Origin of the sequence: Acinetobacter sp. YH01007, assembly GCF_013420425.1 — a bacterium.
Taxonomy (GTDB): domain Bacteria; phylum Pseudomonadota; class Gammaproteobacteria; order Pseudomonadales; family Moraxellaceae; genus Acinetobacter; species Acinetobacter towneri.
Genome location: NZ_VOYC01000012.1, coordinates 1 through 115,343, shown reverse-complemented (window position 1 = coordinate 115,343; position 115,343 = coordinate 1). Strand labels below are relative to the sequence as shown.

Here is a 115,343-nt window from a genome sequence, read left to right as displayed (position 1 = left end):
TAATCCAATTTTAGATACGTAAATACTGCATTACAAAAGGCTTAGAGAGCGATTATTCGGCTTCAAGTCGCTTTAAAATCTGACAATCATCAATGGTTGTTTGCGTGGTGCAGGCTTGTCTAAGTTGCTGAAGTTGTAGCTGAAAATGCTGCAACTCGGCAATTTTATCTTCTACATGCCTTAAATGTTCATCAATCAATTCATTCACAGCGCAGCAGTTTTGTTTCGGCTGTTTTTCTAATTCAATTAAGGCTTCAATTTCTTTTAAGTTCATATCTAAAGCACGGCAACGCTTAATAAAAATCAAACGCTTGAGTGCCTCATCGTTGTAATAGCGATAATTATTTTCGGCACGAAAGCTTGGGGTGAGTAAGTGTTTCTTTTCATAAAAACGAATTGTATCTGTGCTGACTCCAACTTTTTTAGCTAATTCATGAATTAAATATTGTGCCATACTTGACCTTGGACTAAGTCTATAGTTTTAAATGAGCATAATCGAAACAGTTTCATTTTGAAAGAAGGTGTGTCTATGGCATGTACGTGTAGTCATGAACCTGCGCCAATCAAACCGAATAGTAAATTTAGAACCGCGTTATGGATTGCATTGGTGATCAATCTCAGCATGTTTTTTATCGAGTTGATAGGTGGTGCCTATGCCCATTCATCATCCCTATGGGCAGATTCACTGGATTTCTTTGGAGATGCTGTCAATTACGGGATTTCACTTGCGGTGTTAAGTGCAAGTTTGTATTGGCGTGCTACTGTGGCTTTGGTCAAAGGCATCACGATGGCCTTGTTTGGTGTGGTGGTGATGGGCAAGGTTATCTATGCCTATATACAGGGTATTCCACCTGAAGCCATAACCATGGGTATTATTGGGATCATCGCCTTATTAGCCAATGTGGTTACTGCATTGATTTTATATGCATTTCGAGATGGTGATTCGAATATGAAATCGGTGTGGTTATGTAGCCGTAATGATGCGATTGGTAATTTCGCAGTTATTTTGGCGGCAGTGGGTGTATTTGGTACGGGTAGTTTGATTCCAGATCTTGTGGTAGCCGTGATTATGGCGAGTTTGGGCTTAACAGCGGGGTATCATGTGATTCAGCAAGCTTTGGCTGAACGAAGAATGAATGTACCAGAATAAAGAATAAACGTAAAAAGCACTCCATCTGATTTGAGTGATTTAGATGGAGTGCTTTTAATTTTTTGTAGTCGCAATAATTTTAAAATTTGAAGTAAAAATAACGATAAGTTATTCCAAATTGCTATTTACAAAAAATAATATATAACTAAAATTAAAAATAAATTGATGTATTTAAAAATAATTTACACGATGAATAATATTTAATTTTTTTTAAATTGAGGGTTAAATGAAACTAATTAAATTATTTTCTATAGCAAGCCTGATTGCTTTGGCTGGCTGTAGTTCTAAAGTAGTGACTTATGATACTGCAGGGCAAGTGATTGGTTCATGTGTCGCTACACAGGGCTTTATTTTGGGGGCTAAAGCTGTGTGTTATGGTGGTGCCAACATACAAGGCATTAACTATTCTAAAGTAGATGAGCGCACGGGTTTATTGCCAACCATACCAAATAATTCGCAGATTTCACTGCAACAAGACTAATTTTTTAGAGGGGTAATACAATGAAAATTTCTAGTTTAATCGCATTAACAGCGGCTATTTTGATGACAGGTTGTGCTTCAAAAGTGACAACTTATGATTCGAGTGGTCGTATGATTGGTTCATGTCAGGCAGAGCGTGGGTTTGTAATTGGTGGTGGTGCACACTGTGAAGGACGTGCTAACCAAGAAGGTCGCAGTGTACGTTAATTGATGCTAATGACAAAAAACCGAGCTATTTAGCTCGGTTTTTTTAGATTCAACAGCTTTTATTTTTCAACGAAAGCACGTTCAATCACGTAATCGCCCAATTCACCCATACGTGGTGATTCTTTTAAACCATGTTGGTCAAGTAATGCTGCAACATCTTTTAAGAATGCAGGGCTACCACATAACATGGCACGGTCAGTTTCAGGGTTAAAACGTGGTAAGCCAATTTTTTCAAAGATTTCACCCGATTCAATTGCCGTGGTCACACGTCCTTGGTTTGGATATTCTTCACGTGTAACGGTTGGGTAATATACCAGTTTTTCACGAATACCAAGTTCTTGGAAAAACTCGTGATTTGGTAATTCATTTAGAATTAAATCTTGATAAGCCAATTCAGAAATGAAACGTGTACCGTGAACCACAATCACTTTTTCAAAGCGTTCATAAGTTTCAGGGTCGCGGATGGTTGCCAAAAATGGAGCTAGACCTGTACCTGAAGAAAGTAAGTATAGGTTTTTACCAGGATTTAAATCATCCAGTACCAAAGTGCCTGTAGGTTTTTTAGAAACCAGCAATTCATCGCCCACTTTTACTTTTTGTAAAATAGACGTTAAAGGGCCATCAGGTACTTTAATTGAGAAGAATTCTAGCTCTTCTTCATAGTTAGCACTGGCAATCGAGTAAGCGCGCATTAAAGGCTTGCCATTTACTTCCAGACCAATCATCACAAATTGACCGTTTTTAAAACGTAGTGCGGTATCGCGAGTCGTTTTAAAACTGAATAAAGTGTCATTCCAGTGGTGTACGTGAGTAATCTTTTCGACGTTGAAAGCAGCCATTAAAGGTCTCAATAAATTATCAAATTAGAACAGCTTGCTATTCTAATCTAAAATCATTCTCTATAAACTGAATATATTTAATTGAGCTTATCAGAAAAAGTGATGAAGACTGATCTAAAAATGCCAATAATCGGATTTATGCACTCTCCCTACCGAGAAAAATTTGGTATTCCTCGTCAACCAAATCTGGTACAGGTCGAATCGTATATTGAAATGCAAGCGCCTTATAACGATGTGTTGGCATTTCAAGGGATCGAAGCGTTTAGTCACTTATGGTTAATCTGGCAATTTCACGACAATAAAAACCAAACCGATGCTCATCCAACCGTACAGAAACAGCAAAACCCCTGTTTTCGTGCACAAGTGCGTCCGCCACGTTTGGGTGGTAATCAAAAAATAGGTGTGTTTGCGACGCGCAGCATGTATCGACCTGCACCCATTGGTTTATCTGTAGTGCAATTTAAACAGGTCAAAAAAGTGGGTAAGTCACTGCGAGTTTATGTGACAGGAGCAGATTTGTTGCATGGCACGCCTATTTTGGATATTAAACCTTATATTCAATATTCAGATGCTGTGCCTGATGCACAAAGTGGTTATGCGCAAGATGAACCCATAAGAAAAACAGTGCTATGGATGGACACAGCCGAAGCGCAAAAAAATCAGTTGCTCGAATCTGGCGTATTACAGCCACAGATTGCGCAGGAATTGGAACAGGTCTTGTCTTTAGATCCACGACCTGCATATCAGGATGATGCTGAACGAATTTACACCATGAATTTTGCAGATTTTGATGTCAGTTTCCGTGTCGATCAGCACGCAGTACACATCCTAAAAATTGTTTTAATCGCTGTCGATTAAACCATCATATATAAAATAGCCACCAACGCCAGCATGTGCAAAATTTGGGTAGGTGCGAAATAAAGTGCAAAACGTAAGCCGCCAATGAGTGCGGCATTGATACATTTAGAAATTGCATGAGCAACAAGACCTAAAATTAAGGCGTACAGCAACATTTGCTGACTGGGTGGACCTTGCATCACCACGGTTGCAATTGCGGCATGAACCTCAAATAACGAGGCGAGCAGGGTACCAATGATTAAACCTGCATCCCCAAGGGTTTGTTCCAAGCCGTATACCATCGCTTGAATTGCGGTCAATGTCGCCACAATAATTGCGGCTTCTTTAAGGCTAAACATACGGGTATCGGTTTCTGGCTTTGCCGTTGCCGTACTTTTATGTTTTTTGAGCAACCAGACACCCGCTACAACCAAAATCGCGATTCCGACCAAACTTGGAATAATTAATAACTTAAACCAAATCAGATTGACACCCGCCACAATAATCAACATTTGCGCTAAAGTCGCCACGCAAGACATCAGCGCTGCACCTGCGTTGGCACGTGCTTCACCACGACCTGCGCGTACTTCCATGCCTAAACTGGCAATGGTTGTTGTGCTTGATACAAAACCTGAAGCAATCGCAGACAACATGAGGGCATTGCTGCTTGAGAGTAAGCGCTTAGCGATATGCGCTAAAGCCTGCACACTTAAAATTAAAATCAATAATTTTAAAATCACATAAGGATTAAGTACATTGCCCCATAGTGCGGTATTGGGTGTCAGCGGCAAGGCAATTAACACCAAAGCCAGTAAGAACAAGCCATCACGTAGTTCAGCTTCGGTAATCCACTGACTGACAATGCCATGCATGGTGTGCTTGGTCATGAGTAAACCTGTCAAAATAACCGATAAACCTGCTGCCAATGGAATATTCCATAAACACAATGCACCAATAAAATAGGTCATCACGAAGGCAAGTTCGGTGGTAGCGCCGGGGTCATCTTCCGTTTGATTTTTGAGGGAATATAAGCCAATTCCCCCAACAATCAACGCACCCACAATGGCAATGCTCGTGCCCAATAAGAAGCAAATGGCACCTAATAATGCGCAAATTCCAAAGGTACGTACGCCTGCAAAACGGTGATGTTGTCCATTTTTTTTACTGCGTTCACGCTCTAATCCAATCAGTAAGCCACAGCCAAGTGCTGCTGCAAACATGGTGAGCAGTTCGGGAAAATTGGTTGTAACCAAAGATGGAGGAGTCAGAAAATCCACAGCAACATTCCAAATACAAGGTGTTATTTTAAACATCATATATTTGAATTGTGTTTATCTCCATTTATGAATCTATTTTCACTCTAAAATTATGGCTTAATCGAACCATACAAGATTACTGTATTAAAGAAGTCATTCAGCCCTGAAAGCAAACTCTGCTATAGTAAACCCAGATTTTGGGGCATATAACAATGAATTTTAATTTTGAAATAGACAGTACTTGGTGCTTAGAACAATTAGTCAAAGATGGTAAAATTACCGAACGTGATCAGGCTTTGGTACAAACCACGCATCGTCAACGTGATCAATTAAAATGGCATCCGTTACAATGGATTGCCAACTTTAATTTGGTCGATCAAAGTCATCCCCAAACCACTTTAACTTTAAACCGTTTATGCCAATGGCTGGCTGATAAATCAGGCTTGCCATTCTATATTATTGATCCGTTAAAAGCCGATGTTGCTGCTTTAACAGCTGTGATGTCGCAGGAATTTGCACTGCGTAACCGTATTTTAGCGGTGGAAGTGACTGCAGATGCGGTGTTAATTGCGACAGATCAACCTTATAAAAAAGAATGGGTTGCCAACTTAGAACATAGTTTATTGCCCAAAAAAATTCAGCGAGTTTTACTCAGCCCAGATCAATTACAGCGTTATTTGATCGAATATTACCAAGTGAGTCGCGCAGTACACTCATCACAAAAATCTTCTGCACATGACCGTGAAAATAAAGGGGTCGAGGCTTTATTGCAATTGGGCGATACCCAAAACCCAGATGCCAATGATCAACATATTGTGAAGTTGGTGGATTGGGTGCTGCAATTTGCCTTTGAACAAGGCGCAAGTGATATTCACCTCGAACCACGTAAAGATACTGGCAAAGTACGTTTTCGTATTGATGGCGTGTTGCACACCATCTATAACATGCCTGCCAATACGCTTACCGCAGTCATCTCACGGATTAAAATTTTAGGGCGTATGAATGTAGCCGAAAAACGTAAACCGCAAGATGGACGTTTAAAAACCCGAACTCCAAAAGGACAAGAAACTGAACTGCGTTTATCGACCTTACCAACGGCGTTTGGCGAAAAACTGGTGATGCGTATTTTTGACCCAGAAGTATTGGTACGCAGTTTTCAGCAATTGGGTTTTGATAGTCGTTTGTTGAATGAATGGCATGCCCTGACTGCACATAGTCACGGCATTATTTTGGTTACAGGCCCTACAGGTTCGGGTAAAACCACCACGCTGTATTCATCGCTAAAGCAATTGGCTACCGATGAAGTCAATGTCTGCACCATTGAAGACCCGATTGAAATGTTAGAACCGAGTTTTAACCAAATGCAGGTGAATACCGCAATTGATTTAGGTTTTGCCGATGGTGTGCGTGCCTTAATGCGTCAAGACCCTGACATTATTATGGTCGGAGAAATTCGAGATCAGGATACCGCAAATATGGCGATTCAAGCGGCACTGACGGGGCATTTAGTTTTATCGACACTGCATACTAATGATGCGCCGTCAAGTTTGACTCGTTTGCATGATTTGGGCGTGCAGCCATTTTTGACTGCTGCCACAATTTTAGGCGTTTTGGCACAGCGTTTGGTGCGTAAGCTATGTCCGCATTGTAAGCAGGAAGGCTCAATAAATGAAAAAGACTGGGAACATTTGACCTTTGACTACATTATGGAAATGCCTGCACAAGTGTTTAAACCTGTCGGATGCGATGAATGTCGTCAAACGGGCTATAAAGGTCGGGTCGGAATTTATGAGTTTATGCCTTTAAGTTTAGACACCAAACAGCTCATCAGTGCCAATGCCAATTTAAATGAATTACGTCAGCAAGCTAAAAAAGAGGGCATTGAACCGTTGCGTATTGCAGGCGCACGCAAAGTTTTAGAAGGCATGACCACTTTAGAGGAAGTGTTGCGAGTCGTGCCATTAAATTAGCAGATTCAAACTTTTTACGATGAATTTTAAAAAATGGAAATCTTAAGATTCAGCTCATCTTGCTTTGTTTTAATCACCATAACGAAATGAGCAACACAAAAAGGTGAAGCAATGAAATTTACAATGAAAGCAATGTTGATGGCAGGTTTAATGGCAATGGCTTCAATCACCATGGCAAACGACAGCATTAACACCCAAGCACTACATCAAAATGTAACTGTAAAACAAGCTTTAAGCCTGAAAGATGACAGCAAAGTGCAGTTAAAAGGTTATGTGGTGAAATCTATTGGTGATGAAAAATATCAGTTCCGTGATAACACAGGCACTATTACGGTCGATATTGATGATGACTTATGGAATGGCAAAGCAGTTTCTGCCAAAACGCCTGTTACCTTAATTGGTGAAGTGGATATTGATCACAAGCCTACAAAACGTATTGAAATAGATGTGGATCAAGTTCGTTTCTAAATCTACGCTGTGTAAAACAGCATTAGTTGCTACACAAAACTGATTTCACTCAAAAACCACATACGCTGTAAGGTGTATGTGGTTTTATCATGTAAAGTATTTTGAAATCATAAAATTTTGAAGCATAAATAACAGAGGAAGATATGCGCTTACTCTTGGCTGAAGACGATGTATCACAAGCAGAAAGTATAAAAACTTGGCTGGAAATGGATGGTTATAATGTCGATTGGGTTGAACGTGGTGATCATGCCATTTTAGCGATTCAGCAGCATCATTATGATTGTGTGTTGTTAGACCGTGGGTTGCCTAAAAATAGCGGTGATGAAATTCTGCACGCTTTACGACAGCAGCAACAGGACACACCTGTTATTTTTATTACTGCGCGCGATAGTATTCAAGATCGGGTACAGGGACTTGATTTAGGTGCCAATGATTATTTGGTCAAACCGTTTAGCCTTGAAGAACTATCGGCGCGGGTACGCAGTCAGTTACGCAGTGCGCAAAGTCATCCGACACAGCAGCTTGAATTTGCCAACTTGGTTTTAGATACGCAAAGCAAACAAGTGAAAGTGGATGATCAACAGGTCAATTTAACGGCCAAGGAATTCCAGATTTTACATAAACTGATGCAAAACCCGCAGCATGTGGTGACTCGTGAACAGCTCGAAGAGTCTTTATATGCATGGGGCGATGAAATTGAAAGTAATGCGATTGAAGTATTTATTTATCAATTACGCAAAAAAATTGGCAGTAGCCGCATTAAAACCATCCGAGGTTTAGGCTATCGTATGCAGCAAGATAACTAATTCAGTTTGATCTCCGCATGTCTAAACAGGTCATTTCTTTACAGTCCAAACTGGTTAAAAGCTCCGTTTTAAGTTCGGTCTTGGCGGGTGGACTTGCCCTGATTTTATTATTGGCGGTTGCCAGTTATCAGACCATGCGCGTGCATGATGACATTATGGATGAAATAGCCGATATGTTGCTGCGAGCAGACTTGCGTGACCATGCAGGCAATCAGGTCGATGAGTTGAGTGAGCAATTTCATATTGCCTATCAATTGGGATTAGATGATCTGATTTTGACTACCTCTGAAGATGAACATGACATTTCTCAGCTTCACTTGTCTCAGCTTGCCGTGGTATCTGAGCATGGTTTTTCATTTCACTGGCAAGATGGACAAATTTGGCGCAGCTATGTGGCAGAGGAAGATGGCTTGCATGTGATTGTCGCGCAGCCGCTTAAATATCGCTTCAAGGAAATTGCTGCAACCAGTTTAGGTTATGCCGCTATTTTATTGCTGTTGTGGTTGCTGCAATGGGCCATTGTGCATTTTATGATTGGTCGTCAATTTAAGCGGATTCAGCAAGTCTCCCAACAAATTGCAGAAAAAAATCAACATGATTTGACGCCAATTATCCCCACACAACCTGAATTGAAAGAACTGCAACCCATGCTGCAGCAATTGAATAAATTGTTGGGGCGAGTAGAGCAGTCTTTAATTGCAGAACAGCGATTTACAGCAGATGCTTCGCATGAATTACGCTCTCCTTTATCTGCCATTCAATTGCGTTTGCAGGTGCTAAAACGTAAATACCAACAACAACCTGAGTTGGCACAAGATTTAGAGCAAATTCAGCGTGATGTCAGTCGTGGTACACAAGTATTGGAAAATTTGCTGTTATTGGCACGTTTAGACCCGACAGATGCGGCATCGTTAAATAAAAGTGCGGTATCTATAGCAGACTTGGTGCAGGAAGTTTTACAAAGTCTGACGCCGTTTATTCAGGAAAAAGCCATTCAGATTCAGTCAGATATTCAACCGATACAAGTGCAAGGCAATCCTGAATTGCTATTTAGCTGCCTGCGCAACTTGATTGACAACGCAGTGCGTTATGCAGCACCTCAAGGACGTATTTGGATTGAAGCGAAACCGCATGAATTGATGCAGGAAATTTGCATCGCCGACAATGGTCATGCAGTGACTGATGACGTTTTGGCACGTTTGGGCGAACGCTTTTACCGTGCTTTAGGCAGTAAAACTCAAGGTTCTGGTTTAGGACTGTCGATTTGTAAGAAAATTATAGAGTTGCATGCAGGAAAAATTGAATTTTCACGTGCTGAACAAGGTGGTTTAAAAGTGCGTATTTTGTTGCCTAAAGCCCAGTTGTAAATATGATTGGTTTTAGGAAGCAAGTTAAAATTAAACAAGTCAGAACTTAAAAGCAGTATGCGCTGATTCATACTGCTGTTTCCACGTTTATTATTGTGTTGATTATTTTAATTACTTTGTGAGAATAAGACGATTGTTACGGGTTAAGCGAAAACGATATTCTTCGCCTGCATGCAAAATACGAATTTCGCGTCCTAGCGCGAACAAGTTATTTGAATGTAACATAGGTAGGGCATGCTGAGTGTCTGAATGACGTGAAAATAAGTTAAATGGGGCGTTCATTTTGAGTTACTCCGTGGTGTGTAAGAATTGTTTTAAATGATAATCATTATCATGTAAACCTGTCAACGGATTATTTTTAATTTTATAAAAGTCTACAATTTGCAGTAAAACGTACATTGCAAAAAAGGAATCGGGTTCATGTCCAAGCCAAAAATTCATGTGGCAATTGCGCTGTTATTTCATCAAAACAAAGTGTTGGTGGGTTGGCGCGAAGCCAAACAACATCAGGGCAATAAACACGAGTTTCCTGGTGGAAAAGTGGAAGCAGGCGAAACTCCTGTAGATGCCTGCCGCCGTGAGGTGTTTGAAGAAGTTGGTATTGGCATACAGCATTGGCATGCCTTTGATATTATTTGCCATGAATATGATGATGTGATTGTCAATCTGCATATTTTTCAGGCTGCTGTACCTGCGGCTTTATTAAAAGATATTCAAGTGCCTTGGACATGGTTTAGCCGTCCGCAACTTTTAGAGCTGAATTTTCCGCAAGCCAATCGTGCAATTGTGCAACGACTGGCGTGGCAACAGGCTATTAAAGTCAGTGAAGATTTAAAACATTTAGCAAATTTGCCTAAGCAAAAACTGCTGTATTGGCGGGTTGAGCCCAATGCTGCCTGCAAGGTTGAATTGTCAGAATATTGCATTGAGCAACTGGGGCAAGTGATTATCAATTTGGAATTGTGGAAGCAATTAAATACGATTCAGCAACACGCGATTGCAGCAATTCATTTGAAACAATCGCAACTAATGCAATTCCAAAAGGGCGATTTAAAAGTCGGGCAGCGTTATATTGCAGCATGTCATGACATTGTTTCGGCACAACATGCACAGCAAATTGGCTGTGAAGCAATTTTGCTCAGCCCTGTTTTAGCAACTACTACGCATCATGATGCCACACCTTTAGGATGGGAAAAATTCCAACAGATTGCTGAGTTTGTCGATATTCCTGTTTTTGCTTTGGGTGGCTTAACTCAGGATGATTTTGCTACGGCAGAGCAGCATCATGCCTATGGCATTGCAGGCGTACGTTTTATTTGAATTTCTGGTTTGACAAATAAAAAATCGCTGATGTAATTACACTCAGCGATTTTTAGTTTATTAAATCATCGTCCTTACAAATCCTTCAAAGCTTGTTGGGCTTGCGCAAGGCTTTTGGCATTATTTTGTTGCTGTGCTGCTTTTTGAATGACTAACCACAATTGACGTTTCATGGCATCGCTTTGTGCATAGCTTAAACCACGACGTGCCAAGGCTTCTGCATTGGCAGGTTGCTTTTTTTGGTTGGCAATTAAAGCCAAATATAAATAGGTTTCAGCCGCTTGCGGGGCAAGTCGCTGCGCTTGCAAAGCTGCTGTTTCGGCCTGATTGAATTGACCTTGTTTATAAGCGGTCTGGGTTTGCTGCATCAACTTTTGAAAAGCAGGCAAACTACGACCATCCTCTAATTTTTGTTGCACGGTTTGTTGTGGCACCACCACTTGCAACGATTGACGCTTAATTTCTTCACGTTCATAAGGACGAATCACCACACCTTCTGGTGTCGTCACAGTTTTAGGTTTTTCAGGCACAGGCTGAGGAGCAGGCGGTTCAGGTAAACTCTGGCAAGCTACAATCGTTGCCATCGCACCCATAGCGAATGTGGTGAAAAAAACCTGTCTTAAACGTGATAATTTCATAAGCGTAACCAATCGATATCCTCAAGTTTAATTGATATAACTGCCGCTTGAGATGACACGACCATCGGTATTGTCATCTGATACAGGTTCAGTTTCACGGATATAATTTTCGATACTGTCACTGGTTTCAGGAGCTGCTTGTTGAGTTTCAGTATCGGGTTGGTAAACGGGTTCAACTTGATAGTGTGAAAAACCACATGCGGTTGCCTGACGTGGTACATTATTACGATTCACTGGAATATACATCGCACCTTCACAGCCTTGTGCAGATAAATGCCCAGAACTGCGGTCAATCCAATGCCATTGAATTTGTTCAGTCTGACGTAAGTTGACAGGTTTTTGACGCAATTGCTGCATCACATTACTCCAGACAGGCAAAGCACCAGACGAGCCTGTTAAGCCTGTGACTTTGTTATCATCCAAACCAAGCCATACAACGGCTAAATAATTGCCTGAATAGCCCGCAAACCATGAATCACGAGTATCATTGGTTGTACCTGATTTACCTGCCAATTTTAAATCTGTCGATAAGCTATTGTAAGCTGAACGACCTGTACCAGAACTCATCACTTGCTGTAAGCCATAATTCAAAATATAGGCGGCAGAAGGATCAATGGTTTGTTGTACGGTTAAACCATAACGATCCAGTAAACGTCCATTGGCATCGACTACGGTGCGAATCGCTTTGGTCGGATATTTAAAACCACCAGTGGCAAAGTTGCCATAAATATCCATCACCTGCATAGGCGATAAATCTACTGCACCCAAGAAAATAGATGGATATTGCGGAACCGCATCACTTGGTACACCAAATTTAATGAGGTGATTACGGAAGGTAGATAATCCAAACTCCTGTCCCAAACGAACTGCAGATAGGTTATAAGACTGAGATAGGGCTTGTGACATAGACACAATCCCATGATCGCTGCCGCTATAATTACGTGGTGTCCAAGATTTACCATCAATTGGGATGCTGATTTGGCTGTCTTCTACAGGACTTGCCCAGTTATATCGACCAGACTCAATCGCACTTAAATAAATAATTGGTTTGAGCAGTGAGCCAACTTGACGTTTGGCATCCAAGGCACGGTTAAAACCCGTAAAATCTTGCGTAGAACCTACCGCTGCCACTAACTCGCCATTTTCAGGATGAGAAATTAGCACCGCGCCTTGTAATTCTTTTAAACGCTTTGGATTGGCTTTGCTTAAACGCTCAACCGATGCTTTAAAAGCATTTTGTACGTTGGTTTGTGCAATCGGATCAAGCGTCGTGAAGATACGCAAACCCTGATTGGTCAAATCTCCTTCTTGATATTCAGTACGTAATTGACGGCGGACAATATCTAAAAAGTCAGGGAAACGGGCAGGGCCAATGGTCGGTTTTGTAATGACATTTAAGGGACGCGCAGTTTCTTTTTCATATTGTTCTTGGTTTAAATAACCCATCACCAACATATTGTTTAGTACAATGTCACGACGTTTTTTGGCAGCTTCAGGGTTGCGCCAAGGATTATATAATGATGGACCTTGTACCAAACCGACCAAAAAGGCTTGTTGTGAAATGTTTAGCTCACGCAACGGCATACCAAAATAAAACTGTGAAGCTAGACCATAACCATTAATAGAATAGTTACCGTTTTGACCTAAATTCACCTCATTTAAATAGGCTTCTAAGATTTCATCTTTGCTGTAATGTAGTTCAATCAGCATGGCCATGAGTGCTTCATTGGCCTTACGTTTTAAGGTGCGTTCTGGGCTTAAATAAAAGTTTTTCACCAATTGCTGCGTAAGGGTAGAACCACCCTGACGTTTGCCACCCGTGACGTTACTGACAATAGCACGTGCAGTACCACGAATTGAAACGCCGTGATGTTGATAGAAATTACGATCTTCAGTGGCAATAAGGGCTTCAATCAGCGGTTTAGGTACTTTATTCAGTTTAATCAGCACACGATCTTCATTGTGCTGTGGATAAATTCCGCCAATCAACATCGGTTCTAAACGTGCAATACCTGTATTAGATGGTTTGGTGGCGCTCACTTCACTAATTTGATTGTTGGCAAAACTGACTTTTAAAACCTGTTCAGGTTCGACACTGTCTCCAAAGTCAAAACCACGGGTATGCACAAATAAAGTATTACCATCGCTGACATAATTGCCTGATTTAGCATAATTATCTGTATTTTTATAGCCAAGCAGTTTCAGTTCTTGAGTAAAGTCGGTCTGGCTGACAGGTGCATTGCTATACACTTCTAACGGGCGTGCAAAAACCTTGGCTGGAATATCCCAACGCTGTCCTTCAAATTTGTCTCTGACAATATTATCCAGACGAATCAAGTAGATACTAAATGCAATAAATCCACCAATAACGATGATGCAAAATAGTAATGCAATTATGCCTATGCCACGCTCAGACTTCATAAATCGCGATAAGATCCTGATAAATTTTGCTAATCATGCGAAGCTTTTACTGAATTTGCAATAATTAATCTGTGACTGAAGGGAAAATATCGTCATAAAATTGAGCAGAAATGTAGTTTTAAAGTTTTTTTAAATCAACTAGGTTAGTGCTATGATAGGCGTCGAATCGTAGCGGAGCGATATCGCAGGTGCAAATTTCACATAAGAACTTTCGGAACATTGGACTGATTGGTCGTCCAGACAAATATTCTGTTGTAGAAACATTATGTCTGATTCACGACCATATTTTAGGATTGGGTTTGCATCCCGTTTTTGATTCTGACACTGCTCAACTTGTACCTTATAACAATACCCAAACAGTTAGCCGTGCTTTATTAGGCGAAGTGGTCGATTTGGTGATTGTGGTGGGTGGTGATGGTTCATTGCTGCATGCAGCACGCGCTTTGGTTAAATACAATACCCCTGTAATTGGTGTGAACCGCGGGCGTTTAGGCTTTTTAACCGATATTAAACCGACAGAAGTAATCTTTAAACTTGATCAGGTTTTGCAAGGGCATTTTCAGTCAGACCGCCGTTTTTTACTGGAAATGGAAGTGCGCTCTAAAGGCGAAATCATTTATGAAGCCATTGCCTTAAATGATGTGGTGCTACATTCGGGTAAGTCGGTTCACATGATTGACTTTGAACTGAATATTGATGGGCAATATGTCTATCGTCAGCACAGTGATGGTTTAATCGTTTCGACCCCAACAGGTTCAACGGCTTATGCTTTGTCGGGTGGTGGCCCAATTGTGCATCCGAGCATGGATGCAATTGCATTGGTGCCTATGCATCCACATACCTTGTCTTCACGCCCAATTGTGGTGGGTGGACACAGCGAAATTAAAATCAATATTCGTGAAAACCGTGTGTTGCCGATGGTCAGTGCCGATGGTCAACATAGTGTTTCATTAAATGTTGGAGATAGTTTGCATATCCGCAAACATCCTTATAAATTAAATTTATTACATCCACCAGGTTATGACTTCTATATGGCTTGTCGAACCAAGTTAGGGTGGAATCAAGATTTTGAATCAATGCAACAGCAGGATGAATGATGAATATTGAACAAATGCTTGCCGTACTCGATCCTGAAATTGTTGGACGTTTAAAAACGGCAATTGAAATTGGCAAGTGGCCTAATGGTGTTGCGCTGACCCAAGAGCAACGTCAAATTTGTATGCAAGCAGTGTATGCGTGGGAAATGAAAAACCTGCCTGAAACTGAGCGTAGTGGCTATATTGACCGTGGCACTAAAGAAGAAGGCGAGCAGTGTGATGACGATCATCACAAGCATGAAGAATTTAAACCAATTCGTTTTGTTTAATTGATGCAAAACTGCTTTCATGAAAATTGAAAGATAAAAAAGACGCCTGAGATGGGTGTCTTTTTTTGTATTTTCAATGAGGTTTTAGTTGTGACGATTTTGCCAAAGCTGCTGTGCGTTTTGCATCGCTACTGCATAATCATCACAAACGCCCATGGTATATAAAGCGATACCTATGGTTTCGGTAATGGCGACTTCACCATACTCATGAGTTTGCTGACCTAGCCAGACGGCTTTAAATACTGCCAAATCCAATTCTTCTTCTACAGGGCTACGGTTATCGGTCAGTTTAGGCAGTTCGTGTTCATATAAAGCGCCATTTTTGATGCCACAAATTAATGTCTTGGCATCAGGGTTGCGCTCAAATTCACCGCCTTCGCCTTTAATTACTGCACTGTTTTGATAACCCAACTGAAATGCGGCTTGTTGATGCGAGCTGCGATAAGCGGGGTGGAAGATCGCCTGCATGGTGGCTTTGGCATTAAAAGGATTGATTAAACGGGCAAGGGTATGAATAGGAGAACGTAAACCCATCACATTGCGTAAATTAATCAACTCACTCAAAATCGGTGAAATAACATCTAAAGGTAAATAAGCAAAATTACGCTGCGCTAATTGTTGCTCAACGTCTAGGTCATTTTGGCAAATTGGATAATCTAAATATTGCAGTGCTTGTTCGGTATATAAACGGTTGATGGTATGCCCAGAAGCACCATGCATCACCACTTTATAGCCATGTTTTGCTAAAGTCAGCGCTGCCAATAAAAACCACGGATAATGTCTGCGTTTACCTGCATAAGATGACCAGTCTAAATCGACCTGAAGCGGTTTAAATTGCAGTTGATCACGGGTAGCTTGTACAAAACCTGCCAACTCCTCTACAGATTCTTCCTTCACACGCAGCAACATTAAAAAAGCACCCAATTGCACATCCAACACTTCATTGCGCAAAATCATAGAAAAAGCTTGATAGGCCTCGTCATAGGTCAGTGAACGTGCGCCTGTTTTGCCTTTGCCAATAATTCGAATAAATTGTGCGAATGGATGTTCTGCATCTTTATAAATATTTCTTTTATTGGGGTTTGTATTTGGCATAAGCGAGTTCACACACATCTTTAGTTAGTATACTAGTGTATAAACTTCGGCAACAGTTTGCAGCACTATTCACAGCTTCAGCTTGTACGAGCTGCCACAAGTTTCATTGCATATCTGAAATGACGACTAAAGTTTGACTGTAAAGTAAGACAATCTGTAGGGATAAAACATGACAGCCTGTATAAAAATGCATAGCATGGATACTATTGAAAACAACAATTGAAAAATAAAGGATTGGATATGCTGGCTTATGATGCTGATTTAGAATTATTTAGAGATAACTTTCGACGTTTTATGCAGGAGCATATTGCACCGCATTATGCTGCGTGGGAACGTGAGGGCATCATGCCGCGCAGCGTGTGGAATCTGTTAGGTGAAAATGGCTTTTTATGTATTGATGTGCCTGAAGAATATGGCGGCTATGGTGTTCCAACGCATTATTCCCTAATGTTGGTCGAAGAGTCGGCACGTGCAGGTTATAGCGCACTCTCTACAGGTATTTCCTGTCACTCTGAAATTGCTGCGCCGTACATTTTGCATATTGGTACAGAAGAACAAAAACAATACTGGCTACCTAAAATGGTGTCGGGTGAAGTAGTTGGTGCAATTGGCATGACCGAGCCAGGTGCGGGTTCAGACTTACAAGCCATGCGTACTAATGCCATTTTGCAAGAAGATCATTATGTACTGAATGGCTCTAAAACCTTTATTTCCAATGGTCAGCATGCAGACTTGGTGGTTTTGGCAGTAAAAACTGATCCGCAAGCACGTGCCAAAGGCGTGTCGCTCATGTTGGTCGATACTCACTTGGAAGGCTTTAAAAAAGGCACCAATTTGGAAAAAATTGGTTTGCATTCACAAGATACGTCAGAGCTATTCTTCGACAATGTCAAAGTGCCGAAAAACCAACTGTTGGGACAGGCAGGGCATGGTTTTGCCTATTTAATACAAGAATTGCCACGTGAACGTACCGCGATTGCAGCCACAGCATTGGGTGCTATTCGTGGTTCAATTGATGTGACCACACAATATGTGCAAGAGCGTCAGGCGTTTGGACAAGCCATTGGTCAGTTCCAGAATACCCGTTTTGTTTTGGCACAGGCTAAAATTGATGAATTGGCAACCGCTGCTTTTTATAATCAAAACGTCGAATTGTATATGCAGGGCAAACTGGACGTCGAAACTGCAGCCGCTTTAAAAAGCTTTGCGACAGATATGCAAATGAAAATTGCCGATCAATTGCTGCAACTGTTTGGCGGTTATGGCTATATGACGGAATACCCGATTTCTCGTTTCTTTGTCGATGCGCGAATCCAGCGAATTTACGGTGGAACCAATGAAATTATGAAAGAAATTGTCGCGCGTGGTTTATTGGGGCGTTAAAACAATGCCTAAAAGTCCAATTGAATAAAGATCAAGGATCATCTCCAGAGTCAGCCCAGTGCTGGCTCTTTTTTTATGAATTTGATCAGACTTAAAAGCAATGAGCTGATTGATAATTACACTTAAAAATAAAATTACACCGCTTAGAATTAGAGATGCAAAAAAGAAAAGCATAGTTGCCCAGTTTTAAGCGGTACGTTGTGCAAAGTTGCGGCTTAAATGTATAGATTGGTGATGCTTTGATCAACTGTATGTTTTTAAATCTGAAACACTGAAAGTTGTATTGCGCAACATTTGAAAGCTAACTATTGTTATACTATTTGCAAAATGTTTATGAAGGGCGACATAACAATGATCCAAGACGATCAGAACACAACGACTTCTCTTGATCTCGCTAAAATCCGTGAAGATATTGACTCTGTAGATCAACAGATTCAGCAGCTGATTAACCGTCGAGCACGACTTGCTGAAGCGGTGGCGAAAGCAAAATTTGCAGCAGAAGAGAGCCCGTTGTTTTACCGTCCTGAACGTGAAGCGCAAGTTTTACGTAATGTTATGGAACGCAACGAAGGGCCGTTGTCTGATGTGACCATGGCACGTTTATTCCGTGAAATTATGTCGGCATGTTTGGCACTTGAAGCGCCACAAAGTATTGCGTTTTTAGGGCCAATTGGTACTTATACGCATTCCGCAGTACTTAAACATTTTGGTCAAGATGCGATTGTGCGTCCTTTGCCTACTATTGATGAAGTTTTCCGTGAAGTGGAAGCAGGCAGTGCACACTATGGTTTAGTACCTGTCGAAAACTCATCTGAAGGTGTGGTGAACCATACTTTAGATTGCTTTAAATCATCGCCATTAAATGTGATTGGTGAAGTAGAATTGCGTATTCATCACCAATTCCTTGTGTCAGAAAACACTCGTAAAGACAGCATTAAACAAATTTATGCGCATCAGCAAACTTTGGCACAATGCCGTAAATGGTTAGATGTACATTATCCGGGTGTAGAACGTGTGGCACTCAGCTCCAATGCAGAAGCAGCGCGCCGTATTCGTAATGAATGGCATTCTGCTGCAATTGCTTCTGAAATTGCGGCCAATATTTACGAACTCGAAATTTTACATAGCAATATTGAAGATAACCCAGAAAATACCACACGTTTCTTGGTGATTGGTCGTGAGAAAGTTCCACCAAGTGGCAATGATAAAACTTCATTGTTGGTGTCTGCACATGACCGCGCAGGGGCATTGCTTGAGATTCTTGCACCATTTGCGAAGCACAATATTAGCTTGACCAGTATTGAAACACGTCCTGCCTTGCCTGAAAAATGGGCCTATGTATTCTTCATTGACCTAGAAGGGCATGTCGAGCAAGACAATGTCCGTGCAGCGATTGAAGAAATCCGTCCATTGGTGAAAGAAATTCGTGTCTTGGGTTCTTATCCTGCTGCCGTGTTGTAATCGTATTTAATTCAGTGATGTGCATGTTTGTCATGCGCGCCACATTCACCACCTAGTCAACTGGAAGTGTAAAATGTCGTTTGTCCCAGCCAATGAAGGCATCTCGAAGTTAAAGCCTTATCAACCAGGTAAACCAATCAGTGAACTTGAGCGTGAGTTGGGGATTACAGATATCGTCAAACTTGCTTCAAATGAAAACCCATTGGGCTGTTCAGACAAAGTCAAAGAAGCCGTTGCAGCAGAAATTGCTGAAATTGGTCGCTATCCAGATGGTGGTGGTTTTATTTTAAAAGACCAAATTCAAAAACAATTTGGCTTTGCGCATGACCGTATTACTTTGGGTAATGGTTCAAACGATTTGCTAGAAATGTTTGCTCGCGCATTCGTTTCAGATCAAGATTCAGTGTTGTATAGCCAACATGCCTTTGCAGTATATGCTTTGGTAACGCAAGCGATTAATGCTCAAGCGATTGAAGTGCCTGCCAAAGGCTTCTCACATGACTTGGATGCTATGGCAGCAGCAATTCAAGACAACACCAAGTTAATTTTTATTGCTAACCCAAATAACCCAACAGGCACATGGTTTGAAGAGGCTGAATTTGAAGCCTTTATGCAAAAAGTTCCTGCACGGGTGATTGTGGTATTAGATGAAGCCTATGTGGAATATTTCCCAGAAAACTTCAACAGCCTTAAATTCCTTGAGCAATATCCAAACTTAATCGTGAGCCGTACTTTATCTAAGTGCTATGGTTTGGCGGCGCTGCGCGTTGGTTTTGCTTTAGCTTCTGCAGAAGTGACCGATTATTTAAACCGTATTCGTCAACCATTTAACGTCAATCACTTGGCAATGGTGGCTGCGGTTGCGGCATTAAAAGACGAAGATTTTATCGAAAAATCACGTATTGCCAACAAAGCAGGCATGGCGCAATTGGAAGCAGGCTTTAAAGCATTGGGTCTGAATTATGTGCCTTCACGTGCTAACTTTATTTTGGTAGATGTAGAAGCCGATCCGGGTCAAACTTTTAACGCCTTATTGAAAGAAGGTGTAATTGTACGTCCTGTGGGTATTACGACCCATTTACGTGTTTCAATTGGCACAGAAGCAGAAAATGCCAAGTTCCTGCGTGCATTAGCCAAAGTATTGGGCAAGGAAGCGAAGGCATAAAACATGGCGCAACCATTGTTTGAAAAAGTTGCATTTATCGGACTCGGGCTAATAGGCTCGAGTTTGGCACGTGTAATGCTGGCAGAAAACTTAAGTCGGCATATTGTGGCATCGACCCGTTCTGAAAAAACGCTGCAAGATGCTTTGGAATTAGGATTAATTGAACAAGGCTTTAACAATCCTGTAGATGCGGTACAAGGCGCAGATTTAGTGGTGTTGGCGCTACCTGTGCAAGCTACAGAAAAAGTCTTGCGATTAATTCAGCCACATTTGGCAGATAATGTAATTCTGACCGATGTAGGCAGCACCAAAGGCAGTGTCGTGGCTGCAGCCAAAGCGGTTTTTGGAGAACATTTACCTGCAGGTTTTGTACCCGGGCATCCAATTGCTGGGGCAGAGCATACAGGCGTGCATGCAGGCAAGGTTGATTTATTTGCCAATCACAAAGTCATTTTGACACCATTGCCAAGCAGTGCGCCGTGGGCAGTCAATAAACTGATTCAAATGTGGGAAAGCGCCAAAGCCGAAGTAATTTGCATGGATGTGGAAAAACATGATGAGGTATTGGCGTATACCAGTCATCTTCCACATTTAATGGCCTTTAATTTGGTCGAACAATTGGCAAATCGGGAAGATAATTTAGACATTTTCCGCTATGCTGCAGGTGGCTTTCGTGACTTCTCACGTATTGCTGCCAGCGATCCACAAATGTGGCATGACATTTTCTTGGCCAATAAAACTGCATTGTTAAAAGCGGTGGATGGCTTTGAAAGTCAACTCGCGATTATTCGCCAACTGATTGAACAAGAAGACTCGCATGCTTTAATGGGCTTGCTTGGACATGCACAAGCGGCACGACAGCATTTTAATCATATGCTCGCCAAGAAACCTTTTATGGAGAACAATAACGTGACACAACAATTTACGATTTTGCCGGGTGCTAAGACTTTCCAAGGTAAATTTACCGTACCGGGTGACAAATCTGTGTCACATCGTTCCATTATGTTTGGTGCAATTGCCGAAGGCACTACGCATGTGACAGGTTTCCTTGAAGGTGAAGATGCATTGGCGACTTTGCAAGCATTTCGTGATATGGGTGTGAGCATTGAAGGCCCTAAAAATGGTGAAGTCACCATTCATGGCGTAGGCATGCAAGGTTTAAAAGCACCTGCAAGCGCAATTTATATGGGCAACTCAGGCACATCTATGCGTTTGTTGGCAGGCATGTTATCTGCACAGCAGTTTGATTCTGTTATGACAGGTGATGCGTCATTGACCAAGCGTCCAATGGAACGTATTGCTAAACCATTGCGTGAAATGGGTGCACAAATTCAAACGACGGGTGAACGTGGCACACCGCCAGTATCGATTACAGGTGCGCAAGCGCTGAAAGGTATTCACTATGATTTGCCAATGGCATCTGCACAGGTGAAATCAGGTATTTTATTGGCAGGGCTTTGGGCAGAAGGTGAAACTTCAGTGACTGAGCCTGAACCAACGCGTGACCATACCGAACGTATGTTACGTGCATTTGGTTATGAAGTGAAAACTGAAGGTAACCGTATTTCATTGCAAGGCGGCGGTAAATTGGTGGGTACAGATATTCAAGTACCTTCTGATATTTCATCTGCGGCATTCTTCATGGTGGGTGCAGCCATTACAGAAAATTCAGATGTAACCTTAGAAGCGGTGGGCATTAACCCAACCCGTACAGGTGTGATTGAAATTCTGAAACAAATGGGTGCAGACCTGAGCGTGGAAAATGAACGTATTGCAGGCGGTGAACCAATTGCAGATATTCGTATTCGTGGTTCACGTACTTTAAAAGGGATTCATGTTCCTGAAGATCAAGTGCCATTGGCGATTGATGAATTTCCTGCATTGTTCATTGCTGCAGCTTGTGCTGAAGGTCAAACTGTACTGACAGGTGCTGCAGAATTGCGCGTAAAAGAATCAGACCGTATTCAAGTGATGGCAGATGGTTTAAAAACCATGGGCATTGACTGCACACCAACTGACGATGGCATCATCATTCAGGGTAAAGGCAAAGCAGGCGACTGGTCAGCGATATTTACAGGCGGCGAGATTGAATCACATCATGACCATCGTATCGCCATGAGTTTCTCTATGGCAGGCTTGCGTACTTCTGGTGAAATTAAAATTGTAGGTACAGAAACAGTAGCAACAAGTTTCCCTACCTTTACTGAGCTTGCAGGTGTGGCAGGTCTGAATATTCAAGTGACAGAATAAGCCAAAACGATAGGGGCTGCGATGAAGAGTCGCAAAGCCTAGACTTTATGCTGAAACAGCCAAGCTTTTGCTTGGCTGTTTGCGTTTTATTGCTTATGCTAAACCCATACAAGAAAAAAGCCTTTGGGTTCGAGCATGCGCAAATTAAAATTTATGGCGAATTGTGAAAATAAACAAGAGTTACAAGATTGCACTCTGGCACAGAATTATGTGGCGAATTTACTTTCACAGAATTTATCCCAATATGGTTTTCAGACTTTGCCACAAAGCGGTGCGCAAGTGGCAGTGAGTGTAGATGAATACGCTTTACCATTGGCAGTAAACTGTCAGAGCCGTGATGAAGATGGGCATTTGATTTGTGTAATTACCTCATACCCAAATGAAGAGCAAGACTGGCTGGAGCGTATTACTGAGCAAAGCTTGCTAAATCAATTGGCGCAAGCAGTAGAAAACACCTTGAAAGAAGATCATTCATTTAGTGAGTTTGAATGGAAAGGTTAAAACAATGTAGATGCAAATGAGTCATTTAAAATTTATACTTGATTTATAAATCAAAATTATTCATTTTTTAAATGATATGTCATCTAATTGACACATCCTAACCGTATATTGAGCAGCAAGAAAAATACAACATAACAACCTGATTTTAACCCGCTTAATTTGGGAGAGTTAAGTGGGTTTTTTATTGCCTAGAGAAATGTTGCAAGTACTATAAAAAAAATAAGCTCAACTGATCAGAGTGAATCAATGTTTTTTTAAAGCAGACACTGAAATAAAAGCACCTCAGCCTCCACGTTGGATTGATCTAAGAGATCATCTTCTAGCAATACAACGCAACGTGTTTTTCCGATAGGGTTAAACAAAAACACGCATTGGAGTTTGTTGAAAGCTGCTGCTATAGTGAGCGCAGTATTTTTTATTTAGGTGGTTTATGCTCGCTTTAATTTCTCCAGCCAAGACTTTAGATTATGAAACTGCATTACCAAGCGATGAATATACTCAACCTAGATTACTTGAACATTCACAAGAGTTAATTGATGTAGCGCGTAAACTTTCTGCTACTGAACTTGCCAGTTTAATGAGTGTGAGTGAAAAAATTGCCACTTTAAATGTCGAGCGTTTTCGTGACTGGCAAGCAGAATTTGATCTTGCCAATGCGCGTCAGGCCATGTTTGCTTTTAAAGGTGATGTGTACACAGGCTTAGATGCTTATAGTTTGTCTGCTGCAGATATTGAGTTTGCTCAACAACACCTGCGTATGCTTTCTGGCTTATATGGCTTATTGCGTCCTTTAGATTTAATGATGCCGTATCGTTTGGAAATGGGCACTAAGTTGCATAATGCGCGCGGTGAAAATTTGTATCGTTTCTGGGGCGATATCATCACCAATTTAATTAACCAAGATTTAAAACATAACCAGTCGGCATTATTAGTTAATCTAGCTTCCGATGAATATTATAAGTCGGTGCAGGAAGCAAAAATTCAGGCTGAAATTATTAAACCTGTATTTTTAGATCAGAAAAATGGTAAATATAAAGTCATCAGTTTTTATGCCAAAAAAGCCCGTGGTTTGATGGCACGTTTTATCATCGAGAATAAATTAGAACGCGCAGAAGACTTAAAAGCATTCAATAGTGAAGGTTATTATTTCGATGCAGACAGTTCTTTAAAAGGCGAATTGGTCTTTAAACGTGACGAGCAAGCCGCCTAACTGTCGGTTTAATCGTTGAATCTCCCATCATGCTAACCTATGGCAGATGGGGGCGAGACTGACCAATCTCCTGTTTGTACTCTTAAAGCTGTTTAAAGGCTTCTATGGCACGTAATCGGCTAAGTTTTAAATCTACAATTGGATGCGGATAATCCAGTTTTAGATTTGGATTTTTCGCATATGGTTCATGAATATTTTTGGCATCTAAATGAGCCAGTTTAGGTAGCCATGTGCGAATATAATCACCATTGGGGTCAAACTTTTGTGATTGGCTCACAGGGTTGAAAATCCTAAAATAGGGCACTGCATCTGTACCAGTCGAGGCACACCATTGCCAGCCACCGTTATTGGCAGCCAAATCACCATCAATTAAATGTTGCATAAACCACTGTTCGCCCAAGCGCCAGTCAATTAACAGGTTTTTGCACAGAAACATTGCGCAAATCATTCTGACTCGATTATGCATCCAGCCCGTTTGCAAAAGTTGTTGCATGCCTGCATCCACAATGGGGATGCCTGTTTTTCCTTGTTGCCATGCTGCTAAACCTGCAGGATCATTTCGCCACGCCACCTGTGCGGTCTGCTCTTTAAAAGGGCGGTGCTTTGAAACTTTGGGATAATCAAACAAAATATGTTGATAAAACTCACGCCAAAGTAATTCATCTAACCAAGTTTGTTGTCCTACATTTTCGAGATGAAAATGCCCTTGTGAATGAGCAAAAACCGCAGCCAGACATTGCCGAATGGAGAGAATGCCACAGTTTAAATACGCAGATAATTGGCTGGTACCAGACAACGCAGGAAAATCACGCTGTTGCTGATAATCGTGCATTTTTTCACGTGTAAAATCATCCAACAAGTGATGTGCATGTTGTTCCGTGACTGCCCATAAGTTTTGTTGTGCCGTTGGAAGCGGGTCGAAACCTAAGTGTTCTAAACTTGGCACTGTAGAGAGATATTGTTTAGGAAGTTGGATGGGTAGTTGTGGTTGCGGCAGAGGAAAGCAACGCGGAATACTGACATTCAACTGTTGATAGGCATACTTTTTAAATGCGCTGAATACCTGATACGGTTTCATGCTCTGATTGCGCACCGTACCCACAGGAAAAAGCGTGCGGTCATGGTACAAAACCAAATCCTGACCGTGTTGGTTCAAGGTTTGTTGAACTTCAAGATCACGTTTTAGCTCATTCACTCCCAATTCAATATTGGCATAAATATTTTGAATCGGATGAGAGTCCTTCAATGTTTGGCATAGTTGGAGCAGTGTTTGTGCAATGTCAGCCCAAGATGGTGTAATTTGAACAATCAGTGGGATATTGAGTTGTGCGAGTTCGTCTTTTAGTGCATTTAATTGACGCAAGTAAAAGTCAATTTTAATGGGCGCATCGTGATGTAAACGATATTGCTGAGGCGAAAGAATCACCACGCCAATACAAGCTCCTGCTTGGCTAGCATGCCAAAGTGCGGTGTGATCTGAAATTCTTAAATCTTGTCGGAACCAAACTAAATTATAGTTTTGCATGGGAAGAATGCTTGATGTGAGCGCTAGAAAGGTGACTTCATTATAAGCATGACTGGGTAAAATTGTCTTAAATGTGAAGGATTTATTTGACCAATAAAACAACAATGTGCTGTGTTGATTTTTCCTGTAATGATCTTTCCGCAATAGTCTGCCTGAAAGGATCTTTCAGTCATGTGCTTATCCTGAATTTTAGAATGACAAACAAAAAAGGCAAAGTAAAAATACTTTGCCTTTTGCTTCGATCAATACTGATCTTAGTGGTGATGACCACCCGCACCGTGTACGTGACCGTGATCTAATTCTTCTTGAGAAGCTTCACGGATTTCAATGATTTCAACTTCAAACGTTAAATCTTGACCAGCAAGTGGGAAGTTTGCATCAACAATTACGTTGTCGCCTTCAACTGCTTTTACAGTTACGATTTGAACGCCATCATCAGTTTGCGCTTGGAATTGCATGCCTGCTTGGATGTTGTCTACACCTTGGAACATTTGTGCAGGAACTTCTTGTACTAAGTCTGGGTTGTATTCGCCATAACCTTCAGCTGCAGGTACGTTTACAGTAAATTTTTCACCTACTGTTTTACCTTCTAACGCTTTTTCTAAACCAGGGATGATATTACCTGCACCATGCAAATAGGCAAGTGGTTCACCTTGAGATTTGTCGAGAGTTTCACCCTCTGCGTTAGTCAATGTGTAGTGGAAAGAAACCACGAGGTCATTTGCAATAGCAGTCATGTTATTGATCCATTCAATTTTTTAAGGGTACATCATAAAGTGAAACGTGGAATTTGTTATAGACATTTCTGCAAATTCTTCACTTTTCCGAGTTTTTTATGACATTTTTTAGTTAATCGGGGCAATTTTTATAATTTCAATGCAAATTTGTGCGTCATACCTATAAATTTGCAGATTTTATTGCAGGCTCATTTTAAGCCCTTTGTATGATGTGTAGATGACAATAAAAAAGATGGGACATTGCCCATCTTGGTGATATTTAATTCTTGAGGATCATCGGCTTCTAACCGAGTGAAGTTTTCTCATCTTCTACAGGTTGATGGCTAAAGAAATTAAACAAACTGCCAAACCACATCATGATTCTTTCAAAAATATTGGCTTCAACAATGTTGACCTGTTCTTCAATTGCAAAGCTGTTAATCAATTGATTATTTTGATAAACGTGTACGGTTGCCAGTTTCATAACCTGTGCCAATGGCGCAGTCAGTAACTTTTCAGACAATTCAATATTGACATGCGTTTGTGTACGCTGTGCAGGTTCAAGTGTTTCTAATTCGCCCTGTGCATTCACAAGTTGTAGACGTTGAGTACTTTGATCAAACTGCGACAAGTTAATTGCATATGGCTGTTCATACAATGATGTCGTCACAAACTTTGGCTGACTGCTTTCAATCTTAAACATGCGTAAGGTCGATTTCACCACAGGCAATTCTGCAATCATTTGTTTGGGTTTAATCGCGACTTCATTACGGGTATAGCTATAAGCTAAATTTAATAATTGATGTGCCACTTCAGCACGTTTTTGCGCACTCTTGGTTCCCATCACCACCACCACTAAACGACGCTCAGGTGCAGCACTATCCAATGTTGGGCGGTTTGCAGTTAAGGCAAGGTTGTAGCCTGCAGCTTTGGTGAAGCCTGTTTTTAACCCATCTACACTTGGGTCTTGTTTTAATAATATATTGGTCGCACGGTGAAAGTGCTGATTGTAGGTAAAACTAGTTTGTTTTGAATAAGCCAAATAATCGGGTGTTTCAGTCACTATCGCTTGTGCTAAACGTGCCATATCTGCCGCAGAAGAATAATGACTAGGCATAGTCACACCAGACGGATTCTGAAAATGTGTGTCTTGCATACCCAAAGCTTGCGCTTCCTGATTCATTCGGGCAATAAACTGCGGCACACCACCTGCAACACGTTCACCTAAAGTGAGTGCAGCATCGTTAGCAGACATAATAATTAAGCCTGCCAATAATTGATCTACCGAAATCTGCTCACCTGCTTTTAGATACATTTGTGATTCATCCCACATCACTTGTTCTACCACAGGTGTTGCGGTCAAAATTTCATGTCGGTCTAATTTACCTGCCTGAATATCTTTCAGCACAATATAGGCCACCATCATTTTAGTGAGTGAAGCAGGTGCACGTTGTACGTGACTATTGTGTTCTGCAATCACTTGCCCAGATTGTGGGTCTAAAATTGCCCATGCTTCGGCTTCGACACTTTCAGCTTGAATATTCAATAATGCGGCATGCGTGATTGCGCTGCAGAGCCAGCAGAGCGCCGCAATCAGATAGATAACACGTTTCAAAGAAGTTCCTTATTTACACCAATCCATTGGTGTCACAATGGTTTTAAGCAGCAAAAACAATAACAATTGACTAGGGAATGCTATGCCTTTTTTGCTCAGATGGCTACCCATAAATGCAGACAAATCTCATCTTGACGCATCAATTGCTAAAAAAATGTTAAGCTTGTGGTCAAGTTCTTATTTATACATTTTGTATTGCCCATTATGTTGCATTATCAAATCGAATTTGACGATTATCGTCAGCATCTTATGCATGTCACAGTGCGTTTTTTGGCTAATCCTACTCAGGTTTTATCGCTACCTACTTGGATTCCAGGCAGCTATTTAATTCGTGAATTCTCCAAACATCTTGAATCGGTACGTGCTTATGATGAAGCAGGGCGTATCCTCAAAATTCAGAAATTTGAAAAGAATAAATGGCGCTTATTTAATACCGATCATGAATTGATTACGGTGGAATATGATGTCTACGCTTATGATTTGTCGGTGCGTGGCGCTTATGTCGATCAGACGCGTTTATATGTCAATCCTGCCTGTGCTTGTTTGGGCTTAGATGGACAAGAAGACAAAGCCATTGAAGTTGAAATATTTTTACCAGATGAGCTGAAGCATTTTCAGCTTGCAACAGGTTTGATTGCAAAAAGTTTGGTAAAAGGGCGTTATACCTTAAAAGCCAAAAACTATGCCGAACTGATTGATGCACCGTTTGAATTGGCAGAACAAACTCGTTTTAGTTTTACCGCAGCAGATATTCCACATGAATTTGTGGTTTCGGGTAAACATGCAATGAATGCTGCACGTATGCAGCAAGATATTGAAAAAATCTGTGCCACGCAAATTGCTATGTTTGGTTCTGCGCCATTTGCAAACTATACCTTTATGACCATGGTAACAGGCAATAGCTATGGTGGCTTAGAACATCCAAACAGTACCAGTTTAATTACACCGCGTGATGATTTGCCGAAAGCTAACGAGCCTGAACAACCCTCTAAAGATTATCAGCGCTTTTTAGGTCTGTGCAGCCATGAGTATTTTCACAGTTGGTTGGTGAAATTCATTCGTCCTGAAAGCTTTGTGAATTATGATCTGAATCAGGAAGGTTATACATCGCTGTTATGGATTTTTGAAGGCTTTACGTCTTATTACGATGATTTGTTATTGCTGCGTAGTGGTGTAATTGATCTGGCGGCTTATTTGGAGTTGCTCAAAGCACAAATTGATCGTTATTTGCAAAATCCGGGTCGTGCGATTCAAACGGTAGCAGAATCTAGTTTTGATGCTTGGGTTAAGTTCTATCGTCAAGATGAAAACTCGAACAATGCAGGAACCAGCTACTATAACAAAGGCTGTTTGGTGGCTTTATGTTTAGATTTGGGCTTGCGTTTACGTGGTTCAAGCTTAGATGCCTTAATGCAGAAATTGTACGCTAATGCGCAACAGGGCATTCAAGTGCATGAGCGCACTATCTTTGAATTATGTAAAGAATTGACAGGAGATGATTGGTCGGAGCAAATCCATCATTTAATTAACACGACTGATGAATTGCCGCTCGATCAGTTATTGCCTGAATTTGGCGTTGATTATCAGCTAAAACAGGATAAGTCTTTGCCGTTTGGTTTAAAATTGGCAGATAAACCTGAAGGGGTGTTGGTACAAGCTGCCCATCGTGAAGGTGCTGCGGCAAAAGCAGGACTTTCTGCGCTTGATGTGATTGTTGCGATTGATGGCTTAAAGGCATCTGTAAAATCACTTGAGCAATATGCCAAACAGGATGCAGCTTATACTGTTCATGCATTCCGCCGTGATGAGTTGATGACTTTTGAACTGAATGCTGCGCAGATTGAATTGCCAGAAGTGGCATTAAGCGTTACAGATCAGGCAAAAGTAGAACAGTGGTTAAAAGGCTGAGTTAAAGTTTAATTTAAAGTTCAGCTATAAAAAAATGGATGCTTCGGCATCCATTTTTGTATCTTGAACAAGTTGAGTTTTGACTCACCAACTCATTAACGTGCCCGACGTCCACGGCTTTTGGTATTAGGGCGTGTAGTACCATTGGTCTTACGACGAGGTTTCTCACTTTCTTCCATTTGCCAAATACGTGGCGTACCTGATTTTTTCTTGGTAGTGCCATCTTTATTTTTCTTTTGATGGATTGGCTTGCCACCCGTACCACCAGGTTTTTTCACATACGAACGCGAGCGATACGGTTCAGCAGCAGGCACATCTTTAAAATCAGGATACAACAACGGTTCGATTTCTTTAGTTTCACCGGGTTGTAAACCCAATTGTACCAAGTCAATTGAACCAATTTTGGTGCGGATTAAACGCAAAGTTGGAAAACCAACCGCAGCCGTCATACGACGCACTTGGCGGTTGCGACCTTCACAAATTGAAATTTCAATCCACGAAGTAGGTACAGAAGCACGGAAACGTACAGGAGGATCACGCTCCCACAACCATTCAGGCTCATCGACTTTATACGCTTGCGCAGGCAAAGTCATGCCATCTTTCAGTTCCACGCCTTTACGCAATTGTGCCAAGGCATCTTCAGTGACATCACCATCGACTTGAACCAAATAGGTTTTGTATTTTTTATTGGCTGGATTGGTAATAAACTGATTCAAGCCGCCATGATCAGTCAAGAACACCAAGCCTTCCGAATCCATATCTAAACGACCAGCTAAACGTAAGTCTGGATCATCAACAAAAGCCGACATGGTGAGATGTTTTTCATCTTCACGGAATTGAGAGAGAACGTCATATGGTTTATTTAAGATGACGATTTTCATAAGAAATGCTTCTTTAAATTCAATAAATTGGGAAAATTGAGAGTATTTAAAAGGAAAAACGGGCGATTTCCAATTAAATCGCAAATACAGTGCGTTTGAGATGGCTCTATTATGCGATAAGAATGGGGGAAAGTATTGCTTATTGATAAATATTTTTTTGGTGTGCTTGCCAAAATGAGCAGCAGTATCACAACGATTAAAAACTAGAAAGCTAAGCGCTAAAAAAGCCCAATGTTGGGCTAAAGAAGACAGCTTTTACAAACTTGGCATCACAGCCAATAACATACTTCCCTGATACTACTGCTCGCTTTATGCCGAATTAGTCCAAAATCAACCCGCTTGGCAGATTGAAAGTACAGAAATTGGCTAGGCACTTATAGTGAAAAGAACTTAAGATGAAATAAGTGTATATATTTTTAGGATCATGAGTTCATTAATGAAAATTTACCAAGTCGATGCTTTTAGCCATGAATTATTTAAAGGCAATCCTGCTGCCGTACTTGTTAGTAAAACATGGTTAGCCGATGATTTAATGCAAAATATCGCATTGGAAAATAATCTGTCTGAAACCGCTTTTGTCAAAATGATAGATGCGGAAAACTTTGAAATTCGCTGGTTTACACCCACAACAGAAGTCGATTTTTGTGGACATGCGACACTTGCCAGCGGCTTTGTTTTATTTAAGGATTATACCGAGACAAAGACAATTCAATTTCATGTGAAAAAATTGGGGATTTTTACAGTTCAGCAACAGCAAGATGGCAAAATTTGCATGAATTTCCCAATTCGTGCTGCCCAACAAGTTGAAGATTATCCCGATATTTTACGCCAAGCTTTGACTAAACCATTTAAAAACGTCTATATCAATGCGCAAGCCTATATTGTGGAATATGAATCGGTACAAGATGTGTTAGATGAACAGCCTAACCTTGAATTATTAAAACAATTGGGACAGTTGCGCACAGCCATTACGGCACAGTCGAGTGTTGATGTTGCGATTACAGCCTCTGCAAATACACAGTATGACTGCGTATCGCGTTATTTTGCACCAGCCATGGGCATTGCAGAAGATCCTGTTACAGGTTCAATTCATACTGCAATTGCACCGCTATGGGCAGAAAAATTACAGCAAACCGAACTTGTGGCATATCAGGCTTCTGCCCGAGGTGGCGTACTGTATTGCAAGATTTTGCCTAATGATCGCATCGAAATTTCAGGTTATGCGCAGTTATATTTGCAGGGCGAAATCATGATTTAAACATGCACAGCATTAGACCTTGTATCTTGGAGATGAAGCTGAGATGAGAGAAGTCTGCTAGATTTTTTTCTTGGTTTTAACTTACATCATTTGCAAATATTTACTGTGGGTTTAATTGCAGCTTGTTATGCTGTTTGCGCTCAAGTTGAAAATTGTCATATTTCATGGCAAATCAAAAAATAGAATGAAATCAATCGGGAAAAAGAAGTTGCTACGTTTTAAAACTCTCACTTTATCTTTATGTGTACTGGCATTTAATGGCGTGATTTTCGCGCAGCCAGTTTTAGTAAAATCTAAGCAAGAAATACAAGAATATCAACTTGATAATGGCTTAAAAGTCATTTTGGCACCCAATCAGAAAGAAAATAAAGTCTTTATGAATATGGTGTATTTAACGGGTTCATTGAATGATCCACAAGGCAAAGGTGGTTTGGCACACTTGTTGGAACATTTGGCATTTAAAGGTACAGAAAACGTACCTGCCGAGGAGTTTCAGCGCCGTTTAGATCAATATAGTTTAATGCACAATGCCAGCACCGACTATTACTCCACTAAATACACCAACATCATTCGTCCTGAAACTCGCGCCGTCAATGAGATGATTTATCTTGAAGCGGAACGCATGGATAAATTGGTCATGCAGGAAAAATATGTGCCTGCCGAAATTGCGATTGTAAAGCGTGAACGCGAAGTGCGTATGGATCAACCGTTTTCAGTCTTGTTAGATCAGGTGTGGAAATCGGCCTATGGCAATCAGTATTTCGGACGCTTACCCATTGGCGATTTAAATGAACTGCAATCCATTAAAATGCAGGAGTTAAATCAATTTTATCGCACATGGTACGCGCCGAATAATGCCATTTTAGTGATGACAGGCAAGTTTGATCAGGCAGCGGTGTTAAAACAAATTGATCAACATTTTAGTCCAATTGCAGCACGACAAATTCCCAAACAAGTACAAGTGCCACGATTAGACAGCAACAAAATTCAGCAACGAAATTTCGTGGTACAAAAGGGCAGTCAACTGGCCAAGTTTAATCTGTATTTAAATGGCAATGACGAAAAGATCAAAACCGCTTTGGTGCTCTCACCTTATTTACATACGTTGCAACCGAGTGGGCATTTATATCAAGCACTGGTAGAAACCGGCAAAAGTACCATGGTGCAGTCCAGCATATGGCTAGATCAAGATTTTAATTTGGTGTTGATGGGGGCTTTGTATGCACCCAATCATGATGCCAAGCAAGTACAAGCTGGCTTGAATCAAAGCATCGAACAGGCAAAAAACTTTGATGATGCCGAGTTACAACGCGTCAAAAACTTGATTCAAAATCAGGCAGACAGTGTAATGAATGATGCGGTGGCTTTGGGTGGTCGCTTGAGTGATTATGCTGTGGTTTATCAGGGTGATTGGACACAATATTGGCGTGATTTAAACAATATTCAACAGTTAAATGCAGATGAACTAAATCAGCGTTTAAAACAGTTCTTCACTGCACAGCATCGGGTCATTGGCGATATTCAGCCCACACCTGAAGATCAAAAACAGGCACTCACAGCAAAAAATAATCTAAATACAGCAAAAAATTTAGATCAGCAAGATACACCTGTTACACCTTTGAAAGATGTGAAAAGTTATCAGCAAGAAGTGACAGACTATGTGCAAAAATCTAAACAAGCTTTGATTCAAAATGAAAAAAAGATTCAGCGTGGCAGCTTAAAAAATGGTGCCAAGTATGCATTATTTCCAACTGCAACTCGTGATGATAAAACCTATGCCACCATTTCGGTAAATTTTGGTACGGCACAATCTTTATTTAAGCAGGGCGAAATTTTAGATTTAACCGCGTATTTGTTGCTGCGTGCATCTCAAGAGCATAGTTTGCAAGACATCGCCGATCAGTCAATTGCTGCAGGTGGTTCGGCTTTTGCACAAGCCGATGCTAATGCGATTCATATTCAAATTGTGGCAAAAAATGAAAAGTTTAATGCGTTTTTTAATTTTGTTTTAGATGTCATGCAAAACCCAAGTTTTGAGCAAAGTCAGTTTGATTTAATTCGTTCTCAAAGTTTATCCAGTTTAGAACGACCTTATACCGAGCCTGAAACTGTAGCAGCTTTGACTATGGCGCGTTTAATTGAAATTTATCCGCAGGGCGATTTACGCTATCACTTCGAGCCTGAATTTGCGAAGCAACAACTGCAAACTGCAACCCAAGCGCAGGTGCAGCAGTTATATCGTCAATTTTTTGCCATGAATCATGCACAGATTGCCATTACAGGTGAGTTTGATCCGAAACAAATCAAAAAAACTTTAACCCAGCGTTTAGGACAATCACGCAATACGGAAGCATATCAACGCTTAGATTCAGCCTATACGGCATATCCTGCGAAAAAGTTGCATGTATTGGCAGAACAGCGCGAATTTGGCAGTTATCAAAGTTTATTGACCTTACCTTTGGGTGTGAATCATCCTGACACACCTGCCATGATGGTGCTGAGTTATATTTTGGGTGAATCGCAATTGTCTTCACGTTTGGCACAAGAACTACGTGAAAAAAATGCATTGGTTTATGGTTTTAGTAGTGGTTTGAGTTTAAGTGAATTTGAACAATCGGGTGCGCTCAGTATTTCTGCGCAATACAGTGCAGGCAAGTCGGCTCAAGTGTCACAGGCGGTGCATAAAGTGTTGCAGGATTTGCGCCGTGATGGTGTCAGCTTGCAAGAAGTTGAAGCTGCAAAAGCCGATATTTTGAAAAAACGTGTGACTGCCTTAGAAGATGAACGCAGTATCCACCGTATGTTGGTACCGCAATTAGAACAAGGTCGTGATTTACGTTACCGTGAGCGACGTGATCAAGCGTTAGCAAAACTCAGCAAAGCCGATGTAGATGCTGTGATTCAGAAATATTTACGCTTAGAACATTTGCTTGAAGTAGCCGCCGATCAATATGGTCAAGCCAATGTTGAGGTGCTGCCGTTAAAGCCGCAGTCTAAATAAAGATTCAATTTAATTTTGAGCAGATACAAAAAACGCATCCATTTCGATGCGTTTTTTGTCTTCAAGTTTGCTATCTATGCTCAATTGGCTAAAGCTTTATAAACGATAAAACTGTTTGGCATTATGATGAAACACTTGCTGCAAAGCATTTGGATGATAGGCCGCAACAATATCACTAGTCGCATCAATTAAATTGACCAAAGACGTGCTCACTCGATCCATTGGAAAATTGGAAGCAAACATCAACCGATATATTCCAAAGCTTTGTAAGGCATGCTGAATCAGTGGTGCAGTTAAATCTATAATTTCCTGTTTTGAGGCTTCACGTTTTTGCAAGTGAAATTGATGTCCTAAAACAGGCATAAATAACCCTGAAATTTTGCTGTAAACATTTGGACAGTGTGCCAACTCGGCAATATCTTCTTGCCAACGAAACAGAATGTTTTCCCGTGCTGTTTTGGTCACGCCTGTATGTGTGCCAACTTGCCCGAACAGCCCTGCAGGTGTGCCCAAATGGTCAAGTACAATAGAAGTTTCTGGAAATTGTTTAGCCAGCGCCAAGACATCGCCCAATTGGGTCGAATACGTCCATGCATCAAAACTTAAATTATATTGCGCTAAAGCTTCAAAACCTTTTAGAAACTTTTTGTTCCGATATAAATGTGGTTCGTCTGCCCAAGAGAAAATCCCGTGATCTTCATGCACGGCTGCCATTTTACGAATTCCACGGAAGTTTGGAGAGGCTTTGTGATGTAATTTTAGAATTTTCTTAAAATTAGAATCGCGCGGGTCTGCAGTGGCGACAATCGCGCCCAAAGCCAAACCATTATTTTTAAAATCCAGACTTTCTATAAATTCGGTTTCACCAACTACACCTTTGCCTTTATGGTTGTGCCAATTGGCTTCAATATGCACAACTTTTTCAGCCGTATAAAAACCTAAGTCGCGGGCATAATGCTCAGGTAAATAGGGCGATGTGACGTGCTCGGTGCGTCCCAAAGTTTCAATGAGTGTTTTCGGTTTTATCAGGCGGATGGTTTTATCTAGCAAATTGGGATGCTTGCCCAAAAGCTTAACAGCAAGTCGTGCGCTGTGTGGCGTGTTATACGGATCCCACTGATGAATATGTGCATCAATGAGTGCAAATCCTAGATTCTGCATAATGATCCTGTTTTTATGACGCTAGTATTTCACTATTCAAAGCCATCATGTTGCAAAAGGGAAGGGTTATTTATCGAAAAACTACAAATTTGAAAAATTGCCGCAATAAAAAAAGCCCTGTAGGGCTTTGTTTATACGCAAAATTAATGATCGTGCGAGTGGTCGTGATCATGTTTATGGGTATGAAATTCTTCGTTGTGACGGAAGCGTAAGTAGTTTTCAAACTGCTCGCAATATTCGTCATAATTATCTTCAAGCATCATTTGAAATTGCTGCAAGATATATGACATAACTTGGTCTTTGGCATCGCGCATTTCATTGCCATCTTTAAAATTATTGGCTGCCACCCAAGTATTAAAACGCGCAGTGGCAAATAACATGGCAGCACTCACCTGACCACGAATTTCGCCAGGTTTTACTGTCGAGCCTTTTTCAAAATGGCAGAAGCCATTGGCCTGTTTAATAAATTCATCGGCACGTTCAAAAAAAGCCGCATTTAATGCTTCTTCTTCGGTTACATCGGTTGCTTCAATCTTTTGAACCATGAATTGTTCCTAAGCTAAAAATCTGAATGTTTCATTATAGGCAAAGCCTTGCAGAAACAAAACCTTTGCCTTAAGCTAAAAATAGCCTAAGCAAAATTGGAGTGGTTGATGCAAGATGCAATTGCGGTTCAAAGTTTAAAAAGTGACATTGCTTTATTACGTCAAAATATTTGGCCACCCGAACAACTTGCACATGTTGAAGGCTTGCCGATTTATTATGGAACACGCGCAGAAGTGGCAGAATACTATAAGCAATGGACAGGGTTGATTGAACGCGCACAGGATTTATTTCAACCTTTTATGCAAGATGAAGTCATTGATGCCGTGCATTTACCCAGTCATTTGAACTTGCCCTTATTTTATTTTCATGTCGATCGGATTCGAGTCAATAAAACCCGTGCTAAAGAATCGAAAACTTTTCGGGGAATTGCTAGCTTGATCGAAAAATGCGGGCAATTTGAACCGCAGGAAATTCAGCTTATGCAGCGTTGGTTAGACAGTGATGATAGTGCAGCACTGGTGGCACATCGTGAGTTTATTGATTTGCGTACTTATGTGTTTCAACATGGACAAAGTGATTACACGCGCACCCGTTTTTATGTGAATGGTATTGTGTTAAGTGTTGAACAGCATTTTAAATTGGTCGATGCGCGCGATAAGCCACGTAAGCAGCGCAGTGACAGCTATCAAGACCCTTTAGCGGATAACCAAACATGGAAAGTGTTTGGTAAATATCGTTAAGCTTTTAGAAAGTTTAGAATTTGCAGATTAAATACTAATCTAAGATATAAAAAATAAGCTCAACATGAAATGAATCGGTGTCGAGCTTAAATGTGATCATTATTTCATGATCACATTTTAACTAAGGCCAAAAAGGCTGACTTTCAGCAAACTGCTGTAAATCCTGTTCAATCTGTATGGAAATATGACGCTCTTCAGACGCAATCCATCCCAATACAAACCATGTTTTCGGTTCCGCTTGGGTATGACTTTCGAATAAACCTTGTGCCACCATCAAATCATTAAAATGTCCTAAAGTTTCCTGTAATGGTTTTAGAGTTTTTAAATATGTTTTGACATCATCTTCTGCAAATAAATTGCTCACAAATTCTACGGTATAGCGTAAGCGTTTCACACGCTTACGCGTGCGGTGTTTAGTGTCCACATCTAAGGTTTGGAAATGACCTGCATCATCACAAATTTGTTGATGCAATTTCTGCAAGCGTTTACGTAACACTTTTTTCAATGGTTTTAATTCTGCATCTGTAACCGCTGCCGAATGCGCAAAACTCATGAGTTGTAACAGTAATAAGGTTGTGCTCGGTGAACGGAAAATTGCATCAATCGCAATATTTTCAGATGCTGCAGGGGGTAGCTCAGTAATAGGTGAGCCTGCGTTTTCAAGTTGTGGAATCAGACTTTCACGCAAAGCATCTTGATCACGGGTAGAACCTAACTGCTGAAAGAGGGTAGCCAATTGACTTTCCCAATTGTGATTTGCCAGTGCATCATATTCAGCAAAGATTTTGAAGGCGCTGCGTAAACGTCGAATTGCAACACGCGCTTGATGCACATGCCCACTGGCATAATCTTGAATGGCAATCGCAGTTGCATTTGGTAGCAAGTGTGCCAAACAATTCTGGGTAATTTGCGTCAACAACTCATGTATATTTTCGGGGTGTTGCAATTGCAAGGCACTTTGCTGTTGTACAGGAATCATAGTTTTATTGTTATACAGCATATTGCCACGCTGCGATTTACTACGTGTGTCGAGCCATAAATGATATTTTTTAATCCACGGCTGAATATAGGCAATTAAATCTGCAATTTCACCTTGTTTCAGTTCAAACTCAACTTCGTAAATTTCAACCGAATTTTTGCCTTGGCGGATTTCACCTAAATCAAAACCAACTTCAATTTGGCTGTTTTTATAATGTGCCAATTGGCTGTAACGTAAAACATCGGTTTCAAACTGCAGGGTTAAATCGACTTCTGAACCATCCAAGGCTTTTTTTAAAATCTTTCTAGCTTGTTTATGATTTTCATAACATGCCAAATCACATAATTCAGGTGCATCATGTCCTAACTCATGTTCAAGCTCAAAGCGTTCATAATGTTGTAGACTAGGGGCTTTTAATGTTTGTCGCCAAATATCCCCCTCTAAACGCTGACGCAGGGCAATGCGTTGCTTGGCTAAGTGCTGATCAGGACTATCATAATATTTAGCCCATAAACGTTGTTGTTGAACCAGTTTGTTCTTTTTAAATGCTATTTCGAATGCCGCACGATAATTATGTGGAATTTGAAATTTCAACTCTATTTCAGACATCGGGAATTCCCTCGATGAAAAAAGATACGTTCTCTTTACTATAGTGTAAATCTATAAATGAACAAGGGGAGAACTATCAACAAAAGCATGAAAAATAAAATAATTTGTATTCAGTTTTTAACACAAAGCAGCCGAATGAATATTCACAAGGCTGCCGTTGTATTGCAGTATTTTTAGCGTGTGCTTTGAGGATGTTAAGGATACTTATTTTAAGAATTTACGGCTCACCATAAATTGTTCTGTCGCTTCCAATAAACGCTGTGCATACACTTCCTGTTTTGCAGTGAGCCAACCTAAAACAAACCAGTCGCTCGCTTCCAATTCAGTTTGTTGAATGTATGCTGCAGAAGATGCCAACACTTGATATTCCTGTGCTGCAAGCTGTGCATCATTCAAAGCTTTACTATATTTCTGCAAATTTTTGACATCATAAATATGCGTCAAAATGGGGAAGCTAAATTTTAGTTCCTGAATACGCAAAGCCAGTTGATCTAAACTTTCAAAATCGTGAATATCACTGTGCTGTAATTGTTCATGCAACTGCTTATATTGCTGTTGCAACGTGTTTTGTGCGGCAGTTTTTAAGTCTAAACCTGAGTGATCGCTCGCGGCTAAACTAAACATCAATAATTCTAAATAGTGATGCACATTTTGCGTTGAACGGACTAAATTGACCAATTTTTCTTGGGCGTACAAGGTATCTTTTTTTAGGTTCTCTGCAGTCGTCGGGTTCTGTAAAAATGCGCCGAGTGTGGCTTGCATGTGTTCCAAATGCTGCAGGTGATCAAAATGTTGTTTAAATGCTGCAATTTGCATTGCCCATTTATCGCCTAAATGCTTCGACCAATCTTTAAATAAGGATAGTGTTAGTTGTAAATGTTGCAAAGCGAACTGCGCCTGATCAATATGACTTTGTTCGGCAACTTGAGCAGAAATTGCGGCAATATTGGGCAATAAATGCTGTAATTGTTGTGCAATTAACAGGCGTAAATTTTGGTCGGCATGGTCTTTTTTACTGAATTGAAATTCTTTGCTCTGAGCCGCAGGGCTGACTTTTTGCTGCACAGAAAGCAAATGTCCAATTTCTGCTTTATTGCGCACATCCAGCCATAAATGAAATTTTTTCACCCATTCAAAACTAAAAGCCAGCAATTGCTGAATTGAACCTTGTTTCAGTTCAAACTCAACTTCATGTACTTCAACTTCAGCATCTGCACAACGAATGTGACCAACATCTAAACTGATTTCAATGTCAGTATCTTCAACGGTCATTAGTCGTGAGGTACGTTGAATATCGGTTTCAAATTGTAGTTGCAACTGATCCCAATTTTGTTCCAAAGCTTGATTTAGCAATTGTTGTGCTTCGGGAATACTTTGATAAATTTGCAGATCAAGTTGTGGTGGAGTATCTGGATTTTCAGTTGGCGCAAGTGGATGGTTATGTTCAAAACTATGAAAATGACTTTGACCTGCCGCTTTTAAAGTTTGTACCCATTGCTCACCTTCTAAACGCAGTCTTAACGCCATGCCATGATGCGCCAAGCTGTGCGTAGATGTATCAAAATAGCGTGCTTTTAATGGAATTTGAGTCGATTTTTTCGGGTCTAAAGTTTTGAGTAGTGCAGTACGACGTGCGACTGGAATTTGAAATTTTAATTCAACTTCGACCATGAAAAATATCCTGAACGTAAAGCATGTTGCGCCAAAGCAGCGGCAAACAAATTGGTATTATAAATTTGTGAAAATTGCAGAACTAAGGTTTTGCAAAAGTGCGTTTGATTGTAACTAAAATATGCCAAGAAGTAAGGCTTGACCTTGGCTTTTTTAGGGTCTGTTGGCATTTCCTAAATGGCTTGCGCTGTAGGCTAAAACTGAGCAGATCAGGCATGAAACGTAGGGAATAGCGAGACTATTGCCAAGTTTCATAACGCAATCTGAGAAAGTTTTAGCCACAGCCTTTCAGGACAAGCATATTTTTTGCTGCTATTGCGTTATGAGTCAGTTATTTAGAACGACTAAATTTCCTGTCTCATGCCTTATATCAGCTGAAAAATATGCGTTGTCGCAAACATAGACGAAGTGTCAACAGACCCTTGAGTTTGGTTTTTTTTTGGCTTAGTTTAAAGTGTCGTTGAGCGTAGCAAAAATAATTCAAACCTATAAACATCAGGATGATGAACATGAACGCAGCATTAAACCCCGAATTTGAGCCGACACCAGATCCCAAGTTTGAATTGCCAATTCAGGATTATTCAACATTTTATCGCTTTTATTTAACTGAACACCGCAACATTATGAGCCGTCGTTTGCACGTTGTTGGCAGTAGTATCGGTTTATATTGTGTGAGTAAAGCCATACGCCATAAAAAAGCCAAATATGTACTCTATGGTTTGCTGGCAGGCTATGCTTGTGCATGGGTCGGGCACTTTGTTTTTGAAAAAAATAAACCTGCCAGTTTTAAACAGCCTGTGTATAGTTTTATTTCAGACTGGCGGATGTTTGCCGATGTTTTGCGTGGTCATTTAAGTTTGCAAGATCGTGCTAAAGATAAAATTCCAAGTTGAATTGAGCGCTTAGTTATACCGTTTAGGCAAAAACTAGACGATATGTGATTATTTTCATAAAAAATGTACAAATAAAATTAATTTTTTGTTGAAATGATAGAGTGAATATTCTAATAATGTGTCATCAAATTTATTGATAAAAGTTTGTGACTTTCCAAGCCTAGAGTGACCTTTCTCTAGGCTTTTTTTATGTGAAAAATTATATTCAGAATGGTGTTAAATCAGAAATCATTCATCTTTAAGCAAGGATATAGAGCAAGCAGGTTACTGATAGAGCAGCATGAAAAAATATAGACACATGATCATTTGTCGCATCCCCACATGCGCTCTGGCACAAATGATCATGTGTCTAAATGGGCGACCTAAATATGTCGTTATTCGCTGTAGTCACCCGTATGGATTTTAAAATCCATATCTTATTGAACTGGTTGCAGTTCTTGTTTTGCGCAGTTCAATTAAAGCTAAATCTATCTTTTAGCGCTATCACTAGAATTTGGTATTTTTAAGTTTTTGACTCAATAAAACCCAAACAAAATAGAAGCTTATAGAGCCTATATAAAAAAACTTGTTGAGCCTGAGGTTCTGACGCATGCCACCTGAATGTGTAATAATACAGACCTTGTATTATTTGTGGCTGAGATTATGCGCGGTTTATATTTGATTACCAATGATGATCCTATCGAACTGCTTTTGGCAAAATTAGAAGGGGCGATGGCAACTTATGAAGTCGCGGTGTTGCAATATCGCCGTAAAAATGTGCCTCAAGCTCAGCAGGCATACGAAATTGAATATATGAAATCGATGTGTGATCAATACAAAGTGCCATTTGTGATTAATGATGATCTTGAAACTGCAGTGAAATATGGTGTTGGCGTACATTTGGGTCAAGAAGATGGCTCTATTGTTGAAGCGGTTGCACGTTTACCACAAGATGTATTGATTGGTCGCAGTTGTAATAACTCGATTGAATTGGCAGAGCAAGCCATTGCCGATGGTGCAAACTACGTGGCTTTTGGTGCAGTCTATGCAACTGAAACTAAACCTGAGGCAAGTACACTTACATTAGACACGCTCACACTGGCGAAGCAACAACTCAATGTGCCAATTTGCGCGATTGGTGGTTTAACTGTTGAAAACAGTCAGCCTGTCATTGAAGCAGGTGCCGATTTATGTGCAGTGATTAGTGATATATTAAGACGTCCGATGCATACTGTTGCACAGCGTGTTTATGATTGGTCTGCACTTTTCAAAGCAGACACTTAAAGCAGACAGCTAATTTTTTATTTTATTTTTTGAGTTGAGTGCCTCCATGAGCTTATCTCCAAAGCAAGAACAATTGTTTAAACAAGCCAATAAGCATATTCCAGGTGGGGTCAATTCACCGGTACGCGCATTTAACGGGGTAGGCGGAACCCCTGTATTTATTGAAAAAGCCAAAGGTGCTTATTTGTACGATGTCGATGGCAAACGCTATGTCGACTATGTAGGTTCTTGGGGACCAATGATTTTAGGTCATGCCCATCCTGCTATTATTCAGGCGGTGCAAGCTGCAGCTGAAGATGGTTTGAGTTTTGGTGCGCCAACGGTGCATGAAACGACTTTGGCCGATATTATTTGCGAAATTATGCCTTCAATTGAGTTGGTTCGCATGACCAACTCAGGTACAGAAGCCACCATGACCGCAATTCGTTTGGCGCGTGGTTATACAGGTCGTGACAAAATCGTCAAATTTGAAGGTTGCTATCATGGACACTCAGATTCGCTGTTGGTCAAAGCAGGCTCTGGACTTTTAACCAGTGGTGAAGGTGAAGCGACTTCTGCGGGTGTTCCTGCCGATTTTGCTAAACATACGCTGACTTTACCGTATAACGATATCACCACCTTAAAAGAATGTTTTACAAAGTTTGGTGCTGAAATTGCAGGGGTGATTGTTGAGCCAGTTGCGGGCAACATGAACTTGGTTAAACCAATTGATGGTTTCCTGCAAGCAATTCGTGATGTCTGCGATGAACGCGGCTCAGTCTTTATTATTGATGAAGTAATGACAGGTTTCCGTGTTGGCTTAGGCGGTGCTCAGGCGCATTATAATGTTAAACCAGACTTGACCACACTCGGTAAAATTATTGGTGCTGGCTTACCAGTAGGTGCATTTGGTGGTAAACGCGAAATCATGGAATGTATTGCGCCATTAGGTAAGGTGTATCAAGCAGGTACTTTGTCTGGTAACCCGTTGGCGATGCGTGCGGGCATTGAAATGTTTAAACATTTACGTGCCGAAGGTTTTTATGAAAATTTAACTGCGCAACTGGAAAAATTGTTGGCAGGCTTACAAGCTGCGGCAGATGAAGCAGGTATCCCGTTCAAGACGCAACAAGTCGGTGCTATGTTTGGTTTGTATTTTACTGACCAAGATGACATCACCAGTTTTGATTCTATGCTGAATTGCGATGTCGATGCTTTCCGTAAATTCTTCCACGGAATGTTGCAACGTGGTGTGAACTTGGCGCCATCTGCTTTTGAAGCAGGCTTTATTTCATCTGCGCATAGTGATGAAGATATTGCCTACACCATTCAAGCTGCAAAAGAAACATTTGCGGAAATGAAGGCGTAATTTGACCTCTGCTTAACACTGTCCTAAAAGGCATAGATATCTCCAAAATATCTATGCTTTAGGTTAAATTGAAGACATACTCTTCAATTTAATATCAAAGGCTTAGATCAGCGTCTTGTTAAACACTAAAATAGCCTGGTCAAACTAAATATGAATCCTATTACTTCATTTGCTCCCGCCATCAAAGATATAGCTTCAGAACGGCTTTGTTGTGCAACTATCTTGCACTATGATTTCATTGTATTTTTCTATCCAAATTTTAAAAACCTTTAAAACAGTATCTTAAAAAATATTTATGCAACAAAGCCTCCTGCATGCTATAAAACCCACATTTCTAAAAGCAGGCTGATTTAAAATTCAGCAGATTGTCTGATTCAGGAATGTAAATCGGAAAATTCATCGGGAATTGATGTATTTTGCATTGTAATTCTGTGTCAGGCTTTTTATTATTGCCGCCTTGTTTTCACGATCGGCCCTGAATTGAAATTGAGTAATTTTCTAAGCGAACACCTGATTCATCGTGACGATGAGTTTATGGTGATACATAAACCCGCTGGCATACTCACCGTTCCAGGTAAAACAGCAGATTTGCAAGATTGTGTGATGAGTCGTCTAGTTAAAATTGAGCCGCGCACTTTGCTGATTCATCGCTTAGATCGTGATACTTCGGGTATTTTGGTATTTGCACTCACGAAATGGGCGCAAAAACAAATTTCGCGTCAGTTTCAAGAACGCCAAACCGATAAAACCTATCAGGCATTGGTGGCAGGGCAACTGCAAGGTGAAGGCACTGTAGATGTGCCTGTGGTCTATGATCCTGCACATCCTCCATTACACATTGCCGATGCAACCCATAACAAACCTGCGTTAACGCATTGGCGTGCATTGGAGCAATTTGAATTGCAGGGGCAAATTGTGACTCGTGTGCAACTGACGCCTATCACAGGTCGTTCGCATCAACTGCGAGTACACATGCAATATTTAGGTCATCCAATTATTGGTGATACTTTGTATGCCACGCCCGAACAGCAACAACTCATGCCTCGTTTGTGTTTACATGCAGCAGAATTAAGTTTTCTGCATCCACAAACTGAGCAACGTGTACAGTTTACTTGCCCAGTCCCATTTTAAGCGAAAAAGATTACGCAAAGCCTGTGCTTTAGGCTCTCTTTTTAGTGCGCTTTATGTCAAAATATATTGCTATACGCCCTGAATTTTTGCTCAAATACTCAGCAGGTTTTGCGCAAAAATTTATACGTCCTAACTTCTAAATAAAGGTGGAAAAATTGCAGCAGTTTGCTATTGGTCAACGTTGGTTATCAGACACAGAAACGGAATTAGGACTTGGTGTTCTGATTGATGTAGATGAGCGATCGGTCAGCATTTTATTCCCTAAAAGTGATGAAACCCGTGTCTATGCACGCAATAACGCACCTTTATCGCGTATCATTTTTAATGTAAATGATGAAGTTCAAGACCAAGAAGGCAATGCGTGGACGGTTGAATCGGTCGAAGACCGCCATGGCGTATTGCGTTATAACGTGGTGCGTCGTTTGCAAGATGGCAGTGAAGAAAAGAAATCACTGAATGAAACCCGTATTGGTGCAAGTATCCAACTTTCAAAACCCTTAGACCGCTTGCTTGCCAGCCAAATTGACTATAAAGAATGGTACGACTTGCGTATTGAAGCCTTGTTGATGCAAGCCAATATGCAAAGTAGCCCACTGCGCGGCTTGGTGGGTTCGCGTGTAGGTTTGATTCCACATCAACTTTATATTGCACATGAAGTCGGTAAGCGTTTTGCGCCACGTGTCTTATTGGCAGATGAAGTTGGTTTAGGTAAAACCATTGAAGCAGGTTTGATCATCCATCAGCAACTCAAAACAGGACGTGCGGAACGTATCCTGATTTTGGTACCTGATTCGCTGCAATATCAGTGGATGATTGAAATGCGTCGCCGTTTCAATCTGCAATTCTCTTTGTTTGATTTAACCCGTACGGCATCTATTAAAGAACACGATCCTGACCTGAATCCATTCTTGACCGAACAATGCATCATTGCTTCAGTCGATTTAATGATTGACCACGATGACTTACGCGAACAAGCCCTAGAAGCAGGTTTTGATTTGCTGGTGGTCGATGAAGCGCATCACTTAATGTGGAGCGAAGAAGAAGGTGGTAATGACCGTTATGATCTGGTCGAAGAATTAGCTGAACAAACCGCAGGGGTGTTATTGCTCACTGCAACGCCTGAGCAACTGGGTGTAGAAAGCCATTTTGCGCGTTTACGTTTACTCGATCCGCAACGTTTTAGCTCGCTCGACCGTTTCTTGGATGAAGAAGCGCAATATCAACATACGGCAAAAATTGCCGAAGTCCTAATGTCAGATGCAGCATTGGAAGAAAGCCATTTGGCTGCACTGGAAGGCTTGTTGGGACATCGCATAGAAGATAACCCTGAACAGCGTTTCCGTGCTATCCACGAATTATTAGACCGTCATGGTACAGGACGTATTTTGTTCCGTAATACCCGTGAAGCAATTCAAGGTTTCCCAGGCCGTGATTGTCAGCCTGCGCCGTTACCTGCACCAGAAAACTGGTCTAAAGATGGTAAGCTGCGTGAACAAATGTGGCCAGAAGAAGCACTGCTCGATGGCAGTTGGATGGAAACTGACCCGCGTGTAATGTGGTTAATGGAGCGTTTGCGTAGCGACTTAAAACATAAAAAAGTGCTTTTAATTGCGCGTAGCGGCCCTGTGGTAGAAGCCCTTGAAAATGCGCTGCACCTACATGCAGGTATTCGTACTGCAATGTTCCATGAAGGCATGAGCTTGTTAGAACGTGACCAAGCGGCAGCATATTTCGCAGAAGATTCTTATGGTGCACAAATTTTATTGTGTTCCGAAATTGGTTCAGAAGGGCGTAACTTCCAGTTTGCATCAGACCTGATTTTGTTTGACTTACCTGCCAATCCCGACGTGTTAGAACAACGTATCGGTCGTTTAGACCGTATTGGTCAAGAAAACCGTATTCAAATTCATGTGCCGTATTTGGTGGGGACTGCGCAAGAGCGTATGTTCCGTTGGTATAACGAAGCACTCAATATTTTCAGCAATATTTCACCCACTGCACAAACCTTGCAGGAAAACTTTATTGTCGATTTAAAACACTGCTTACTTGCAGATTTAGGACAACAGTTTGAAGATTTACTGGAAGCAGTCAGTGTGCAGCGTGAAGCTTTGGAAGCAGAACTTCAAGCGGGTCGAGATCGTTTGTTGGAATACAACTCTTGCCGTCCTGTGGTGGCGCAGGAAATTGTACAAGCTTTAGAAGATTACGACGACAATACCACGTTGCCTATGTTTATGAAGCGCTTTATGGCATCGACCAATATTGACTTCGATGAACAAAGCAATGGCACGGTGATTATTAAACCAACTGATCAAATGCAAGTGCAAGGTTTGACCTTAGACGAAGAAGGCATGACCGCGACGTTCTATCGGGATCAGGCGCAAATTCGTGAAGATGCACAGTATTTGACCCTAGAGCATCCATTCACAGAAAGCGTGATGGAAATGATCAATACACAAGGTTTTGGTAGCACCAACGTTGCGGTATTAAAATCTGCCGCTTTGCCACAAGGTTCTGTGTTGCTCGAAGTCTGGTTCAAAGTGGATGTCATTGCACCTAAAGCCCTGAATTTGCCATCAAGCTTGCCACAGCAACTCATTCGTGTCTTATTGAGCGAAAAAGGGCAGGATTTATCGCAAAAAATTGCCCCTGAAATTTTAAAACCTTATTTACATCATTTAGATGGCAACAGTTGTCGTCAAGTGGTGAAAGCACGCCGTGACGCGATTGAAGCGCGTTATACACAGGCTTTGGAGTTGGCTAAAGCTGCATTGCCTGAATTTAAGCAACAAGCTAAAGATGTATATAGCAAAAAATGGCAATATGAAATTGACCGTTTAAGCTATTTGAAGCAATTTAACCCAAGTATTCGTGAAGATGAAATTACACGTTTACAGAAATTGCAAAAAGAAGGTGTTGCATTATTAGATGGTTTGTCGGTCACGCCTGAAGCAATTCAGGTGATGGTGGTGGTAAAGCCATAAAGAGTGCATTCAATACAGGTGTCTAGACGGTGTATTTGTATTGAGTCGGTTTTAATCAATCACTTTTTTAAATATTTGGCATCTTCTAAATTGCACGTTTTAAGTTGGGCATTGCGCCTCATTTTTACGGAGCAGTTTAGCGGGTGCTTTTTTAATATCGCAATAAAAATTTTGTGCGAGATTTTTCACATCACGGACTTAAACAAAGTAGCAACCAGTGCTTATGTGTCATTAAAATGACTCATAATTCATCTTTTTCAGCATTCCGGTCATTTGCAAAACCCAGTGGTATGCGTAGTTTAAAGGCTGTTGATCTTTTATCTATGATTGATGTGCCAAGTGTTGAATCTGTAAGCGCGTACGCATAGATCAAGTCACAGACCCGATATTCTTCTTTTAAGCGTATTTTAAATGACTAAAGCTGCAATTCATTTTACCCATGCCAATGGTATTCCTTCTGCCAGTTATCAAAAGTTTTTTCAATGTTTTGAAGCAGATTATCATTTAAAGGCAATTCCACTGATTGGTATGCAAGCAGAATTTCCTGTGACCTATAAGTGGACCTATTTGATTCATCAAGTGATTCAGGACATTGAGCAGCAGTTTCCAAAGCAACAAGTGATTGGTTTAGGGCATTCTTTTGGTTCATTATTAACCCTGATGTGTGCCTATCAGCGTCCAGATTTATTTTCTCAATTGATTATTATGGATCCACCTTTTGTGATTGGATCGAAGTCGGCATTATTTGAAATTTTACAAAAATTTAAACTGAAATATGTAGATCAACTCACACCTGCCGCCGTGACCATGAAGCGTCGAGATCATTGGGCTAGCCATGCAGAAGCCTATCAAGCTTTGCGGCATAACCGTTTATTTAAAAAATTTGATGCACAATGTTTTGAAGATTATTTTGCCAGCGGCATACAAGTCGATGCACAAAGAGGTGGTGTGACTTTAACAATTCCAAAACGGGTAGAAGCTGAAATTTTTAGAACCGTACCTGCATGGTGGTGGCGCACACCACGCAAAGCCCCAGATGTACCTGTGCATTTAATTACAGCAAGGCATAGCCCATTTTATTTGCAAGGTTTACCGCAAGGCATGCAAAAAACTTATGGAATTGAGTTTAGTGTGGTCGAGGGAGGACACATGTTTCCTTTGGAAAATCCTGAAACCACGGCAACACATGTGCAGCAATTAATTCAAAAACAACACGCTTAACAGCGAAGTCTAGCAATTAAATGCTCAAACGGGCGTGACCTGATTCAGGAAAATCGCCCGATTTATCCTGTGTTATGTTAACGAATTTTGGCATCATCCAAATGTCGTGCACCTTCTAAAATCATGCGAATCATGGTCATGGTTTGTTCAGCGGTTTCTTTACGTTCAGTCGCAGGCATATCAATGACTTTAGCGCCCATATTAAACACCAACTGGGTAATGGCTTTTGCGACAATATCGGGATGCGCTAACTTGCTGTTATTTAAACGTTCTAAACGAATTAAATCATCCTGCAATTCTTGCTGGAAATAATTCAATTGGCGCTCAACAGCTAGCTTATAAGAGGTTGAACCCGTATAACCTTCACGTAATAGCAGACTTAAATTGCCTTCATCGGTATCTAATTGTTCAATAAATACTTCAACCGAGCTGCGAATAATACTGTTTTGTTTAGATGCTTTTAAACGTGCTTCATGCAGAATTTGACGCAACACCACACCTGCACGATCAATCAGTTCAATCGCGAGTTCATCAATATCTTTAAAATGACGATAAAAACTGTTTGGTGCGATGCCTGCTTCACGTGCAACTTCACGTAAACTTAAAGATGCGATACTTTTTTGTGGGCCAATTAAATTTAATGCTGCCTGAAATAATTCTTGTTTGGTAATGGTAGCTTTACGCCCAACCGTACGCACGACAAGAGGCTCATGAACCGTTTCAGATTCTGGAAAAGTCACATCATGGTTTGTTTTCATGGCAGGCTGAGTCATATTTTCAATAATTTATAAGCTTAGAGGCATTATAGCGGTTGCGCCAGTACTTGTGAAATGATTAGAAACAATACAGGTGTATATACAAATATATATACATATGTATAATAATTAAAATTTCATCGGGTGGTGCTGAATCATGCAGCTAACTGAAAAAAGAAAATCTCCCTTAACCAGTATTGCAACTGCAGTACTAGACCCTTATGCCGCCAATTTCTGGTTGCAAAAAATTAATCCATTATGGTCGGTGAATCAGTCACTCGGCAAAATTGTAAAAAAAGATACCGCTGCACAAGGTGTAGTGAGCTTTACTTTGCAATTCAATAAAAAATTCCAAATTGGCGCAGCAGGGCAGCATCATCCTGTTTATGTGACAATTCAAGGCGTACGCTATGAGCGAACCTATAGTTTGACTCAGCTTGATGCACAACACGTTTTATTGACGGTAAAAAAAGTTGATCAGGGCAAAGTCAGCACATGGCTGGTTGAGCAAGCCAAAGTTGGTGATACTTTGGAATTTGGTGCGCCTTATGGTGATATGCAACTGCCTGCACAAGCCCAGCCTTTAATTCTATTGGTAGCGGGTAGTGGTATCACACCAATGTATAGTTTGCTACAAGACATGGCGAAATCAGGTCGTCTTGGTAGCACTCCAGTAACTTTAATGTATTGGGTAAAAACCTTTGCAGACGCAGCATTTAAAGCACAGTTTGAAGCATGGGCACAACAATATCCAAACTTTAAATTTCAAGTGTTTTATACTCAAGAGCCGAGTGTGGCGCACAGCCGTTTAAATGCAGAACATTTACAAGACTTGGCACAAATCGAGCAAAGTGCAGTGTTTGCATGTGGCCCATCGGGTTTTACCACGCAAGCTGAACAATTATTTGCACAAGCTGCTTTGCTGAAAACAGAAGCTTTTAGCATGACCCCTGTGTTAAGTGACGATGTTGGTTTGGTACAAGTTACACTGACTCAATCGAAAAAGATTGTCACTATTCCAAAAGGCAAGTCCATTTTAGAAAGTCTGGAACAGCAAAATATTAAACCTAAATACGGCTGTCGTATGGGAATTTGCCATAAATGCGTATGCAACAAGGCTGAAGGTTCAACTAAAAACTTGGTCGATGGTGTTCAAAACAGCGAACCGAATAACCAATTGAAAATCTGCGTCAATTCAGCACAAACCGATTTAATTATTGATTTATAAGCGAGTTCCGATTATGAATATGCCAGTAAAAATAGAATATTTCCGCAATCCTAAAAACCGTGAACTCACTCAATTTGAATTAGATGAGCTTGCACGTGAATTAGACGCCATTAAACAAGAAGTTTTGGATGATATTGGCGAAAAAGATGCTAAATACATCCGCCGTGTTTATTCAACCATTCGTTATAGCTCAATGGCAGGTCGTGCCTTATTGTTCGCAGGATGGTTCCCGCCAGCATGGGTTTTGGGTACAGGCTTGTTAGGCTTTGCCAAAATTATGGAAAACATGGAATTAGGTCATAATGTCATGCATGGTCAGTATGACTGGATGAATGATCCTAAATTCAATGGTGCAAGTTATGAATGGGATACGGTAGGTACTTCAGACAACTGGCGTCAAACCCATAACTTTAAACACCATACTTATACCAATATTAAAGGTATGGATGATGATATTGGCTATGGTTTGGTGCGTTTGTTCCCAGAACAGCGCTGGAGATCAGGCTATTTATTGCAACCTTTATACAGTATTCCTTTCTGCTTACTGTTCCAATGGGGTGTTGCCATTCAGAATTTAGAAATTGGTAAAATTTTGAATGGCCGTAAAAGCAAAGCCCAAGCCAAAAAAGAATGGCAACCTATGCAGAAGAAAATTGGAAAACAATTGTTTAAAGATTATGTGTTCTTTCCATTGATTGCAGGCCCTTCGGCTTTACCAGTGTTTACAGGGAACTTGGTTGCGAATGGTATTCGTAATATTTGGACATTCAGCATTATTTTCTGCGGTCACTTTACGAAGGATGTAGAAGTATTTCCAAAGTCTGTGATGCAAAACGAAAGCCGTGGTCACTGGTATATGCGTCAAATTCGTGGTTCATCGAATCTTACAGGTTCTGAAGCATTCCACATTTTGACAGGACATTTAAGCCATCAAATTGAACACCATTTATATCCAGATATTCCTGCACGTCGCTATCGTAAAATGGCTCCAAAAGTACAAGCTGTGTGTGAAAAGTATGGCTTGAACTACAACAATGCGAGCTTAGTTAAACAGTACGGCAGTGTGCTTAAACGTATTGTGAAATATGCTTTTCCATTTAAGAAATAAGTGACTTACAAATGAGTTGTTTAGTACGAATAGATTAAGTGATTGATCTTGGTTTAAAACTATACTTCTATTTTGAATTAGAGGTGATGCTGTAAAGTGTCACCTTTTTTATTGCTTTAGGTGTTGTAGTCGTTATTTTTATGCAGAATCATCAGCTATTTTATTAAGAGAAAACTCTATTTTTATTTTCTATTCTGGGTATAAAAAAGTAATCACCATAGGCGGCATCCGCTACATGTAACTTAAAAAACCCACAATTCAAATTGTGGTTTTATTATATCATTCATCAAAATCAAGCCAGTTTTTTATAAGTTACAATTTCTGGCAATGAATGATCACTACCCACCATATAAGAATAAGTCGCTAAACTCAGCATGGCATCATCTTCATCACTATTACCATACGCATAAATAGCAGCATAATTTTCTAAATCATATTGTTCTAAAATCCGTATTTTCTTTTGTTCCTGACTGCAATCAGGTGTTGAATATCGCCCTGTAAATTGCTGCTTTTCAATTGCTGTTTCAGTACAAATCAAAGCGACATTTAACTGCTGACAAATATACTGTAAATAAATATCTACACTTGCAGAAACAACCACCACTTCATCTCCATTGAATTGATGCTGCTTTAATTGTTGTAATAGTTGTGGGTTAAGATCATGTATTAAATCTACTGCGTAGCGCTGTGCAAGTGCTAATATTTCAGCTGTATTTGCATCTTTAAACATAGCATTAAACAATTTAGGGCGCATGGCATGTGCAGGATAAACTTTTAAATAGTAAGCCTGAATCCAAGGCAAGATTTTAAGTCCTTGCTTAAAAATATGCCGCTTAGATAAAGCATAGAAAATAAACCCTGTAAAACTGTCTTTGCTGCACAGGGTCCCATCAAAATCAAATAGGGCTAGATTTTTATATTTTTGGCTTTTTGCATGCATGTTTTATAACGTCCATTGACTCGCGTAGCAAACCAATTGGTGTTGTAATCTCGACTCAGTTTAGGCCCTGAAATGACCACTTGCGGCATCATGGCATAAAATGGCTCTTTGCCCGTTTGAGCTTTATAGAGTTTAGTTACAGCCAGATAGGTCGCAGTATCTTCGAATTTCTTTTCTTTTTCTTTTTTTAAGTCTGCACGAATTTGTCGTGGTGTAACCAAAATATTATGTTTGGCAAAAACAGCAATTAATTCACGTTCAGATTCACTCTTTGCATTACGCACGCCGCCATCTTTAGCGTAAAGAAGTAAGTCGCCATCTAAATCGAGTTCAGCTTCGGTTAAATCATTCAGCATACTTTGGAATGCAGCATTGCGGCTCGAATACATGCCCGAGTTATAGTCAGCAAAACGGTATAGCGGTTGATCATAGTCAGCAGGGTACATCATTAAACGATGAATCCCATAATATAAGCCACCATACTGGGTATATAGATCACTGCGTAACTCTGCGATGTTACCACTTTGACGTTTATGCTCTTTGGCATAGCTAATATGCACTTGCATCGAGCCTAAAGTGGTAATTGGATTAAGTTTTTCACCAATATTTTGACCAAACAGTTTGGCAGCACCTGTTAGTGCGGAAACATGATAATGCTTTGCCATGTAGTCAAAAATTTCACGGTATAGTTCATCTAATTCACGTTCAGTTTTTACCCGACGCATTTGACTCAAATAGTTATCTTCAGGGCTAGGGTGGTTTTTCAGCACATCCTGAAAATAGCCTGCAACCGTGCCGCCAATTGCTTCGCCCAGTTTGTCTTTAAATTTTTCATCTAAACGATCTTGCACTTCTTTAACAGCTTTTTCACCCAAACCATAAACTTGTGGGTCTGCTACAAAGTTAGATTCCTGATCAACCACAGCAATAATGGTGCACATATTTTCTTTAGTTTGTGGAATACCCAATTGCTCAGAAATATCATAAATATCTTTAGCCCAAGCACTGCGTTCACTGACACGGTTAGGAATCAGTTTGCGAATGTGTTCTGCTTCCAAGGTCGGCTCATTGTCCTTAGACCACCATGCGCTGTCTCCACAGGCTGCTAAGCTTATGGATAAGGCGAGCACGCTGAAGGGTTTCATCAAAGAAGTGAATACAGTGTCTTTCATAGATAGGGAAAACTCGTTCCAAATGGATGAGCCCAAAGGGCAGATGCAGTATACTATGCCAATCATTAAAGTTAAGAATATATATGTATATTGGTCCCTATCAACTGTCAAATAATTTGATTGTTGCCCCAATGGCAGGCGTTACTGATCGGCCATTTCGCTCACTGTGCAAATACTTTGGAGCTGGGCATGCAGTCAGTGAAATGATGACATCTGACAAAACTTTGCGCATGAGTAAAAAGAGTTTGTATCGTGCCAATTTTGATGGGGAGCTTGCGCCAATTTCTGCACAAATTGCAGGTTCAGATCCGCATGATTTAGCGGAAGCAGCACGCTATCAGGTGGCCAACGGGGCGCAAATTGTTGATATCAATATGGGCTGTCCTGCCAAAAAAGTCTGTAATAAATTGGCGGGGTCTGCCTTGTTGCAAGATGAAGATTTGGTGGCACGTATTTTAGATACTGTCGTTGCTGCGGTTGATGTACCTGTAACCCTTAAAACCCGTTTGGGTTTTTTAAATGGTCAGGAAAATATCTTACGTGTGGCAAAGCGTGCGGAACAAGCTGGTATTGCCGCTTTGGCTTTGCATGGTCGTACCCGTGAAGATATGTATTTAAATCATGCACGTTACTCACTGATTAAAGACGTGAAAAGTATGTTGCAGATTCCAGTCATTGCCAATGGTGATATAGATAGCCCTGAAAAAGCCAAATATGTACTAGATTACACAGGTGCTGATGCCATTATGATTGGACGTGCAGCACAGGGACGTCCGTGGATTTTTCGGGAAATTGCACATTATTTAGCAACAGGGGAGTTGCTTGCCGCACCGAGTATTGCAGAAGTTCAAAAAGTCTTATTGGGGCATTTAGCCGAGCTTTATGAGTTTTATGGGGAATATTCAGGTTGTCGAATTTCACGTAAACACATTGCTTGGTACACCAAAGGTTTACGTTCAAGTAATGAGTTTCGCCAAAACATGTATAAAGTTGAAAGTACTGCCGAACAATTTAAAGTGGTGGAGGACTACTTCAATCAGTTATTGGCACATGGTGAAATCATGAGTGATGTACAAGTAGAAAGTGTTAATTTACTGGATACTTGATTAGCATTTAAGATTTTGATTTTATAGTTAAAATTTCACTCTTAACCGCTTTGCTTGTTTAAAGCAGAGCGGTTGTATTCTTGTTTAATGTGCGTGAATCATCTCTAGCACCAATTGATTGATTAAATCTGCAGCTTCTAATTCACGAATTTGGCTAACATTACTGCCTGCCCAGAATGGCGCATAACCTTGCTCACCTTGTGTGACGGCTGCTGCATGCAACTGTTTTGCAAGATCATACGTATATGGATAGGTGGGCACAGTTAAACGATTTGGTGTATCTACCTGTGTATGCCAATGATTAATTAAACCACGGGCAGGACGTCCAGAGATGCTGTCGGTAATTTGAGTAATGTTTTGCTGAAATAAAGCTTGTCGATAAGCTGGATTGGCATTGGAACTTTTACATTGCACGAAAGCTGTACCCAGCTGTACCGCAGAAGCGCCCAATTTCAGCATTAACTGTGCTTGCTGACCATTCATAATGCCACCTGCGGCAACCACTGGCAGGGTACAATGTTCACGAATCAGTTGTACTAAATCGCTGGTTTTAATTGCACTATCAAAAGTTTGGTTAAAGATACCCCGATGTCCACCTGCCTCAATGCCTTGGGCGATAATGACATCAATTCCCGCTGCTTCAATGGCTTGAGCTTCGGCTAAGTTGGTTGCTGAAACCATAGTAATGATTCCTGCATCTTTTAAAGCCTGAATTTGATGCGCATGCGGAATCCCGAAGTGAAAACTGACGGCTTGTGGTTTAGTTTCTAGTACAAGATCTAAATATCCATCATGGTCTTTAAAACTTGGATAAATACAATTTAGTTGACTCGGTGCAGTTGCGCCATAGCGTTCAAAGATTGGCTGAAAATGTGCAATCCACGCTTGTGCAGCGACTTCATCTAGTGGACTTGATTCATGGCAAAAGAAATTGACCTGAAATGGAAAATCAGTCAGTTCTTGAGTGCGTAAAATTTGCTCACGTGCAGCATCTACCGTGTTTGCACCTAAACCGAGTGAGCCAAAACCACCTTGATTAGAAACCTCGGCTGCAAGTTCGGGAGTAGAAACGCCAGCCATTGGAGCAAGAAAAATAGGATGCTTTATATTCAGTTGTTCTAATAAGGTCATATTATTTACTCCATGTTTTTATCTACTTTGCCCAACTCTAGGTAGATTGGCAAATCATATCCGTCATTTCTTTATGAAATATTAAGATGAGCGATATCATTAAATTTGCAGATGCTTTCAGGCATAATAAGCCTGATGTATGAATTGATGAGTAAATTAATGAAGCCTTTCGTTTATGGTGGTTTGCTTGTGGTGTGTGGATTAAGTGCGTGTAGCAATCCACAGCAAACTCAAGTAAAAATTGATCCAAAGCAATATCAGGTTCAGGATGCGACTGCATTACAACAGCGTATAGATGCTTTAAATGTCAAATTGGCGCAAGACTTCAAACAATTTAAACAAGTCGAAAATATCGCATTTGCGCATCAATTCCCTTTAGATGTAAATAACTTACAAACTTTGAATCAGCATTTGGTCGCCAGTACTGCTTTAAAGCCGACTAAAATTGCTTATTGCGATATGATGAATGGTTATTTTGCTGAGTTATATCGCTTAGGACATAACAATCTAGATTTTCTTAAAGATGTAAAATTACCGCGTGCAGAGCAGGAAAATTTGGCTGAAAATTTTGCCAATGCAGAATCTTATTATGATTTTATTTTGAATCGTTACACCAGTTACCGCCAAGTACAACAGACCATGGGCTATGGTTGTAATTTAAAAGCGGCGTTATAGTTGCGGCAGGATTTAGGTTTACTAGGGTCTGTTGATATTTCATAAATGGCTTGCGCTGTAGGCTAAAACTGAGCAGATTAGGCATGAAACGCAGGGAATAACGGGTTTATTTTCAAGTTTTATAACGCAATCTGTGAAAGTTTTAGCCACATGAGCAAAAACAAAGCACTGCTTTGTTTGCTGCGCAAGGGTACAAGCATATTTTTTGCTGCTATTACGTTATGTGCCAGTCATTTAGAATGAGTAAATTTCCTGTCCCATGCCTTATATCAGCTAAAAAACCTTGCGAGATATATCTCTCATGTCGCAAACATAGACGAATTGTCAACAGACCCTAATTAAATCGTGCTGAATAAAAAACTCCTGAGAACTTGCTCAGGAGTTTTTGTTTTATACAATCAAATTATTGTTGTGCTTTTTCTTTCACATTTGCAGCACCTTGTTCAACCGCACCTGCAGTCGCAGCAGTTGCATCTTTAGCAGCTTGTACAGTCGCATCAGCTGCGTTTTCTGTTGCTGTTGCAACATTGTGTGCAGCATTTTCAGTTGCTTGCGCTGCGTTATCTACCGCAGTTGCTGTAGCAGTAGCAGCTTCATGTGTTGCATCTTTGGCATCATGTGCAGCTTGAGCCGCAGCGTTTTCTAAGTGTTCACCCGTAGTTGCCCCTGTTTCTGGTGCTTTTTCTTTTGCACAACCTACAAGTGCTACAGTGGCAGCAAGACCTAAAGCAATAAGAAGTTTATTCATTATCATGTTTCCTTTTTTTACATCCACTTAAGATGGGATAATGCGAATATAACCAAAAAACAATCAATTTGAAGCTTAAAATTGTTCAAATAATGTAATGGGTTTAGATATTTTTTTGTTGTGTAGATTAGAACGATAAATTAGAGAAAAATATGCCGATGCGATTCATTTTTTCTGATAAGGTGAAATCTTGAGAATGGTTACAGTTTTTATTGTACAGTAATGCCATTCTGTAAGATTGGGATTGTAAAATGCTTAAAAAAGGGATTTATCAACATTATAAAGGGCAATTGTATCAAGTGCTGCATGTGGCTACACACAGTGAAACCCAAGAGAAATTGGTGGTTTATCAATGCTTATATGGCGATTATTCTATTTGGGCCAGACCGCTTGATATGTTCACGGAGAGTATTACTTTGGATGATGACCGTGAACAGGAACGCTTTAAATTGATTCAAGAAGTGTATTAATATTTGAAGTTATTTACCTATTTAAAACGATCCAATCTATTTTTAGATTGGATCGTTATGTGGATGCTCAAAGTTTAATAAAATCAATTATTGAATGGAAATACGGTTAAAGCTTAAATCGTATGCTAAATATTTACTCACAAAAGCTGCTTTATCACTGCGTCTTAATAAGTTGTCATAAATAAATTGTGGTACAGGATGGAATAAATCCCCAGAGCCATTTTCGTAAAATATTTTTAAATAACGTGAAGATGCACTGTATGTCCAGGATGTCACGGCAAGTGTTTTACCCATAAGCAACTCCTTTATTTTTTATATTATTTTTCACAGAATAAATCTGCTTATTTTGAACATAAGTGAAGTGCTTGCTAAAAAGTATTACAGAATTGTAACTTTTGAATATAAGTTTTTTGCGCAACCTAAACGTGCCAAAAACGACAAAACTATTATGAAGCGAAATAAAACACCACATTTAGGATGTGGTGTTTATGCTTTGCACATGAATAGTCATTCATTTAAATAAAATGATTGAAAGACTAGATTTTATAGATGACGACATTGATCTTCTTTGTCACCAGAAACACGGTTTGTGCCGCCAGTCGGTTTTACGCGGTTATCTTCACATTCTAAATTGCCATTCACGCGGTTATTTTTTACAACGATTGAGCCTGAATTATCTTTAAGTTGAATATTGCCATTTACACGGTTTGACGTGAGTTGGATGTTACGCCCATCTTCGAGTTGGATATTGCCATCAATGCGGTTGGCATGTGCATTAACCTGACTAAAGTTTCCTTTAGATTCTAAATTGCCATCAATCGTACTATTTTTAATTGCCGTATGTGAGTTGGAATGCAACATTAGGTTGCCCTTAATAGTCACATGATCAAGAACACATTGTTTATGCACTTTGACATTATCATCAATAGTTCGATTTTTAATGCTGCCATTACAGTTGAAATCAGCTAAAGCTGGCACTGAAAATGCTATTAATGTTGAAAGTAAAAATAATTTTTTCATAGAACAGCCCTCAAAAATAAATCTCACAACTGTTACCGGTACAGATTCGATTGTAGTGTTGTAATGTTTTTACATTTTCTATTCTAGAGATGAAATATGAATAAATAAGGTAGAAAAGGGTGATGTTCTGATTAAAAAAAACCACGCAAAATATGCGTGGTTTTTTTGAGTGGTTTAATCTAAAACTTAGATTTTACCTACTAGGTCGATAGATGGGGCTAAAGTTGCATCACCTTCTTTCCATTTAGCTGGGCATACTTCACCTGGGTGAGCGTGAACGTATTGAGCTGCTTTAACTTTACGAAGAAGTTCTTGAGCATCACGGCCAATACCGCCAGCATTGATTTCGATGATTTGGATTTTACCTTCTGGATCAATTACGAAAGTACCACGGTCAGCAAGACCAGCAGATTCGATTAATACTTCGAAGTTTTTAGAAAGCGTCCAAGTTGGGTCGCCAACCATTACGTATTGGATTTTTTTGATTTCTTCTGAAGAATCGTGCCAAGCTTTGTGCGTGAAGTGAGTGTCAGTAGAAACTGCATAGATTTCAACGCCTAATTTTTGGAATTCTGCGTAGTTGTCTGCAAGGTCACCAAGCTCAGTTGGGCAAACGAAAGTGAAGTCAGCAGGGTAGAAGAATACTACAGACCATTTGCCTTTAAGATCAGCTTCAGTTACTTCAATGAATTGACCGTTGTGGTATGCATTTGCTTTAAATGGTTTAACTTCAGTATTGATTAAGCTCATCATTGTCTCCATGATTAAGGTTTGTATTTCGTTGGCAATAGAGTATCTAATTTTGTTTTATTGCTGAAATGGTATTTTTACATTACTAGCATCGGAAAAACAAATGAGTATGTAAAAAGCGTACACTTTCATCACAGTATTATTGAGTCTTTATTAGGCCTCAAAATGATGATGATTGCATGACAACCTATTTTTCAGGTTCAAATACAACCCATTTCAAGCAATTGGTGAACATACATCTATATGGGGATGCTATTTTGAAATTCAAGGGGGGATTTAAAACTTTTTAAATACGCATTCTAAATCACTGTTCTTTCGCTTAAAGGCATTACAGCGTAAAATACGCGTTTGTGTTTTGGTTAGGAAGCGTATTCTGTGCAGAGTCATTTAAATGTAGACCACCTCGTTTTGGCGCGTGATCGTCATCGTTTAAATCGACTACGAAAAGGCAAAGATGCCAATCCAAAGCAATATCAGGAATTATTTGAAAAATCTAATTTAAAAGTGTTGGAGCGTGCACAGCGCATTCCCAACATTAAGTTGAATCAAGATTTACCTGTGACTCAATCTGCCGAACAGTTGATTACTGCAATTCAGCAACATCAGGTCATTATTGTGGCGGGTGAAACAGGTTCAGGGAAAACTACACAGTTACCACAAATTGCAATGTTGGCAGGTCGTGGTTTAACGGGGTTAATTGGTCATACTCAGCCACGACGTCTTGCTGCGCGTAGTGTATCGCAGCGTATTGCCGAAGAAGTTGGCGAAAAGTTAGGTGAGTCCATCAGCTTTAAAGTTCGTTTTAATGAACAGGGTTCGCAAGATTCAATTGTCCGTTTAATGACCGATGGTATTTTGTTAGCAGAGCTTGCCAATGATCGTTATTTAAATAAATACGACACCATTATTATAGATGAAGCGCATGAGCGTTCTTTAAATATTGACTTCATTATGGGCTATTTAAAGCAACTTTTGCCACGTCGCCCTGATTTAAAAGTCATCATCACTTCTGCAACTTTAGATGTGCAGCGTTTTAGTAACTATTTTAACGGCGCACCTATTTTTGAGGTCGAAGGTCGAAGCTATCCTGTCGAAGTACGTTATCGTCCAATTTCTGAATTAAGCATTGGTGGTAGTGATGATGATGAGTTTGATGACTTTGAAGAAAACTTGCCACGCGCAGTGGTGCAAGCGGTAGAAGAATGCTTTGCCGATGCACAGGAAAAAGGTCATCCTGAACATGCCGATATTCTAATTTTTGCCAGTACTGAACAGGAAATTCGGGAGCTGCAAGAAACCTTGCATAAGCATGGACCGCGTCATACTGAAATTTTACCGTTGTATGCGCGTTTGGCTTTGGCGGAACAACAAAAAATCTTTAATCCTTCAGGTGGTGGTCGTCGCATTATTATTGCCACCAACGTCGCTGAAACCGCACTCACTGTACCCAATATCCGCTATGTGATTGATAGCGGTTTTGCACGTATTTCACGTTATAACTATCGCTCACGGGTGCAGCGTTTACCGATTGAAGCAGTATCTCAGGCAGCAGCGAATCAGCGTAAAGGACGTTGTGGTCGTATTGCGCCAGGCGTTTGTATTCGCCTGTATTCAGAAGAAGATTTTTTAAGTCGCCTAGAGTTTACTGAACCTGAAATTAAACGCACCAACTTGGCATCGGTCATTTTACAAATGCAAAGTTTGGGCTTGGGTACGCTCGAAGATTTTGATTTTATTGAGCCGCCAGATCATCGTTTAGTCAATGATGGTCGTAAGCTGTTGATTGAACTGGGTGCGATGATTGAGAAGGGTAAAGCCCCTCTTTTAGACGGAATGAGCAGCTCTGCGACGCAAAAGGGAGACAATCATCCGAATAATTCCACTAAATCCACCGCTAATAAAGGCGAGCTTCAAGGCAGCAGCTTAACCAAAATTGGTCAGCAAATGGCAAAAATGCCGATTGATCCAAGACTGGCACGTATGATTTTAGGCGGTGCGCATTTTGGGGTGTTAAATGAAGTCCTGATTATTGTAGCGGCATTGGCGGTACAAGACCCGCGTGAACGTCCTGCAGACAAACAAATGCAAGCCGATCAAAAACATGCTTTGTTCCGTGAAGCAGATTCTGACTTTTTATTCTATTTAAAATTGTGGGAAACTTTACACGAAAACCGTGATGGCATGAGTGAAAACAAACGTCGTACTTTTGCCCGTCAGCATTTTTTAAGTTGGTTGCGTTTACGTGAATGGAAGAAAACTCATGAACAATTGGTGGATTTGGCGCGTGGCTTAAAACTGTCGTTTAATGAGAAAAAAGCCAGTTATGAAAATCTGCATCGGGCGTTATTAACAGGGTTGCTTTCTTTTATTGCCAATAAAACCGATGAGCGCAATGTGTTTATGGCAGTACGCCAACAAAAAGCACGAATTTTCCCTGCATCGACTTTGCATAAAACCAATACACCGTGGGTCATGGCATTTGAGATGGTAGAAACTTCGCAAGTGTATCTACGCACCTTGGCAAAAATTGAACCTGCATGGATTTTATTGGCTGCACGTGATTTGCTGAAGCATCACTATTTTGAACCACATTGGTCTAAAAAAGCAGGCGTGGTGAATGCCTATGATCAAATTTCGCTGTTTGGTCTAATTATCGAGCCGAAACGTCCTGTCAATTACGAAAAGGTCGATCAGGAAGCCGCCCATGAAATATTCTTACGTGATGCTTTAACCACAGGCAACTTGGGCATTACCCCACCATTTTTAAAACACAACCTGCTTAAACTGGAAGAAGTGGAACGGGTTGAAGATAAATTACGTCGTCGTGATTTAGTTGTTGATGAAGAAACTATTTATCAATTTTATGCCGCCAAAGTACCTGCAGAAGTTGCAAGCCGTCGTTCCTTTGAAGATTGGCGTGCCACAGTAGAGCCGCAAAATCCACGTTATTTATTTGTGGAAGATGATGCACTTTGGCTGAATGATCGTCCGACCACGCAGCAATTTCCTGACTATTTGCGTAATGGTGAGCTGCGCTTGGCGGCCAGTTACCGTTTTGACCCCAGCCATGATGAAGATGGCGCAACCGTTAAAATTCCAGTGCAAGCGTTGGCACAGGTCGATGAAAATATCTGGTCGTGGGGTGTTCTGGGTTGGCGTGAAAATTTAATTGAAGCCTTGCTCAAGACTTTGCCTAAAGATAAGCGTCGTCATTTGGTGCCTATTCCAGACACAGCTCGAAAGTTGCTACAACGTGTTGATGCGGTAAATTTACGCGAGCACATTTTTAGCTTTTTGGCATTTCAATTACGTGCTGAACACATCACCGAAAAAGACTTTAGCTTTGAGCGGGTAGATGCGTATTTATTGCCGTTCATTAAAGTGCTAGATGAAAAAGGGCGGGTGATTGAGCAAGGTCGTGATTTATCTGAATTAAAAGCGCGTTGCCATACCGAAACGCATAGTCCTGTAAAGCAGGTGCACGGAGAATTTCAAACTTTTCCTGAACGATTTGTATTTGAAGCTTCGCAAAAAGTTACGGGCGTAGTGGTTAAGCAATATCAGGCGTTGGTACCAAGCAAAACATTTGCAGAGCTTTTACCAAAAGATGAATCGGGTGTGGTGATTCAAACCTTTAATGATCAGAGTGAGGCGATTCGTCAGCACCGTGAAGGCGTGATTCGTTTGCTATATGTGCAATTGGGTGATTTATCACGCCAATTGAAAAAACAAATTGATAAACCCTTGGCTTTGGCGTATTCGCCTTTGGGTGATAAAGCTCAACTTGAGCAAATGTTGATCTATGCAACATTGCAAAGCATTATTGGTGACTTACCAGTCAACTTGGAAGAGTTTCAAAAGTTGCAGCTTGAGGTAAAAAAGACTTTCCTCAGTCATGGTCAAACCACGCTGCGTATCTTTAATGAAATTTATATTGCATGGCAAGACATCCGCCGTCAGCTTCTTATGCTTGATGAAGCAGTTTTTGCTAAAAATATGGATGATATAGAAGATCAGCTGGACTTAATGCATCTGGCAGACTTTGTGTATAGCAAGCCTGTAGAGGTGTGGAGCGAATATCCGCGCTATTTGAAAGCGTTGTTATTACGTTTAGACCGCTTACCCAACAACTTGCAAAGAGACGATGCTGCCATCGCCCAAATTGACCCTTGGATGGACAAATTGTTTAAACACAAACAAGATGCCCGACTCAAGGAATTGTACTTTATGGTGGAAGAATTACGCATATCGTTGTTCTCTCAACCCATGAAAACCAAAATACCAATTTCTGCAACTCGGCTGCAAAAAGTATGGGAAAAGCTCGGAATCAGTTAAGATATTAGTAATTTCTAGAAGGAGTTTTACATGGGCATTCGCATTATAGGTACTGGTCTTTATCACCCAGAAGATGTTATTACCAATGAAGAGTTGGTCGAAAGTTTAAATGCTTATGTGGAACAGTATAATCAGCTCAATGCTGACAAAATTGCAGCAGGTGAGCTTGAAGAACGTCGTGGCTCAAGTGCTGACTTTATCGAAAAAGCCTCTGGGGTAAAACGCCGTTACGTGTCAGAAAAAACAGGTATTCTGGACATTAACCGTTTACGTCCAAATTTGCGTGAACGCGGGGATGATGAAATTTCGCTACAAGCAGAATGGGGTGTAATTGCTGCAAAACAAGCCATGCAAAATGCAGGCGTGACCGCAGAAGATATTGATGTGGTGATTTTGTCTTGCTCAAACTTGCAGCGTGCTTATCCTGCGGTGGCGATTGAAATTCAAACTGCGCTTGGTATTCAAGGTTATGCCTATGACATGAACGTGGCATGTTCTGCTGCGACTTTCGGCATTAAGCAAGCGCATGATGCGATTAAAGCAGGTGCGCGCCGCGTACTGTTGGTGAATGTCGAAATTACCTCAGGTCATAACGATTTCCGTTCACGTGACTGCCACTTTATTTTTGGTGATGTAGCAACCGCTTCAATTTTGGAAGACACTGAAACCAAAGCAGGTTTCGAAATTTTGGACATGAACCTGTTTACTCAGTTCTCGAATAATATCCGTAATAATTTCGGTTTTTTAAACTTAAGTGAAAATGCAGATATTGACGATAAACGCTTCCATCAAGATGGTCGTAAAGTCTTTAAAGAAGTTTGCCCCTTAGTTGCCAAAATGATTACTGCGCAATTAGAAAAGAATCAGATTGCGCCAACCGAGGTGAAGCGTTTCTGGTTGCACCAAGCCAATGCCAGCATGAACGAACTCATTTTGAAATTGGTGGTTGGTAAAGAAGCAGCACAACCAGGTTTAGTACCTATTATTTTAGATGAGTTTGCCAATACTTCTTCGGCAGGGGTAATTATCGCTTTACACCGTACTGCACACGAAGTCGAAAACGGTGAATATGGTGTCTTGTGTTCATTTGGCGCAGGCTATTCAGTTGGCGCGATTTTGGTACAAAAACGTGATGCTGCATAAGCTTTGCCAAACCGTATAAGATCAGCAAACGCCTAAGTACAGGTATTAAAAAGTTCCTTCTCCTTCGGGAGAAGGCTTGGATCATCCGCGATATTCTCTTCACACAGACACATACAGAATAAAAACATCGAAAAACTTTATGAAAAATAATGCTTAGGTTAAGATGGAGCATCTTTTAATAGACCTATTTTGAAAACCTATGCAACCATTTGTTCTATATAACTCAGAGCAACGAAAAAAAGTTGAATTTGTTCCGCGTAAAGAAGGACATATCGACATGTATGTCTGTGGCATGACGGTTTATGATTACTGTCATATCGGGCATGCGCGGGTTATGGTTGCATTTGACTACATCATTCGCTTTTTGCGCAGTCAAGGTTGGAATGTGAAATATGTCCGCAACATTACCGACATTGACGACAAAATTATTAAACGTGCCAATGAAAATGGCGAGAGCATTCAAGCTTTAACAGATCGTTTTATTCAAGCCATGAATGAAGATGCGGCAAACTTAGGCTGTGTTGAACCTGATGCTGCACCACGTGCCACTGAATATATTGATCAAATGCAAAATATGATTGGTAATTTGGTCAATAAAGGCACAGCTTATCCTGCAAGTAATGGCGATGTTTATTTTCAGGTTGAAAAATTTGACAAATATGGCCGTCTTTCAGGTCGCAAGCTAGAAGACATGCAGGCGGGCGCGTCTGAGCGTGTTGATGTTGAAGTCGACAAAAAGCATCCATTTGACTTTGTTTTGTGGAAACATGCCAAAGAAAATGAACCATCTTGGGCTTCGCCGTGGGGCAATGGACGTCCGGGTTGGCACATTGAATGTTCTGCGATGTCGACTTGCTGCTTAGGTAATCATTTTGATATTCATGGTGGTGGTTCAGACTTAATGTTCCCACACCATGAAAATGAAATTGCCCAGTCTGAAGCATCAACAGGTGAGCAGTATGTAAATTACTGGATGCACGTTGGCTTTATTAATGTCGATGGCGAAAAAATGTCGAAGTCATTGGGTAACTTCTTCACCATTCGTGATGTGATGGAAAAATTCCATCCTGAAGTGATCCGCTACTTTATTGTGTCATCGCATTATCGTAGCCCTGTAAACTTCTCCGATGTAGCACTCAAAGAAGCCAAAACCGCATTATCACGTTTCTATCACTCATTTAAAGCTTATCAACAAGCGTACGGTACGCAAACAGTTGAGCAGTTAGATGAGGCTTTGGTGGAACGTTTTAATGCCGCAATGCGAGACGACTTTAATACAGCCGAAGCAATTGCAGTTCTGTTTGAAGTCAATAAAGAGCTGAACCGTTCAGTAAAAGAGCAGCAGGCAGATCAGGCGGCGGTGTACTATTCGACTTTGCGTCATTTGACCAATATTTTAGGTTTGGTGCAGCATGATGTTGACGAATTCCTGAAGTCTGATATTGGTCAGGACGCTTTAGGTTTATCTGAACAAGCCATTGCAGACTTCATTCAGCAACGTCAGGATGCCAAAAAAGCCAAAGATTTCGCCCGTGCTGATGAAATTCGTCAGTCTTTGCTCGATCAAGGTGTGGTCTTGGAAGATACCCGTCAAGGTACAGTATGGCGTCGTGCTGATTAATTGAGCACTTGGGAGCATAGAGAGTTGACAGTTGTATGAAATTCTCTATAATTCACTTCCATATTGCGGGAATAGCTCAGTTGGTAGAGCACAACCTTGCCAAGGTTGGGGTCGCGAGTTCGAGTCTCGTTTCCCGCTCCAAAATTTAAAAAAACGCTTATCGAAAGATAAGCGTTTTTTTATGGCTGTTTGTTACAGCTTGCTTGCAGTCAGCTTTATAGATGGGTTTGATCCATAATTTTTAGAGCATTTTCGTTGAAATATGCTTCTGAGCTAGTTCTATCTTTAGCTTTATCTGCAACTTTGAATCAATAAAATAAATAGCCTAAGCTCAAATATGATTGTTTTTCATTTGAAACTCGAGTCAAAAAGCGAGTTAATTAAAACAGCATACAAAAATGCGTTAAAACAAAAAACACACGCAGAATCAAAGTGTAGAATTGCATAGATATGCTAAAATTGCGAAAATTAAATGTGCTTCAATAAATCACTTTTATTGAGGTGTAGAAAATACTCAATTTAAGTTGAACGTTGAATGCCAAACATGTCAAATACCATTGATTTCCAATCTGTAGCCTTAGACACTTTAAGAATAGAAGAACAAGCATTACAAGTCTTGGCGACGCAAATTGATCAGCGTTTTAGCCGTGCCTGCGAAATCATGTTGCATTGCAAAGGGCGTGTTGTGGTCACAGGTATGGGAAAATCAGGTCATATTGGTCGTAAAATGGCTGCGACGTTTGCCTCTACAGGCACGCCGTCTTTCTTTATGCACCCGGGTGAAGCAGGGCATGGTGATTTGGGAATGTTGGTACGGGGTGATGTTTTAATTGCCATTTCCAACTCCGGCAAAAGTGATGAAATTATGATGTTGATGCCACTCATCAAACATCTGGAAGTTCCTCTAATCACAATTAGCGGTGATGATCGCGGGCCGATGCCACAAAATGCTGATGTCGCTTTAACATTAGGCAATATTCAGGAAGCTTGTCCACTTGGTTTAGCACCAACCTCAAGTACGACTGCAACCTTGGCATTAGGTGATGCATTGGCTGTAGCGTTACTTGATGCACGTGGTTTTACTGCCGATGATTTTGCTCGTTCACATCCTGCAGGCGCTTTGGGTAAGCGCCTGTTATTGCATGTGAAACATTTGATGCATACCGGTACAGAATTACCTAAAGTTGCACCAGATACACCAATGAACAAAGTGTTATACGAAATTTCAAACAAACGTCTAGGTTTAACCACAATTGTCGATGAAAATGACGTCTTGTTAGGCATTTTCACCGATGGTGATTTACGACGTTTAATTGATAAACAACAGGGCTTTGATGTGAATTTACAAGTTGGGCAAGTGATGACTCAACATCCTGCAACGATTTCACAAGAAGCACGTGCAGTTGAAGCTTTAGAACAATTACGTGACCGTAAAATCAATCAGTTTGTGGTGGTGGATGATGCCAATAAAGTCATTGGTGTGATCAGTATGCATGACTTGATTCAAGCAGGGGTAAACTAAACAATGGCATCTTATATTTTATTAGAGCAAGCGCGTCATATTGAAGCTTTGGTTTTAGATGTCGATGGAATTCTAAGTGATGGTTTTGTCACCTTAACCAACAGCGGTGATGAAATTAAATCATTCGATATTCGTGATGGTTTAGGTATGAAACTGGTGCAACAAGCAGGTGTTAAAGTCATTATCATCACGGGTCGTAAAAGTAATATTGTCGAAAAACGCATGTCCGATTTAGGTGTAGATTTGGTCTACCAAGGACGTGAAGATAAAGGCACTGCATTGCAGGAAGCCTGTGCCAAGTTAGGTTTATCACCTGCAGATTGTCTCTATATGGGCGATGACTGGCCTGATCTTTCAGCGTTTTCGATTGCAGGGATGAAAGTCACAGTGCCAAATGGACATATTGAAGTGCGTCGTCGTGCCGATTTAGTCACACAGGCCATGGGTGGGCGCGGTGCGGTACGTGAAATCTGCGATATGATTTTAACCGCCAAAGGTGTGTACCAAAGCTTACTTGAAAAATATCTCAGCATCCCTCATTAATTAAGTCATACATTCAAAGGTTTGAGTTACAGCCCCACTTATGGATACTAAAGTTTTATACGTTACTGCGATTGCAATTGCAGCTGTAAGTGGTGGTTATTACTATTACAGCGGTAAAGGCAAAAAACTGGAAACTGACGCTGCTCGCTCTATGACTTATAGTGCAGAGCAAATTCATCTGACCCAAACAGATGAGCAGGGCAATTTATATGTGCGTGCGCAAATTGACCGTTTAGAGCAAGACATGCAGCAAAAAACCTCTAAGCTGGAAAATTTGAATGCCTCTATGTATAAAGCGGGCGCGGTGGATGCCACTTTTTTTGCTAAACAGGCACAAGGTTTTAATGACAATGAAAAGGTTGTGTTGTCAGATCAAGTGCTAGCAACCAAGTTACTCGCTCAAGGCAAACTGACGCTTGAAACAGTCGAGTTGAATGTGTTTCCTAAAACACGTGAAATCAGTACCGAAAAACAAGTGACTGTACAATCTCCACAGGCTGATTTTATCAGTCAGGGCTTAAAAGCCAATTTAAATGACGGGCAATACGAATTTTTTAATATTCGAGGAAAGTATGAACCATAAATCTAAGCTTACAGCTCCTAAAGCGTTGATAAAACAAGCAGCACTTGTGGGCTTGGCGGTGCTTTCATCGGCAGGTGCATGGGCAATTCCGTCAGACCGCAGTCAGCCTATTACTTTATTGGCAGACCGTGCGACCTTTAGTGAACGTACTGGCGTCACCACTTATACAGGCAATGTGGTGATTGAACAGGGCACCATGAAACTGCAGGCAGATTCGATTGTTGCTAATCTGAACAGCAAAAAAGAAATTAGTGTCATTACGGCAACGGGCAGACCTGCGCAATTCCAGCAAAAGACTGATCCAGCCAAAGGGCTTGCCAAAGGTCAGGCGCAAAAGATTGTTTACAATGCTGAAACAGGCATTATCACCTTAACGGGTGGCGCACTTTTAGAGCAAGATGGAGCCAGTATTCGTGGTAATACCTTGCGTTATAGTATGAACAAAGGCGATGTTGAAGCGATTGGTACACCGAACAAAACTGGTTCTGAAGCGGGTCGTGTAAAAATTGTGATTCCACCATCAAGTTCAAAATCATTCCCGGGAGCGCGTGATTAATGGATCAAACGAGCGCAGCACAGGACAGCGTCCAGCACGGTCAGCAGACTTTGTGTATTAAGCATTTAGCCAAAAACTATAATAAGCGCTGGGTGGTTAAAGACGTTTCATTTGAAATGAAAAGTGGTGAAATTGTCGGGTTACTTGGGCCGAACGGTGCGGGTAAAACCACCAGTTTCTACATGGTTGTGGGTTTGGTGCGTATGGATAAAGGCGAAATCCATTTAGATCAACTGGATTTATCTGACCTTGCCATGCATGAACGTGCGCGTAAGGGGATTGGTTATTTACCGCAAGAAGCCTCTATTTTCAGAAAGCTGACCATCGCTGAAAATATTATGGCTATTTTAGAAACCCGCAAAGATTTAAATAAACAGCAACGTCAGCAGCGTTTATCAGAATTGCTGGCAGATTTTAAAATCACGCATATTAAAGATTCATTAGGGATGAGTGTGTCGGGTGGCGAACGCCGTCGTGCAGAAATTGCCCGTGCTTTGGCAGCAGACCCTAAATTTATGTTGTTAGATGAGCCTTTTGCAGGGGTCGATCCTATTTCTGTCGGTGATATTAAAGATATCATTCGTACCTTAAAAGATCGTGACATTGGCGTATTAATTACCGACCATAACGTCCGTGATACTTTAGCCATTTGTGAACGTGCTTATATTGTTAGCGAAGGTTCAGTCATTGCAGAGGGTACACCGCAAGAAATTCTGGAAAATGAAATTGTGCGTGAAGTTTATTTGGGTGAAGACTTTTTTGTTTAAAGCTTGAATGTTCTAACCGTTATTGGTTTTCGTATGCTTACTGCATAAGTTGTAGAACAGAAAGTCGTGTAAACATTATTTAACCTTCTATACCTTTGAGGATAGAAGGTTTTTTCATGGTGGTTATCAGTCCAAATAAGCTATAACTCTAAATACGTTAGAGCGCTAAACACGTTATAATTATCAAGTTTTTATTTAACTGGTTGATTGATCTGGAGTGTTATGCCATTTACCATTGCTGCGCCCATCACTTTTGAAGAAGAAATTAAAAAAAGTCGATTTCAGGCAATTGCTGTGCCTGTAGATAACGAGCAAGCGGTAAAAACTTTTTTGGAACAGCAGCGTGATTCATCTACCACACATCAATGTTGGGCATGGAAAATCGGGCATCAATTACGTTTTAATGATGATGGCGAACCTTCAGGTACGGCAGGACGTCCTATTTTAGCCACGATTGAAGGCAATGAGTTGACTAATGTTTTGGTGTTGGTGAATCGTTGGTACGGCGGCATTAAATTGGGCACAGGCGGCTTGGTACGTGCCTATGGGGGATGTGCAGGGCAATGTTTGGCTCTAGCAGAAAAAATAGAACTGATTGAAAAAAAGACCGTGCAATTTTCCTGTCATTTTAATGAGTGGGCAATTTTACAATACGAGCTAAATAGTCAGCAGATTGAGTACAGCGAAGACTACACCGCCGAAGGCGTGTTGGTAAAGGCATTCATGCAAGTCGATCAAATAGACCCTTTAAAACTAAAATTACAAGATATTAGCCGTGGGCGTGAACAACTCAAAATCCTTGAGGATGATCAAGATGACTGAAGCAAATTCACCTGATCCATTATCGAAGTACCGTGAGCAGCATAAACACCGTTTAAACTACATGCCGTGGTTATATTGGTCATTAAAACCTAAACATTGTGCTTGGGCAGAAGCTTGGCAGCAGGAATATCAAGCTTATTTAATGGCAATGGAAACGGTAGAGATTGGCAAAAACTGTTTTATTTCACCATTGGCACATATTTTTGCAGAACCAGGACGTAAAATCAGTATTGGCGATAATACCTTTATTGCAGCCGATTGTACTTTGCATGGCCCTTTAGAAATTGGCAATGAAGTCGCGATTAATCACCACTGTATTTTAGATGGTGGCAGAGTTGGAATTAAGCTTCATGATCAGGTGCGTATCGCAGCATATTGTCATTTATATGCATTTGATCATGGCATGGCTTTGGATCAGCCCATTTATCAGCAAGCGGTGCGTTCACAGGGCATTGAAGTTGGTAAGGATGTTTGGTTAGGTGCGCATGTTGGTGTTAAAGATGGGGTGAAGATTGCGGCACATGCAGTCGTTGGTATGAATAGCATGGTCACCAAAGATGTTCAGGAGCGGGAAATTGTGGTAGGAAACCCTGCCAAATTGATTCGTTATCGTGAGTAAATACGATGCAGCAAGGCTAAATCTTTAAACTTCATTACATTTTTTCATGTCCCTGCAACACGAGTTGTGTTAAGTTAAAAATAACAACTAAAAAATAGCCTGCAAAAGGCAGTAAGAGAGGCAATAATGAAACGTGTAATTGCTTGTATTGATTCTTCGCCTTGTATTAATGCGCTTGCTGAAGCTGCTGCGTGGATTGCAACACAAACTCAACGTGAATTGGTGTTATTACAAGTTTTGGATTATTACCCCGCCAGTTATCATTTGGGGGAAATTAGTGGCGTGATTGGTTTTGAAAGTAATGCGATGTTACTCAAAGAATTAGCTGAGTTGGAACAAAAACAAAGTGAATTAGCACTCGACTATAGCAACAATTTATTGCAGCACATTTCCAATATGATTCAGGAAAAATATGAAATTGTACCTACTCAAATTCAAGAAAAAGGCGATTTTCTAGAACAAAGCTTCAGTGTGTTGAATGAAGACGATATTGTGGTGATTGGACGCGTGGGCGAAAAATCTGCTGAACGCAATAAGGCTTTAGGGAGTAATGTCGAAAACTTTATTCGTGGTGCAAATTGTACCGTGATGACTGTGGGAGAGCATTTTAAAGCACCAACCCGCTTTATTTTTGCTTATGAATATTCCCCAACTTGCATCAAAATGATGAAGCGAATTGCACAAAGTGATTTGCTTAAATTACTGCAATGTCATTTGCTTTATGTGGGCGATCATCCTGAAGTTTTAAATGAACCTGCAGATTTTTTAACAGCAGCGGGTTTAGATGTGGTGGTTGAATATCGTTATGGTGATGTAGCTGAAAATATTTTAGATTATCAACGTGAACATGGTATCCAGTTGATTGTACTAGGGGCATTTAGCCACAGTAAAATTCATCAATTTTTCTTGGGAAGCATTACCACCAATATTTTCCGTAACTCAACTGTTCCTTTGTTGGTGGCAAAGTAAAAATCGTAAATGATTCAAAAAAGATCATTTCAAAAGATTGTTTAGTTGAACTGATGTAAATGCTTGCTGACTGTCCATGGTTATCCGCATAATTTGTGGATAACTGTATGGACAGTATATGTAACATTATAATATATAATGTAAAATTGCTTTAGGTTGTTTTTTAACCTTGTGTGGACTTTACTTTACAATCGCTAAAGCAAAGCCATCATGTCCTTTGCTGCCTACAGTTTGTAATGCTGTGCACGATAAAATTCGCGAATGATTTTGCATGGCTTTGAACATGTCACGAATCCCTTCAATGCTTGGTTTGTGATTGTCAGGATTTAAAATTTCCCCTGCACGAATTACATTGTCTAAAAAGATAATTGTACCTGAGCGTGAAAGTTTAAGACTCAGTTCCAAATATTCAGGATAGCTTTGTTTGTCGGCATCAATAAAAATAAAATCAAAAGCTTCAGTATCTTCTGGCAGAGCTTTTAGAATTTCTGCAGCACGACCAACTTTTAATTCAACCTTTTGTTTTAATTGAGCGCGGTCAATATTTTCCTGTCCCAAAGCTGCATGGGTATCACGTCCTTCAATCGTGAGTATATAACCATCTTCAGGCAGCGCACGTGCTAGCCACATTGTGCTATAAGCTGCGAATGTGCCCAATTCCAACACACGTTTGCATTGATTCATTTGAATGAGCATTTGTAGCAACATGCCCTGATTTGCCGCAACTGCAAGGTGATCTGGAAAACCTTTGGCATCGGTATTTTCTAAAGTTTGCGTCAAAACTGGGTCTTCGGGAATTAAATGTGATTCGATATAGTGATCGATATCCGTCCACATTTGTTGCATAGCGTGCTCACCTTTGTTGCGATGTGTGCATTGTAAACTTTTCTGCTCAGAGTGCAATTTATTCGCGGAATGGAGCAGGTGATAATCTATTTCGCAATAAAAAAAGAGGTCAATTTGACCTCTTTAGGATTTAATTCTAAACAACACTGAATTAGAAATTACACATAGATGAATGGCGGCTTAAATCTGGCCCCCAAGTTCGATAACCTTGTGTATCAATATGAATTTGTCCTGAAGCGTATAAGCCTAAGCCCATGTTTAAACTTTGACCATATTGCTGCCAGAACTGACACAGTCTGTATTTGGTACTTTCAATATAGGCATAGTCTTCGGCATTCGGGAATTGTGGCCCAATTCTAAAATCAATGGCTGAGTTAAATAAGTGACGCGATGAGTTCGCACCACCTGCACATTGATTCAGTGGTAAATCTCGATAGACAGAAGTGACTTCAAAATCAGTTAAGACTTTAGAGGCGACCAAATATTTAAATACACGCAAGGTAGGCACCTGATTTTGCCACAATTCACGACTTGGAATCATAAATTGCGAACGTCCACAGCGTTGCCAGTCACGTGCGGTACGCATTAATTCAAAACTTGGAATAATATTGCCAACACCGTTGTGTTCCAAGAAGCGTTCATATTCACGAACTTGGCGTAAATTGTCACTCACTGCCACCCATGCATTATACGAATAAGGCACAATTTTAGGTGCTACCTGACGCTCATAGGTGATTTTTTCTTGAGGAATGAAAATTCGTTTTCCATCGGGCGTGGTGATCGTTGTTGTTCTGTTTGGGGTTGAACTACAGGCAACCAAGATAACGGGAACAATGCTGAACGAAAACAGCGCCTTGAAAAATTTCTTCATTAGGCAAATCAGATATTTATTTAAAGTGGCAGTATTCTAATCGAAAATGCTGGTTAAAATTTGAAAATATTGCAATCAAATGTGTGTTTTAGGTATAAAAAAAGATCAGCACAGGACTGATCTTTTTCACAACAAGACGAACTTACTTTTCTAAGTATTGTAATTTGTCTGGTTTGCCATTCCATTCTTCACGATCAGCAGGTTGATCGCCAATTTGTGTAATGTTTGGCCAAGTCTGTGAAAGTTCAGCATTTAGCTCGATAAACACTTCCTGACCTTCTGGTAATTCATCTTCAGAGAAAATAGCGTTGGCAGGACACTCTGGTTCACATAATGCACAGTCGATACATTCGTCTGGATTAATGACAAGGAAGTTCGGACCCTCGTAGAAGCAGTCTACAGGACAAACTTCAACGCAGTCTTGATATTTACATTTAATACAGTTTTCAGTGACAACAAATGTCATGGCGACAGCTACCTAAAAATATGGTTCTAATTCAGAATAGTCTATTTTAGGCAAAAATCACTACAACTAACAATCGCTTTTACTGATATTTGATATAGACAGTGCTGCTAAATTTGATAAAAGGGGGATAAAACCATCAAAAAAACTTATAAATGACAAAGACTCTCAATTGAGAGTCTTTGTTTAGCTCAAATTTTTTAGAAATAACAGCGGCTAAGCGTTCAATTGTTCCTTTAAAGCATACAATTGTTCCAGCGCTTGTCGTGGCGTTAAATTATCGACATCTATACTGCGTAATAAATCTAAAGCAGGTGATGGTTTTTCTACCTCTATTACACGTTCAATCACTTCTGGTTCAGCTGAGCTTGTTGCTGGTGCAAATAGGTCATCTTGAACGGCTAAATTGACATTTTTGTGCTGCTGTTTTTCTAAAATTCTTAAACGGTTTTGCGCTTCTTTAATCACATTGGCTGGAATGCCTGCCAATTTTGCCACTTGCAAACCGTGACTTTGGCTTGCAGGACCTTGTTGAACTTTGTGCAAGAGAATCAGGTTGCCATTCATTTCTTTGGCGGTTACGTGGTAGTTATCCACCCCAGATTCTTTGCTTAATTCGGTCAATTCAAAATAATGCGTTGCAAATAGGCATAAACATTTGATGCGTTTGCTTAAATCCAACACACATGCCCATGCCAAAGATAAGCCATCGTAGGTACTGGTTCCGCGACCAACTTCATCCATCAGCACCAAAGACTGTGAGGTTGCATGGTGTAAAATTTGTGAAGTCTCAGTCATTTCGACCATAAAGGTCGATTTACCTGTCGATAAATCATCGGCAGAACCAATACGGGTAAACACGCGATCAATAGGACCTAATACGGCTGTTTGGGCAGGCACATAACTACCACAATAGCCAAGTAGGGCAATGAGTGCGGTTTGACGCATATACGTTGATTTACCGCCCATATTCGGGCCAGTAATAATTGCCAAACGATGATTGTAGTCGAGTAAAGTATCATTCGGTGTAAAGGCGGTTTTACTCAAGGCCTCAACAACAGGATGACGTCCTGCAGTAATTTTAATTCCAATTTCAGGGCTATATTCAGGGCGTGCCCAATTGCGTAAACGTGCTTGATGGGCAAAGTTTGCCAATAGATCAATTTGTGCAATCGCGCTGCTCATCATTTGTAATTGAGCAATGTCTTGGCGTAATTCATCCAATAGCATTTCAAATAGCATCTTTTCACGGGCTAAAGCACGGGACTCGCTAGACAGGACTTTATCTTCAAAACTTTTTAGCTCTGGGGTGATGTAGCGTTCTGCATTTTTTAAAGTTTGACGACGGATATAGTGTTCAGGTGCTTGCTCGGCTTGGGCGCGAGTGAGTTCAATGTAGTAACCACTGACACGGTTGTAGCCAATTTTTAACGTTGGGATACCGCTTTCTTGGCGCTCTTTGACTTCTAAATCAATCAGGAATTGCCCCGCATGATCACGGATTTTGCGTAGTTCATCGAGTTCACTGTCAAAACCCTCTGCAATGACATTGCCATCACGCAATAGTACAGGTGGGTTTTCTACAATTGCCTGCATCAGCCGTTGATGCAGTCCATGAAAATCGCCCAGTTCTTCATTCAGGTTTTGAATGAGTGCGGATTGTTGTGCAGAAACAATGGGCTGTAAGGCATGACGCAAATAGGGAATTTGCGCACAGGCCTGACGTAGTTGTACCAAATCACGTGGGCGTGCGCTACCGAGTGCGACACGACTCAGCACACGTTCAATATCACTAATTTCTTTCAGTACCAAACGCACAGGCGACTCATGGTAACCTTGTATTAAGGCTTGAATTGCATCCAGTCTTGCATCTAACAATGCCGTGTCACGCAAAGGTTGCATCAAGGTACGACTCAGTAAACGGCTACCCATGGCAGTTTGGCAATCGTTAATCAGTTGGAATAAAGAAGTGCCGTGTTCAAATAATGGTTCAACCAATTCCAAATTACGTCGGGTCACAGGATCAAGCGCAATAAAATTGCTGCTTTGTTCTAATTGAATACTGCGAATATGTGGTAAAGCCGTTTTTTGGGTTTCTTTGGCGTAGTGTATTAACGCTGCCGCTGCTGCTTTGGCTAAGGGCAAATGATCAATACCAAAACCTGAAAGTGTCGATACAGCAAACTGATCACAAAGCGTTTTTTGCGCATTGTTTAGGTTGAAATCGACATTTGGGCGTTTGGTCACAGGGCAGTCAAGTTGCTTTTTAACCTGTTCAATAATATTCGGATCGACAATATCTTCATCGACCACAATTTCGCTTGGCATTAAACGAGAAAGTTCAATCGCGAGTTGTTCAGGCAAATAATCCATTTGCTGAACTTTAAAAATCCCTGCACTTAAATCCAGCAACGCGATACCAATTTGGTTTTGCTGTAAGCATAAAGAGACCAAGTTGGAAGATTGATGACTGTTGAGCAGGGCATCATCGGTGAGCGTACCAGGGGTGATAATCCGTACCACTCCACGCTCTACAGGACCTTTGCCTGTTACCTCGCCAATTTGCTCACAAATTACCACGGTTTCGCCTTTTTTAACCAAGCGAGCGAGATAACCTTCGGCAGCATGATACGGTACGCCTGCCATTGGGATAGGTTTGCCGCTGGTTTTACCTCGATGGGTGAGGGTAATGCCTAAGAGTTTGGCGGCTTTGTGTGCATCATCAAAAAATAATTCGTAGAAATCGCCCATGCGATAGAACATTAAAGAATGTGGATGTTCCATCTTCACCCGTAAGTATTGCTGCATCATAGGTGTAAGTGATGATAGATCAATACCTGAATTTTCTATGTTCATCTAATAAAAATACCTTTAAAAATAATAAGTTCTTCAATGATAATCATCTGCTTACATTCCTATTGCTGCTTAGGGGTAACAAGCAAGTCCTAAGGAATCCAATGAATAAGTATACCTTTTAGTATACCTTTTATTGGTGTATCTTATTTAAATCCTATCAGCATATGCATGCTGAAAAATCTGAGGGTGATTTTAGCAAAATTACCGAGTGCGAAAAGGTTAGAAGAACTATATGACTGTAAAAGATCCTACTTATACAAAAAAAGTAGCGTTAACTGCTCGAGCTATTGAAAAAATGAAACCTGAAACTTTCTTAGTAGATATTGGTGAAAATGAAGGGTTAAGAGTTAATAAGGGGAAAACAGGTCTGACTTCATTTTCTTATCGCTTCAGAAGTCCTATTGATAACTCGTTAAAGAAAGTAAAAATTGGTATTTACCCAGATATGTCATTGGCTGAAGCTAGATTAGAGCTTCAAAAGATGAAGATCAAACGCAGAGCAGGTATTTGCCCAAGTCAGGAGCTAAAAGATCAGAAGGAACAAAAAAAGATTGAGCAAGAAAAACGAGATGAAACAAATGCCCAATTTACAGTCAAAGAATTGATTGATTTATATTTAACTAATGTAATTGAAGACCGTTATGTTTTAGATAGTAAAACAGGCAGTAAGAAGTTGATTCCAGGAGCGAGAAAACGTAAAGGACAAGATGAAGCTAGAAGAACACTATACGGCGATGCGGTTAGAGTATTAGGACATATAGCAGCTGATCAAGTGACGCGAAAAGATGTCGTAAATATGATTTCTAAAATTATTGAGCGTGGGGCAAATGTTCAAGCTGGGCGTGTACTAGCAGAATTAACGTTGGCTTATGACTACAGTATAGGATTGGAAAAATTTAAGGATGATTTTGCAAATCCGGCACTTTTGGCTAAATCGAGTTTAAAGCAAAGCAGGGTGAAGTTAACACACAAAAAGGGTAGCCGAGTATTATCAGATAAAGAAATTAAAAAAGTATTGGAATGGCTTCCAACATCAGGTTTCTCAGAAAAAGTTAGGCATATTCTTAGAATTACGTTATGGACTGGGTGCCGTACTGGGGAAGTTTGTGAGTTGAAATGGGCGGACATTGATTTTGAAAAAAATACGTGGCATTTAAAAGGAAGCAAGAATGGTACGGATAGGTATGTCCAACTTTCTAAACAATGCCTTGAATATATAAAAGCATTATCTCGTGAGTCGGACTTTCTTTTTGAATCAAGTATTAAAGGTAGGCCAATTACCCAGAAAATTCTTACAGTGTATAAATGGCAAATGCGACATCCTGAAAAACTTTCATACGCATTACAGCCTGAACAATTGTGGTTGTCCGAAATTGAGGATTGGAGTCCGCACGATTTAAGGCGGACTGTGCGTACTGGTCTATCTAGGTTAAGTTGTCCTGCAGAAATTGCAGAAGCTGTATTAGGGCATTCAAAAAAAGGAATACAAGGTACTTATAATTTGCACGCGTATGAAAAAGAATGTGCGGAATGGTTACAGAAGTGGGCCGATCATTTGGATGCTTTATAAGATAAAAGAGAGCCTCTGGAAGAGGCTCTTATCTTTATATGTTACAAAAATCTTTTGAAATATTGTTCAATAGAGTTTTCATTGGAAAACCTTTCTTTAGTGAGTAAATTCTCGACCATACTAATATTATTTACCTTAATAGTTTTTGGTGCGTTTTGCCCTAAAGTGATCAATTTAATCCAAAGCTGTTGATGTTCTTCATAGCATTTTTCAAGATGGCCGGACAGGGTTGTGATTTTATTGAGGGTAGGATCAAAAAACTGTATTTCATGATCAGGCTTGAGAGATTCCGAGTTTGAGAGAGTTGATCCTTTATTACCTATTAATTTCGTAGATTGATTTGGTTTAGATGAATTGGCGAAGTTCATTAAAGTTATAAAGATAAAGCGAATACCATAAAAAAGCACGCTAATGAAGAAAAAGAATACTGCAATCCAAAAAATAGCTTTTAACACGATTGACCCCTCTAATAAATTGATAAATTTTGTTATGCTAAGATAAATAACAAATGAGTTTTAAAAAAATGATATCTAACAAGTTCCCAGATGTGATTTTTGTCGCATCAAATGAAATGGTGGAAGAGTTATTTGAGAAAAAATATCCTAAATTGGTAAAGGAGTCTGAACCGAAAATAGATGGATTCTTTTCTAGATTTAATCAGAAATTTGATGAAAGTACTAGTCTGACACTAGGGTTGATAGGAGCAAGTATTCATAAAGCTACAAATAAAGAAAGCACTAAAGACGTTTTAACACATGCTGAAGAAATTTCAGCAGAGTTGATGAAACGTAACAATAATAAGAAAGTGAAAAATACAAAGCCAGCTCTTGTTTATAGCGTTGAAGATAAAGCAAGTATTATTTTGAAAGGGATGAAACTTCCTACTGAAGTAATTTATGTATCTTTAGAAGATGCAAAAAAATTAAAAATTCCCAAAGAAGATAAGGTGACTGAAAATAGCTTTTTTATCAAGCATCCTCATATTAAAGACCTTTACATTAGACCAGAAAACTTCCAAATCGAATTAGCAAAAGCAAAAGAAAATGTATATATCCAATTAGCAATAGCTTTTGGTGCTAAAGAAATTCGTTTAGTGACTAATTCCCTTAATCATTCAAATAAAAAACTAAAATCAAATATTCCCTTACCTCAATACGGGCTACTAAGTGGCTTTGATGTGTCTTTTGATACCACTACAAATCAATATCGATCAACAGTAAGAGAATTTGATCCAACTGATCATGAGCCGTATATTCCAAGTGATTTACAGGAGTGGGTAGATCAAGATATGGAATTGCAAACTATGTGGGATGGTAGAAAAGATGGTAAACGGCAAAAGACACATACCATGAAATTACATTATTTTAATGATACGAATGGTAGTGTACAAGTCGCTGTATCTTTACTTAATATTTTGAAACAGGAATTTAATGCGAAAATGACGCAACAAAAATTTGAGGCAACAACAGTTTTACTTAAGATTGATTATCATTAATAATAGCTGATATTGCCTAATAAGACCCATCTTTGATGGGTCTTTTTTTATGCCACTTTTTCTACAGTTTGCCTGAGAGTGTTTGATATGGCGTAACTATTTTCTGGATATTCCGAGTTTTCATCTAGAGGGTAAAACTCATCGATGACATCAGCATCTTCTTCAGAATTAATCTCAAATACAGCATTGGCAAAACCTCGTCTGGCGATATAATCTACAGCCTCCTGATAAAATCCTGCCTGCTTGCTCTGCTCATCAATTTGCTTGGCTTGAGTAATGGCATCATTGAGACTAATCCCATCCCTTAAAGTTAGATCCACGTAATACACCGGCTGACGATAGCTTTGTGTGGTGCTTTTGCCTCTTAAAGTCAGTTGCAAAGGCAAGCAAGAGAGTAAACCTCCTGAAGCTGCGTGGTAATAACTCAGCCGTGCAGCCAAAGTCCGAATACTGTTAAATCCTGTGGTTCTAAAGATGAAGGTGCCAAACTCATCCGAGTCATCTAAATTCACATGCAAGCGTCCATAAGGCTTGCAGTTACCTCCTTGAGCCAACGGACATAAATCTGGTGATGGACAGGGATGTTGCTCTACACCTTGATTAGTTAAACGTTGGCAGGTTTCCCCATTACCGACACAAACTGGGCGCCCAGTCTGACGGTCAAATAGGCTGTATTCTGCACGTAGGTTTAAGTCAGGATCATTGAAGATCATTCTGACAGGGATTGAGCGTAGCTTTTGATTCGGCGTACTGGCTCGAAGCTGTTCATCTAATGGATGTTTGACCCATCCCTCTTTGCTTTGGATCTGGGAAGTAATGGTGAACTGATCATCTTTTTCCGGTAGGCGTTTGCCATTCTTTTCTACTACCCGACCAATACTGATACGCCCTAGAGCTGGTGGTGTAATCGCTAAACCTTTAATCATTTTATTTTCCTCAATTTGATTTTGTACAGATCATCTAGCTTTATGTAGATCACCTGATTCAAGAAATATGTATATAGCTCGATACAAAAGCCGCGACCGTTTGCCCTCTATTCCTAGCGAATGGAGGGCGGGGAGCGGTTTTTGTGCATCGCTATTTAAATGGGCTGAAACAGGCTAATCGGTATAGATGTTGAATCGACGACCGCCTTGCTTCTGAAGTGGATAAAGCTCAATGAGTTCAGGCTGATGCTGAAGCAATGCCTTGGTATTCAGACTGATGGAGTCCTTGGCTTTCTTCCACACCACAGAGCCACGACTAAACACAGCTCGCTCAGCATCTTTCATCAGCATTTGGATGTGATGCTTCAACTGGTCAAAGCGTTCCTGCTTATGCTGAATCTCTTCCTTCATTTTGATGAGCTGATCGAACATCAAATTGGCATTTTCATTTTGCGAGAAATCTTCAACAGTCAAGGGTACATGCGCTGGATAGAGTTGCTGAATCGCTTTGGCTGCGGATTCACTGGCATCGACTGATGGTGGAGTATTCGTTTCCACACATTCCCAGAAATAACGCTCTGCCTGAATGATGTGTTGAATCACTGATTCAGACCGTGTCACTTTGAAGATTTTGGTTTCATGCCCACAGATCAGAACACAGACATGTGCAGCCTGTTTGCCTGTTACCGCTAGTTGGTGTTGCACCTGACACAGCACGTATAAAGGCACACCATCTCGCCATAGCTTGGCACCATGTTCCCCAGCTGTTTTACATTCCAGAATCTGCACGTCATCGCTACCCACTACCGCATAGTCCAGATTTGCCAACATAAACGATTTATCCGGATCGGGATGCTGAAGCACGGCATTCACTCGTCTCACTTTATTATTGGTATGCAAGCTGTAGTATTCCGCTACCAGTGGCTCTAACTGTTTACCCCAATACAACGGTGCAACGCCTGAGCTGTCATCATCAACGTTCTGCTGAGTTCGACCAGTTTTAATCATCCACAGTTCCAGCATTGACATGTAAGGATTCAATCCACATGCGGTTGCGGCATCACTACTGCCAATACCTTGCTTACGCACTTCTAGCCATTCTTGGTAATCCATATTTTTAGTATTGGCTAAACGTTTGGCTGTCGCTGTTCGTTTAGCTGCGGTATTTGATTCATTCATCTCATTCGGAATTGGAAAATGAGGGAGTTGAGAGGTATTTATCGGTGCAATCTGATTCATGTGCATATTCTTATCTGAATGGACACCTAGTGGTACGTAGTATTGAACACTGATTCTTATTCTACTTGGACAGTAGTTTCTCCTTCATTAGTTCACCAGTTCACCAAATCAATAAATTTTATCAATTCATCAGACTCAAATTATTTTCAATATTAGATAGCAGTCTAATCTTTTATCTTACTAAAAAAATCTGGCTCTTTTGAGCTGATCCCATATGTACCATGTCTCCATTTTGCCTGTGGTAACCCAAATTTTCCTAGCTTCCCATTCTCATAATATTCTTGTAAATATTTTCGATTACTCTCATTGCGTTTTGAATCAACTTCCTTAAAGGCCTCTAGAATTTCTGAAGCTATTTCAACATCAATGTTGTTAGTACTCTTAAAGCGTTCAAAATATTGTTTCCATGCTTCATAATTAATTGATTCATCACTACCTTTATTTCCCGAGGTAATAACAGGACCTTGCTCCATCTTAGATAAATTTTCTTTATACTTTTTTTTACGCAAGTCATTAATTTTTGGATTTTTCTTATACCTCGATAAATTATGACTGTAATTTGTTTGTTTGCTATCTTCATGACTTGCTAAGTCATCATATGCTTTCTTTTTCAGTTTGGAGGAATTAATGCGTTCATAATTACCCGCAACTTGTATAGTCTCTTTATTTTTTAATACATAAAACTTCTTTTTACGTAATGGGGCGCGATAAAAATTAATTTGTGCTATAAAAATATTTTTAATTTTTAATACATAGATATACGGATCATAGTAGGAATCTAAGTGCTTTTTATAAAGATCAGGGCTAATAAAGTCGACATTTGAACAATGTGGTAGCGGTAAAGATATCTTATTATTCTTCAAAACCTTACTAGGTTTATCAATTTTTAAGTAAGCAGAACCGATATCCTCTTTAAACCATTGTGCTATAGCAGTATTGAGTAACTGATAAACTACTTCTTTATTTTTTGTTCCTATAATGCAATCAATTTTAGGTTTTAAACTTAGTAAGAAAAAATTAATATTTTGAATATTATTACTTTTCTTAACTTCGGAATATATATAATTTAAAGCATCAAAGAAATATCCCAACAGTTCTTTTGCTTTGGTATCTAGCTTCAAGACTATATTCTCTTGAATGAGCGTATAATCTGCTATATCTTTGTTTTTATCTATATGTTTCATAACCTTACTTTTTTAAATTAAACTCTACGTAGCTTAACCTTCAGCATTTGAGATAATCCAAATACGCTTTAATGGTAATTCAGCCTTGATGTCATCATTCAACTTTTCATAATTTAGAAAAACTTGGTTTAACAAATCATTCTGTGTCCAAAGCCTAACTCTAAAGAAGCTAGAGGCTAATTCTTTTTGTACATTAGATTTAAAGCCACCCCAAGCGACAAATAAGCCTTGCTTAGTATTAAACTTTGTCATCGCTCCAATTAACTTATCTACTGTTGGACGATCTACCTGTCCATCTCCTGATTTGACTTCTACACAAATTTGCTGTTGCCCAAATCCCATGGGGCCATCACCAGCTAAAATATCTACACCACCATCGGCACCTTCTGGACTTTGCCAACAAGTATATCCTTGTGCTTCTAATACTGCTTTGACTAATAACGTTAATCTATGACCTTTAAATTTCGATTCGATCACTTTTCTAATTTGATCTTGCCCTATAAATTCCAAATCAACTGAACTAGATTCATCTGAAGCATCTTCAACGGCAATGTCTTTTTGAACTCCTTCAAATTTTATTACCTGATGTATGTTTTCTGGTTGCCATGCGTTTTTTTCCATTGCCAGTAAACGTTCTTCAGCATTATTTCGCTGTATACGGCAAATAGTCATGAAAGCCCCAAAGCTATACAGAATATCCTGAGAAAAATGAGATCTTGGAATTCCAGTAGCTAACCATTTCACTGAACGTGAATGTTTAAATGGATCAATAGCATCAGGGTCATAGGAATATTCAGAAGTGATAATTCCTATATAAATAACGGGCTGTAGTTTAGAGGGTAGAATAATTCGATCACCAATATTCATCGTATGAATAAATGGCCAAATTTGACTGGCATGATTTGAGAGCTTTCTAGGCTTAGCATCAAGGTCTGTTTTTGCTAGTTCAGCAATTAAATCCCCTCGATTAACAATTTTTTTTAAATCTAAATGTAAGTTATCCCAAGTTACATAAATTCTAGATGAACTCAAAAACCTTTCTTCATATTCACCTTGTGAACCAGCTCTTACCAACCATACAGCCATATAATATTTTTCCTATTTACGCCACAGCACTTTCATTAAACGCTTCAACAACCCCAAATATGTTGTCAGCATCTGCATCACCGAATACACCATCAATCCCTTCATAATGGATCTGATTAAATGGTGGTTCATAAAGCTGCGATGCTTCTAACGTTCCCCGTATGGTCAAGTGCTCAATCACCATTTCTATAAAGCGAATTTGCTTTTCGTTATAAGTTGAACCTTGTAGATACTTAGAGAAAGCCTGTTGTACTGCCTGACGATCCAGACCAACAAGAGAACGAATGAAAAGTGGTAACGGTTTCTCAGTACCAAAGCATTCTTCAAACTTCTCTTTACTTTCCACTTCCTGAGCGTCAAACACAAATCGTTCTAGTTCGTTCAGGTCAGTTGGGGTAAGAGCTAAGCCACGCTTCAATTTGGCAATGGTGATGTGATCTTCATTTGATTTGATGAAGCTTTCAACTCGTTTACGGTATTGAGCAATGTTTACACCACTGGAAACCACAGGAATATCCACTTCTGTTGCTTCACCAATTTCATCATCAAGCATCGAGTACACAATCGTTGAGGTAGATTTCTCAATCAGCTTCACCAATCCCCGAATGCGTTTACGCATCGACTCCAGCATTGGAACAGTGATGCCTTCCCAATAGGCTTCAGTTTGTATTTCTTGAATCAGGTTAATCTGTGCCGCTACCACAGGAATATTTTCTTTAGTTTCCAACTTAGAAGCGATTTCAATCACTTTATTGGCATAGCTTTGAGTTGCTGTATTGTTCTTTTCCAATACTGCCAACTCAAGGTTGTAGCAAAGCATATCAAACAGTTTGGCTTCTAAAGTTTCAGGCTCAAGCTGATTCGGGAGTTTCGAAATGTGTTCTCGTAATGTACCGATGGCAAGATCATCTAAGTTGTTCCAAGCATCATCATTTTTGAAATGTTCAACATGCTCAAGCTCAGACTTTACAATGAAATTGTCATTGTTCATTGACTTCACTTCAGTCTGTAAACTTTGACGCATATCTTGCTGTACAGCTTTTAGCTCTTCTGTGGCATCGTCCTTCGCATTCAGTAAACTCAGGATATTTAAACGTGCTTTAAACAAGCGTTGTCCGAGCGGTTCTGTCGTAGATACAGGCGCACCATCTGGATTTTCATTGAAGTATTCAAAGTTAGAACAGTAGTCAAAGATATAAAATTCTTTTTTATCATCTTCAGGGCTGAACAGTTCTTTGCAGAGTCGTGTGCCACGCCCAATCATCTGCATAAATTTCACTTTAGAGCGCACAGCTTTAAAGAAAACTAAGTTGACCACTTCAGGCACATCAATCCCTGTATCGAGCATATCCACTGAAATCGCAATCTGTGGCTCAGGTAAATCTTTCTTGCTAAAGTCATCAATTAAGCTTTGTGGATACTTAGTGGCATGGGTAATGACACGGGCAAACTTGCCATCATATTGCGGATAGTTTTCATTGAAGCGATCCGCAATAAACTGGGCATGTTTTTGATTGACGGCAAAGATAATGGTTTTACCCAAACGATCACCGCCTTCGGTCTTAATACCATTTTCCATCAAGTGCTTGAGCATTAAATCAATCGTGCCTGTATTAAACAGCTCTTTATTAATCTTGGATGCTGAGACTTCTTCAGGTGCATCTTCATCACCCCAATTTAGACTATCCCAATGTTGTTTTTCTTCTTCAGAGAGTTCGTCATATTTCACGCCTTCACGCATAAATTTCAATGGCACTGAAAATGCTTTCGGTGGTACGAGATAACCATCTGCAATGGCTTGATCGAGGTCGTAGTAATCGGTTGGGACACCGCTTTCTAAGCCAAATAGTGCATAAGTGTCACGATCTACTTCATCTCGTGGTGTAGCCGTTAAACCGACAAGTAGGCTATCAAAATATTTAAAAATCTCACCAAATTTTTGGTATACGCTTCGATGCGCTTCATCAATAATAATCAGGTCAAACATGCCTGTACCGAATTTACGTGTGCCATCGGCATTCATTTCATCAATCAAACCCATCATGGTTTGATAGGTCGAGAAATACACTCGACCAACTTGATTTTTATCTTCAAGTAAATTGACGAATGAAGCATCTTTTAAATTGGCTTTAAAGGCATTGTGTGCCTGATTGACCAATGAAGTGCGGTCTGCAAGGAATAATGCCTTTTGCACTACATTGGCTTTCATTAGCACATCGACCAGTGCAATGGCAGTACGTGTTTTACCTGTGCCTGTTGCCATAATCAGTAAACCTGCACGTTCTTTACGTTGGTAGGCTGCAAGCATGGCTTTAATGGCACGAGTTTGGTAATAACGCTCGACAATGTCCGCATTGATCGGGAAGCTGCTTAAATCAGGGTTGTTCTTACGTCTTTCGATCAGACGTTTGAGTTCTGCCTGCGTATAAAAACCATGTACTAAGCGTGGTGGGCCACCTTGCACATCATTCCAAATTCGGGTTTTGTAACCATTGGTATAGAAAATGACAGGGCGTTGTCCTGTTTGTTGCTCTAAACAGTCTGCATAGAGCTTGGCTTGTTGTTGCCCAATATCAGGGTCAGTTGATGTACGTTTTGCTTCAACCACAGCCAAAGGCAAGCCATTGGCATCATAAAGTACATAATCCACCGCACCTTTACCTGATGGACTCGGCATCCCTGTAACAGGCACTTCTTCTCGAACTGTTGTGCCAATTTCCCAACCTGCTTCTTCAAGCATCAGGTCAATTTTAAGTTTTCGGGTTTCGTCTTCTTTATAGTCGGTATGGTCTTCGATTTTGCTGTTGGCAATTTTGGCTTGTTCGACATCTGCACGTTTTTGAGCAAGTTCAGCATCAATATCGGCAAGTAGTTTTTCACGCTCTTCGAGACTTGCAGAGAGTTCAAAGAGTTTCTGTTCTCGCTCACGTAGCGCTTTATGCTGTTCTGCAAATTCTTTTTCTTTAGTTTCTACTTCTTTTTGCAGTTGTTCTTTGTTGGCGGTAATTTGCTGAGTATTGTCAGCATTTGGTATGAGTTTTGGGTTAAATATAATCGACTGAGAACGGTCTTTTGACGGTGAACCGTAGTTACGCTCAAACCAGACATACATCAAGAAAAGATGCTGAATGTGTCTTACCGTTTCTTCAGTAGTGAGCTGCTTGAACTTTTTCCCATGTACGGCACTATTGCCGACCATGCGGATGTTGTCCATTTTGTCCCAAATATAGGGTGGAATCAGGTCTTTAAATTTGAGGTCGTTGAGTAAGTTATGTAGTGAAGCATCATAAGGCTGAGTCAGTTTTTTATCGTATTGATACAGCCAAAGTACAAGGTTTTCGAGTGATGAACGAGCCGCAGCAAGGGCAAATTGTGGGGATATATACGTGAGCTTTTCGGCTTCTTTTGCGGTGGCTGCCAAGCTTTTAAATTCAGGTTCTAAAAACGAGAAGTTACTCATGTATATACCCTCAAATATTAAATTAAATTTTATAGATTCTTGATATTAAGTAATTTACTTATGTGTTAAAGAAAAAAAGTTTAACATTATTCGAGCGTATTCCATTTTATCTGATGCAACTGTAACACTAAGTTCATCATAAATATTGTCTTCATTTGGTCGAAATTTTGCGACCCCATTGGTTTGATATTGTCCTTTTAATTGATACTGATAATAAACAGTTTGTTGATTCGCTCTTACTATGTGTACAGGTGGTGTTGTCCCACTAAACTTAGTACCATATAGTTGATGATTTTGCCTTGCAGCTTCTGGGAAAAATGGTGTTGCGGCATCAAGTCCACAACCGACACAAGCAGGGACAGCATATAAACTTAGGTTTGACTTTTGATCTGTTGATGCAAGTGCTAAAACGGTGTTGCCATTTACACCAATAGCACCTTCCAATCGTGTCCATTCAGCAGGTGCTAAGATCCATTCTTCTGTTTCAGCAATGTTATATACCCTCATGCTGGCAGCAAGTTTTTTTGGTAAATCCATTGCGAAATAGCACTTTGACTTATTACAACTTGCTGTAGGTCTATGTGGTGCATCAGTTTCATCCATACCCTTAGGGACGCTGATCGAATATGCAGGGACTTGCACACCATTTTTAAATATTGCTGTACCTATAGCGGTTATAGGATGCATTTTTCTTTGTTCATTTACGCTGATATCTATTCTTACAGGAGAAAATGTATATTTTTCAGCAAAACTAGCAGTTGAAAAAAAACTTAAGCCAACGGCTACGATTAATTTAAATTTCATAACTATCCTTGTATTTATAAAGTACCGCTAAATGCTTGGTTTTGTAACGAGCTAAAAAGATTTAAATCTTTTAGTTCCATTTTACTTTTTAACTTACGTGTTTGATCACATATATTTGAAAAATATAATTGTTTTTCCAACGGAGGAATTGGTATTTTTATATTCAACAAATCAGACTTAGTTAAGCTAGGGATTGTTACAGTTTTATTTAGTTGCTCAAAATTAAAAAAATGACAGAACCAAAATAAGTAATCTACTTTTAGTAGATCTTTATTTGGCACTAAACCAAAGGCAGTATCAACATTCCAAAAATTTTCAAACATTAAAATGGGTTTATTGATGTTTCCTTTTCTACCAATGATGACCGACTGCGCTGGAGTAAGCCATTCATTAGCATATCCCATGACTCCACCACTACCACATATTGGGAAAGTACCGTTTTGATCAAGAACAGCTTTTTGATTTTTTCCATTAATGATTTTTAGAGCATCTCCCCATTTAAGTACTTCCCAGCCTTTAGGATTACTTACAGGATCGCCAAACATATCAATAAAAGTCGCTTGTAAAAGCTGATCTAACTTTTCAATCGCTTGCTGACGTTTTTGGCGCAACTCATCCGCTTGATCTAAAATAGAAGCAATTCGGCGTTGTTCTGCGAGTGGTGGGAGTGGGATTTTAATCGATAAACAACGCTCTAAATCCATATTAGAAATATTAGTCGTTTGTCGTCCACAATTACGAGCTAATAATTGAGTGTTAGGTGAATTAAACCAATGGTATAAATAGCGTTGATCTAATTTTTCCTGATTAGCTCGTAAAATTGAAATAAATCCGCCTGCTGTTGCAGAATATTCAAGCTTTGGAATCCAACAACATTTTCCTACAAGATTCCAACTATTCGCTGTGGAAACAAGGATATCGCCTTCGGTTAAAAACTTATCTTCATTTTTAACTAAATTAACAGGAACTGATAAAAGGTCATCCTGTTTTAGTTGAACTTGTACATTTGCGGTACGCATACATACGGTTGAACCTTCAGAAAAATTTTCAACCAAATCATTCGGCTTGTATGTAATACCCCGAATAAAATCAGCAACATCACCTAATTTTTGATATTCCAAACTCACTTAAGCATCTCCTTAAGTGTAGCCATTCCTTTTAAAATATCCTGCTCAAGTGCTTCTAAATCCGCCAAAATTTTACTTGGTGCTTCATATTCCACTTGCTCATACACCACTTCCTTATAACGGTTAATCGACAGGTCATAACCATTGGCAGCAATATCGGCTTTATCTACCATAAAGCTTTGCTCTGTGGCTTTACGAGTGCTTTCCGCTTCTAAGTTTTTAAAACGCGCAATAATGTCAGGAATATTATTATTTTCATGCTTAGACGCATCTAGTTCATTACGTTTATCATCCAGCGAATAACCATCTGCCTGCATATCATAAAACCAAACTTTATCCGTACCGCCCGACATGGTTTTAGTGAAAATCATAATGGCAGTTGAAACCCCAGCATACGGCTTAAACACACCTGACGGCATCGAAATAATCGCTTCAAGCTTTTGCTCTTCCACAATCTTTTGACGCAAATCTTTATGCGCTTTCGATGAACCAAATAACACGCCATCAGGCACAATCACCGCAGCACGACCACCTGTTTTTAACAAACGTAAGAACAAAGCTAAAAACAGTAATTCAGTCTTCTTGGTTTTTACAATCGCTTGTAGATTTTTGGCACAGCTTTCATTATCCAAACTGCCTGCAAATGGCGGATTGGCAAGAATTAGGCTGTATTTTTCAGCAATATGTGAATGCGCTTCACTTAATGAATCACGGTTTTCAATACTTGGGTTTTCTACACCGTGCAGCATCATATTCATTGAACCAATACGAAGCATGGTACTGTCAAAGTCATAACCAAAGAAAGTTTCGTCACTAAAGCGTTTCGCTGCTTCAGGGTTGGCAAAAATTTCAGTAGCGTAATGATCGTTTAAGTATTCACTTGCCGCTACAAGGAAGCCTGCTGTACCACATGCAGGGTCACAAATGGTATCTGTTGGCTTCGGTTGCATCAGCTCCACAATCATCTTAATGATATGACGAGGGGTGCGGAACTGTCCGTTTTGACCTGCTGATGCAATTTTACCGAGCATGTATTCGTAAATATCGCCCTTGGTGTCTTTATCATCCATTGGCACATCAGCAACCAAATCCACCACTTTGGTAAGTAGCGCAGGCGTAGGAATGGTAAAACGTGCATCCTTCATGTGATGGCTATAGGTGGTTTCGTCTTCAACACCTAAGTTTTTAATGAAAGGAAAAACTTCATTGGCAACGGTGTTATATAAAGTTGCAGCATCACCCAAAGTCACAAACTTCGACCAACGAAGATGATCTTGTTCAGGCGTAAAAATTGGATGTTCTACAGCAGTTTTTAAGCGGTTAGCTTTCTTTTCTTTGGTGATCTGAATTTCATCGAGTCGGCGAATAAACAGCAAATAGGTCATTTGCTCCATGACTTCTAAAGGATTGGAAATACCGCCACTCCAAAATGCATTCCAAATCTGGTCAATTTTGCTTTTAATTTCGCCTGTAATCACGATATGACTCTCAAATTTCTTTGGCTCTATTCTCTTTGATTTCAAAAGTAAAAGCTATATGATCACATTAAAGACCAGTATAGGTCATAAAATTAAAACACTTTAAATCTGGTACTACTCTATGACTAAATTTAATGAGAAGAATCGAAAGCTTTTAGCAAATGTACATGCAATAAAACAATCCGAATTGTCTAGTTTCTTTGATACCCGAAAATTTATAAATTCAACATTAGCGCATCAGATTGCGGTAGGTGCAGCTCATCACTACAAATTTCATAGTGATAGTACCTACATACAGCAAATACTTTCATTATTTGAATTTGGTTCAATTGATTACTTAAAAGCCGTTAGATGGTTTGAGTATCGTACAAATACAAGCTTAAGTATTGTCGATAGAAAAATTAAGAAGAATCCCGAGAATACCATAAATGATGAGAACTATCAGTTATTTGGGGAGTTTATAAAATCATATAAAGGCTCTTTACCAACGATAAAAGGGAAAGGAACTAATAAAATTGATCCAAAAAGCAAAACATTAAGTTATAAAAAAATGAATGTTATTAGAGAATCTCGGGACTCTTTAGACCTTATAGATGGGGCATCCTCAATGTATATTGGAGGACAACGTGTTTATGGTGGCTATGGCACTGGAAAAAGAAAGTGAAAGAAATGCTTTTTAAGGGAGTAACTCTTTAGGGCTCGATTCCAGAGCTAAAGCGATTTCATAGAGTTTTTCGACAGTAATATTTACTTCACCACGTTCAATTCTCCCCATATAGCTGCGATCTATTCCGCACTGTAGTGATAGAGATTCTTGCGTAATATTTTTCTCTTTTCTTTTATTGCAGATTAATTGACCAATTTTGATTGATAATTCTGACATTTGAGATCAACTGTTTAAAAAACAGAAATATCAGCAATTGAGGACTATACATCCACGGACTATAATCCTCTTTTTATGTAGGTCTATGAAACATGGCAAAAAATTTACCTCTACTTGATCGCTTTTTTGACATTTTTGAAGAACATGAAATTATTGATTGGAAAGCTAATCGTTTTTGGCAGCACATGGAATCAGAATTTTTAGATAACACAAACAAAGTTAAGGGACAGATGTATAGATATTTAAAAATATTTGTACAAAAAGGTTTTTTAGTCGCCAAACCATCTAAAATAAATAAAAGAATATATTTATATAGTGCCTCTGAAAATTTAATTAGTATGCAAAAAAAACATAAAGAAGATAGATTGAATCATGTTTTTGAAGAAAATATTATTGATATAAAAGAAAATTTAAAAAATATAGAGATAGAATTGGATTTTATTAATAAATTAATTTTACAACATTCTGAAATTAGTGAGAAATTAGAAGAATATAAAAATAAAATATTAATAGATTTTAAGAAGTATGAAATTCAATTAAAGACAATTGAAAATTTTGTTAGATTTTGTTTTTAAATAAAAATAAACACCAAATAACAAAAACATATATTTAGTTATATCAACAACTTAAATATAATTTCAGCTTGACAAGAGCTGTTTTTTTATTCTAAATTTAGCTCAAATTTAGTCAAGTTTATTCAAATATGATCAAGTCTATTGAACAGGTAAAAGAAGATTTTTCTTCTACTGGAAAATCGATTGCTAAATGGGCTAGAGATAATAAATTTTCTCCTGATTTAGTATATAGAATTTTTAGAAACAACAAGATTCCAAAACGTGGCGAAAGCCATAAAATAGCTGTGAAGCTAGGAATTAAGGAGCAAAAAGATATGGATTAATTTACATTAATTTTTTATTTAAACTGCAGAAAGTATAAAGACCCATGCGGCAACATGAGTCTTTATAGATTTGTCTTTAACTTGCATGTACAAGACAAATTTATTCTAAAAGACATTGATGCTTTTATCAATGTTTAGGGTGCTTTCTGTCTCTTTTTTTATTATTGAGACTATCAAAATGAAAATACCTGTTGTAGTACAACGAAAAATTTGTGAGTTTTTGGCGCAAGGTAATACGCATCGCCAAATTGCAAAAAGAGTGAATGTATCACCAACAACTGTTGGCGTTATTGCAAAAAAATTAAATGAAATCCAAATGCCCGTTGCTGATGTATTAAATGCCTCTAATCAAGAATTTATAGACATCTTACAAACTGGTGTCGTTAAGAATGTTGAGAAGTGTAAACCCGTACCAGATTTTACATATATCAATGATCAAATGAAGATCAGAGATATGACGCTCAAGCAATTGTGGCTTGAATTTAAAGAGACACACCCTGACTGTGTTTCCTATTCTCGCTTTGCCGAATTGTATAAGCACTGGTTGAAAAAGCTACACCCCTCTATGCGCCAAAATTTTACTGCTGGGCAGACATTGCTAGTTGATTTTTGCGGTAAAACCATGCCACTACATGATCTTAAATCAGACAAAGTACGTCATGTTCAAATTTTTGCTGGAGTACTAGGCGCTTCAAGTTTAATCACTGCTATTGCATCTGAAACCCAGCAAACACACGATTGGTTAAAATGCTTTACAGCCACTTTTGAACGTATCGGAGGTGTTCCAAGAGAAGTTATTACGGATAACTTAAAGGCTGCTGTTATAAAAACTGGTCGAAATGGTACAGTATTTAATAAAACATTTGAACAATTTGCTGATTATCATAATTTTGCAATATTGAATACTCGCCCACGAACACCTCAAGATAAAGGGCTTGCAGAGGTTTCCGTTCAAATTATTCAACGATCAGTTTTGGTCAAATTAAGAAATAGAAAATTTTTCTCACTTGATGAATTACAAAAAGCTCTTGATGTTGAAGTTGATAAAATCAATCGAGCCATTACGAAACGTTTTCCTGAAAGTCGTTGGGATCGTTTTAATCGTTTTGAGAAAAATGAATTATTATCACTGCCTGCGCACCCATACCCATTTTCAAAATGGATATTTCAACAAACGGTCTCTGAATTTTATCAATTTACAGTTGATGGGAATATTTATTCTGTTCCCTATACTCTAATTGGTAAGAAGTTGGATATTGGCATTACAAGCCGTGAAGTACAATTTTTTTATGAAAATGAAATAATTGCTTCACACGATTTACTGATGGGCTATGGTGAAGCAAGTATTCTAGAAGAGCATATGCCAGCTAACCACAGACTTTATAATACTTTAAGCCCAGCGAGCATTAAGCAATGGGCAAAATCTATTGGAAATTATGTTTATGAGTTTGTTGAACAAGTTTTAAATAAGTCCAAACATCTCGCTCGAAATATTAAATCCTTGAATAAACTGAGAGATTATATTTTAGAAAATAAGCTTGATTCTGTACTCAATCAAGCTTGTGAATATGCATTAAAATACAATCTATTAGCAGTTACAGACTTATTGTATGTGCTAAAAAATCGAAAATATATCCAACCTTTAAACACCACGCAAACGATCAATCGTCCTACCCATGCAAACCTCCGCGGTGCTAATTATTTCGGAGGTGATGCTAGATGACCACAAAGAGTGTTGTTGCACAAAAAATGCAAGAATTAAAGCTAAATGGTTGTTTAGATTGCTTTGTTGATCATTATGATGAAATGATCAATAGTAACAAAACTTCGTTAGAAATTCTAAATGAGTTATTAATAGCAGAGCAAAATGCTGTTAGTAATCGCAAAGTTTTGGCTCTACTTAACAAGTCTAATATAAGATATCCATCAAGCAACTTGACAGGAATTGATTGTTCTAACAAACAAGGACTGACAAGCGATATTTTACAAAGTTTTGCTGATTGTGAGTGGATTAGATCAAAACACAACTTAATTTTTACAGGTGCGACGGGTATTGGTAAGACTTGGTTGGCCTCAGCTTTTGGGACAAATGCATGTAAATTAGGCTTTAAAGTGCTTTTTTATAATACTACTGAGCTATTTGAAGAGTTTAATACTGCGGTACATTTAGGGACTATCAACACCTTAAAAAAGAAATTGCTTTCAAATAAATTACTAATTCTTGACGATTTTGGATTATCACAGATTAGTAACTCATGGATGCCTCATTTTATTAGTGTGATAGACAAACACAGTGACAATGGCTCACTTCTTATCACAAGTCAATATGAAACAAGCATATGGCTAAACCATTTTGCGGATCAAACAGTAGGTGAAGCATTGTTAGATCGCATTGTCCATCGTTCCCATGTTTTTAATTTAAAGGGTGAGTCCATGCGTAAGAAAAGAGGTAAAAAAGTCGAGTAAATTTTAATTTTTGTCCAAGTAAAGTGACACTTTAATTTACATATAAGTTTATTAAAGTGTCCAACTAAGATAAGAATGGATGTTCAAGTAAGTGTTGATTTTGCATTCATGCTCTGATCCTTATAAATATTGAATTCTGTAAAATTTTCGGCATAAAAAAAGCCACATCTGGAGATGTGGCAAAAGGGGGGGTTCTCTGGAGAAGGATCATCTGCATGACCCTTGACCATTATTGTAATAGCACTGGCTTAAATGAAACTTAAACCACTAAGCGAAGCGCCTGTTCTAGTCCACGCTGCTTTAACGCAGCACCTGCACCAAACCAAGCAGAGTCCAGACGATGATCGGTACTCATGGCACGACGTTCATGGAATGATGACGAATCCCATGAATAAATGGAATTTGTTTGCCCGTGAGTTTTTGCTGCATCTTGAAAGCTATTATCGTACCCAGAATCTAGATATGAACCGTATCCAATTTATTTTTGATCATTATCAAGAAATACAAGAGTTGCAAAAGCTGAAAACTAATACCATTCGGGAAGTTGTCGATAGTATCAATCAGCTTCTTAATCAATCCATTGATGGTTATATCTCTAGAAACAAATATGAATCATGGGGAGGGATTCGTTTTTATAATGATGCGTGGAATAACTTAACCAATACCACTTTATTTATTAAAGAGCATCAAGGTGAAACAGTATTTGATGTGACAACTTACATTTTGAATTTACCAGAAGCATTAGAGGAGCAAGCATTTTCTATTTTGAAATGCAATGGTGATTCACGCTACCTCAACTGGAAAATTGAAAAATATAAAGGTGGTACTGAACGTTGGTTATGTATCTATTGGCGTGCATCTGAAAATAATTTTGAATCGATTCGAGATTTAATTTTGGAGAAAGCAAGTTTGTTGGATGTGATTGAAAAAACTTTAAGATAAATCAGTATATTGAATATAAAGCGAATAATAATCTAGAAATTAGAGGGTGAAATGACAGTACAAAGCGAATACCAACTTGAAAACGAATTGATCGGCCAGCTCAAGCAATTGGGCTATGCCACTGTGAGCATCAAGAACGAAAGCCAACTACTGTCTAACCTCAAAACCCAGATTGAACGCGCCAATGGACTTGCGCCTCTGTCAGAAACGGAATGGAAACAGGTCATCAGTTTTTTAAACACAGGTACAGTGTTTGAGCGAGCCAAGAATCTGCGTGATCTGTTCCCAGTCAAATTTGATGATGGGACCAGCAAACACATCTTTTTCCTTTCAGATGACCCAAGCAAGAACATCTATCAGGTGACCAATCAAATCACCATCGATCACCGCGACTATAATGGCCGTACCAGCCGTTTTGATGTGACTTTACTGGTCAATGGTTTGCCTTTGGTACAGATCGAGCTAAAAAAACGCGGCATGGAAATCGCCGAAGCTTTTAATCAAACGCAACGCTATATTCGTGAAGCCTATTGGGCAGGGCAAGGGCTGTTCGGTTTTATCCAGCTGTTTGTGATTAGTAATGGTGCCAATACTCGTTATTACTCCAACGGTACCACAGGCATCGAGTTTGCCTTTCCATGGGCAGATGTCCATAACAAACACATCAATGAAATTGTCGACTTTGCCGAAGTTTTTTTCAATCAGCAGCATCTGACCCAAATGCTGACTCAGTACATGGTGCTGCTAGAAACCACCAAAAGCCTGATGGTGCTGCGTCCCTATCAGATTTATGCAGTACAGAAAATTGTGGAGCATGTGCAAAACTCCGATCAGAACGGCTATATTTGGCACACTACAGGTTCAGGCAAAACCCTGACCTCATTTAAAGCCAGTCAGATCATCATGCAAATGCCTGATGTGGAAAAGGTCTTGTTTGTGGTCGATCGTAACGACCTCGATACGCAAACCTCACGCGAATTTAATGCTTTTAAAGCCGACAGCGTGGACAGCACCGATAACACATCGACCTTGGTGAAACAGCTGGATCAACGTCATGACAAACTGATTGTGACCACCATCCAAAAACTCAATCGAGCTATCAGTACCGACCGTTATTTAGAATCGATTGATTATCTTAAAAATAAAAAAGTGGTCTTTATTTTTGATGAATGTCATCGCAGTCAATTTGGTGAGACCCATCAGAACATCAAAAAATTCTTCAGCAATGCACAAATGTTTGGTTTTACCGGTACGCCTATTTTTGAAAAGAACAGCCAAAGCAAAGCAGGTTTAAAACTCACCACAGACTACCTGTTTAATGAGTGTTTGCATAAATACGTGATTGTGGATGCTATCCGTGATCGTAACGTCTTGCAGTTCCAGATTGATTATCGGGGCAAATACACCGCCAAAGGCATGACGACGAATGACAGTTATGAGGAAGATGTAGAAGGCATCGATACTAAAGAACTGTATGACAACCCACAACGCCTAGAAATGATTGCCCGCTACATTGTCAATATTCACGATACCAAAACCCGTAATCGTGAATTTACCGCAATGTTCTGTGTCAGTTCGGTCGAAACACTGACCCAATATTACGACCTCTTTGAAAAGGTGCAGGCTGAAAAGCAAATTGAAGATGAAGCACAAGGTCGGATATTTAAGCCTTTGACCATTGCCACCATCTTTTCCTATGCGGCAAATGAGGCTGTACCGACTGATGATTTAACTGGCTTGATTCACGAAGAAGCCGCAGATATTCCAAGTCAGGTTAATTCATCCAGTCGGGATAAGCTGGATCGCTACATTGCCAATTACAACCGACAGTTCAAAACTAACTACAATTCTGGCGATCAATTTTATGCGTACTACCGCGACATTGCACAGCGTGTAAAAAACAGACAGATTGATATTCTAATCGTGGTCAATATGTTCCTCACGGGATTTGACTCTAAGCCGTTAAATACCTTGTATGTCGATAAAAACCTAAAATATCATGGCTTGATTCAAGCATTCTCACGCACCAACCGTGTCTATAACGATAAAAAACCATTTGGCAATATCATCTGTTTCCGCAACCTAAAACGTGCAACAGATGAAGCACTGGCACTATTTTCCAATAAAGAAACGACCAAGATTGTACTTGTTCCCAGCTATGCGGAAATCGAACAGGATTACCAAGCTGCGGTGAGCAAATTGTTTGCCTTAACGCCCAATTACCAATCAGTCGATGATCTTGTTACTGAAGAACAGCAACTCGAATTTATTAAAGCTTTCCGTGAAGTGATGCGCTACAACGCCCAGCTACAAACTTTCATTGAATATGATCAAGACCAAACACAACTCGATAAACAGCACTTTGCGAATTTTGCCTCTAAGTATGCTGACCTATGTCGTGCCGTTAGAAAGACCACCAAGAAAGAAAAAGTATCGGTATTGGATGATGTCGATTTTCAACTGGATTTACTGCACAGTGATCGCATTAATGTTGGTTATATCATCAACCTCCTACAGCTTGTTGTTGATACGGACTCAGAGGACAAACGTCAGAAGTACCAAGCGCAAATTTATGACTTAATCAGTAGCGATATTAGCTTGCACGATAAGCAAGACCTCATTCAAAAATTCATTGAAGAAAACATGCCGAAGATGATCAACGGCCAAAGCGTCCAAACGGCTTTTGCTCAGTTCTGGGATGCTGAAAAAGAACAGGCCTATCAGCATCTTTGTAAAGAAGAAAACCTGAAACCAGAAGCGATGAAGCAGGTTCTGGAGCATTATGAGTTCACCAAACGCCTACCACGTAAAGAAGAGTTGAAGGACTTACCAAACTATAAAGTGAAGCTGTTTGAGCGGGAGAACGTGTTTAGCAATTTGCTGGTCAAGACACGGCAGTTGATTGAAAAGTTTTATGTGGGGTTTTAAATAGATAACACTAAAGCCTTAACTAAAGCGTATTTATTGCTAGTCTTGAGTTAGTCAAACTATGACGCACTCGATCAAAGTATGAATTAAAAAATCAAATAAAAAATATATACTTAAAATATAAATTTAAGTTCTGAGATCAGAATGAGTCAAGAGTCATCAAAGGTCATCACTCGTCAATGGATGATTATTCAGTTTTTATTAAATAGTAAATATGTGAGTACAACTGAGATCGAAAAACATCTACTCAGTAAAGGTATAGTGACGACTCAGCGAACTATTCAAAGAGATTTAAATTTATTGGAAACATTATTTCCTTTGGAATGTCGCCGTGATTGTATGCCTTATAATTGGCGATGGAAAAAAGTGGAACAGTCCGTTAAGGGACTGAGTTTATCCCAGGCTTTAATTTTAAGGCTTGTAGATGATCAGTTAAGTGATATTTTACCCAAACATACACAGCAAGAATTATTGCCATTATTCCAAAAAGCACGATTGATTACATCAAATGCTGTTTATGAAGATGATGAGGCAAGTCTACTTGATATTTTGATTAAAGATCGAAAACGAACAGTTGGTTTAGTACAGTCTTCGATAACTCAGGAACTAGCTTTAGGAGTTACTCATAAAGTCACAAAAATCTATCAAGATATTTTTAATACTGAAGATCGTGAAATCAAAAAGTCCTTAAAAATATTAACCACATTACTTGAATCATACGAAATGCCAGAATTGGCGAATGCTTTAAAAAATTAATTTTAAGAGAGTTAAAAGAGATGTTTAAAACCCAGCAAAATATACAAACACATATTCCAGAACTTGAAACTTTATTTCAAAAATATGATTTATCTGTTGAGCCACTTATTCAGCTAAAATCAAATGTTGAAAATTTTAAAGTTCGTGTGCCATTGATTGGGGCATTTAGTGCTGGTAAATCATCGTTAATTAATGCCTTGATTCAGAAGAAGCTACTTTGTGTCGAAATCGACCCTGCTAGTAATTTAGCGACTGAAATTAGTTTTTCAGAAGATGAAGTTATTAAAGGCTTTAAAGCGAATAACTTTGTTAAAAATTTGACAGCACAAGAATTAAAAGACCAAGAGTTTTTAGATCTGATGCCTGATGGGCATATTGAAGTACAGCTCAACCAAGCATTTTTGCAATCTCTTCCTCATTTATGTTTAGCAGATTTACCGGGCTTAGACTCAAAATCTGATGCTCATATGCAAGCAATCCATCATTATTTAGGGCGTAGTCTGGCATATGTAATTACCGTAAGTAGTGAAGAAGGAACGTTAAAGGATAGTATTAAAAAGTTTCTAAAAGAATTAGCACTGCATAAAGCACCTGTTGTTGTGATCATTACTAAAAATGATAAAAAAACACCTGAAGAAATAGTCGCGATTAAATCGCAAATTAGTGAACAAGTACGATCATTATTACCTGAAGGAAATTATCTAGATGTTGTATCTGTATCTTCGAAAAAGAAAGATATAGCTGAAGCCATTGAAGCATTTCAAAAATTAGAAAACTTGAGTGAAATGCGATTTAAAGAGACAGTTGTACCGCAATTCAATCGAATTATTGATGATATCGCATCACATTTAACTATTCTCTTGAACCAAGAAGATTTGGATACAGATGAATTGAAAGAAAAACAACAACAACTGATTGATGAGACAGAAAGTTTTAAGCAAAAACTTTCTATTGAATATCAAAAGATGAAAGAGCAAGTTCCTTCAGTTTTAAATAGTGTGGTTGATCATATTCGAAATCGCCTTTTAGGTGAGACGGATCAATATGCAACGGCTTTAATAGGTCAGAATAATATTGAGAGTGATTTAAGTTACAGTGTAAGAATGGCTTTAACTGAAGGTATGGATCGCTACTTCAAACCATTGGTTGATAAATATATTCACCGTATTGAAACAGATTTACCTAGTCTTATCGTTAACCAAAACTTTCATTTTGAGCAAGAACAAACTGGCAGTGCCGTATTTGATCTTGGATTGACTGGAATCACAGGAATTCTAGCTTTTGTATTAAAACGATTCCCTTTAACAGCAATGCTTCTTCCTGTGGTTACATCTATATTTAAAGCATTTATGTCTGACTATAATCGTGACCAACAAAGAGCAGAGCAGAAAGAAGCTGCACGTGATCACGTTCGAGGAAAAATTATTCCGCAAGTGGTTGAGCAAGTGCAGATCAATTTAGGTTCTATTTTGCAAGAACAGCTTCATACCGTTAATCACCAGGTAGAAGATCAAATCAATAATAAAGTCACCCAAGCTCAACACTCAATTTCTATGTTAGAAGAACAACTTAAGCAAAATACTGAAGAAAGAGCGGTGCTACATGCAGCATATCAAAGTGATTTAACAATCATTCAAAATATGCAACAACAATTAGAATCTTAAGGAATAAACATGAATAAGCATGTAGAAATTACTCAAATGTATGAAGGTTTGAAGCAATATTTTAATAATAACCTAGGGCTTTTGAAAAAAGAGAATGTTTTAGCTCATGGTCAAATAGGTCTAGATTTTATCCATGAAATGGAGAATTTTTATAAGTTCTGTATGTTACCTGAACTTGCAGATAAGGTTATTGTTGGCGTTGGTGGCGCATTTAGTGCAGGAAAATCTAGTTTCTTAAATGGTATCTTAGGTCGAAAAGTTTTGAGCGTAGCGATTGATCCAACGACATCTATTCCAACTTATTTGATACATGGTGAGCAACAAAAAATTGAGGCTGTGCTTAAAAATTCGCAGCAATTAGATTTGAGTCTGGAACAATTCAAAAACTTAACGCACCATGCTGAACAAGAGTTACATGAATTAGCAGTAAATATTGATTTAATTTTGTTAACTCAACCTGAGCAGAGATGGCCAAATTTAGCGTTTTTAGATACCCCAGGCTACAGTAATCATGAAGATATTGAGCAAGGCCTGTGTGATGCACATATCGCTAAAGTTCAGCTTAATGATGCACAGTGTTTAATTTGGTTGGTCTCAGTCGATCAAGGGGTTATTTCTCAAAGTGATATCGATTTTTTAAAAACAATTCGCTCAGATATTCCTAAATTAATTGTGATGAGTCGGGCTGATAAGAAATCACCTGATGACTTAACAGAAATTAAAAAACTCACTAAATATACTTTAGCTCAGCATCAGATTGAGGCAGTTGATGTATTAGTACTTTCTGCCAGACAACCAGAAAAATTTGATCGTCATTTATTAGATGATTATCTAGCGCAATGGAGCTCAAAAAGTCAAGAATCTCGTATTATCGAAAACTTTAATCAGTATTTCGATGCGATGAAGAAACATCTTGCCAATAAGGAGGGAGAAATAGAGATAGAGCGATTTCAAAGAAAGTTATTTGAAAAAATTTATCAATTAGCAGTTTATGCAAATATCGATCTTGAAGTGCAATGGCAAAAATATTTAGCTGTACAAGCCAAAATTGAGCAAGACAGGCAAGATAAGTTAATTGCATATAAGGCTGAACTGGAACGTGAAGCGTTAAAAATAGAAGAAGAGAAACGTCTACAACAAGCTAAGCTTGAACATGAAAGGGAAATGCTAAAAGCCCAAGACTTGATGGCTAAAGCAGAGCAACTTAAACAGCAAGTAAAAAAAACCGAGCGTCGTAGTTTGGAGCAGATTTTAGAAGATGCTCAGGATGAGATTAGTCGGCCGAGTGCTGGTATTTATGTCATTGATGATGTCTACAGTATCCGTAAAAAAACTGAAAAAGCCATTAAGTCTTATGCTTATGAAGGCGATGGTGAGTATGGGAAATATAATGATGATCCTCTCGTACTTGTTGACACGACAACATTATTTAAAAATGCAGAGAATGGGCTGTATCTGACTTATTCAGAGCTTTATTGCAAAGATATACTGTCAAAACGCTTTGTGATTCGCTTAAGTGACATTCGAAGTATTCGTTTTGATAAAAGTGACTCTAAGCTCAGTATTAATGGTAAAGAAGTATTGTATGTGCCTCAGGATAATTTAAAAGGGCCGATGGTGAATTTAGTCACTGCATTGAAAACTTATATTGAGCAGTAATTATGACAGAGAAAGTTTACAATTTTGACCTGAATGGAAGATATCAATTACTTGCTCAAGCATCTTATACAAAGGCAAATGATTCTGAATATGTGAAATTGGTATGGGAATTAAAAAGCTTAATTGAACAGAATTTAGTTCAATTAGCTTTAGACGGTTGTCCACCTAACTTTCCTGAAATTTTAAAAATGTTTCAATTGGAGCTAGATCGTTTTGAAGCATTTTGTGTTTTTCCATATTTAGCACAAAAGAATGTAATAGGCGTAGGAGGGGCTTTTAGTGCAGGGAAGTCTAGTTTTCTGAATACCTTGCTAGGACGTAAAAAATTAGTCGTACAAGTTGATCCGACAACATCTGTACCTACTTATTTGATGTCAGGTGACCAAGAAAAAAGCACTGCGATCAATATTTTTAATAGAGAAATTAATTTAAGCGAAGAAGATTTTCTTTCGTTTACACATGAGGAATATGAACAGTTTGGAAGTGAAGTATCAGGACTTTTGAAATCTGTAGTTATCCAAGATATTTCATTTAAGTGGAATAATTTAGCGTTATTGGATACACCTGGATACACTAATACAGATGAGCAATTTAGTTCAGAAAGGACTGATGCAAAAGTAGCTTTTAGTCAGCTCAATACTGCACATTTTATAATATGGGTGGTTTCGGCCACCAATGGCACCATCAGTGATGAAGACCTAAATTTTCTGAGTGAACTTAATCCATCGATCCCTAAACTGATTATTCTTAGTAGAGCAGATTTAAAACCAAAAGAAGATTTAGCATCAATCAAAAAACTAATTTTAGAACTGACGCAGAAAAGAGGTATTGAGGTTCTTGATGTCATATTCAGTTCTGCCCGTAAAAGAAAAGAATATCCTCTAGATCAGGTTGAAAATCTTTTAGATGAATGGAATGAAGTAAAACGTCCTATATTATTTGCACAACATTTTAAAAAGCTGTTTTTGCAATACGATCGTTATTTAGATGAACAACTTCGTCTAGCACAGATGCAAATTAACCGAATTAATCGTATCGCAACGCTTTCAGATATTCCTGAAATACTTAATGATGTTGATTCACTCAAATTTATGATTCAGGAAAAATTCAGACAAGTCTCATGCTCAAAAGAAACTTTAACAATTCTGCAAAAGCAATTTTTTGACCAATTAAACTGTATTGGAAAAAAAGTTGGTATACCTTTGCCAGAGCCTGATGAAATTGAATTAATTGAAGTTAGACATGTAGATTTAGTACCTGTACTGAAAGAAATTTTAGTAGAACAGGCTACGCACCTCACTCAAAAGCACTCAAAATGGGAACTACTTTCTATTGATATGCCAATCCCAAATACTCAGAAATTATTACGTCAAACACCAAAAAATACTCAGCCAATTTGGTCCAATTTAATGGCTTAAGGAAATAGAAATGAATTTGAATACGTATTTGCAACAGTTAGATTTAGCCAAATTAGATTTGCAGCCTTTGAATGATCATTTCATTGCAGAACAACTTAATGAACAAGAAAAAGAACTTTATCTCACCATGATTAGTTCTTTTGTATTATTGGATGATCTAACAGAACCTAGAACACGCTTATTTCAACTGTATTTACATGCCTGTAAGACACAACATCAACAGGGTAAAATTTTTAATCTGGCACAAAATATTTCTAAAGATCAAATTAAAGAATTCATAAAACTGTGCTCTGCAAAAGATTTGGTAAACTCATTTTTTATAGATGCTTTTATTTTTTTGAGACTAGATACACCACTCAATGATCAGAAAAATATTTTGCTTAATGAATGGATCAGTTTATTTCAATTAAAAGAAAATGATTTGACTCAAATTCTGTATGTGGTTTGCCAAGTATTAGGAATACAGCATAGCTATGAGATTCAGTCTACATTTAGCTTAAAGCATGCCAATTTATGGAAAGAATATCTGCTCCAAGAGCTGACAATAGATAAGCTAAAGAAAGGCATCTCACAAGGTTTTTGGATTGTAAGAGAGAACCTTGATATTAATTTCAATTGTGAGATTGGCAATGCAAACTTATATTTTGAAAATGATTCAGTCTTAAACTTTAATGAAGGTGTTAAAGTAGAATTCATCAAGTCAAATTTTGAAAATCCACTATTTAATTTTTATAAAGTGGATCATTTAAAAATTAATGAATGTAAAATTATTGGGCATTATGACTCTGAAAGAAAATTAACAGTCTTGAAAATTAATGAATTTGAAGATGAAAATTCATATTGTGAAATAAAGAATAGTTATTTTGAAACAGAAGATGCTCAAACTATATCTGTAATAGATAATAACAATTCTTTATTCTTTTTAAGAACTGGACGTGAAAATAAGAAGAAATTACTTGTTGAAAAGTGTACTTTTGATAAGTGTGGTAATGAAAAATTAGTAGGTGGAGCATTATTCTTTAATAATATTAATTTTAAGGTCAGAAATACCGATATTTTTAATTGTAAAGCATTGGTTTCGGGTGGAATATATACATCTGACTTGTATCAGGATTCTTTAGAAGAAGTTCACTTCAAAAATTGTTTATCTAGCCTTTATCAAAACTCAACATCCTTAAAAAAAATAAATGAAGTTAGCTTCAATGGTAGTGGTATTTTAATTGAAAATAGAGAAAGTTATAGATCAGGTGATTTTATTCGACTAATGAGAAGCTGTACATTTGAAAATTCTAATTTATTTATGGCATGTTATTCTAATGGTAGAACATTTGATAAATGTAAGTTTATTGATAGTATTTTAGGGCTTAAAGATTATTATGATCAGGATCATGAAACAAATCCTTGTGAATTTATAATAGTAAATAAAGAGTTAGAAAGTGGATTCAAATATTTACCTAACTTTAAATTTGATCCACTGCATATAAGTACCCTTGAATCTCAATTATCTGATTTACCCAAAAATCATCTATTTGGTGGTTAAAATAGTACGTCAATCTATGACCTAGTCACTTTTTTCTAGGTCATTTTTCAATAAAAATCAGCTACACTCTGCTTATAAACACTTGATATTAAAAAAGAGCAGGGTATGTCAATTCAACAGCATTTAGAACAACTTTCTAACTTGTGTCAGAACTTACAGGTTTGGGGGAAAAGATTCGATAACAACGAAATTTCAAATGTTTTTCGTTTAAAAGAAACTTTACAACAAGATATTCAACGCTTTGAACAAGAGCAACAAACTTTAAATATCGCGATTATGGGGCAAGTGAAGGCTGGAAAAAGCAGTTTTTTAAATGCGTTGTTGTTTGATGGTAAGCCTGTTTTACCAACGGCTGCTACACCTAAAACAGCCAATCTCACCCGTATTAGCTATGGTGCTACACCTGCTTTAGAAATCGAATATTATTCGAAAGAAGAGTGGGCTGATTTAGAAAAGCTGTCTCAAGAAACTTATGAATCTGAGTCTGTCAAAGTAGCCAAAGAACTGGTTGAAATGGTTGATAAAGTAGGGCTTGATGTGAGTGTTGCTTTAGAGCAACAACATCAACGTATTGACGCAGCTTCACTTGATGAGTTAATGCATATATTAAATCAGTATGCAGGCAATGATGGTCAATACACAGCATTAGTAAAAATGACTCGTCTATATCTGCCTAATGAAGAATTGAAGGGTTTTGATGTTATTGATACCCCAGGAATGAATGATCCTGTTATTAGTCGAACACAAAAGACCAAAGAAGAAATGGCACGTTGTGATGTCGTATTCTTTTTATCACGAGCAAGTCAGTTCTTAGATCAGTCAGATATTGATTTATTGACTGAACAATTACCGCAAGGTGGTGTGGAACGCCTTTTCTTGATTGCAGGACAATATGATTCAGCGATTCTAGATGATGGTTTCAATCAAGAGAGCTTAGCGGATTGTGAAAGTAATTTACAACGACGTTTAAATAAACGCGCAGTAAAAGAGTTAGGTGAGTTAGCCGAGAAGAAACGAAAAGCAGGTCATGAACATTTAGCAAATTTGCTAGAGAACCTAGTGAGTCCAATTGTTTCGAGTACTTTTGCTCATGGATTTGCAACATGGGATCCATCAACATGGGATGCTTCAATGAAACATGTTTATCAGGAACTGAAAGCAACAGCAGATAATGATTGGGACGGATATCAACTTACACAGCAGGATTGGCAACGTATTGCTAACTTTGATGCTTTGAAAGAAAAGTACCAAATAGCACGTATTGAAAAAAATCAGATTTTGGAGTCGAAGAAACAAAGTTTGTTACCTAAAGCGCAAGAAAAGCTTGATGAAACCTTAACTGATCTAAGAGAAACTGTTGAAGGTCGTATCATCCGTTTAAATACTCAAGATATTTCCCAACTGACTGAATCAGAGAAGCAGTTAGAACAACGTATACGAGCGATTTCATCTAAGCTTGAGCAACATATTAGTACTGAACTAACAGCAATTCAAAAAGCGAGTAATAGCATTGCTCAGGAATTGCAAAAATCAATTCAGCAATATACTCAACTCACCACACGTACTGGTTCTGAAACACATGAAGAGGCTTATGAAGTCAGTACATCAAAATGGTATAACCCATTTAGTTGGGGTAGTTCAGAAACTCGCTATCGTGCATACACAACAAATTATGAATATTTATTTGCATCAGATGCGGTAGAGCAAATTGCACAGTATGCTAGAAATTGTAAGGTTGATATCCAATATCACTTCAATGATTTAATTCGTCCTAGCCAATTAAAGCTAAATTTACGCCGAGCTTTGGTCAATGAATTAAATACAGCTCAAGCAGATTTTGATGCAAACCAATTTAAAAATGTGTTGGATGCAGTCATCCGCCAGTTAGATTTACCTGAGTTAAAGCTAGAAATTGGCGATCCGACGCGAAAAATTAGCCAAAACTTTAGCGGTCAAATCAGATCCAGTAAGGATATGCAGAAATTGAAGCAAGCCTTACATCAATCTTTGCAGGAAGTTTTTAAATTATTGAATGAACAATTTAAAGCATCAACAAAACAAATTGAGCTCAATTTGATTGATACACAAAATCAACTTGCTCACAAAATGACGCAAGGCTTAGAAAAAGAACTTGAACAAATAAAGCAAGACTTCGCAGAAAAGCAAAAAGCTGTGCAGGAATATGAAGCATTAAAAGCGCTAATTACTGATGAAGCTTTAACAAAAAAGATTGCCTAATTTGACTAGGGAGAGCCGTTATATGCTCTTCCTGTTTTTACTGTATGTTGGACACTATATTGAATGAATACATCTGAATTATTTAAAAAAATTAAGCGCATTCAAAGTCAACTAACACAGGGTTTAGTTGAACGAGAACAGACGATTAAGTTGACTTTACTTGCTGCTTTGGCAGGTGAGCATATTTTATTAATCGGCCCACCTGGTACAGGGAAAAGTTTAGTTTCACGTAGATTACATCTCGTTTTTCAAGAAACTCCCTATTTTGAACGGCTCTTGACTAAATTTTCTGTACCTGAAGAACTGTTTGGTCCTCTGTCGATTCAAGCTTTAGAAAAAGACCAATATATACGTCTAACTCAAGGCTATTTACCTCAAGCATCCATCGCATTTTTAGACGAAATTTTTAAAGCCAATAGTGCCATTTTGAATGCATTGTTAACGTTGTTAAATGAACGTGAGTTTGATAATGGTGTGCTCAGACAAAAGGTACCTTTGATTTCAGTTATTGGTGCAAGTAATGAATTACCTGAAGATGGTAATCTCAGTGCCCTATATGACCGTTTCCTATTTCGACAATATGTTGAACCTGTCAGTAAGTCGGGGTTTAAGCAGTTATTGACGATGAAAGCGAGTGAGGAAGCATTATCTGTTGAGCAACTGTCGTATGACGAACTCAAATATATTCAACAGCATGCTAAAAAGGCGGAGTTATCTGCTGAAGCATTACAGTTTTTAATAGAACTACGAAAATGGTGTGCTGAAAATCAGATTCAGGTATCAGATCGTCGTTGGCGTAAAATTGTTGGAATGTTACAAGTCTCAGCATATACCAATGGGCAAAGTCAGGTCACAATTTGGGATTGTTGGTTGGTTCAACATTGTATTTGGGAAAAGCCTGAACAGATTGAATTGGTCGCAGGCATGTATGAACAATATTGTGGTAAATCAGTTGTAAACCTACAAAATTTACTTACGGTTGTTGATGTATTAGAGAAAGAAATTTCAAATATTCCTGATACTAAAACAGCAATGTATCAGAACAAATCTACAGATATCTGTATTCCTGAAAGTATCCTAAAAGGTGTGATAAATCGTTGGCTAGTGAAAGAAAATGAGTTTTGTTCAAAAGACAAACCTATATGTGAAGTACGAATAGGATTACAAACTACAGGTTTTCATACTCGATTAATCAAAGCTCCATTTGATGGGATTCTAGTTAAGAAAAGTAAATTGGAAGCTCAGATAGTAAAAGGTAATGATGTTATCGGAAGTTTTCAGTAATAGAAAATTAGTAAATTTATTGAATTTAATTGGTTAATTAAAAGATCTGGAATATTAATATGGTCAAAAGTTTTTGGGATTCAGTAGGAAAAACTAGTTTTATTTCATCAGTAGTTAATAATTCTAGTTTAGATGATACTGTTTGGATGAAATTTAGTGGTAAAACAGAAAGCTTAGCAAAAAAATTGGCTGCATATTATAAAACAGATAATCATATAGAGCATGTCTTACAACAGCTTCAAGATTTTATTAATGCAATGAATAAAAATCTGAAACCGAGTGATGACGAAATCTTTAATGCAATAGTCCATGCATATATTACAAAAAATAGCCAGTATCCTGAAAGATTTGATACATATATTGCAATGCAATATTTTAATCAGGCAGATCAAAAGAAAGAGGATTTGAATGGAAAAAGTTCAGAATGGTTTAACCAAAAAATCAGTGAAGTTGATAAACATTTGGAGCGTATTAGTCTAGTCAAACTTCAACTCACAAAAAATCTAAAGGAACTCGAAAGTCAAGGCGAAGGACATTTATGGATTGATCATGAATTTATTGATCCTGCTTTAGATACCTTAAAAGGTAGCCTTGCTCAGGTGCAAGACATTGAAAATCGTATGTTGGTTTTAAAAGCGACGTATCAAGACCATCAGGGTTAATCTATGATAAATACTGTTGCTGCTGATTATTTAGAAGATCAATATGCCTTTTTGGATGATTGTCCTTCTGAGCTTTTAGAAGAAGTGATTTGTTCAACTGTGGGCACGCTTGAAAAGCGTAGCGAAACTATGCAGCGATGGTATAAATACTTCATGATGGGGGAAATTCCTCCAAATCCTGAGTGGTTACCACAGCATATTGCTGATGTTGTTCAACAGCAAATTGAGCAGTCAGGCATCGCACCTTTTTTAAAAGAACAGCACGAGTTAACGATTGAATTTTTAAAACATGTCATCTTGCAATGGCAAGTCATTCAATCAGAATATCAAGAAAAACTGCAACAATGGTTGCAGGATAAAATAGCGAATGCAAAACAAAGCAATGAGCTTTTTGATCCATCAACATTAGAGCAAAACTTTGATTTTGATTACTCAGGCGATTTTGTTATTCATCAACAATGGAATGAACGAATAGAGGCATGGAAGCAGCTAAACAGTGTATTTGGTGATTTAAGCCAAATGCTTGGTCGTGACGTAGATATCACTAAAGGTATTCTTAAACATCAAAATTGGAAACATATTGAAAGACTCCAAGAACTTTTACAGCGTATCTCTGAATTTAAAGAGATTGTAAACGCTTTAGGACGACTGCAAGAAAGTTTAGATAATGAAGATGAGCTAGAAAGTTTTTTTGAAAGCATTTCTCGTGCTGTAGAAGAGATTCAAGAAAAAATCGTTGATTATATTCCTGAAGAAATGTCTGGCATTGAGCGTAGTGGTAGCATTAATCGTATGTTACCTCAGGAAGCCTTATTTTTAGGTCATCCAAAACTGAAAATGTTATGGCATGCCAAAAGATATGAACAAGCATTGTTAAGCTATCGAGTTCAAGGTATCGAGATTGACAAAACTTGGGCGGATATCAGTGAACAAGTGGAAGTGCAAAAACCAAGACCTCGGTTTGATCGTGGACCTATTCTAGTGGTTATCGATACTTCAGGCTCTATGAGTGGAACGCCAGAGCTTATCGCAAAAGCATTGACTTTACAGGCTGCTAAAATTGCTCATGCAGAAAAAAGACCCTGTTATTTATATGCCTTTGGTGGGCAGGGGCAAAGACTCGAACATGATTTAAAGTTTACTCAAGATGGTATTGAAAAATTATTAGAGTTTTTAGGCTATTCTTTCGGTGGTGGTAACGATATTGAAACCATTGAATATGCTGTGAAGCGACTTGAGCAAGAACAATGGAAAAAAGCCGATGTGATGATCGTGAGTGATGGAGAATGGTCAGCATCCTCTCATATTGAAGAAGTTGTGAAATCATCTACTGTGAAAGGAACACGCTTTCATGGAGTACAAGTTGGTGGTTATGGGCAAGGGTTGAAGCAATTGTGTGATAATGTTCATCATTTTAAAAGTTGGCAAAATATTTTTTAAATTAAAGGTACTGTAGAAATAATTATTACTTCAAAGCTTAATTAGGTTTTAACAAATACAAGTGATCGAGATACGGCTTTAGCATATGTATAGCCTAGTGATCACGTTAAAGGATCATTTTTGCATCTCGAAAAAGTATAACTTTTAATATGTGTACCATATGGTATGCTAAATTAATATTCTATTTAAAAAATATAATAAAAACAATGTTGTAATACTAATGCATCATTGGAGTGTGTGAAGATAGATCAGCCATGATTTCTGTCATGTTCATGCAGTTGAAGTCCTTTAATTTGAAGCGTAATTTAAGTGTAAGTATGTGACTAGCTTATTTTACGCCATCTTAGTCAAATTAGTGAACCTGCATGTCATTGTTGCTCGCTCTCTAACGAGTCGAACATCGAGCGGTTTAAGCTTTTAAATGGATAATATTCAATTGATCTGGTGTGTTAGTGAGCACACAGCCATAAAAAATATCGCCCATAAAATCTAAACCGACAGTTTCAAAAATGATATCGCATAGCTCAAAGAGCTTAGCTGTTGAAAATGTATGATTTGCGAAGTTAAAAGTGAAAATTATTGTGTCATTTGGCTGAATTTTACTGAGTTTTTCGTGTAATTCATCGTTATAAAAAGCATCGAAATTTGATTGTTTTCTATGGATTCATTTAGAAAGTAGTGCATGTTGTAACATTATGCTTTGCATGGTCTTATTTCTAGCTAAAAGCCGTACTTTGGAAAAACTTCATCACAATCAAAGTAAAAAAAGCCATCATCTTTTCAGATCATGGCAAGCTATTATTCAAACTCAGAGATGGATCCGTAAATTTGAACAACTCCTATAAGTGATATTCTGCTCCTCAAATGATGTTATAAACATCAATATATGGAGTATTTTATGGCACGTAGACCAAGAAGAAATCATTCAAATGATTTT

Annotated in this window: 99 protein-coding genes and 1 tRNA gene (1 of these 100 running past the window's edge); 63 read left to right on the top strand and 37 right to left on the bottom strand. The window is 39.2% G+C overall.

Annotated elements, in window-relative coordinates:
* Positions 1–3, top strand: partial view of an arsenical resistance protein ArsH gene (gene arsH / locus FTT74_RS07630; protein ID WP_179988822.1) — the 3' end only. Its footprint begins 702 nt before the window's first position; 3 of the gene's 705 nt are visible here — the last part of the coding sequence; the start codon falls outside the window, past its left edge; the stop codon is at positions 1–3.
* Positions 4–52: 49 nt separating this feature from the next.
* Here the strand turns inward: arsH and cadR are convergent, their stop codons facing one another.
* Positions 53–454, bottom strand: a complete 402-nt coding sequence (cadR, locus tag FTT74_RS07625; protein ID WP_004972941.1) for a Cd(II)/Pb(II)-responsive transcriptional regulator — start codon at positions 452–454, stop codon at positions 53–55.
* A 75-nt stretch (positions 455–529) separates the two neighbouring features.
* Between cadR and FTT74_RS07620 the strand changes: the two genes are divergently transcribed.
* The 3 genes from FTT74_RS07620 to FTT74_RS07610 all read left to right on the top strand — a co-directional run bounded on the left by FTT74_RS07620 (position 530) and on the right by FTT74_RS07610 (position 1,837).
* Positions 530–1,150, top strand: coding sequence for a cation transporter (locus FTT74_RS07620; RefSeq protein ID WP_096901843.1), 621 nt, complete (start codon positions 530–532; stop codon positions 1,148–1,150).
* A gap of 226 nt (positions 1,151–1,376) precedes the next feature.
* Positions 1,377–1,631, top strand: a complete 255-nt coding sequence (locus FTT74_RS07615) for a hypothetical protein (protein ID WP_004972946.1) — start codon at positions 1,377–1,379, stop codon at positions 1,629–1,631.
* A gap of 20 nt (positions 1,632–1,651) precedes the next feature.
* Positions 1,652–1,837: a hypothetical protein gene (locus FTT74_RS07610; RefSeq protein ID WP_004972947.1), complete on the top strand. Its 186-nt coding sequence runs from the start codon at positions 1,652–1,654 to the stop codon at positions 1,835–1,837.
* A gap of 59 nt (positions 1,838–1,896) precedes the next feature.
* On the opposite strand, the gene FTT74_RS07605 is transcribed toward FTT74_RS07610, so the two are convergent.
* A complete protein-coding gene (locus FTT74_RS07605; RefSeq protein ID WP_004972950.1) occupies positions 1,897–2,676 on the bottom strand; it encodes a ferredoxin--NADP reductase in 780 nt (259 codons plus the stop codon).
* Positions 2,677–2,796: 120 nt separating this feature from the next.
* Between FTT74_RS07605 and tsaA the strand changes: the two genes are divergently transcribed.
* Positions 2,797–3,534 carry a tRNA (N6-threonylcarbamoyladenosine(37)-N6)-methyltransferase TrmO gene (gene tsaA, locus FTT74_RS07600; protein ID WP_207973603.1) on the top strand — a complete coding sequence of 246 codons (738 nt, stop codon included), beginning with the start codon at positions 2,797–2,799 and terminating at the stop codon, positions 3,532–3,534.
* Here tsaA and FTT74_RS07595 read toward each other — a convergent pair.
* The gene (locus tag FTT74_RS07595) at positions 3,531–4,733 is read right to left on the bottom strand and encodes a DUF4010 domain-containing protein (RefSeq protein ID WP_179988827.1); all 1,203 of its coding nucleotides are present in this window, start codon (positions 4,731–4,733) and stop codon (positions 3,531–3,533) included. The genes tsaA and FTT74_RS07595 overlap by 4 nt on opposite strands.
* Before the next feature lie 248 nt (positions 4,734–4,981).
* On the opposite strand from FTT74_RS07595, the gene FTT74_RS07590 reads away from it, so the two are divergent.
* From FTT74_RS07590 to FTT74_RS07575, 4 genes are all read left to right on the top strand, one after another.
* Positions 4,982–6,739, top strand: a complete 1,758-nt coding sequence (locus tag FTT74_RS07590) for a GspE/PulE family protein (protein ID WP_004972956.1) — start codon at positions 4,982–4,984, stop codon at positions 6,737–6,739.
* Positions 6,740–6,850: 111 nt separating this feature from the next.
* Positions 6,851–7,207 (top strand): NirD/YgiW/YdeI family stress tolerance protein, encoded by a 357-nt coding sequence (locus FTT74_RS07585; protein ID WP_179988821.1) that lies wholly within the window; start codon positions 6,851–6,853, stop codon positions 7,205–7,207.
* 143 nt (positions 7,208–7,350) lie between these two features.
* The gene (locus FTT74_RS07580; protein ID WP_004972960.1) at positions 7,351–8,013 is read left to right on the top strand and encodes a response regulator transcription factor; all 663 of its coding nucleotides are present in this window, start codon (positions 7,351–7,353) and stop codon (positions 8,011–8,013) included.
* Between the two features lie 17 nt (positions 8,014–8,030).
* Positions 8,031–9,380 (top strand): HAMP domain-containing sensor histidine kinase, encoded by a 1,350-nt coding sequence (locus tag FTT74_RS07575; RefSeq protein ID WP_179988820.1) that lies wholly within the window; start codon positions 8,031–8,033, stop codon positions 9,378–9,380.
* Positions 9,381–9,491: 111 nt separating this feature from the next.
* Here the strand turns inward: FTT74_RS07575 and hemP are convergent, their stop codons facing one another.
* Positions 9,492–9,662, bottom strand: a complete 171-nt coding sequence (gene hemP / locus FTT74_RS07570; RefSeq protein ID WP_179988819.1) for a hemin uptake protein HemP — start codon at positions 9,660–9,662, stop codon at positions 9,492–9,494.
* A 138-nt stretch (positions 9,663–9,800) separates the two neighbouring features.
* On the opposite strand from hemP, the gene FTT74_RS07565 reads away from it, so the two are divergent.
* Positions 9,801–10,700, top strand: coding sequence for an NUDIX domain-containing protein (locus FTT74_RS07565; protein WP_179988818.1), 900 nt, complete (start codon positions 9,801–9,803; stop codon positions 10,698–10,700).
* Positions 10,701–10,774: 74 nt separating this feature from the next.
* Here the strand turns inward: FTT74_RS07565 and FTT74_RS07560 are convergent, their stop codons facing one another.
* Both FTT74_RS07560 and mrcB read right to left on the bottom strand, forming a co-directional pair.
* Positions 10,775–11,293 carry a hypothetical protein gene (locus FTT74_RS07560; RefSeq protein WP_096901888.1) on the bottom strand — a complete coding sequence of 173 codons (519 nt, stop codon included), beginning with the start codon at positions 11,291–11,293 and terminating at the stop codon, positions 10,775–10,777.
* 72 nt (positions 11,294–11,365) lie between these two features.
* On the bottom strand, positions 11,366–13,759 hold the full coding sequence (gene mrcB, locus FTT74_RS07555) for a penicillin-binding protein 1B (RefSeq protein ID WP_179988817.1): 2,394 nt from the start codon (positions 13,757–13,759) through the stop codon (positions 11,366–11,368).
* Between the two features lie 179 nt (positions 13,760–13,938).
* Between mrcB and FTT74_RS07550 the strand changes: the two genes are divergently transcribed.
* Together FTT74_RS07550 and FTT74_RS07545 are read left to right on the top strand one after the other, a co-directional pair.
* Entirely contained in the window at positions 13,939–14,856 is a 918-nt protein-coding gene (locus FTT74_RS07550) for an NAD(+) kinase (RefSeq protein WP_207973958.1), read from the top strand.
* A complete protein-coding gene (locus tag FTT74_RS07545; RefSeq protein WP_004972971.1) occupies positions 14,856–15,125 on the top strand; it encodes a YeaC family protein in 270 nt (89 codons plus the stop codon). The genes FTT74_RS07550 and FTT74_RS07545 overlap by 1 nt, the downstream gene beginning before the upstream one ends.
* A gap of 84 nt (positions 15,126–15,209) precedes the next feature.
* On the opposite strand, the gene FTT74_RS07540 is transcribed toward FTT74_RS07545, so the two are convergent.
* On the bottom strand, positions 15,210–16,220 hold the full coding sequence (locus FTT74_RS07540) for a glycosyl transferase family protein (protein WP_178318933.1): 1,011 nt from the start codon (positions 16,218–16,220) through the stop codon (positions 15,210–15,212).
* A 240-nt stretch (positions 16,221–16,460) separates the two neighbouring features.
* Here FTT74_RS07540 and FTT74_RS07535 point away from each other — a divergent pair, with 240 nt between their 5' ends.
* The 6 genes from FTT74_RS07535 (at position 16,461) to yaaA (ending at position 24,190) form a co-directional block, all read left to right on the top strand.
* Positions 16,461–17,603: an acyl-CoA dehydrogenase family protein gene (locus FTT74_RS07535; RefSeq protein ID WP_179988816.1), complete on the top strand. Its 1,143-nt coding sequence runs from the start codon at positions 16,461–16,463 to the stop codon at positions 17,601–17,603.
* Positions 17,604–17,954: 351 nt separating this feature from the next.
* Complete coding sequence (gene pheA / locus FTT74_RS07530; protein ID WP_004972976.1) at positions 17,955–19,064, top strand: prephenate dehydratase; 1,110 nt, start codon at positions 17,955–17,957, stop codon at positions 19,062–19,064.
* A gap of 73 nt (positions 19,065–19,137) precedes the next feature.
* Positions 19,138–20,229 carry a histidinol-phosphate transaminase gene (hisC, locus tag FTT74_RS07525; RefSeq protein WP_004972978.1) on the top strand — a complete coding sequence of 364 codons (1,092 nt, stop codon included), beginning with the start codon at positions 19,138–19,140 and terminating at the stop codon, positions 20,227–20,229.
* A 3-nt stretch (positions 20,230–20,232) separates the two neighbouring features.
* Positions 20,233–22,479, top strand: a complete 2,247-nt coding sequence (locus tag FTT74_RS07520) for a bifunctional prephenate dehydrogenase/3-phosphoshikimate 1-carboxyvinyltransferase (protein WP_136144523.1) — start codon at positions 20,233–20,235, stop codon at positions 22,477–22,479.
* A gap of 135 nt (positions 22,480–22,614) precedes the next feature.
* On the top strand, positions 22,615–22,980 hold the full coding sequence (locus FTT74_RS07515) for a hypothetical protein (RefSeq protein WP_168417980.1): 366 nt from the start codon (positions 22,615–22,617) through the stop codon (positions 22,978–22,980).
* Between the two features lie 430 nt (positions 22,981–23,410).
* The gene (gene yaaA / locus FTT74_RS07510; RefSeq protein WP_004972986.1) at positions 23,411–24,190 is read left to right on the top strand and encodes a peroxide stress protein YaaA; all 780 of its coding nucleotides are present in this window, start codon (positions 23,411–23,413) and stop codon (positions 24,188–24,190) included.
* Positions 24,191–24,272: 82 nt separating this feature from the next.
* On the opposite strand, the gene FTT74_RS07505 is transcribed toward yaaA, so the two are convergent.
* The 3 genes from FTT74_RS07505 to FTT74_RS07495 all read right to left on the bottom strand — a co-directional run bounded on the left by FTT74_RS07505 (position 24,273) and on the right by FTT74_RS07495 (position 28,046).
* Positions 24,273–25,715: a deoxyribodipyrimidine photo-lyase gene (locus FTT74_RS07505; protein ID WP_179988815.1), complete on the bottom strand. Its 1,443-nt coding sequence runs from the start codon at positions 25,713–25,715 to the stop codon at positions 24,273–24,275.
* Between the two features lie 254 nt (positions 25,716–25,969).
* Positions 25,970–26,452, bottom strand: coding sequence for a peptidylprolyl isomerase (gene slyD / locus FTT74_RS07500; protein ID WP_096901865.1), 483 nt, complete (start codon positions 26,450–26,452; stop codon positions 25,970–25,972).
* 283 nt (positions 26,453–26,735) lie between these two features.
* Entirely contained in the window at positions 26,736–28,046 is a 1,311-nt protein-coding gene (locus FTT74_RS07495) for a D-alanyl-D-alanine carboxypeptidase family protein (protein ID WP_179988814.1), read from the bottom strand.
* Positions 28,047–28,250: 204 nt separating this feature from the next.
* On the opposite strand from FTT74_RS07495, the gene FTT74_RS07490 reads away from it, so the two are divergent.
* A complete protein-coding gene (locus tag FTT74_RS07490; RefSeq protein WP_179988813.1) occupies positions 28,251–29,954 on the top strand; it encodes a M61 family metallopeptidase in 1,704 nt (567 codons plus the stop codon).
* Between the two features lie 95 nt (positions 29,955–30,049).
* On the opposite strand, the gene FTT74_RS07485 is transcribed toward FTT74_RS07490, so the two are convergent.
* Entirely contained in the window at positions 30,050–30,835 is a 786-nt protein-coding gene (locus FTT74_RS07485; RefSeq protein ID WP_096901872.1) for an rRNA large subunit pseudouridine synthase E, read from the bottom strand.
* Between the two features lie 436 nt (positions 30,836–31,271).
* On the opposite strand from FTT74_RS07485, the gene FTT74_RS07480 reads away from it, so the two are divergent.
* Together FTT74_RS07480 and FTT74_RS07475 are read left to right on the top strand one after the other, a co-directional pair.
* On the top strand, positions 31,272–32,093 hold the full coding sequence (locus FTT74_RS07480; protein WP_096901874.1) for a PhzF family phenazine biosynthesis protein: 822 nt from the start codon (positions 31,272–31,274) through the stop codon (positions 32,091–32,093).
* Between the two features lie 184 nt (positions 32,094–32,277).
* Positions 32,278–35,094 (top strand): pitrilysin family protein, encoded by a 2,817-nt coding sequence (locus FTT74_RS07475; protein WP_179988812.1) that lies wholly within the window; start codon positions 32,278–32,280, stop codon positions 35,092–35,094.
* Between the two features lie 96 nt (positions 35,095–35,190).
* Here the strand turns inward: FTT74_RS07475 and FTT74_RS07470 are convergent, their stop codons facing one another.
* Both FTT74_RS07470 and FTT74_RS07465 read right to left on the bottom strand, forming a co-directional pair.
* Positions 35,191–36,255, bottom strand: coding sequence for an amidohydrolase (locus FTT74_RS07470; RefSeq protein WP_096901876.1), 1,065 nt, complete (start codon positions 36,253–36,255; stop codon positions 35,191–35,193).
* Positions 36,256–36,398: 143 nt separating this feature from the next.
* Positions 36,399–36,800 carry a DUF3144 domain-containing protein gene (locus FTT74_RS07465; RefSeq protein WP_179988811.1) on the bottom strand — a complete coding sequence of 134 codons (402 nt, stop codon included), beginning with the start codon at positions 36,798–36,800 and terminating at the stop codon, positions 36,399–36,401.
* A 108-nt stretch (positions 36,801–36,908) separates the two neighbouring features.
* Here FTT74_RS07465 and FTT74_RS07460 point away from each other — a divergent pair, with 108 nt between their 5' ends.
* Complete coding sequence (locus tag FTT74_RS07460) at positions 36,909–37,541, top strand: hypothetical protein (protein ID WP_179988810.1); 633 nt, start codon at positions 36,909–36,911, stop codon at positions 37,539–37,541.
* A 121-nt stretch (positions 37,542–37,662) separates the two neighbouring features.
* On the opposite strand, the gene FTT74_RS07455 is transcribed toward FTT74_RS07460, so the two are convergent.
* On the bottom strand, positions 37,663–39,129 hold the full coding sequence (locus tag FTT74_RS07455) for a CHAD domain-containing protein (protein ID WP_179988809.1): 1,467 nt from the start codon (positions 39,127–39,129) through the stop codon (positions 37,663–37,665).
* A gap of 204 nt (positions 39,130–39,333) precedes the next feature.
* Entirely contained in the window at positions 39,334–40,800 is a 1,467-nt protein-coding gene (locus FTT74_RS07450) for a CYTH domain-containing protein (protein WP_179988808.1), read from the bottom strand.
* 503 nt (positions 40,801–41,303) lie between these two features.
* On the opposite strand from FTT74_RS07450, the gene FTT74_RS07445 reads away from it, so the two are divergent.
* The 6 genes from FTT74_RS07445 (at position 41,304) to FTT74_RS07420 (ending at position 49,640) form a co-directional block, all read left to right on the top strand.
* Complete coding sequence (locus FTT74_RS07445) at positions 41,304–41,693, top strand: Mpo1-like protein (protein WP_373682974.1); 390 nt, start codon at positions 41,304–41,306, stop codon at positions 41,691–41,693.
* A gap of 642 nt (positions 41,694–42,335) precedes the next feature.
* On the top strand, positions 42,336–42,956 hold the full coding sequence (gene thiE / locus FTT74_RS07440; protein ID WP_096900945.1) for a thiamine phosphate synthase: 621 nt from the start codon (positions 42,336–42,338) through the stop codon (positions 42,954–42,956).
* A 46-nt stretch (positions 42,957–43,002) separates the two neighbouring features.
* Positions 43,003–44,304 carry a glutamate-1-semialdehyde 2,1-aminomutase gene (gene hemL, locus FTT74_RS07435; protein WP_167846092.1) on the top strand — a complete coding sequence of 434 codons (1,302 nt, stop codon included), beginning with the start codon at positions 43,003–43,005 and terminating at the stop codon, positions 44,302–44,304.
* Between the two features lie 486 nt (positions 44,305–44,790).
* The gene (locus FTT74_RS07430) at positions 44,791–45,435 is read left to right on the top strand and encodes an RluA family pseudouridine synthase (protein ID WP_004973024.1); all 645 of its coding nucleotides are present in this window, start codon (positions 44,791–44,793) and stop codon (positions 45,433–45,435) included.
* A gap of 146 nt (positions 45,436–45,581) precedes the next feature.
* Entirely contained in the window at positions 45,582–48,419 is a 2,838-nt protein-coding gene (rapA, locus tag FTT74_RS07425) for an RNA polymerase-associated protein RapA (RefSeq protein ID WP_179988807.1), read from the top strand.
* 411 nt (positions 48,420–48,830) lie between these two features.
* On the top strand, positions 48,831–49,640 hold the full coding sequence (locus FTT74_RS07420; protein WP_104852176.1) for an alpha/beta fold hydrolase: 810 nt from the start codon (positions 48,831–48,833) through the stop codon (positions 49,638–49,640).
* A gap of 77 nt (positions 49,641–49,717) precedes the next feature.
* Here FTT74_RS07420 and fabR read toward each other — a convergent pair whose 3' ends face one another.
* Positions 49,718–50,398: an HTH-type transcriptional repressor FabR gene (fabR, locus tag FTT74_RS07415; RefSeq protein ID WP_026438369.1), complete on the bottom strand. Its 681-nt coding sequence runs from the start codon at positions 50,396–50,398 to the stop codon at positions 49,718–49,720.
* Positions 50,399–50,552: 154 nt separating this feature from the next.
* On the opposite strand from fabR, the gene FTT74_RS07410 reads away from it, so the two are divergent.
* Both FTT74_RS07410 and FTT74_RS07405 read left to right on the top strand, forming a co-directional pair.
* Positions 50,553–51,623, top strand: a complete 1,071-nt coding sequence (locus FTT74_RS07410) for a ferredoxin reductase (RefSeq protein WP_167846089.1) — start codon at positions 50,553–50,555, stop codon at positions 51,621–51,623.
* Positions 51,624–51,636: 13 nt separating this feature from the next.
* Positions 51,637–52,731, top strand: a complete 1,095-nt coding sequence (locus FTT74_RS07405; protein WP_096900933.1) for an acyl-CoA desaturase — start codon at positions 51,637–51,639, stop codon at positions 52,729–52,731.
* A gap of 292 nt (positions 52,732–53,023) precedes the next feature.
* Here FTT74_RS07405 and FTT74_RS07400 read toward each other — a convergent pair whose 3' ends face one another.
* A complete protein-coding gene (locus tag FTT74_RS07400) occupies positions 53,024–53,671 on the bottom strand; it encodes an HAD-IB family phosphatase (RefSeq protein ID WP_004973036.1) in 648 nt (215 codons plus the stop codon).
* Entirely contained in the window at positions 53,638–54,843 is a 1,206-nt protein-coding gene (locus tag FTT74_RS07395; protein ID WP_104852172.1) for a DUF1615 family protein, read from the bottom strand. The genes FTT74_RS07400 and FTT74_RS07395 overlap by 34 nt, the downstream gene beginning before the upstream one ends.
* A gap of 83 nt (positions 54,844–54,926) precedes the next feature.
* On the opposite strand from FTT74_RS07395, the gene dusB reads away from it, so the two are divergent.
* Positions 54,927–55,949 carry a tRNA dihydrouridine synthase DusB gene (dusB, locus tag FTT74_RS07390; protein ID WP_168461352.1) on the top strand — a complete coding sequence of 341 codons (1,023 nt, stop codon included), beginning with the start codon at positions 54,927–54,929 and terminating at the stop codon, positions 55,947–55,949.
* Between the two features lie 84 nt (positions 55,950–56,033).
* Here the strand turns inward: dusB and FTT74_RS07385 are convergent, their stop codons facing one another.
* Complete coding sequence (locus FTT74_RS07385; protein WP_179988805.1) at positions 56,034–57,080, bottom strand: nitronate monooxygenase family protein; 1,047 nt, start codon at positions 57,078–57,080, stop codon at positions 56,034–56,036.
* Positions 57,081–57,239: 159 nt separating this feature from the next.
* Between FTT74_RS07385 and FTT74_RS07380 the strand changes: the two genes are divergently transcribed.
* The gene (locus FTT74_RS07380) at positions 57,240–57,755 is read left to right on the top strand and encodes a hypothetical protein (RefSeq protein WP_131260826.1); all 516 of its coding nucleotides are present in this window, start codon (positions 57,240–57,242) and stop codon (positions 57,753–57,755) included.
* Positions 57,756–58,158: 403 nt separating this feature from the next.
* Here the strand turns inward: FTT74_RS07380 and FTT74_RS07375 are convergent, their stop codons facing one another.
* Positions 58,159–58,503, bottom strand: coding sequence for a hypothetical protein (locus FTT74_RS07375; RefSeq protein ID WP_004973048.1), 345 nt, complete (start codon positions 58,501–58,503; stop codon positions 58,159–58,161).
* 251 nt (positions 58,504–58,754) lie between these two features.
* On the opposite strand from FTT74_RS07375, the gene FTT74_RS07370 reads away from it, so the two are divergent.
* Complete coding sequence (locus FTT74_RS07370; RefSeq protein WP_004973051.1) at positions 58,755–58,973, top strand: DUF1653 domain-containing protein; 219 nt, start codon at positions 58,755–58,757, stop codon at positions 58,971–58,973.
* Positions 58,974–59,060: 87 nt separating this feature from the next.
* On the opposite strand, the gene FTT74_RS07365 is transcribed toward FTT74_RS07370, so the two are convergent.
* The 3 genes from FTT74_RS07365 to ahpC form a co-directional block, all read right to left on the bottom strand.
* Positions 59,061–59,267 (bottom strand): hypothetical protein, encoded by a 207-nt coding sequence (locus FTT74_RS07365; protein ID WP_004973053.1) that lies wholly within the window; start codon positions 59,265–59,267, stop codon positions 59,061–59,063.
* Between the two features lie 249 nt (positions 59,268–59,516).
* Entirely contained in the window at positions 59,517–59,834 is a 318-nt protein-coding gene (locus FTT74_RS07360) for a hypothetical protein (protein ID WP_225530638.1), read from the bottom strand.
* Between the two features lie 345 nt (positions 59,835–60,179).
* Positions 60,180–60,743 (bottom strand): alkyl hydroperoxide reductase subunit C, encoded by a 564-nt coding sequence (gene ahpC / locus FTT74_RS07355; protein WP_004973058.1) that lies wholly within the window; start codon positions 60,741–60,743, stop codon positions 60,180–60,182.
* A 375-nt stretch (positions 60,744–61,118) separates the two neighbouring features.
* On the opposite strand from ahpC, the gene FTT74_RS07350 reads away from it, so the two are divergent.
* From FTT74_RS07350 to FTT74_RS07295, 12 genes are all read left to right on the top strand, one after another.
* A complete protein-coding gene (locus FTT74_RS07350; RefSeq protein WP_179988804.1) occupies positions 61,119–65,078 on the top strand; it encodes a DUF3418 domain-containing protein in 3,960 nt (1,319 codons plus the stop codon).
* A gap of 30 nt (positions 65,079–65,108) precedes the next feature.
* Entirely contained in the window at positions 65,109–66,221 is a 1,113-nt protein-coding gene (locus FTT74_RS07345) for a beta-ketoacyl-ACP synthase III (RefSeq protein WP_154320667.1), read from the top strand.
* 199 nt (positions 66,222–66,420) lie between these two features.
* Entirely contained in the window at positions 66,421–67,842 is a 1,422-nt protein-coding gene (gene cysS, locus FTT74_RS07340; protein WP_154320668.1) for a cysteine--tRNA ligase, read from the top strand.
* Between the two features lie 65 nt (positions 67,843–67,907).
* Positions 67,908–67,983, top strand: a tRNA-Gly gene (locus FTT74_RS07335).
* 403 nt (positions 67,984–68,386) lie between these two features.
* The gene (locus FTT74_RS07330) at positions 68,387–69,364 is read left to right on the top strand and encodes a KpsF/GutQ family sugar-phosphate isomerase (protein WP_004973067.1); all 978 of its coding nucleotides are present in this window, start codon (positions 68,387–68,389) and stop codon (positions 69,362–69,364) included.
* A 3-nt stretch (positions 69,365–69,367) separates the two neighbouring features.
* Positions 69,368–69,907 carry an HAD family hydrolase gene (locus tag FTT74_RS07325; protein WP_004973069.1) on the top strand — a complete coding sequence of 180 codons (540 nt, stop codon included), beginning with the start codon at positions 69,368–69,370 and terminating at the stop codon, positions 69,905–69,907.
* A 40-nt stretch (positions 69,908–69,947) separates the two neighbouring features.
* A complete protein-coding gene (gene lptC / locus FTT74_RS07320; RefSeq protein WP_004973071.1) occupies positions 69,948–70,490 on the top strand; it encodes an LPS export ABC transporter periplasmic protein LptC in 543 nt (180 codons plus the stop codon).
* The gene (lptA, locus tag FTT74_RS07315; RefSeq protein ID WP_004973072.1) at positions 70,480–71,046 is read left to right on the top strand and encodes a lipopolysaccharide transport periplasmic protein LptA; all 567 of its coding nucleotides are present in this window, start codon (positions 70,480–70,482) and stop codon (positions 71,044–71,046) included. The genes lptC and lptA overlap by 11 nt, the downstream gene beginning before the upstream one ends.
* On the top strand, positions 71,046–71,813 hold the full coding sequence (gene lptB, locus FTT74_RS07310; RefSeq protein WP_004973074.1) for an LPS export ABC transporter ATP-binding protein: 768 nt from the start codon (positions 71,046–71,048) through the stop codon (positions 71,811–71,813). Before lptA ends, lptB begins: the two co-directional genes overlap by 1 nt.
* Positions 71,814–72,035: 222 nt before the next feature.
* The gene (locus tag FTT74_RS07305; protein WP_096900925.1) at positions 72,036–72,635 is read left to right on the top strand and encodes a YigZ family protein; all 600 of its coding nucleotides are present in this window, start codon (positions 72,036–72,038) and stop codon (positions 72,633–72,635) included.
* Positions 72,628–73,254: a DapH/DapD/GlmU-related protein gene (locus tag FTT74_RS07300; RefSeq protein ID WP_179988803.1), complete on the top strand. Its 627-nt coding sequence runs from the start codon at positions 72,628–72,630 to the stop codon at positions 73,252–73,254. Before FTT74_RS07305 ends, FTT74_RS07300 begins: the two co-directional genes overlap by 8 nt.
* A gap of 126 nt (positions 73,255–73,380) precedes the next feature.
* Positions 73,381–74,223, top strand: coding sequence for a universal stress protein (locus tag FTT74_RS07295; RefSeq protein WP_154320670.1), 843 nt, complete (start codon positions 73,381–73,383; stop codon positions 74,221–74,223).
* A 180-nt stretch (positions 74,224–74,403) separates the two neighbouring features.
* Here FTT74_RS07295 and FTT74_RS07290 read toward each other — a convergent pair whose 3' ends face one another.
* The 4 genes from FTT74_RS07290 to mutS all read right to left on the bottom strand — a co-directional run bounded on the left by FTT74_RS07290 (position 74,404) and on the right by mutS (position 79,259).
* On the bottom strand, positions 74,404–75,069 hold the full coding sequence (locus FTT74_RS07290) for an O-methyltransferase (RefSeq protein ID WP_136144534.1): 666 nt from the start codon (positions 75,067–75,069) through the stop codon (positions 74,404–74,406).
* A 151-nt stretch (positions 75,070–75,220) separates the two neighbouring features.
* A complete protein-coding gene (locus FTT74_RS07285; protein ID WP_004973092.1) occupies positions 75,221–75,940 on the bottom strand; it encodes a D-Ala-D-Ala carboxypeptidase family metallohydrolase in 720 nt (239 codons plus the stop codon).
* A 142-nt stretch (positions 75,941–76,082) separates the two neighbouring features.
* Positions 76,083–76,406, bottom strand: coding sequence for a ferredoxin FdxA (gene fdxA, locus FTT74_RS07280; protein WP_004973093.1), 324 nt, complete (start codon positions 76,404–76,406; stop codon positions 76,083–76,085).
* Between the two features lie 213 nt (positions 76,407–76,619).
* Positions 76,620–79,259 carry a DNA mismatch repair protein MutS gene (gene mutS, locus FTT74_RS07275; RefSeq protein ID WP_179988802.1) on the bottom strand — a complete coding sequence of 880 codons (2,640 nt, stop codon included), beginning with the start codon at positions 79,257–79,259 and terminating at the stop codon, positions 76,620–76,622.
* Positions 79,260–79,491: 232 nt separating this feature from the next.
* Here mutS and FTT74_RS07270 point away from each other — a divergent pair, with 232 nt between their 5' ends.
* Positions 79,492–80,829, top strand: a complete 1,338-nt coding sequence (locus tag FTT74_RS07270; RefSeq protein WP_104852155.1) for a site-specific integrase — start codon at positions 79,492–79,494, stop codon at positions 80,827–80,829.
* Positions 80,830–80,870: 41 nt separating this feature from the next.
* On the opposite strand, the gene FTT74_RS07265 is transcribed toward FTT74_RS07270, so the two are convergent.
* A complete protein-coding gene (locus tag FTT74_RS07265) occupies positions 80,871–81,284 on the bottom strand; it encodes a hypothetical protein (protein WP_104852154.1) in 414 nt (137 codons plus the stop codon).
* Between the two features lie 53 nt (positions 81,285–81,337).
* Between FTT74_RS07265 and FTT74_RS07260 the strand changes: the two genes are divergently transcribed.
* Positions 81,338–82,324, top strand: a complete 987-nt coding sequence (locus FTT74_RS07260; protein WP_179988801.1) for a hypothetical protein — start codon at positions 81,338–81,340, stop codon at positions 82,322–82,324.
* 47 nt (positions 82,325–82,371) lie between these two features.
* Here FTT74_RS07260 and FTT74_RS07255 read toward each other — a convergent pair whose 3' ends face one another.
* From FTT74_RS07255 to FTT74_RS07220, 8 genes are all read right to left on the bottom strand, one after another.
* Entirely contained in the window at positions 82,372–83,250 is an 879-nt protein-coding gene (locus FTT74_RS07255; RefSeq protein ID WP_179988800.1) for a hydrolase or metal-binding protein, read from the bottom strand.
* A 174-nt stretch (positions 83,251–83,424) separates the two neighbouring features.
* Complete coding sequence (locus FTT74_RS07250; protein ID WP_179988799.1) at positions 83,425–84,489, bottom strand: YqaJ viral recombinase family protein; 1,065 nt, start codon at positions 84,487–84,489, stop codon at positions 83,425–83,427.
* A gap of 164 nt (positions 84,490–84,653) precedes the next feature.
* Positions 84,654–85,673: a hypothetical protein gene (locus FTT74_RS07245; RefSeq protein WP_151839329.1), complete on the bottom strand. Its 1,020-nt coding sequence runs from the start codon at positions 85,671–85,673 to the stop codon at positions 84,654–84,656.
* Positions 85,674–85,706: 33 nt separating this feature from the next.
* Entirely contained in the window at positions 85,707–86,759 is a 1,053-nt protein-coding gene (locus FTT74_RS07240; protein WP_151839328.1) for a restriction endonuclease, read from the bottom strand.
* A 16-nt stretch (positions 86,760–86,775) separates the two neighbouring features.
* Positions 86,776–90,219 (bottom strand): DEAD/DEAH box helicase family protein, encoded by a 3,444-nt coding sequence (locus FTT74_RS07235; protein ID WP_179988798.1) that lies wholly within the window; start codon positions 90,217–90,219, stop codon positions 86,776–86,778.
* A gap of 54 nt (positions 90,220–90,273) precedes the next feature.
* Entirely contained in the window at positions 90,274–91,023 is a 750-nt protein-coding gene (locus FTT74_RS07230) for a DUF4850 domain-containing protein (protein WP_179988797.1), read from the bottom strand.
* Positions 91,024–91,037: 14 nt separating this feature from the next.
* A complete protein-coding gene (locus FTT74_RS13895; protein ID WP_373683481.1) occupies positions 91,038–92,150 on the bottom strand; it encodes a restriction endonuclease subunit S in 1,113 nt (370 codons plus the stop codon).
* Positions 92,147–93,628: a class I SAM-dependent DNA methyltransferase gene (locus FTT74_RS07220; RefSeq protein ID WP_179988796.1), complete on the bottom strand. Its 1,482-nt coding sequence runs from the start codon at positions 93,626–93,628 to the stop codon at positions 92,147–92,149. Before FTT74_RS07220 ends, FTT74_RS13895 begins: the two co-directional genes overlap by 4 nt.
* A 121-nt stretch (positions 93,629–93,749) precedes the next feature.
* On the opposite strand from FTT74_RS07220, the gene FTT74_RS07215 reads away from it, so the two are divergent.
* Positions 93,750–94,292: a hypothetical protein gene (locus tag FTT74_RS07215; RefSeq protein WP_179988795.1), complete on the top strand. Its 543-nt coding sequence runs from the start codon at positions 93,750–93,752 to the stop codon at positions 94,290–94,292.
* A gap of 12 nt (positions 94,293–94,304) precedes the next feature.
* Here the strand turns inward: FTT74_RS07215 and FTT74_RS07210 are convergent, their stop codons facing one another.
* On the bottom strand, positions 94,305–94,511 hold the full coding sequence (locus FTT74_RS07210; protein WP_179988794.1) for a helix-turn-helix domain-containing protein: 207 nt from the start codon (positions 94,509–94,511) through the stop codon (positions 94,305–94,307).
* Positions 94,512–94,603: 92 nt separating this feature from the next.
* Here FTT74_RS07210 and FTT74_RS07205 point away from each other — a divergent pair, with 92 nt between their 5' ends.
* The 15 genes from FTT74_RS07205 (at position 94,604) to FTT74_RS07135 (ending at position 114,406) form a co-directional block, all read left to right on the top strand.
* Positions 94,604–95,086 (top strand): hypothetical protein, encoded by a 483-nt coding sequence (locus FTT74_RS07205; RefSeq protein WP_179988793.1) that lies wholly within the window; start codon positions 94,604–94,606, stop codon positions 95,084–95,086.
* Positions 95,087–95,214: 128 nt separating this feature from the next.
* Positions 95,215–95,409 carry a DNA-binding protein gene (locus FTT74_RS07200; RefSeq protein WP_179988792.1) on the top strand — a complete coding sequence of 65 codons (195 nt, stop codon included), beginning with the start codon at positions 95,215–95,217 and terminating at the stop codon, positions 95,407–95,409.
* A gap of 178 nt (positions 95,410–95,587) precedes the next feature.
* The gene (gene istA, locus FTT74_RS07195) at positions 95,588–97,132 is read left to right on the top strand and encodes an IS21 family transposase (protein WP_179988791.1); all 1,545 of its coding nucleotides are present in this window, start codon (positions 95,588–95,590) and stop codon (positions 97,130–97,132) included.
* Positions 97,129–97,875, top strand: a complete 747-nt coding sequence (locus FTT74_RS07190) for an ATP-binding protein (protein ID WP_179988790.1) — start codon at positions 97,129–97,131, stop codon at positions 97,873–97,875. The genes istA and FTT74_RS07190 overlap by 4 nt, the downstream gene beginning before the upstream one ends.
* Positions 97,876–98,262: 387 nt before the next feature.
* Entirely contained in the window at positions 98,263–98,817 is a 555-nt protein-coding gene (locus FTT74_RS07185) for a hypothetical protein (RefSeq protein ID WP_257221830.1), read from the top strand.
* A gap of 51 nt (positions 98,818–98,868) precedes the next feature.
* Complete coding sequence (locus tag FTT74_RS07180) at positions 98,869–101,745, top strand: type I restriction endonuclease subunit R (RefSeq protein WP_179988789.1); 2,877 nt, start codon at positions 98,869–98,871, stop codon at positions 101,743–101,745.
* 144 nt (positions 101,746–101,889) lie between these two features.
* Positions 101,890–102,501, top strand: coding sequence for a hypothetical protein (locus tag FTT74_RS07175; protein WP_179988788.1), 612 nt, complete (start codon positions 101,890–101,892; stop codon positions 102,499–102,501).
* A gap of 20 nt (positions 102,502–102,521) precedes the next feature.
* The gene (locus FTT74_RS07170; protein ID WP_179988787.1) at positions 102,522–104,165 is read left to right on the top strand and encodes a dynamin family protein; all 1,644 of its coding nucleotides are present in this window, start codon (positions 102,522–102,524) and stop codon (positions 104,163–104,165) included.
* Positions 104,166–104,174: 9 nt separating this feature from the next.
* A complete protein-coding gene (locus FTT74_RS07165; protein WP_179988786.1) occupies positions 104,175–105,824 on the top strand; it encodes a dynamin family protein in 1,650 nt (549 codons plus the stop codon).
* Between the two features lie 2 nt (positions 105,825–105,826).
* Entirely contained in the window at positions 105,827–107,242 is a 1,416-nt protein-coding gene (locus tag FTT74_RS07160) for a dynamin family protein (protein WP_179988785.1), read from the top strand.
* 10 nt (positions 107,243–107,252) lie between these two features.
* Entirely contained in the window at positions 107,253–108,782 is a 1,530-nt protein-coding gene (locus FTT74_RS07155) for a hypothetical protein (RefSeq protein ID WP_179988784.1), read from the top strand.
* A gap of 105 nt (positions 108,783–108,887) precedes the next feature.
* Positions 108,888–111,020, top strand: a complete 2,133-nt coding sequence (locus tag FTT74_RS07150; protein WP_179988783.1) for a dynamin family protein — start codon at positions 108,888–108,890, stop codon at positions 111,018–111,020.
* A gap of 63 nt (positions 111,021–111,083) precedes the next feature.
* Positions 111,084–112,304, top strand: coding sequence for an AAA family ATPase (locus tag FTT74_RS07145; RefSeq protein ID WP_179988782.1), 1,221 nt, complete (start codon positions 111,084–111,086; stop codon positions 112,302–112,304).
* Between the two features lie 59 nt (positions 112,305–112,363).
* Positions 112,364–112,966: a hypothetical protein gene (locus tag FTT74_RS07140; RefSeq protein ID WP_179988781.1), complete on the top strand. Its 603-nt coding sequence runs from the start codon at positions 112,364–112,366 to the stop codon at positions 112,964–112,966.
* A 3-nt stretch (positions 112,967–112,969) separates the two neighbouring features.
* On the top strand, positions 112,970–114,406 hold the full coding sequence (locus FTT74_RS07135; RefSeq protein ID WP_179988780.1) for a VWA domain-containing protein: 1,437 nt from the start codon (positions 112,970–112,972) through the stop codon (positions 114,404–114,406).
* Positions 114,407–115,343 lie beyond the last annotated feature (937 nt).

Bases quoted from the DNA above. Each gene is read 5' to 3' on its own strand.
- cadR (WP_004972941.1), bottom strand. From the start codon at position 454: ATGGCACAATATTTAATTCATGAATTAGCTAAAAAAGTTGGAGTCAGC.
- FTT74_RS07620 (WP_096901843.1), top strand. From the start codon at position 530: ATGGCATGTACGTGTAGTCATGAACCTGCGCCAATCAAACCGAATAGT.
- FTT74_RS07615 (WP_004972946.1), top strand. From the start codon at position 1,377: ATGAAACTAATTAAATTATTTTCTATAGCAAGCCTGATTGCTTTGGCT.
- FTT74_RS07610 (WP_004972947.1), top strand. From the start codon at position 1,652: ATGAAAATTTCTAGTTTAATCGCATTAACAGCGGCTATTTTGATGACA.
- FTT74_RS07605 (WP_004972950.1), bottom strand. From the start codon at position 2,676: ATGGCTGCTTTCAACGTCGAAAAGATTACTCACGTACACCACTGGAAT.
- tsaA (WP_207973603.1), top strand. From the start codon at position 2,797: ATGCCAATAATCGGATTTATGCACTCTCCCTACCGAGAAAAATTTGGT.
- FTT74_RS07595 (WP_179988827.1), bottom strand. From the start codon at position 4,733: ATGTTTGCAGCAGCACTTGGCTGTGGCTTACTGATTGGATTAGAGCGT.
- FTT74_RS07590 (WP_004972956.1), top strand. From the start codon at position 4,982: ATGAATTTTAATTTTGAAATAGACAGTACTTGGTGCTTAGAACAATTA.
- FTT74_RS07585 (WP_179988821.1), top strand. From the start codon at position 6,851: ATGAAATTTACAATGAAAGCAATGTTGATGGCAGGTTTAATGGCAATG.
- FTT74_RS07580 (WP_004972960.1), top strand. From the start codon at position 7,351: ATGCGCTTACTCTTGGCTGAAGACGATGTATCACAAGCAGAAAGTATA.
- FTT74_RS07575 (WP_179988820.1), top strand. From the start codon at position 8,031: ATGTCTAAACAGGTCATTTCTTTACAGTCCAAACTGGTTAAAAGCTCC.
- hemP (WP_179988819.1), bottom strand. From the start codon at position 9,662: ATGAACGCCCCATTTAACTTATTTTCACGTCATTCAGACACTCAGCAT.
- FTT74_RS07565 (WP_179988818.1), top strand. From the start codon at position 9,801: ATGTCCAAGCCAAAAATTCATGTGGCAATTGCGCTGTTATTTCATCAA.
- FTT74_RS07560 (WP_096901888.1), bottom strand. From the start codon at position 11,293: ATGGGTGCGATGGCAACGATTGTAGCTTGCCAGAGTTTACCTGAACCG.
- mrcB (WP_179988817.1), bottom strand. From the start codon at position 13,759: ATGAAGTCTGAGCGTGGCATAGGCATAATTGCATTACTATTTTGCATC.
- FTT74_RS07545 (WP_004972971.1), top strand. From the start codon at position 14,856: ATGAATATTGAACAAATGCTTGCCGTACTCGATCCTGAAATTGTTGGA.
- FTT74_RS07540 (WP_178318933.1), bottom strand. From the start codon at position 16,220: ATGCCAAATACAAACCCCAATAAAAGAAATATTTATAAAGATGCAGAA.
- FTT74_RS07535 (WP_179988816.1), top strand. From the start codon at position 16,461: ATGCTGGCTTATGATGCTGATTTAGAATTATTTAGAGATAACTTTCGA.
- pheA (WP_004972976.1), top strand. From the start codon at position 17,955: ATGATCCAAGACGATCAGAACACAACGACTTCTCTTGATCTCGCTAAA.
- hisC (WP_004972978.1), top strand. From the start codon at position 19,138: ATGTCGTTTGTCCCAGCCAATGAAGGCATCTCGAAGTTAAAGCCTTAT.
- FTT74_RS07520 (WP_136144523.1), top strand. From the start codon at position 20,233: ATGGCGCAACCATTGTTTGAAAAAGTTGCATTTATCGGACTCGGGCTA.
- FTT74_RS07515 (WP_168417980.1), top strand. From the start codon at position 22,615: ATGCGCAAATTAAAATTTATGGCGAATTGTGAAAATAAACAAGAGTTA.
- yaaA (WP_004972986.1), top strand. From the start codon at position 23,411: ATGCTCGCTTTAATTTCTCCAGCCAAGACTTTAGATTATGAAACTGCA.
- FTT74_RS07505 (WP_179988815.1), bottom strand. From the start codon at position 25,715: ATGCAAAACTATAATTTAGTTTGGTTCCGACAAGATTTAAGAATTTCA.
- slyD (WP_096901865.1), bottom strand. From the start codon at position 26,452: ATGACTGCTATTGCAAATGACCTCGTGGTTTCTTTCCACTACACATTG.
- FTT74_RS07490 (WP_179988813.1), top strand. From the start codon at position 28,251: ATGTTGCATTATCAAATCGAATTTGACGATTATCGTCAGCATCTTATG.
- FTT74_RS07485 (WP_096901872.1), bottom strand. From the start codon at position 30,835: ATGAAAATCGTCATCTTAAATAAACCATATGACGTTCTCTCTCAATTC.
- FTT74_RS07480 (WP_096901874.1), top strand. From the start codon at position 31,272: ATGAAAATTTACCAAGTCGATGCTTTTAGCCATGAATTATTTAAAGGC.
- FTT74_RS07475 (WP_179988812.1), top strand. From the start codon at position 32,278: ATGAAATCAATCGGGAAAAAGAAGTTGCTACGTTTTAAAACTCTCACT.
- FTT74_RS07470 (WP_096901876.1), bottom strand. From the start codon at position 36,255: ATGCAGAATCTAGGATTTGCACTCATTGATGCACATATTCATCAGTGG.
- FTT74_RS07465 (WP_179988811.1), bottom strand. From the start codon at position 36,800: ATGGTTCAAAAGATTGAAGCAACCGATGTAACCGAAGAAGAAGCATTA.
- FTT74_RS07460 (WP_179988810.1), top strand. From the start codon at position 36,909: ATGCAAGATGCAATTGCGGTTCAAAGTTTAAAAAGTGACATTGCTTTA.
- FTT74_RS07455 (WP_179988809.1), bottom strand. From the start codon at position 39,129: ATGTCTGAAATAGAGTTGAAATTTCAAATTCCACATAATTATCGTGCG.
- FTT74_RS07450 (WP_179988808.1), bottom strand. From the start codon at position 40,800: ATGGTCGAAGTTGAATTAAAATTTCAAATTCCAGTCGCACGTCGTACT.
- FTT74_RS07445 (WP_373682974.1), top strand. From the start codon at position 41,304: ATGAACATGAACGCAGCATTAAACCCCGAATTTGAGCCGACACCAGAT.
- thiE (WP_096900945.1), top strand. From the start codon at position 42,336: ATGCGCGGTTTATATTTGATTACCAATGATGATCCTATCGAACTGCTT.
- hemL (WP_167846092.1), top strand. From the start codon at position 43,003: ATGAGCTTATCTCCAAAGCAAGAACAATTGTTTAAACAAGCCAATAAG.
- FTT74_RS07420 (WP_104852176.1), top strand. From the start codon at position 48,831: ATGACTAAAGCTGCAATTCATTTTACCCATGCCAATGGTATTCCTTCT.
- fabR (WP_026438369.1), bottom strand. From the start codon at position 50,398: ATGAAAACAAACCATGATGTGACTTTTCCAGAATCTGAAACGGTTCAT.
- FTT74_RS07410 (WP_167846089.1), top strand. From the start codon at position 50,553: ATGCAGCTAACTGAAAAAAGAAAATCTCCCTTAACCAGTATTGCAACT.
- FTT74_RS07405 (WP_096900933.1), top strand. From the start codon at position 51,637: ATGAATATGCCAGTAAAAATAGAATATTTCCGCAATCCTAAAAACCGT.
- FTT74_RS07400 (WP_004973036.1), bottom strand. From the start codon at position 53,671: ATGCATGCAAAAAGCCAAAAATATAAAAATCTAGCCCTATTTGATTTT.
- FTT74_RS07395 (WP_104852172.1), bottom strand. From the start codon at position 54,843: ATGAAAGACACTGTATTCACTTCTTTGATGAAACCCTTCAGCGTGCTC.
- dusB (WP_168461352.1), top strand. From the start codon at position 54,927: ATGTATATTGGTCCCTATCAACTGTCAAATAATTTGATTGTTGCCCCA.
- FTT74_RS07385 (WP_179988805.1), bottom strand. From the start codon at position 57,080: ATGACCTTATTAGAACAACTGAATATAAAGCATCCTATTTTTCTTGCT.
- FTT74_RS07380 (WP_131260826.1), top strand. From the start codon at position 57,240: ATGAAGCCTTTCGTTTATGGTGGTTTGCTTGTGGTGTGTGGATTAAGT.
- FTT74_RS07375 (WP_004973048.1), bottom strand. From the start codon at position 58,503: ATGAATAAACTTCTTATTGCTTTAGGTCTTGCTGCCACTGTAGCACTT.
- FTT74_RS07370 (WP_004973051.1), top strand. From the start codon at position 58,755: ATGCTTAAAAAAGGGATTTATCAACATTATAAAGGGCAATTGTATCAA.
- FTT74_RS07365 (WP_004973053.1), bottom strand. From the start codon at position 59,267: ATGGGTAAAACACTTGCCGTGACATCCTGGACATACAGTGCATCTTCA.
- FTT74_RS07360 (WP_225530638.1), bottom strand. From the start codon at position 59,834: ATGTTGCATTCCAACTCACATACGGCAATTAAAAATAGTACGATTGAT.
- ahpC (WP_004973058.1), bottom strand. From the start codon at position 60,743: ATGAGCTTAATCAATACTGAAGTTAAACCATTTAAAGCAAATGCATAC.
- FTT74_RS07345 (WP_154320667.1), top strand. From the start codon at position 65,109: ATGGGCATTCGCATTATAGGTACTGGTCTTTATCACCCAGAAGATGTT.
- cysS (WP_154320668.1), top strand. From the start codon at position 66,421: ATGCAACCATTTGTTCTATATAACTCAGAGCAACGAAAAAAAGTTGAA.
- FTT74_RS07330 (WP_004973067.1), top strand. From the start codon at position 68,387: ATGTCAAATACCATTGATTTCCAATCTGTAGCCTTAGACACTTTAAGA.
- FTT74_RS07325 (WP_004973069.1), top strand. From the start codon at position 69,368: ATGGCATCTTATATTTTATTAGAGCAAGCGCGTCATATTGAAGCTTTG.
- lptC (WP_004973071.1), top strand. From the start codon at position 69,948: ATGGATACTAAAGTTTTATACGTTACTGCGATTGCAATTGCAGCTGTA.
- lptA (WP_004973072.1), top strand. From the start codon at position 70,480: ATGAACCATAAATCTAAGCTTACAGCTCCTAAAGCGTTGATAAAACAA.
- lptB (WP_004973074.1), top strand. From the start codon at position 71,046: ATGGATCAAACGAGCGCAGCACAGGACAGCGTCCAGCACGGTCAGCAG.
- FTT74_RS07305 (WP_096900925.1), top strand. From the start codon at position 72,036: ATGCCATTTACCATTGCTGCGCCCATCACTTTTGAAGAAGAAATTAAA.
- FTT74_RS07300 (WP_179988803.1), top strand. From the start codon at position 72,628: ATGACTGAAGCAAATTCACCTGATCCATTATCGAAGTACCGTGAGCAG.
- FTT74_RS07295 (WP_154320670.1), top strand. From the start codon at position 73,381: ATGAAACGTGTAATTGCTTGTATTGATTCTTCGCCTTGTATTAATGCG.
- FTT74_RS07290 (WP_136144534.1), bottom strand. From the start codon at position 75,069: ATGCAACAAATGTGGACGGATATCGATCACTATATCGAATCACATTTA.
- FTT74_RS07285 (WP_004973092.1), bottom strand. From the start codon at position 75,940: ATGAAGAAATTTTTCAAGGCGCTGTTTTCGTTCAGCATTGTTCCCGTT.
- fdxA (WP_004973093.1), bottom strand. From the start codon at position 76,406: ATGACATTTGTTGTCACTGAAAACTGTATTAAATGTAAATATCAAGAC.
- mutS (WP_179988802.1), bottom strand. From the start codon at position 79,259: ATGAACATAGAAAATTCAGGTATTGATCTATCATCACTTACACCTATG.
- FTT74_RS07270 (WP_104852155.1), top strand. From the start codon at position 79,492: ATGACTGTAAAAGATCCTACTTATACAAAAAAAGTAGCGTTAACTGCT.
- FTT74_RS07260 (WP_179988801.1), top strand. From the start codon at position 81,338: ATGAGTTTTAAAAAAATGATATCTAACAAGTTCCCAGATGTGATTTTT.
- FTT74_RS07255 (WP_179988800.1), bottom strand. From the start codon at position 83,250: ATGATTAAAGGTTTAGCGATTACACCACCAGCTCTAGGGCGTATCAGT.
- FTT74_RS07250 (WP_179988799.1), bottom strand. From the start codon at position 84,489: ATGAATCAGATTGCACCGATAAATACCTCTCAACTCCCTCATTTTCCA.
- FTT74_RS07245 (WP_151839329.1), bottom strand. From the start codon at position 85,673: ATGAAACATATAGATAAAAACAAAGATATAGCAGATTATACGCTCATT.
- FTT74_RS07240 (WP_151839328.1), bottom strand. From the start codon at position 86,759: ATGGCTGTATGGTTGGTAAGAGCTGGTTCACAAGGTGAATATGAAGAA.
- FTT74_RS07235 (WP_179988798.1), bottom strand. From the start codon at position 90,219: ATGAGTAACTTCTCGTTTTTAGAACCTGAATTTAAAAGCTTGGCAGCC.
- FTT74_RS07230 (WP_179988797.1), bottom strand. From the start codon at position 91,023: ATGAAATTTAAATTAATCGTAGCCGTTGGCTTAAGTTTTTTTTCAACT.
- FTT74_RS07215 (WP_179988795.1), top strand. From the start codon at position 93,750: ATGACTAAATTTAATGAGAAGAATCGAAAGCTTTTAGCAAATGTACAT.
- FTT74_RS07210 (WP_179988794.1), bottom strand. From the start codon at position 94,511: ATGTCAGAATTATCAATCAAAATTGGTCAATTAATCTGCAATAAAAGA.
- FTT74_RS07205 (WP_179988793.1), top strand. From the start codon at position 94,604: ATGGCAAAAAATTTACCTCTACTTGATCGCTTTTTTGACATTTTTGAA.
- FTT74_RS07200 (WP_179988792.1), top strand. From the start codon at position 95,215: ATGATCAAGTCTATTGAACAGGTAAAAGAAGATTTTTCTTCTACTGGA.
- istA (WP_179988791.1), top strand. From the start codon at position 95,588: ATGAAAATACCTGTTGTAGTACAACGAAAAATTTGTGAGTTTTTGGCG.
- FTT74_RS07190 (WP_179988790.1), top strand. From the start codon at position 97,129: ATGACCACAAAGAGTGTTGTTGCACAAAAAATGCAAGAATTAAAGCTA.
- FTT74_RS07185 (WP_257221830.1), top strand. From the start codon at position 98,263: ATGAATAAATGGAATTTGTTTGCCCGTGAGTTTTTGCTGCATCTTGAA.
- FTT74_RS07180 (WP_179988789.1), top strand. From the start codon at position 98,869: ATGACAGTACAAAGCGAATACCAACTTGAAAACGAATTGATCGGCCAG.
- FTT74_RS07175 (WP_179988788.1), top strand. From the start codon at position 101,890: ATGAGTCAAGAGTCATCAAAGGTCATCACTCGTCAATGGATGATTATT.
- FTT74_RS07170 (WP_179988787.1), top strand. From the start codon at position 102,522: ATGTTTAAAACCCAGCAAAATATACAAACACATATTCCAGAACTTGAA.
- FTT74_RS07165 (WP_179988786.1), top strand. From the start codon at position 104,175: ATGAATAAGCATGTAGAAATTACTCAAATGTATGAAGGTTTGAAGCAA.
- FTT74_RS07160 (WP_179988785.1), top strand. From the start codon at position 105,827: ATGACAGAGAAAGTTTACAATTTTGACCTGAATGGAAGATATCAATTA.
- FTT74_RS07155 (WP_179988784.1), top strand. From the start codon at position 107,253: ATGAATTTGAATACGTATTTGCAACAGTTAGATTTAGCCAAATTAGAT.
- FTT74_RS07150 (WP_179988783.1), top strand. From the start codon at position 108,888: ATGTCAATTCAACAGCATTTAGAACAACTTTCTAACTTGTGTCAGAAC.
- FTT74_RS07145 (WP_179988782.1), top strand. From the start codon at position 111,084: ATGAATACATCTGAATTATTTAAAAAAATTAAGCGCATTCAAAGTCAA.
- FTT74_RS07140 (WP_179988781.1), top strand. From the start codon at position 112,364: ATGGTCAAAAGTTTTTGGGATTCAGTAGGAAAAACTAGTTTTATTTCA.
- FTT74_RS07135 (WP_179988780.1), top strand. From the start codon at position 112,970: ATGATAAATACTGTTGCTGCTGATTATTTAGAAGATCAATATGCCTTT.